This window comes from Rhodococcus sp. AZ1 (assembly GCF_054979605.1).
Window position 1 is genome coordinate 1 of sequence record NZ_JBUEQF010000014.1, and the last position, 84,291, is coordinate 84,291.

The window sequence follows — 84,291 nt, forward strand, 5'->3', positions numbered from 1 at the left end:
ATCAGTGTCTCGGCTTTCAATCAGGAACACACCTGCCTCACACAAACCATCTGACAAGCTCTGCTCACGTGATCGCCGATGCCGCAGCGGTACTCGACCCGGAGGGCCGCGCAGCCCTGGACGAACACATTCGCGACCACCGAGACCAGGTGGTGGGCGCGGGCACCGCTACGTTGCGCAATGTGATCACTGCATGGGTCAGTGCCATCGACTCCGACAGCATCACCGCGCGACGGGACGCCGCGGTAAGGGGCCGGCGGGTGGGGTGCACACCATGCCCGGACGGGATGGCGCGGATCAGCATCACCGCCCCGGTGGAGCAGTGCGCGGCGATCATCGGCGCTTTGCGGGCGCGGGCAGCGCAGGTCATCGCCACCGGGGACCCGGCCGGGCGCAGTCACGGCCAGATCATGACCGACCTCGCCGTCACCCGCCTCACCGGACAGTCGGTGGCAGACGCAGTGCCGTTCACCGTAAGCCTGGTGGTCTCCGATCACACCCTTCTCGCCGGTGGCTCCGGCGCTGCACGCCTGGGGGACGGCACCACCATCCCCGCGGCCCTGGCCCGACGCCTGGTGCACACGTCGGTCCTCGCGCCGCCGGCACCTGGCGCCCCGGATCGGGTGCCGGACCCGCTGCCGATCCTCGAGGACGGCGACCCACCTCGACCGAGTGCACCCGATTACGGAGCCGCCGCCCGCGACGCCCAATTGACCGACCTGCCACCGCAGGGATCGCGACCACCGGAATCAGGACGACGCCCGGCACCGGCGCCAGGATCGCCACTCCCACCGCCACCCTCGTATGTGGCAGAGCTCGACAGCACCGACCCCGAACACCTCACCGACGTGATCTTCGACCTCGTGGGGCACCTCGCCGACCTCACCGCCACCAACGCAGCACTCACCGCCGCCACCACGGAACTGTCGGGGCAGCTCGACCAAGCGCGTGCCCATCTGTCGGGAAACACCACCACCGCATTGCGGCTGATCTACGCCACGCCCACCACCGGGGCACTGACCGCCACCACGTCGAGATCACGCACGTTCCCCACCGCCCTGGCCACCCTGATCGACCTACGTGACGGCGGGATATGCCGAACCCCGTTCTGCGACAATCCCATCGCGCACCACGACCACACCACCCCGCACAGCCACGGCGGACCCACCACGGCCGACAACGGCGGTGGACGCTGCACCACCTGCAACCTCATCAAGGACGCCCCCGGCCTCACCCACCGCACCACGACGGAAGCGGCTTCCGGAACCGGGCGCCACACCATCACCCACGCCACCCCTGGCCACACCTACGTCACCACCGCACCGCCACTGCCCACACCGCTGGCCATCGGAAGCGACCCACTGGGCGGTGATCGGAGCGGGCGAGAGCCCGACCCGGACGCCCACCGCGCACCCGGCTACGCGGTGGCGTGATGGAAGCCGTCAGAACAGAGACCTGGGTCGCACGGCGTTGGCGAGGTCCACCAGGGCGTAGCGGTGACGGCGCGTCTTGGCGGTGCGGGCCAGGGAGCGCAGGGCGGTCTCGGTTCCGGTCCGCAGGCCCTCGCGGGTGAAGGCCACCCCCAACAGGTCACCGTCGAACTCCGGGGTGTGCCCTGCCTCCATCCACTCGAGCGCCGCGCCGAGCACACGGGCGCGCAGTTGCAGGGCGCGAGACTCGCGAGGTGAGAGAGACTCGGTCCGCCGTGCGGCCTCGTGCAGCGACGCCTCCTCGAGATCCGCAGCCGGGCCCGACAGCAGGGACAGCACCCCGGTCATGCGGGCCATCGCGAAGTGGCGGGAGGTCGGCGGCACCTGGTCGAGGGTGATGATGGCGTCGATCACCGCGCCACGCGCACTCTGGCGGCGAGCGAGACCGAATGCGGCACTGATGATTCCGCGATCGGTGCGCCAGATCGCGGCGTAGAGAGCCTCGGCGTCGTCGCCCCACTTGGCCCGCTCGGTCTCGTCGGCGACAGCCCGCTGCGCGGCCAGCTCGGCGGTGGCGGCGAGCGCAAGCTTGGGGGCGATCTCACCGGGCACGGCGTCGAGGACGCGGTCGAACGTCTCGGCGGCGTCGGCGTATCGGCCCGTCAACAACGCCGCCATGCCCCGATGCCAGTCGACCCGCCAGTTCCCGACGACGGAATCGATACGCTGCAGAACGCTGCGCGCGGCCTCCCCCTCGGACAGATCCAGGTACGCGCGGGCCTCGGTGAGTACGGCCTCGATCGAGGCCAGTGCCTGCCCGAGCTGCGGACTGCTCACCACCGACGCGCGCACGTGTGCAAGTTGATCGAGGGTCTGCTCGGGCTCGCTGTGCACTGCTGCACCCATCAGGCGACCCCCCGGTTCGGACGGGTCGATCAGCGGAACCGGCAGCGCCGCAACGGTATCGCGCGTGTTCAGCAGCGGTGAACGCTCGAGCCCGTCGAGGTAGACGTCGGTGGTGGCGATCAACTCGTCGGTGCCGAACGTGGTTCGCTGCGGGGAGAACACGGTGCTCAGGGCGGGATGCGCGTCGCCGGTGTCGGCCGAGAGGATCTCACGCAGCACCCCTGCCATCTGCGCCGCCGCCTCGTCGGCGGAGGTGAACCGTGCAGCGGGATCGGGATCGATGGCGCGCCGAAGCAGTCGACGGAAGAACTCACGCTCGGCCAGCAGCGGATCGTCCGCGGGGAGGCCGTCGAGGTAGCGACCGGCCTCGCTCGGCATGTCCAGGGTGAGCACGGCGAGCGTGCGGCCGACGGTGTAGATGTCCGACGCCACCGTCGGCCCGGTGCTGATGATCTCCGGAGCCTGGTAGCCGGCGGTGCCGTACAGGAAGCCGTAGTCCTCGAGCGCGCACACCGCGCCGAGGTCGATCAGCTTGATCTGATCCTCGGTGACCATCACGTTCTCGGGCTTGAGGTCGTTGTAGGCCAACCCGATCGAATGCAGGTACGCCAGAGCGGGCATCACCTCGAGCATGTAGGCCAGCGCCTGCTCGACGGGCATCGTCGATCCCGACCCGTCGCCGGCGGAGTCGTTCATGATCTCCCGCAGGGTCCGCCCGCCGACGTACTCCATGACGATGTAGCCGGTGCGTGAGCCGTCGGGGCGCGGGTGCTCGACGAAGTTGTAGATCTTGACGATGCCGGGGTGGGTGACCTCGGCCAGGAACTGCCGCTCTGCGACGGCCACCGCGTGGGCCTCCGCGTTGCCGAAGTGCAGCAAACCTTTCAGCACCACCCAGCGATCGGAGACGTTGCGGTCGATCGCGAGGTAGATCCACCCCAACCCGCCGTGTGCGATGCACCCCTGCACCTCGTACTGCCCGGCCACCATCACGCCCGGTTCGAGCAGCGGGGCGAAGTCGAAATGCGTTCCACACCGGTCACATTCGCCGGCCGACTGTGCGGGCTCGTCGCCATGGCTGCGCCCCACCGGCTCCGAGCACTTCCAGCAGAAGCGTTTGCTCTCGGGAACGCGGGGGTCGGCCATCACCGCCTTCGCGGGATCGGCCACCTCCACCTGCGGCACCTCGACGAGGCCGTTGCCCAGGCGGCGGCGTTGTCCCGAGGTGCGTTTGGTGCGTGCCCTACGCATCGGACCCGACGGATTCTCGCGGACCAGGGCGCTGGTCGCCGCCGGGCGCACGGCACCGACGGTCGCGGCGGGGCGCTCGGCACCGACGGTCGCGGCGGGGCGCTCGGTGGCAACGGTCATGGCGGGGCGCTCGGCTGCAACAGTCGCCGCTGGGTCTTCCATCGCCTCGGACCGTCCCGGGTGTCGGTGGTCAGTTCACGTACGTCGGGTACGGCGCGCCCGGGGACTCGCCGAGTACCGACAACCACCGATCGTAGATCCGGTTCCAGGTTCCGTCCGCTCGAATACGTTCGAGCGTGGCGTTGACCTGGCGCACCAGGTCGTCCCGGCCCTTGGTGATCCCGATGCCGTACTGCTCGGCACCGAGGCTGTCACCGACGATCCGCAGGTACGGATCCTGCGCCGCCAGACCCGCCAGGATCGAGTCGTCGGTGCTCACCGCGTCGACCTGCCGCTGCTGCAGCACCACCAGGCAGTCGGCCCACGAGGGCACCGAGACGATCTTGCTGGGCGGGTTGACCTGCGCAATTCGGGCGGCGGACGTGGTTCCCGACGCCACACACACCCGGCGCCCCGGCAGATCGGCGACGCTGTAGATGCCCGAGCCGGTGACGGTGAGGATCCGTTGGTCGGCCTCGAAGTACACGCTCGAGAACGTCACCTGCTGGCGCCGGGCACACGTGACGGACATGGTCTTGGCCACGATGTCGACCTGGCCGGTGGTCAGCGCCGACATGCGGTCCGGTGCGGCGAGGATGCGGAAGTCCAGCCGGTCGGGGTCACCGAACAGATCGCGCGCGATCTCGTGGGCGATGTCGACGTCGAAGCCCTGCACGGCGCCGGTCAGCGGGTCGCGGAAACTGAAGAGGTTGCTGCCGGTGTCGAGCCCCACGATCAGCCGTCCGCGCGCGCGGATGGTGTCGACGTTCGGGGTGCTGCCCGGCGGCGGAGCGGGATCGGGCCGCAGGCTCGCATACGGGTTCCCACAGTCCACCGGGCGGGCGTCGAGCGAGGTGGTCTGATCGCTGTCGAACTCCGTGCCGTCCGGGACGGGTACGGGCGCGGACACCGGCGCGGGCTCGGGTGGCACCTTCGGTGGCGCACTGCACCCGCCCACGAGAACGGCGGCCATCAAGGCCAGCACCGTTCGCCGAAGTCCGGTCCGCGCCGCCATCACAGGTACTCCCGCAATCGGACGGCCAGGCCGCCGGCCAGGGTGAGAATCGACAGCCCGCACAGCACCGACGCACCCACGGCCAGCCCCCGGAGCACGGTGCCCGCCCGCTCGGCCCGTATGCGCAATTGTTCGCGTGCACTGTCGATCTCACGCAGTAACTCGGTGTCGAGGCGAGCGAACACGTCCGCCGAATCACCGGGGTTCGCGCCGACGGCAATGTTGACCGCACCGCTGAAATCACCACGGGCAATCGTGTCGTTCATCCGTGCGTGCGACGAGGTCCACTGGTTGAGCAGGTCGCGGGCGGTGTCGATGTTCGTGGCCGTGACGGAGTCGGCCGCACGGAGATCCTCGAGCGTGCTGGACAGGCCGGAGATCGCGGCGGCGTAGGACGCGTCGTAGTCGGTCAACCCGCCGCGACGCGCTATGCCGATGGTTTCGTCCGAGCGTGCCTGCTGCGCGTAGATGCGGGCGGTGGTGAGCCGGTTCAGCGGCTGCGCGCCGCGGTCGAGTGCCCGTTCGGTGTTGGTGATCGACAGTGCGCCGGCTCCGATGATCCACACCAGCAGACCCACCATCGCGATCGTGGCCAGGGCCAGGCCGGGGTTGATGGTTCGGCGGGTGCGGCGGGCCAGGTACGCCTGCGCCACGACGAGGGAGACGATGGTGACCACGATCAGCGCGAGCGGCCACGGGGCCAGGCGAGTCACCCGTGTCTGGGCGGCGGCCACGTCGGCGGACTTGTCGGAGTGAAGCTTCTCCGCGCGCGGCAGGATGGTGTTCTGCATGAGCGCCGATGCCTCGGCCAGGTAGGCCGATCCCACGGGGTTTCCCAGCCGGTTGTTGGTGCGCGCGGTCTCGATGATGCCCGCGTACACCGGCAGCGCCGCGGCGATCTCGGCCAGACGCGTGCGTGATTCGGAGTCCGTGGAATCCAGACCGTTCGCGGCCCGGACCAGTTCGGTGGACGCGGAGGTGATGGCCGCGGTGTATTGATCGCGGACCGGGCCGGGGTCGAGCCCGCCGGCCAGGAACGCCGTCGACGCGGCCGCGTCGGCGACGGAGAGTTGGCCGTAGAGGTTCTGGGCGGCGTCGGAGAGCGGTTCCGAGCGGGTGAGCACCCCGCCGAGAATGTTCTGCCGACCGGCGACGGTTGCGGTGGTGACGATCGCGGTGGAGATCAGCAGGGCCGCGATGAGAACCCCGATGGCGACCAGACGAGCGGGGGTGGAGGAGAGCAGGGAGGACTCCCGCCCTGCCCGAGCAGTCTCGACGAGAAGCTCGTCCACGGCGGCATCACCCGCGTGCACTGCCACGTCGGCCAGCATAAGCGCTGTTCGGGTGATCTGCGTACGCTCGAGGGATGCAGGGCGACGGGGACGGCTGGGTGGTCGGCGGCGACGGCAGCAGGCACTGGGGACTGCACGGCGCTGCAGGGCTGCTGCTGCGCGCGCCGGGTCCCGACGGCGCGTCGCTGGTGCTGCTCCAACATCGCGCAGCGTGGAGTCACCAGGGCGGGACCTGGGCGCTGCCGGGCGGGGCTCGCGACTCCCACGAGAGCACCGCCGAGGCAGCGGTCCGTGAAGCGTGGGAGGAAGCGGGCATCGCGGCGGACGATCTCATCGTGCGCGCCGAACGCGTCACCGCCAGCGTGCCCAGCGGCTGGTCCTACACCACCGTGTTGGCCGAGGCCGCCGAGGCCCTGGTCACCGTCGCCAACCACGAGAGCACCGATCTGCGGTGGGTGCCCGAGACCGCCGTGCACGAGCTGCTGCTGCACCCGGGGTTCGCATCGTCGTGGCCGGGGTTGCGCAGTACGCCGGTGGACCTGGTGCTCGACACCGACACCGTGGACACCGCGGCGGTGCGCCGGCTGCTCGAGCTCCGGTCGGGTGACTTCGGCTGGGCGCAGCGCGTGATCACCGCCCCGGCGGGGTCGGTGGCGTCCGAGGCCGCGAGCACCGTCGCGCGCGAAGGTGTGAGCGCGGTGGTGGTGATCAGCGCCGACACCGCGATCGCAGCGCACCTACCCGGCGGTGTCGAGTTGCTCGGACCGGCCGCGATCTGACCGTGCCCGATGTCGATGAAGATTGAATGCGCATGAAAAAGTACCCCGGGGGGTATACTGACGTTCGTCAGGAACAGCGGGAGGAGAAGACATGTGTAGAGCGGTGACGTGCAAGAAGTGCGGGAAGACCTCCTGGGCAGGGTGTGGTCGACACGTCCAGCAGGTGATGCGCGGCGTACCGGTATCCGAACGATGCGCTGGGCACGAAGCCGACCCCCGGCGGTCGGGGCTCTTCTCACGCATGTTCTCCAGGACGTAGCCGCCATCACTCTCAGGCGCGGGTTCTGCCTCGCGGTAGGCGGCCCGCCGATTCCTCCGACAACCGGAAGCGAAGGTACTCGTATGCCACACAGGGATGAACTCGACCACTCCGTCCGCTCGGGCAGGACTCGACCCACGCCATGGCAGTGGATCGGGTACTGCTTCGGTCGCGCCCTACCGCCGTCGATGAGCGACTGGGTGGTCAACGATCTGACCGGAGATCGCGCGGTGATCCGACACCTCATCCGTGGCCAGGTGCCGTTCCTGCCGATCTATGCAGCCTTCATGGCCTTCCCCGGTGAACTGTGGCTGCGCGGTTCGATGGTTCTGCTGGCGGTTCTGCTCTCGGTCTTCTTCTCAGCGTCGTACATGGACTCGAACAGGCAGCGACGCCTCGTACGTCATCAGTTGGACCCGGACTTGGCGAACCCGCGCAAGGAGAGAGAGTTGGCGCAGGTCAAAAGCCGTTATCTCGATGCGTACCGTCGGTCCTGACTCAGCGCTACCGGGCCACGGTCACTACCGCAGCGCGCGTGCCGACGGCAGGTGTTCGGCTACCCGGGCAGCCCGGACCGGATCGCGGCCGCCAGATCGCGCGAGGCAACATGCGGGTCGCGCGCGCGGGTGAGCGCCCGGACCACCGCGATGCGGGTGGCCCCGGCGGCCCGCACGGCGTCGAGATTCTCGCCGTCGATCCCACCGATCGCGAACCACGGCCGACTCGGGCGTGACTCCGCGACCTGCCGCACCGTCTCGATACCGGCCGCGGCGCGGCCGGGTTTGGTGGCCGTGGGCCATACCGGACCGCACGCGAAGTAGTCGACACCGTCCTCGGTCTCGGCGAAGGCGGCCTGCGCACGTGAGTGTGTCGAGCGCCCGATCAGCACGTCCGGACCGACGATCCGACGGGCCTGCCGCACCGGCAGATCGCCCTGGCCGAGGTGCAGGATGTCCGCACCCGCGGCGTAGGCGATGTCGGCTCGATCGTTGACCGCCAGCAGCGCTCCGTGGCGGCGGCACGCGGCGGCCAACACCTCGAGTGCAGCCAGTTCGTCCTTGGCCTCGAGCGGACCGAACTGCGCCTCGCCCGGCGAGCCCTTGTCGCGCAGCTGGATCACGTCGACGCCGCCGCTGAGGACCTTCTCCGCGAAGGTCGCCAGATCGCCGATCTCACGTCGCGCGTCGGTGCACAGATAGAGCCGCGCGTCGTCGAGCCGTTCGCGCGCAGTGGCCGGTGTCCTCACACCCGCCGACGGTAGTCTTTGCTGGTGCCCGTCGATAGCTCGGTGACCGTGGTCGGAGCAGGTGTGATCGGTCTCTCGATCGCCTGGCGCGCCGCCGTGGCCGGGTTCGGTGTCACCGTGATGGACCCGGCGGTGGCGTCGGGTGCGTCGCACGTTGCCGGTGGCATGCTGGCACCGCTCTCGGAGGGCTGGCCGGGTGAGGACCATCTGCTCGAGCTGGGCACCCGCGCGCTCGAGTTGTGGCCGGGTTTCGCTGCCGATCTCGGCGACGGTCTCGTCACCGCTCACGGATCGCTGACATGTGCGTTCGACACCGCCGACATCGCCGACATCGAGACCGTCGCCGAATACGTCGGCGGTCGCGGACACCACGTCGAGCTACTCTCCCGCCGGCGCGTTCGTGAGCTCGAACCTGCACTGGCACACACCGTCCGGGGTGCGCTCTACGCACCGGCAGAACTTGCCGTCGACAATCGGGCGGTGCTCGCCGCACTGCTGACCGCGTGCGGTGCCCTGGGGGTGGCGATGGTGCCCCGCCGGGTCGATCCCGCCGAGCTCGACCCCGACGCGCTCGGCGCTCTCGCCGGCGGCGGGCAGGTGGTGCTCGCTGCCGGGTGGGCCACCGCGGCGCTGCGCCCGACGGTGCCGGTGCGCCCGGTCAAGGGCGAGATCCTGCGGGTGCGCGCCCGGCCCGGATCGATGCCGTGGCCCACTCGAACGGTGCGGGCCTCGGTGCACGGTCGCGCGGTGTATCTGGTGCCGCGAGCAGACGGAATGGTCATCGGCGCAACGCAGTACGAGCACGGCGACGACACCGCCGTCACCGTCGCCGGGGTGCGCGACCTGCTGGCCGACGCCGAGCGCCTCTTCCCCGGTCTCGGTGACTACGAGCTGGTCGAGAGCGCGGCCGGGCTGCGGCCGGGAAGCCCCGACAACACCCCGATCGTCGAGCGGGTGAGCGAGCAGGTGATCGTGGCGACCGGCCACGCCCGCAACGGCATGCTGCTCGCTCCCCTCACAGCGGACGCGGTGGTCGGCGATCTCCTCCGACCGGGATCGGTCGCCCCCTACAGGATCCACGACAACGAAAGGTGCACAACATGACTCGAACATCGATCCCGGTGGGCGTGACCGTCAACGGGCAGGAGCACCAGTTCGAGGCGGGCACCACGGTGCGCGTCATGCTGGCCGCGCTGTCGCTGCCCGACAAGGGAATTGCCGTTGCCATCGACGGTGTGGTGCTCACCGCGTGCCGGTGGGACGAGGAACTGACCCGCGGCGCCAGCATCGAGGTGCTGACGGCGGTCCAGGGTGGCTGATCTGCCACCCCTGGTCATCGCCGACCGCAGCTTCACCTCCCGGTTGGTGATGGGCACCGGCGGCGCCGCCAACATGGCTGTGCTCGAGCAGGCCCTCGTCGCGTCGGGCACCGAGTTGACCACGGTGGCGATGCGCCGGGTCGACTCCACCGGCGGCACCGGTGTGCTCGATCTGCTCACCCGCCTGGGTATCGATCCTCTGCCCAACACCGCCGGGTGCCGCGGCGCCGCGGAGGCCGTGCTCACCGCCCGCCTCGCCCGTGAGGCGTTGGGCACGTCGTGGATCAAGCTCGAGGTCATCGCCGACCAGCGCACCCTCCTGCCCGATGCGGTGGAATTGGTCAGGGCCGCAGAAGAACTCGTCGACGACGGGTTCGTGGTGCTGCCGTACACCACCGACGACCCGGTGCTGGCCCGCCGCCTCGAGGACATCGGGTGCGCGGCGGTGATGCCGCTGGGCTCGCCGATCGGCACCGGCCTGGGCATCGCCAACCCGCACAACATCGAGATGATCACCGCCGATGCCGGGGTGCCGGTGATCCTCGACGCGGGCATCGGAACCGCGAGTGACGCGGCGCTGGCCATGGAGTTGGGGTGTTCGGCCGTGCTGCTGGCCACGGCGGTGACGCGGGCGAAGAACCCGCCGCTGATGGCCTCCGCGATGGCGCACGCGGTCCAGGCAGGTCACCAGGCCTACCTGGCAGGGCGGATCCCCAAGCGGTTCTGGGCGCAGGCGTCGTCTCCGGATCTCGACTGACGACCGAGCGGAGGCAACTCGGGTCTGCTCCGCGATCGCCGCGGCCCACATGGTACGTCGTGACCTGCGCTCTCAGGCTGTTCTCACGAGACTGCAACCCGTTCGAGACCCGGCGAGGGTGCGGAGGGTGGTCGGTGTCTGACATCGTTACCGACATGATCGAAGTACGAGGCCTGACCAAGCAGTACGGGCAGAAGAAGGCGGTGGACGACCTCACCTTCAGCGTCAAGCCCGGAATCGTGACCGGATTTCTCGGACCGAACGGCGCCGGGAAGTCGACCACCATGCGGATGATCCTCGGCCTGGACACCCCCACGAAGGGAACGGCGCTGATCGATGGTCTGCCGTACCGCAAGATCAAGCGCCCCCTGCAGACCGTCGGAGCGCTCCTCGACGCCAAGTGGGTTCATCCCAACCGCTCCGCACGCGCTCACCTGCAATGGATGGCCGCGTCCAACAACATCGCCTCCTCCCGCGTGGACGAGGTGCTGCGCCTGGTCGGCCTCACCGAGGTGGCCAAGCAGAACGCCGGCGGATTCTCCCTCGGCATGTCCCAGCGTCTGGGTCTGGCCGGTGCTCTGCTCGGCGATCCCAAGGTGCTGCTCTTCGACGAGCCTGTCAACGGCCTCGATCCCGAGGGCATCGTCTGGATCCGCACCTTCATGCAGCGCCTCGCCGCGGAGGGGCGCACCGTCCTGGTGTCGAGCCACCTGCTCTCGGAGATGGCGCTCACGGCCGAGCACCTGGTGGTGATCGGGCGTGGTCGCCTGGTTGCCGACACCTCGGTCAAGGACTTCGTCGATAGGTCGTCGGACTCCTCGGTGCGAGTGCGCAGCCCGCAGCTCGACGCCCTCCGTGCCGCCGTCACCGCCGCCGGGCTGGCGGTGCACCACCCGGACGATTTCGACCCGACGGCGCCGTCGTTCCTGGTCACCGGCACCACCACCGATGCCGTCGGCAACATTGCCGCCGCGAACTCGATCGCCCTGCACGAGTTGTCGTCGCAGCGCGGATCCCTGGAAGAAGCGTTCATGAAACTGACCGGCGACGACGTGCAGTACCACGGTGACGTGATGGGAGGCGGACTGTGAGCGTGCTGAAGGCGGAACGAATCAAGCTCACCACCACCCGCTCACCCTGGTGGTGCACCGCGATCATCATCGTGCTGGGCCTCGGGCTCGGCGCGATCATCGGCGCGACGTCGAAGTCGTCGCTGACGAGCGCCCAGCAGGACGTGGCCAGCGGCAGAAACCCGGACTTCCAGCCGTTCCTGCCCGACACCGCCGCTGCCGTCTCCGGCGTGTCGGGGTTCGGGGTGCTGGTGCTGATGATCCTGGCTGCACTGGCGGTGACCAGTGAGTACCGCTTCGGCATCATTCGCACCACGTTCCAGGCCGTCCCCAGCCGCACAGCGGTGCTGACCACCAAGGCCGCGCTGATCGGTGTGCTCGGGATCGTCCTCACCGCAGCCCTGTCGTTCGGCGCGTTCTACGTCACCAAGGCCCTCGCCGGACCGGACGCCGGGGTCAACCTGGTGCTCGACACCGAACAGCGCTGGCGCGGGGTGTACTCGGTGCCGATCTACGCGGTGCTGTGCGTGTTCCTGGCCATCGGGGTGGCGGCCCTGCTGCGGCAGTCCGCCGCGGCGATCGCCCTGCTGCTGCTGTGGCCGCTGCTGATCGAGAACCTCTTCGGTCTCTTCGGTGGTTTCGGTCGGGCGGTGCAGCCGTTCCTTCCCTTCCTGAACGCGAACAACTTCCTCGGGCAGGGCGGCGGGGTGAAGTTCCACTGGGGTCCGATCGGTTCTCTCGTGTACTTCGCCGGCTGGGTGGTCGTCGTGTTCGGTGTGGCCCTGGTCGTCGTCAACCGGCGAGACGCCTAGCATTTCGGACATGCCTCCCACCCGTGCCGATCTGCTGGCATGGGTGGCAGGGATAGATCGCTCGTCGCGCGCCATCGAGGTCGCCCGCAGGATTCGCGCGATCCTGCCGGGCGATCCCACCTTCGGCGATCCTCTCTCGACCGCCGGGCCGGGAGCCGCGCGCATGGTCGCGCGGGCCACCGACCGCATCACCGACGAGGGTCGCGCCACCCGGGAGATCAGCCTCGGTGCGCTGCAGGTGTGGCAGTCGCTGCTCGAACGAACCGGCCGGGGGCGCGGCGCCACCGAGACCACCATCGTGTTCACCGACCTGGTCGGGTTCTCGACCTGGTCGCTCGGCGCCGGTGACGAGGACACCCTGCTGCTGCTGCGCCGGGTCGCGGCGGCGATCGAGCCGGCCATGCAGGCCTGCGGCGGCACGATCGTCAAGCGCCTCGGCGACGGCGTGATGGTTGCCTTCGACAGCGCGGATCAGGCGGTGCGCGGCATCGCCCGCGCTCGGGCGGCCCTCGCCGAGGTCGAACTGGACGGGTACACCCCGCGCATGCGGGTCGGCGCGCACACCGGATCGCCGCGTGCCATCGGCTCGGACTGGTTGGGCGTCGACGTCACCGTCGCGGCGCGCGTCATGGCCGCCGGGGGCGACGGGCACCTGATGATCAGCAACGCGACGCTGGCGGCACTGAGCCCGGAACTGCTCACCGAACTGGGCCTGACGGTCAAGCCGTACCGCCGGGGCCTCTTCGCCCCGGCGATGGCCGGTGTGCCCGACGACGTGCGGATCTTCCGCCTGATCTAGCTGCTGGGACCGTTCAGCCGCCACAGTGGTGAGACCGGGCCGTGACCGCCGCCGAGGGGGTAGGCGGCGGCGAGCGAGCGCGTCACCCAGTCCTTGCCGAAGTCGACGGCGTCGGGAACGGTGTGGCCGTGGGCGAGCGCGCAGACGATGGCGGCTCCGAGGGTGTCCCCGCCGCCGTGATCGTGGGTGGTGGCGATGCGCGGGCGCACGTACTCACGGAAGGTGTCCCCGTCGTAGAGGATGTCGGTGCTGGTGGTGGCGCTGCGCAGGTGCCCGCCCTTGACCAGGGCCCACTGGGCACCCATCTCGCGCAGGGCGACGGCCGCGGCGCGTGCGGTGGCGTCGTCGATCACGTCGATGCCGGTGATCAGACGAACCTCGTCGAGGTTGGGTGTGACGAGAGTGGCGCGCGGGATCAGCAGAGTCTTGACCGCTTCGAGAGCCTCGGCGGTCAGCAGCGGGTCGCCGTGCATGGAGGCGCACACCGGGTCGATCAGCAGGGGGATGTCGCGGTCACGTCCGATCCCCATCTCGTCGACCACCGACGCGACGGCCTCGACGATGGCGGTGGAGGCGAGCATCCCGGTCTTGGCGGCGCCGATACCGATGTCGGAGACCACGGCCCGCACCTGACCGGTGACGATGTCGGTGGGGATCTCATGGAATGCGGTGACGCCCAGTGAGTTCTGCACGGTGACGGCGGCGACGGCGACGCACGCATGCACCCCGCACAGGGCCATGGTGCGCGAATCGGCCTGGATTCCGGCGCCCCCGCCCGAGTCGGTACCGGCGATGGTGAGAACGCGACGGGGGGTGACGGCATCTTCGGGCACGGGCAGGGTGATCACCCCGCCGAACCTACCGGGCACCAGTCGGTGAGTACGGGAAATAGTTCGTTGATGAGCGGAGTTCACGACGCTGTGGAATAGTGTCACAGGTCACATTTGTCGAGCGTCATTCTGCAACGAAGGGGTGCGGTGAGCACAGTGATCTCGGATGCCCCGGTGACCGATGTGACCGACAATGCCGACCAGAACCGGTTCGAACTTCGGCTCAACGGCGATCTTGTCGGCATCGTCGGGTACTTCCCGGTCGACCGCACCGATCGGAGCCGTCGACATCCCGTGGTCAGCTTCATGCACGCGGTCATCACCGAGGACTTCGGGCACCGCGGCCTCGCTGCGATCATGGTGCGCCAGTCGCTCGACCGCGCACGGGCATACGGCTGGAAGGTGCGGCCGGTGTGCACGTACGTCCAGCGGTTCGTGGCCGAGAACCCGCAGTACCGAGACCTGATGGAGGCCTGACCGGCGGGGCGGAGCAGGGGTCAGGCGAGTTCGACCACCACGGGCGCGTGATCGCTCGCGCCCTTGCCCTTGCGTTCCTCACGGTCGATCGCGGCGCCCAGCACGCGCTCGGCCAGCGTCGGTGACGCCAGCACGAAATCGATGCGCAGGCCCTGCTTCTTGGGAAAGCGCAGCTGCGTGTAGTCCCAGAACGTGTAGACCCCCGGACCGGGCGTGTGCGGGCGCACCACATCCGCGTACCCGGCCTCCACGATCGCCGAGAACGCCTCGCGCTCGCGCGCCGAGGTGTGGGTCCGGCCCTCGAACAGCGCCGGATCCCACACGTCGTCGTCGGTGGGTGCGACGTTCCAGTCGCCCATCAGCGCCACCTGCGCGGCGGGGTCGGCGGCCAGCCATGATGCGCCCTCGCGGCGCAGTGCCTCGAGCCAGGCGAGCTTGTACTCGTAGTGCGGGTCGGTCAGCTCACGGCCGTTGGGCACGTACAGACTCCAGATTCGCACGCCCCCACACGTCGCGGCGATCGCACGGGCCTCCGGCGGCGGGTCCGCGGCCACGGGCAGGGCCAGCCCGTCCGTCGGCTCGGGCTTGCGGAACCCGGGCTGGCCGTCGAAGGCCACCTGCACGTCCGCCAGACCCACCCGGGAGGCGATGGCCACGCCGTTCCACTGGCTGGTTCCCACATGCGCCACCTCGTAGCCGATGTCGGTGAACCGCTCGTACGGGAACTGAGCGTCCTTGCACTTGGTCTCCTGGATGGCCAGCACGTCGACCTCCGAGCGCACCAGCCAGGCGCTGACGCGGTCGATCCGAGAGCGGATGGAGTTGACGTTCCAGGTGGCAATTCGCACGGGGTCCATCCAACACGATGAACCCGCCCGGCATGCTCACCCCTCGAGCAGGGCTGAGGCGTTCTGCTCGAGCGCGGAGGCATCGTCCTCTTGGAGCGCGGACGCATCGTCCTCCTGGAGCGCGGACGCATTGTCCTCCTGGAGCAGAGCGGAAGCGTTGTCGCGAACGACGGTCAGCAAGGTGGTTTGCAGCAGTTTCTCCACCTGTGCCCGGGAGAGTTTGCGGTGGATCAGCCACTCGCGCCCGCCGGCCGTCGCCAGCTGCCCGTACGCGCGGATGAGTGCGCGCAGTTCGCTCTTGTGCCCGTGCTCGGCCAGTCCGACGGCTTCGAGCACCCGGTCCACGGCCTGGCCCTCGGCGGCGAAGAGGATCTCGTCGATGGCCTCGTCGTCACCGAGTCCGGAGACGCCCGTCGCGCGCAACCAGGTTCCGCCGCGCTCCTCCAGTGAGTCGAGGAACCACTCGACTGCCACCGCGGCACGCTGCTCGAGCGTGCCCGACGACAGCTTGTCCTTCTCGAGCGGCGGCACTGCCGACGCCTGGCGCACCACCTCGAGGTACAGGTCGCGTTTGGTGCCGAAATAGTGATTGATCAGCCCGCGCGCCACCCCGGCCGCCGCGGCGATGTCCGCGGCGGAGACCTCGCTGTAGGTGCGCGTGGAGAACAGCCGGACCGCACACGCGAGCAGCTCCTCGCGTCGGCGGTCCGGCCCGAGGCGCCGCCACCTCGGTTCCTCGGCCGCGGTCACCCCCGCAGCGTTCCGTTCTCGTCGAAGGCAGCCGACTTCCACTCGGGCAGATCGGCGGGCACGCTGAGGGGGAAGTTCGGGGCGCGCTTCTGCAGGAACGACGCAACCCCCTCGTACGCGTCGGGGTTGGAGGCGAGCTTGGAGATCAGCGCCGAGTCGCACAGGTGCGCGGGGTACGGCGAGTCCAGGCCGCTGAGCTGGAACAGCATCTGCCGGACCACGGCCACCGAGACGGGTGAGGTGTTGGCGATGAGGTCGCGCGCCAGGGCGTAGGCCTCGTCGAGCACCTTCTCCGGATCGTGGAGGGCGCTGACCAGACCGGCGGCGAGCGCCTCGTCGGCGCTGATCAGACGGCCGCTGATCAGCCAGTCGGAGGCGGTGCCCATGCCCACCAGACGCGGCAGGTACCAGGTGGAGCCGCCCTCTGGGTAGATCCCGCGGCGGGAGAACACGTAACCGAAGCGCGAGTCCGTCGAGCCCAGTCGGTAGTCGCACGAAAGGATGATCGTCGAGCCGGCGCCTACGGCCGCGCCGCGCAGGGCAGCGATGACGGGCTTGTTGAGCTCGTAGATCTTCTTCGAGCAGCGACCGGCAGGCTCCTGCCAGGCTGTGCCGTCCTCGCCGGTGCCGGTGTCGAACGAGCCGCCCGAGAGGTCGGCCCCCACGCAGAAGTCCTTGCCCGTGCCGGTGAGAACGACCACGCGGACAGCGGTGTCCTCGTCGGCCCTGGTGAGGGCATCGGCGAGTTCGTCGGACATGGTGAGGGTGTAGCCGTTGCGGGCTTCAGGACGATCGAGGCTGATGGTCGCGATGCCGTCCTCGACCTTGTAGGAGATGTCGCTGTAGGAGATGTCGCTGTCGCTGATGTCGCTGGACACGAATGTGGGCCTTTCTGGGCGTAGCTGTTGACCGAGCGCCACCCGATTGTGCACTATTGGCAGGACGCCAACAATAGTGACCGGGGTAACGTGGTCTCGGGATCGGCGGCGAGGCCACACTGTCACCGCAGTCCGATTCGTCCCGAATGACCCATATTCACACTCACACGACTACACGCACACTCACACTCACACGGGAGTAGACGATGTACCTGACCCAAGGCCTGCACCGCGCGCTTCTGGCCACCCCGGACGCGCCCGCCACCATCTACGGGCCGCGAACCCGCTCGTACCGCGAGCACATCGACCGCGTCGCGCGGCTGGCTGCAGGCCTGCAGGGTCTCGGCGTCGCGAAGGACGACCGCGTCGCCATCCTCTCGCTCAACAGCGACCGCTACGCCGAGTACCTCGTGGCCGTGCCGTGGGCCGACGCCGTGCTCAACCCGGTGAACATTCGCTGGAGCCCCACGGAGATCTCGTACTCGATCAACGACTCCGACACCCGTGTGCTGCTCATCGACGATGCGTTCGCCCCGATGATCCCGGCCCTGAAGGCGGCGTGCGAGAACCTCACCACGATCATTCACTGCGGCGACGGACCCACCCCGGAGGGCACGATCGCCTACGAGTCCCTGATCGAGGGTTCCGAGCCCATCGAGGATGCGCGTCGCGGCGGGGACTCCCTGGCCGGCATCTTCTACACCGGCGGCACCACCGGCTTCCCCAAGGGTGTGATGCTCACCCACACCAACATGGTGACCTCGGCACTGGGCACCGTCTCGACCGGCGAGCTCCTCAGCGGCAACGCACGCTTCCTGCATGCGGCGCCGATGTTCCACCTCGCCGACCTCGCGGCCTGGGCGGGTCAGCTGATCAAGGGCGGCGTGCACATCATCGTGCCGTTCTTCGAGCCCACCGCGGTGCTCTCGGCCATCGCCGAGCACAAGCCCACCGACGTGCTGCTCGTGCCCACCATGATCCAGATGCTCGTCGACCACCCGTCGGTCGGTGACTACGACGTCTCGTCCATGGAGCGCATCCTCTACGGCGGCTCGATGATCACCGAGGCCGTTCTCGAGCGCACCATGAAGCGATTCCCCGGGGTGCGGATGACCCAGGCGTACGGCATGACCGAGACCGCCCCGGTGATCTCGCTGCTGCTCCCCGACGACCACGTCGGCGCGCGTCTGCGCTCGGGCGGACGCGCCGCCCCGCACTCGGAGATCAAGATCGTCGATCCCGACGGCAACACTCTGCCCGCCGGTACCGTCGGTGAGATCTGTACCCGCGGTGGCCACGTGATGAAGGGCTACTGGAACAAGCCCGCCGAGACCGCCGACGCCCTGCACGACGGCTGGATGCACACCGGCGACGGCGGGTACCTCGACGAGGAGGGCTACGTCTTCGTGGTCGATCGCATCAAGGACATGATCATCACCGGTGGCGAGAACGTGTACTCCGCCGAGGTGGAGAACGCGCTGAGCCAGCACGCCGCAGTTGCGCAGTGCGCGGTGATCGGTCTGCCCGATCCCGAGTGGGGTGAGCGCGTGCACGCCGTGGTGGTGCTGATGCCCGGAGCGGAGGCCACCGCCGAGGAGATCCGCGAGTTCGCAAAGGAACGGATCGCCGGCTACAAGGCGCCGCGTTCGGTCGACTTCGTCGAGGCGCTGCCGATCTCCGGCGCCGGCAAGGTGCTCAAGCGGAACCTGCGTGACTCCTACGCATCTGCCGGTGCCCAGTGACAACCATGCGCGCGAGTACCGCGCCGGTGGACACCGTCGTCTCCACCGATCCGGCCGACGGAACCACCGTCGGTGAGTTCGACGTCTTCGATGCCGACGCCGTGGCCGCCGCGGTCGCTCGTGCGCGGGCGGCGACGACGTGGTGGCAGGCCCAGGGCGTCGACGGTCGCCTCGAACACCTCTCCCGCTGGCGCAAGGAGATCTGGAAGCGGGTCGACGAGTTCGCAGACCTGATCCACCGCGAGAACGGCAAGCCGGTCGCGGACGGCGTCCTCGAGGTGGTGCTGGTGGTCGAGCACCTGCGCTGGGCAGCCAAGAACGCGAAGAAGGCGCTCGACACCCGGCGCGTGAGCCCGGGCATCCTGTTCGCCAACTACACCGCCACCGTCGCGCACGAGCCGCTGGGCGTGGTGGGCATCATCTCGCCGTGGAACTACCCGCTGTACCTGCCGAACAGCTCGTCCGCCTTCGCCCTGGCCGCCGGGAACACGGTGGTGCTCAAGCCCAGCGAGTACACCCCGGCGATCGCCGCGAAGTACGTCGAGACGTTCTACATCGCCAACCCCGATGCGCCCACCGGTGTGATCGAACTGGTCACCGGCTACGGCGAGACCGGCTCGGCGCTGTGCAACTCCGGCGTGGACAAGATCGGCTTCACCGGCTCGACCGCCACGGGTAAGCGGGTCATGGCGCAGTGCGCCCAGACGTTGACCCCGGTGCTGCTCGAGTGCGGCGGCAAGGACCCGGCGATCGTGGCCGACGATGCGAACATCGGCGCCGCGGCAACCGCCATCGCGTGGGGTGGGTTCACCAACGCCGGGCAGACGTGCGTCGGTGTGGAGCGGGTGTACGTGCACCGGAAGGTGGCGCAGCCGTTCCTCGCTGCGCTGCGCGCCGAACTCGACGGCGTTCGTGGCGGCAGCGACAGTGGTGCCACCTACGGCCCGATGACCATGCCCGCACAGGTGGACGTGGTGCGCGGGCACGTCGACGACGCCCTCGCGCAGGGGGCGAGGGCACTGGTCGGCGGCCGGGAGTCCGTGGGGGATCGGGTGATCCAACCCGTGCTGCTCGTCGACACTCCGGAGAACTCGACAGCGGTCCGGGAGGAGACCTTCGGGCCCACCATCACCGTGCGCGTTGTCGACGACATCGACGAGGCAGTGGCGCTGTCCAACGACAGCGACTACGCCCTCGGCGCGTCGGTGTTCTCCCGGGGGCACGGACCCGAGATCGCCGAGCGCCTGCGCGCCGGTCAGGTGTGCATCAACTCGGTGGTGGCCTTCGCCGGCATGGGTGCGGTGCCGATGGGCGGTGTCGGTGCCAGCGGATTCGGTCGGGTGCACGGCCTCGAGGGTCTGCTCGAGTTCACTCGCCCCCGCTCGGTGGTGAACCAGCGCTTCGCGATCCCGGGCTTCCAGTTGGTCGCGCTGCGGCGCGCCAAGCATGTGATGCCGATTCTGCGTCGCGTGGTGTCCCTGCGGCACAGCTGAGGGACGGCCGAGCCTACGGAGCGGACACGACAACGCCGCGGTCTGATTCGAGACCGCGGCGTTGCTGTGTCCAGGCTGTGATTGCCCCTACGCGATGACCAGCGGTAGCAGGTGGTCGTGGGCGAACGAGGCGAGTTCCTCGCGGGTGTCCATCGGGAGCAGCACGTTGGGGGTCATCACCACCGAGTGGGTGAGCCGGACCAGCAGCTCGGCGCGCCCGTGAATGTCCTCGACGGGCTCCACGAGGCCCCGGGTGATGGCGGAGTCGAGGATCGTGGTGACGGCCCAGGTGGCTGCGGCCAGGATGTCGCCGGCCTCGGTGGTCATCTTCTTCAGCGACGTCTCGGGCTCGAGTGTGAGCATCCGGTTCCAGACCGGGTTGGTGCGCATGTCGAGGATGGTGTCGGCGAAGATGTCGCCGATCAGCGCGTCCACGGTCTGCGCGGCCTCGGCGCTGTCGATGATGCGCGCGAAGAGGCGACTGGCGCTGCGCGCGGTGAGGGCGGCGGCCACGTCGTCGACGCTGCCGACCCTGCGGTAGACGGTCACCCGCCCCACCCCGGCACGCCGGGCGATGTCGTTCACGGTGGTCAGACGGATACCGACTTCGCTGAACTGCTCTTCCGCAGCGTCGAGGATCGCGTCGACCTCGGGGGAGTTGTTTCCACGCAGCAGCGCAGAAATTTCCGTCGAAGTACTTGTGGGCGTGCTCACTTTTGTAGTGTACTCTCCAAATCAGGATCAGTGAAACATTAAGCGTTTCCGTGTTCCAGTGTATCAACCACAGTCAAGGGAGACTCCGATGTCCACTCCGAATGTCGAGACGGTTCGCTACACGGACGAGGCCCGTGCGCTCGCCGCCCGCAACGTCAAGTTCGACTGGGACGGTGTCCCCCTCGAATACCTGCCCGGCCAGCCCTACGCCACCCAGTTCTGGAACGTCATGCACCTGGTGCTCCCCGAGGGTGAGGGTGCGATGGGCCATGTGCTCGCGCAGACCCTGCCCCTGATCGACGACCCCCGCCTGCACGAAGAGGTGGTCGGCTTCGTCGGCCAGGAGGCCACCCACGCCAGCTCGCACGAGGGCTTCCGTGACTACCTGCGCGAGAACGGCGTCGAGGTCGACCAGCACGTCAAGCGCATCACCTACATCGTCGACCAGATCTTCGGTGACCACGGCCTCAAGGGCCGCGCGGCCAAGTTCTGGCTGCACGAGCGCCTCGGCCTGTACGCCGCCGCCGAGCACTACACCGCCGTCGTCGGAGAGTGGCTGCTCGACAACACGGAGTTCGACAAGATCGGTGGCGACCCCACCATGCTCGACCTGCTGCGCTGGCACGGCGCCGAGGAGATGGAGCACCGCAACGTCGCGTACGACGCGTTCCAGTACGTCTCGGGCAGCTACTCCCGTCGTGTGCGCACCGCGTTCATCGCCTTCGTGGGCCTGGCCCTGCTGTGGTTCTCCACGTCCGCGCAGCTCTACCGTGAGCAGGCCGGCGGCAAGCGCGTCGCACCGTGGCCCGTCGCCTACTTCCGCGCCGCCCGCGCCGGCATGATCCCCAACACCTGGTTCCTGGCCAAGCAGATCCCCGAGTACCTGCGCCCGGGCTTCCACCCGTCGCAGCTCGGCCCGATCGAGAAAGCCGTCCGCTACCTCGCGGTGTCCCCGGCTGCTCGGGCGGCGGAGGCATGACCGACGCCCCCAACGGCGAGAGCAGCACCACTCCGAAGCCGGATCGTCGATCGGCTCGTCCGCAGTTCGACCCCACCGTGGCGCCCAGCAAGATCCTCAAGGGCGCCATGGTGGCGGTGAAGGCGTACTCGAATCTGGTGTCCGAGCCTCGCCTCGCACCCGTCCTCGGACGCACCACGCCCGTGCGGCGTGAGGGTTTCGACATCGACATGCTGGTGGAGAAGGTGGTCCCGGAGGCCGACGGCGTGGTGTCACTGCACCTGATCGACCCCTCCGGTGCGGAACTGCCCGAGTGGACCCCCGGTGCCCACCTCGACATCTTCCTGCCCTCGGGAATCCAGCGTCAGTACTCGCTCAGTGGTGATCCCTCCGACCGTCGTCGCTTCCGCATCTCGGTGCGCAAGGTCGACAACGGAGTCGGTTCCGCCGAGGTGCACGAGAGCATCACCGAGGGATCCACACTGCGCGTGCGCGGGCCGCGCAACGCCTACCCGTTCGTGGTCTCCGACAACATCCTCTTCGTCGCCGGCGGTATCGGCATCACCCCGATCCTGCCGATGCTGCGGCGCGCCGTCGCGTCGGGGGCGAACTGCAAGTTCGTCTACACCGGTCGCTCGCGGGCGAGCATGCCGTTCCTCGACGAGATCGACGCCATCGCAACAGCACCCTCCAACACGGGCACGGTCGAGGTGTCGATCCTGCCGGACGACGAGGTGGGCATCACCCCGATCGAGACCATTCTCGACGGACTCGTCCCCGGCTCGTCGGTGTTCCTCTGCGGCCCAGCGCCTTTGATCGACGCGGCGCACCGAGTGCTGCCGACCGTCGACCCCACGGCATCGCTGCACACCGAACGCTTCGCGCCGCCTCCGATCGTCGGCGGCGAGGAGTTCGAGATCACCATGGCTCGCAGCGGCTCCAGCATCACCGTCGGTGCCGAGGAGTCCGCGCTGACCGCGCTGCTGCGTCAGCGCCGCGACATCACCTACTCGTGTCGGCAGGGTTTCTGCGGAACGTGTCGGGTGAAGGTGGTCGGCGGGACGGTCGAACACAACGATCACCGCCTGCTCGAGAGCGAGCGCGCCGACACCATGCTGGTGTGCGTCTCGCGCGGCAAGTCTCTGGTGGTGGACCTGTGACGACGGCCAGGACCACCAAGACCACCAGGCCCGCGACGAGCGCCAGGACAACGAGATCGAGGAAAGCAGTGAAGCGCAACCACGTTCGCATACTCATCATCGGCGCGGGATTCGGCGGGCTCGGCGCGGCGGCGCGGCTCATCGAATCCGGTTACGACGACTTCGTGATCCTCGAGCGCGCCCGCGAGGTGGGCGGAACGTGGCAGGCCAACACCTACCCCGGTGCCCAGTGCGACATCCCGTCGATCCTGTACTCGTTCTCCTTCGCCCCCAACCCCAACTGGACGCGGTTCTACCCGCTGCAGGCCGAGATCAAGCAGTACATGGCCGACATCGTCGACAAGTATGGCTTCGCCGATCGGTTGCGGCTGGGCCACGAGGTCACCGGGGCGCAGTGGGACGACACCGCGCAGCAGTGGCTCGTCGACACCGACCAGGGTTCGTGGTCGGCCGACGTGGTCATCGCGGCCATGGGTCCGTTCAGTCAGCCGTCGGTGCCCAAGCTCGAGGGCCTCGAGACCTTCGAGGGCACCTGGTACCACTCGGCGCAGTGGAACCACGACCATGACACCACCGGCAAGCGCGTCGCCGTCATCGGTACGGGAGCCTCTGCGGTGCAGTTCATTCCGCAGCTGCAGCCCAAGGTCGAGCACATGACGGTCTTCCAGCGCACACCCACGTGGATCATGCCGCACCCCGATCGTCCGGTCCGCAGCCCCATCAAAGCCGTCTTCTCCGCAGCTCCCATCACCCAGCGTCTGGCCCGCAAGGCTCTCGACCTCGTGCAGGAAGCTCTGGTGCCCGGTCTGGTGTACCGGCCGGGCCTGCTCAAGGGCGCGGCGGCGATCGGGCGGATGCACCTGCGGAACCAGGTGCGGGACAAGGAACTGCGCGCCAAGCTGACCCCGAACTACGCGTTCGGGTGCAAGCGGCCCACGTTCTCCAACAAGTACTACCCGGCGCTCGCCTCCGACAACGTCGACGTTGTGACCTCCGGCATCTCGCACGTGGAGAAGGACGCCATCGTCACCGTCGACGGCGAGCGGCACGAGGTGGACACCATCATCTTCGGCACCGGGTTCACCATCATCGACAACGACGGCTTCCGCCTGTTGCGCGGACGCGGCGGTGCCAGCCTCGCCGAGCAGTGGCGCGGTGGGCAGATGAAGGCGCACCTCGGCACCACCATCGAGAACTTCCCCAACCTGTTCATGCTTCTCGGACCCAACGCGGTGGTCTACACCTCGCAGGTGGTCACCATCGAGTGCCAGGTGGAGTACGTGCTCGGTGCGCTCCGGGAGATGGACAGCAAGAAGCTCACCAGCCTCGAGGTTCGCCCCGAGGTGCAGGCCGAGTTCGTGGAGAAGACGGACAAGCGGTTGGCCGGGTCGGTGTGGAACTCCGGCGGCTGCAGCAGCTACTACCTCGTCCCCGGCGGCCGGAACTACACGTTCTGGCCCGGATTCAACGCCTCGTTCCGACGGCGGATGGAGCACTTCGACGGCTCCGAGTACATTGCTCGGACCGCTGAGGCCGAGCCCGCCGTCGCGGCAGGGCGCTGATGGCCACGTTCGACGTGCGGGGCAAGGTTGCCCTGATCACCGGTGGCGCCAAGGGAATCGGTCACGCCATCGCCGTGCAGCTGCATGCCGCAGGCGCCTCGGTGATGCTGGTCGATCTCGACCCGGTGGCGTTGAAGGACGCGGCGGATCGCATCGGCACCGACCGGGTGGCCGTGCAGACCGGTGACGTGCGCGACCGCGATCGCATGCGGGAGGTCGTCGAGACCACCGTGCGCACACTCGGGCGTCTGGACGTGGTGGTGGCCAACGCCGGCATCACCCCGCCCCCTGGCACGCTGAGGGTGCTGGACTTCGAGCACTTCCAGCGCGTGATGGACGTCAACACCTTCGGGGTTCTGCACACCGTTCAACCCGCCATCGAGGAACTCATCGCCACCAAGGGGCACATCGTCGTGGTGTCCTCCGCAGCGGCGTTCTCCCCGCCCCTGGGTGCGTCCGGATACATGGCCAGCAAGGCCGCGACGGAGCAGGTCGGGCGTGCGTTGCGGCTCGAGCTGGCCGGTCACGGCGTCAGCGTCGGCGTGGCGTACTTCGGTCTGATCGACACCGATCTGGCCAGGGCCACCCTCGACCACGATCCACTGGGCCGCAAGGTCGGCGAGCTCCTGCCCTGGCCGTTCACCAAGCGGGCCACGGCCGAGACCGCCGCCACCAGCGTCGTCGAGGGCATCACCCGACGGAAGGCGCGCACCATGGCGCCGAAGATCTGGTGGGGCTACTCCTGGTTCCGCGGGCTGGCGAACCCGCTGATCGACGCCGTGGTGGTGCGCGATCGGCGCGTGCGCACGCTCGTCGGCCAGGTCGAGGCCCGCTACACCATTCCGGCGCGGATCACCCCGGACGCCTGAGGTAGGTGGGGTGGTCATTGTGCCCACCTCTGAGCGAATTCGGCAGCGCTCGTCGCCTGAATTCGCTCGAAGGTGGGCACAACACACACCCGGGGGCTTGCCGGCGTCCGCGCGTGCTAGGTCGTGGCGGAGGGTTCGGCGGGTTCTGCGAACCGGTAGCTGTGGTGCGCGGTGAACCCCAGGGTGCGGTAGAGCTCGAGCGCACCGGCGTTGCCCCGCTCGACCTGGAGGTAGGCGCGGGTGGCCCCGAGGGTGGCCCCGAGCGCCAGAGCGTCGCGGCACAGGCCCGTGCCGTGGCCTTCGCGGCGGCGATCGCGGGGCACCTCGAGGCAGAACAGCCCGGCCCAGCGGGTGCCGTCGGGTGCGTCGGTCACGGCCAGCCGGATCACCGACCCGCTCGCGCCGTCGCGCAGGAACCTCACCTCGCCGTCGACGGCTGCGACGACCGCGACCAGGTGGGGGTCGTCCCCGCGGCCGTACCCACGCAGCCAGGAAGGATCCGGCTCGGCCGTCACCACCGTGCCCGGTCGCACCGGGTCCACCGCCTCATCGATGTCGCGCACCAACACGTCGCTGTGCAGGACGGTGTTCCAGCCGTCCGGTGCGGCGCCCAGGCGGTCGGGTAGGAGCAGTCGGGGGCCGATGCCGCGGTCGGCGAACCACACGGTGGCCGCGTCGGGCAGCGTCGCAGGTGCCTGATCGCTCAGGCGCACAGCAGAATTGGCTCGACGGGTCACCCCGTGTCCGAAACGCAGCAGCCACCCGGCGACCCACTGCTGCTGAGTGCCGGGCCAGGCCAGGGCGACCGCGGTCTCGAGCGAGCGGATCTCGGAGGTCCGCACCGGCCGCGGCGGCAGCTGCCTGATCGCCACGATTGCGGCGCGCTCGATATCGATCGCAGCGCCGTGGCGATCGATCACGGTGAGGGTGTGCTCGGTCGAGGCCGCGAGGGTGCCGATCACGTCGGTCATCGGGTGCGAGGACCCCGCGGGCAGCCGGTAGCGCACCATCACCCGCGTCACGCTCTCACCGCCCTCTCACTCGTCGTGACCGAACGGATCCTCGACCGTGCCCGGCACCCAACTCAGCCCGGGCTTGCCCCACCCGTTGCGCTTGACGGCCTTTTTGGCGGCGCGGGCGTTGCGGCCGACGAGGACGTCGACGTACAGGAACCCGTCGAGGTGGCCCACCTCGTGCTGGAGCATTCGCGCGAAGAACCCGGTGCCCTCGACGCTGACGGGCTCGCCGTCGGCGTCGGTTCCGGTCACCTTGGCCCAGTCGGCGCGCCCGGTGGGGAACTGCTCGCCGGGCACCGAGAGGCAGCCCTCGTCGTCGTCCTCGGGGTCGGGCATGGTCTCGGGGATCTCCGAGGTCTCGAGGACGGGGTTGATCACCACACCGCGACGGCGACGCACCGTGCCGTTCTCGTCCGCGGCGGGGCAGTCGTAGACGAACAGCCGCAGGGATCGACCGACCTGGTTGGCGGCCAGGCCGACACCGTTGGCCTTGTCCAGTGTCTCGAACATGTCCGCCAGCAGCGGTGCGAGCTCCTCCGGGGTCGCGGTCACCGGCTCGGTGGGAGTGTGCAGGACCGGATCGCCGATGATGCGGATCGGAAGAATTGCCATGACCCGGAAGGATACTGGCGTCCCCATTCGGGTCGGCGCGCCGCGGTCGCAAGCGGCGACGCGGCGGCGCGTACATGGTTCAATAGCCCCGAAGACCCCTCGAAGAACACTGTTGTCATTCGGTTATCGGAGAAGTTCGGTGGCCCCAGAAGGAGTGGGATGGACAGCGCAGCAGCGCGTAGTCACGGCCGGTCCGACAAGTCCGACGCTGCGTCGGGCGAGGCGGGTACCGACGGGTTGACCCGGCGCGAGCACGACATCTTGTCCTTCGAGCGCCAGTGGTGGAAGTACGCCGGCGCCAAGGAAGAAGCCATCAGGGACCTGTTCGACATGTCCGCGACCCGCTACTACCAGGTGCTCAACGCACTCGTCGATCGGCCCGAGGCGCTGGCAGCCGATCCGATGCTGGTCAAGCGCCTGCGTCGCCTGCGCGCGAGCCGACAGAAGGCGCGCGCCGCCCGTCGTCTGGGTTTCGAGATCTGAGTTCTCGTCTAGGGTTGCACGCGTGACCGCTCCCGCTCCGGAATCCTCCGGTATCCCGCTGCGTGCCCTGGCGATGGTTCTGCTGTCGCTGTCGGTGCTGTTCGCAGTGATCGGGGTGTTCTCCCTCACCGGTTCCGGCGGCGGTGCCGTCTCCGGCCCGCCGCAGGCCCCGGCCGCCGCGCCGACGCCCACCAACGCCCCGGCCGCAGGCCCCGGTTCCAGCGCTCCCACGTCGAGCGCGGCCACCACCAGCGCGTCCACCACCTCCGCCGCACCGGCGGTGCTCACGGTGCAGGTGCTCAACAACAGCAATGTCCAGGGATTGGCGTCGAGCACGGCGTCCACCCTGACCTCGGCCGGGTTCACTGTCAGCGGCACCGGCAACTACAGCGCCAGCACCGTCCCGCAGACCACCGTCTACTACCAGGCGGGGTCCGATCAGCAGAAGGCCGAGGCGGAGAAGATCGCCACCACGCTCGGTGTCTCGGCGGAGCCGCGGATCGCCGGTCTCAGTGACTCCGAACCCGGCATCATCGTCGTCGTCACCCAGTAGGGCGGGGCACCGGTGACGGTCGTGGGCCCTGTACCGGCCGCTGGTTATGATTCCTGCACGCGTGCAGTTTCCTCGAAGGAGAACACTTGATGGCCAGCTCGACGTCTCGCCCGATCCGCTTCGCGGCACCCCTGGTCGCCGTCGTGGCACTCGGCCTCGCCGCATGCAGCCCCGGTGACACCCCGTCCGACGTGCCCGGCACCACCCCGCCGGTGTTCACCGGCGCCCCCAACCCCAGTGCCGCGAACGGCGCCACCGGGCAGTCCATCTCGGGGGAGTTCGAGGGTGTGGACGGGCGCTCGATGGGGACGGTCACGTTCACCGACGAGGGCGATCACGTCGAGATCAAAGTGGTCGCCGAGGGTCTCACGCCCGGCTTCCACGGATTCCACATCCACCAGAACCCGGTGTGCGACCCCAACTCCGTCGCACCGTCGGGCGGGGCGCCGGGGGCGTTCCTGTCCGCGGGCGGGCATCTGCAGGTCGGTGGGCGCACCGAGCACCCTGCCAGCGGCGACCTGACCTCCCTGCAGGCGCGCGAGGACGGACACGCGGATCTGACCACCACCTCGGATGCGTTCACGCTCAACGACCTCCGCAAGGGCGTCTCGGTGATCGTGCACTCCGGGCCGGACAACTTCGCCAACATTCCCACTCGCTACACGCTCCCGGACGGCGCTCCGGTTCCGGACGAGACCACCCTGATGACGGGTGATTCCGGCAGCCGGGTCGCGTGCGCGATCGTCGGGTAGAGGTTCCCTTCGCGAGCTCCCCTCGGCCCACCATCGGGGTCGAGTGGGAGATCGCGTTGATCGACGCCGATAGCCGAGATCTGTCGAACACCGCAGCCGAGGTGATGGACGGGGTTCACGCCCGCGTCGGTCAGACGCCGCGCGTGACCAAGGAGTTGCTGCGCAACACGGTCGAACTCGTCACCGGGGTCTGCGACACGGTCGGCGAGTCGATGGACGATCTGGCCGAATCCCTGTCGCTGGTGCGCTCGGTCGCCGAGCCGATGGGGTTGGAGCTGATCTGCGCGGGCACGCATCCGTTCGCGGAATGGTCGGCGCAGCAGTTGACCCGCACCCCGAACTACGACGAGTTGATCGAGCGCACCCAGTGGTGGGGTCGGCAGATGCTCATCTGGGGTGTCCACGTGCACGTGGGGGTGTCGTCGCCGCGTCGGGTGTTCCCGATCATCAACGCCCTTCTGCTGCAGTACCCGCATCTGTTGGCGCTGTCGGCGAGCTCGCCGGTGTGGGCGGGCTCGGACACCGGCTACGCGAGCAATCGCGCCCTGATGTTCCAGCAGCTGCCCACGGCGGGGCTGCCCTTCCAGTTCGAAACCTGGTCGCAGTTCGAAGGTTTCGTGCACGACCAGCTCAAGACCGGTGTCATCGAGCACCTCGGCGGGATGCACTGGGACATTCGCCCGGTGCCGCGCCTGGGCACCATCGAGGTGCGGGTGTGCGACGGGGTGTCCACCCGGCGCGAACTCGGTGCCCTCGTGGCGTTCATCCACTCCCTGGTGGTCCACTACGACGAGCGCCTCGCGGCCGGGGAGGTGCTGCCGACCCTCCCGCCGTGGCACGTGCAGGAGAACAAGTGGCGCGCAGCGCGATACGGGCTCGAGGCGGAGATCATCCTCGATGCCGACAGCAACGAGCGGCTCGTCACCGACGACCTCGACGACCTGCTCGAGCGTCTCGCCCCGACGGCGCGACGTCTCGGCTGCGAGGCGGAACTGGCTGCGGTGGAGGACATTCCGAGGGTGGGCGCGTCGTATCAGCGCCAGCGCGCAGTGGCCGCCGAGGCCGACGGTGATCTGCGGGCGGTGGTCGATTCCCTGGTTCGCGATCTGGCGCTGTAGACCGCCCGCAGAGGGTGCGGTCAGTCCGCTCGTGGCCGGTTGGCAGGGGCGTCGGGTTCGAGTTCGTTGACCGCGAACACGCCGTCGCGACCACGCTGTTCGCGATAGGCCACCCGCCCCACGACGTGCCCGATCACCGGTGCGGTGATCAGCGTGAACAACGCCACGAGCACCAGCATCCAGATGTCGACGTTTCCCCGCAGGGAGATGATCGCCCCGATCAGCACCAGGACCATGCCGATGACCTGCGGTTTGGTGGCGGCGTGCATGCGCGAGAGGGTGTCGTCGAATCGCACGATGCCGATGGCCGCGGTGAGTGCGAGCAGGGACCCGATGAGCACGAATGCTGCGCTGACGATGTCGGAGATGCTCATTTGTCGGCCACCCGGAACCGGGCCACGCTGATCGAGCCGGTGAACCCCACGAGGGACAGCGCGACGATGGCGGGCACCAGTGTGGTGTCGCGGCTGTAGATCGACCACACGGCCAGGCCCGCGATGGCGATCGCGATGAGGGTGTCCATCGCCACGAGCCGGTCGAGGGTTCCGGGGCCGGCGAGCAGGCGGAACGTGGTGATGGCCGCGGCCACCACCAGCATCACCCCGGACACTGCGAGCACGGTGTTCATGACGGTCTCCTCGTTGATGACGGCCTTCTCGGGGATCGCAGCAGCCGGGTGTTGTGGTCGGCGCGGCGACGCCTCGCCCGTGTCCAGGCTCGACGGTTCCATCGCCGCGGCCGCAGGGCGACGTCGCGCCACGCGGAGGGCTGCCAGTCCTCGGGGCGTTCGAAGGCGTCGATGAAGAACCGTTCGTACCGCGCCAGCACTCGACGGACGCCGGCGACGGCCTTCTCCGTGCCGATGTCGAGTACGTGGATGTAGATCTGGCGCCGCCGCCGGTCCACCTCGAGCACCATGGTGCCCGGGACGACGTTGAGTGCGTCGATGTACAGGCTGAGCACCAGGTCGGACTTGATGGCCACGCGGTGGCGCAGCACTCCGGTCAGCGGCCCCGGACCGGGGCGCACCGCGGCCCATGCCACCTGGGCACTCGACAGAATCGAGTACCACACCACGACGACGAGAAGCTCGAGCACCGACAGCGGGTGCACTCGACCCTCGACCGGTACCCGCGGAAGCGGCAGGAGCCACATCACCACGGCGCCCACGAGGAGCCCGCCGAGGATGTTCGCCGCGCTGACCGTGCCCCACAGCAGCACCCACACGACGGTGAGCCACGCCAGGTTGACCAGGCGGATCTGCGTGCTGCGCCTCATCGGATCACCCCTTCCCGCCCCATCAGCCCTGACCACCCAGCACGGCGCTGACGTACACCGAACGGTCGATCAGATCGTGTGCCGCGCGATCGGCGATCCCGATGGCCGGGCCCGCGAACAGCGTCATCGCGAGGCCCACCCCCACGAGGGCGACGGTCGGCCCGATCATCGCCGGGGGCATGCGGCCCGGATCGGTGCGGTCGACGAAGTCGATGTCCGACGATTCGTCGATCAGGGCGGACGGCACGGCGTCGGAGAGATCACCCTCGGGTGCGTCCGCGCGTGCCCGCCAGAACGCCTTGGTCCACACGCGAGCCATGACATACAGCGTCAGCAGGCTGGTCACGGTGCCGCCGCCGACGAGGATCCAGGCCAGCACGCTGCCGTCGTCGGCGCCGGCCTGCAGCAGAGCCAGCTTGCCGATGAAGCCCGAGAACGGCGGAATGCCACCGAGGTTGAGGGCAGGGATCAGGAACACCGCGGCCAGTGCGGGGCTGGCGATCGCGAGCCCACCGAGGCGCCGCAGCGACGACGACCCGGCTTGCCGCTCGATCAACCCGACCACCAGGAACAGCGTCGTCTGGACGACGATGTGGTGCACCGCGTAGTACAGCGCGCCGGACAGGCCGATCTCGGTGGAGAGCGCGATGCCGAAGATCATGTACCCGATGTGGCTGACGAGGGTGAACGAGAGCAGTCGCTTGATGTCGTTCTGCGCGATGGCGCCGAAGATGCCCACCAGCATCGTCAGCAGTCCGCTGACCAGCAGCACGTTGTCGAGTTCACCGCCGGGGAACAGCAGGGTGTGGGCGCGGATGATCGCGTACACACCCACCTTGGTGAGCAGGCCCGCGAACACCGCGGTGACCGGGGCCGGTGCGGTGGGGTACGAGTCGGGCAGCCATGTCGAGAGTGGGAACACCGCCGCTTTGATCCCGAACGCCACCAGCAGCACCGAGAAGATCGCCAGGCGCACCCCGGTGGGCAGGGTGTCCAGCCGCATCGCCATCTGCGCCAGGTTGAGGGTGCCCGTCGCGGCGTAGGCGTAGGCGATGCCCACGAGGAAGATCAGCGAGCCGACCATCGAGACCATCACGTACGAGACGCCCGCGCGCACGCGATCCGCGCTGGCCCCGAGGGTCAGCAGCACGAAGGATGCGGCCAGCAGCACCTCGAACCCGACGTAGAGGTTGAACAGGTCGCCCGCGAGGAACGCATTGGACACGCCCGCCGTCAGGGCCAGGTAGGTGGGCAGGAAGATCGACGTGGGTTGGTCGTCGCTGCCGTCGCGGATGCCCTGCCCGACGGCGTAGACGATGACGGCGAGCAGCACGATCGACGACACCACCAGCATCACCGCCGCCAGGCGATCGGCCACCAGCGTGATGCCCACCGGCGCCGCCCAGCCACCGACCTGCAGGGCGTGGGTTCCGGTGCGGTCGACGAGCACCAGCAGTGCCGACGACACCGCCAGCACCGCCACCAGCGCGGTGATGGTGACCGTGCGCTGCAGGCGCGGGCTGCGACCGACGGCCAGTGTCGCAGCGGCGCCGATCAGCGGGATCAGCACGGGCAGCGGGGTCAGGATGTTCAGCGCTGTCGCCGCATTCAGTGTTGTCGCCGCGTTCAGCGTCTCCAGGGCGTTCGGGGCGCTCATGTCGTGCTCTCCGGCCGCTCGCCCGAGTACGCGTCGTCGTTGATCTCGACGTATCCATCGAGGTCCTCGCGGTTGCGGATGAGTTCGATGGGAATGGGGTTGCCGTCCTCGTCGAAGGCGTCGCCGGCCATGCGCGGACCGCCGGTGAGGGGGTCGTCGGAGCGGTCGCGGTCGGGAGCGTCGGACGGTGCCCGGCGCAGCGAGACCTTGCGGTCCTCCTCGTCGTCCTCGACGGTGTCGGCGATGTTGATGGTGAAGCTGCGGTAGGCCAGGGCGAGAACGAACGCGGCGACACCCATCGTGATGACGATCGCGGTGAGGATCATCGCCTGGGCGAGGGGGTCGGCGGTGGTGTCCGATGCTGTCGAGGTGCGCCCGACGATCGGCGGTGCGCCGCCGGGTCCGCCGGCGGTGAGCAACACCAGGTTCACTCCGGCGCTGACGAGCGTCAGCCCCACCAACATGCGGGTGATCGAGCGTTCCACCAGCAGGTACACCCCGGCCCCGACCAGCACGGCCACCACGGCGAGAATCCCGATGTCGGCGGTCACTGCTGCTTCACCTCGATCGGCGAGTCGAGGCGCGCGCCGAGGCTGCGCAGGATGTCGAGCACGAGGCCCACCACGATCAGGTAGACGCCGAGGTCGAAGAACAGCGCCGTCACCAGTTTGATGTTCCCGAGCACCGGCAGCGTTACGGAGATGGTGGCCGACGAGAGCACGGCCGCCCCCAGCAGCATCGATGTCACCGCGGTGCCGGTGATGAAGAACAGGCCGGCGCCCAGGATGCGGCCCGCGTCCAGGGGCACCGTCTCGCCGAGTTCGTAGCGCCCGCCGGCGAGGTAGCGCAGGACCAGCGCCAGGCCCGCGGTCAGTCCACCCGCGAAGCCGCCGCCGGGAGCGTTGTGGCCCGCGAAGAAGAAGTACACCGAGAGCACCATCATCGTGGGGAACACCATGCGGGTGGTGACCTCGAGCAGCAGGATCCGCTGGCGGGGGTCGAGCAGGTTGCTGCCGGTGAGCCAGGTGACCTCGTCGTCTGCCTGGTCGGGGTTCATCCGCTCGCGCGGGCTCGGCGCAGGGGCGTCGGACACCCGCGGGGCGCTGCCGAATCGGCGGTTGCGGAACACCAGGCTCGCGACGCCCGTCGCGGCGATGAGCAGCATCGACACCTCGCCGAGGGTGTCCCAGGCCCGAATGTCGACGAGGATGACGTTGACGGTATTGCGTCCGTCGCCCTCGGTGAAGGCGAGATTCGGCAGCGCGGTGGAGATGGGTTCGGTGGATCGAGCCGCGACGGCGAGGGCGCCGAGTACCGCGACGGTGATGCCGACGGTGGCGGCCAGGGCGATGCGGCGCCGGGGTCGACCGATGAGGCGGGAGGTGTCGACCTCCGGTGGCAGTTTGCGCAGCACCAGCACGAATACCACGAGCATGAGGGTTTCGACGAGGAACTGCGTCAGTGCGAGGTCGGGAGCGCCGTGCAGCGCGAAGATCACCCCGCTGCCGTACCCCACCACACCGGCGAGGACGACGGTGGCCAGGCGGTTGCGCATCACGGTGGCGCCGAGAGCGGCGGCGACCATGATCAGTCCGATACCCAGTTGGAGGGGATCGCCGAGCGCGAACGACGGCATGGTGCGGGTGTAGAGGGCGATCATGGCCATCGGCAGGATGGCGAAGGTCAACATGATCACCGTCTGCGTCACCGGCAGCGACCCGCGCTGGGTGGTTCCAGTCAGTCGCAGGGAGATCTCGTCCATGGCGCGGAGGACGGCGTCGTACGCGCGGTCGGCGTTGGCGATGGGCGGCGCGGCCTGCCGCAAGGCCGTGATGTGCCGGTACCCGAGGTACACCCCGACTCCACCGAAGATCACCACAACGGTGAGCGCCAGCGGTACACCCAGCCCGTGCCACAGCGCGAGGGCGTAGACCTTCTCGCCGGTTCCGTTGCGCTGCATCAGGTTTGCTGCCGGGGCGACGAGTGTGTCGACGAGCGGAGCGGCGAGCCCGCCGACGAGCCCCAGGGTGGCCAACACCGCGGGCGCGAGGAGCATCAGGGTGCTGGGCGGGTGCATCGACGCCACGGCCGGGCTGGGGTCGCGGCGCTGCTTACGGCCGAACGCGCCCCACAGGAATCGGATGCTGTACCCGACGGTGAGGATCGAGCCGAGAACCACGCCCGCCAGCGCGGCCACCGCGGCGGCCGGGTGCAGGGTGTCGGTGTGCACGAACGCCTCGAGGGCGGCCTCCTTGCCGACGAAGCCCAGAAGTGGGGGAAGTCCCGCCATGGATGTTGCGGCCAGGGCGGCGACGACGGCGATGCGCGGGCTGCGATGGCCCAGACGGGCCAGTTTGCGCATGTCGCGGGTGCCCGTCGTGTGCTCGATGACGCCGACCATCATGAACAGCGCCGCCTTGAACAGTCCGTGCGCGAGCATCAGCGTCAGGCCCGCGATCATGGCGGTGCGCGAGCCGAGGCCGACCAGCACGATCAGCAGGCCCAGCTGGCTGACGGTGCCGAACGCCAGGCTCAGCTTGAGGTCGTTGACCCGCAGCGCCCGCCACCCACCGAGCAGCATCGAGGTGATGCCGAGAACGAGGATCGTCGCGCGCCACGGCCCGGTGTCGGCGAACCCCGGCGCCAGCCGCGCAACGAGGTACACCCCGGCCTTGACCATCGCTGCGGCGTGCAGATACGCGGAGACCGGGGTGGGTGCGGCCATCGCGCCGGGAAGCCAGAAGTGCAGGGGCACAATTGCGGATTTGCTCAGCGCCCCCACCAGGATCAGCGCGACGGCGACGGCGGTGTAGACGCCGCCGGGAGGGTCGGCCAGGAGTTCGGAGATGGTGTACGTGCCCGCGCGCTGTCCGAGCGCGACGATGCCCACCAGCATCGCCAGCCCGCCCGCGGTGGTCACCAGCAGGGCCTGAGTGGCGGCCCGTCTACTCGATGCGCGCTCGGCGTGATGGCCGACGAGCAGGAACGAGAGCACCGTCGTCGCTTCCCACATCACGTACAGCAGCAGGAGGTTGTCGCTGATCACCAGGGCGAACATGGCGCCGGAGAACGCGGTCATCTTCGCCGCGAACAGGCCCAGGCGAGGTTCGTCGTCCTCGAAGTAGCGGCTGCAGAACACCAGCACCAGCGCGCCGATCCCCAGGACCAGCAGGCACATCAGAGCCGCGAGCGAGTCGAATCGCAGCTCGATGTTCATCGACAGGCCCGGCACCCATTCGATCCGGGTGCGGTGCTCGGTACGCAGGTTCGCCACCACCCACACGAACCCGGCGAACGGCACCAGGGCCAGGCCGAGGAAGCTGTTCCTGCCGAATCTGCGCACCACCATCGGCGCGGACAGGGCCGCGAGGACGTGGGCGAGAAAGATGGGCAGCACAGGTCACTCCGTCGAGGAATCGTGGGCGGCGGGGTGGCGGGCGTTCATAGTCTATCGGGTGGGCCGACAGAGAAGGGCGGTGTCACGGGCCGTCGAAGGTACACACGGGCGGCGCAGTAGATCACCACGCCGAGCATCAGCAGGTGGCCGAACCGGTCGGTGGCGGGGTACTCGGCGTACAGGCTGCGCGAGCCGGCGAGGAACTCGGCGATGTCGAGATCCCCCACCTGAACTCGATCGGGAAGCATCGCCGCCACCGGCAGCACGCCCAGCGCGCCGACGATCACGAGGGTGAAGCCGTTGACGGAGTCGTCGGGTGTCCGGTTCGGGGCGGCGGGCAGGGCGGTGACGGCGAGCGTCAGTCCGGCCGCGGCCGCGACGACGGCGCCGAGCGGGGCAGCCGGCGCGCGGGTGAGTGCACCGATGATCGGAGCCGTCGCGAGCAGCGCGAACGCGACCAGGCCCAACCAGGGTCCGCGGCCGAGACGGGTGGGTCGCAGCCGGGCAGCGGCGATCAGCCCCACCACCGCGGCCGCAACGCCCACCAGCACGGTGACGGTCGGCGGCGCACCCGTCGTGCGCAGGCCCGACCACACCGACACCGCCGCCGCGACGATCGCGACCACGGTCATCGGGAACGCGGAGTCCGCACGATCCCACCGGGTGCGCGCGACGTCGATGGCGAGCACCGTCGCCGCCACGGCGAGGGCCGCGATGATCGCGCGGCCGATGTCGGAGGCGTCGAGTGCGTTCACCACCACGCGCTGCGCGATCAGCCCCACGGCGCCGACGACCGCGGCCCACACCACTGTTCGCAGCGCGACGCGGGGACCGAACCCCGCCGGTGGTGCGGGGGGACCGCTGACCACCCCGAGGGCACCGACCACCACGGCGCCCGTGAGAGCCCACCACGCGGGTTCACCGAAGACGCTGGTGCTGAACGGGCGAGTGGGTGCGAACTGGTTGGTCAGCAGATCCACCCGGCCGCCCGCCGCGACCAACAGATAGGCGCCGAGCACACCCGTCGCCACCGCCGCCAGGCCCCGACGCGAGCCCCGCACGGCGTAGGTCGACGACCCCAGGAGCACCCCCGCCGCACCGAGTTTGAGCACCTGTAGCGCAATCAGCGAGTCGATCCCCGCGGCCTGCGGCACCGCCACTTTCACCGCCGCGATCACCAGGGCGGCGATCGTGACCGACACCCAGTACGGACGCGTCGTCGCCGGCTCGAGCGGGCCCGCCGTCCCATGCTCGCCGGTGGCCTCGGTCCGTCCGGCCAGCACGGCGCAGGCGACGTAGGTCGCCACCGCGACGACGGCCCCGATCACCAGCGCCGCACCCTGCGCGTCGAGCCAGCGCCGGATCTCCGCAGCCGATGCGTTCAGCAGCCACCCGTCGCTGCGCGGACTGGCGAACACCACCCCCGCCACCACCCCCGGCACCCCCGCCAGCACGGGGAGAAAGGGCAGCAGGCTACGCCAACTCGTCACTCAGCCCCTCCCAGCGGCGTAGGCGGCGAGGGAGGCCACCTGGTCGGGGTCGAGGGAGGGGCGGACCGCGCTGCGGGCGGCGGTGATGTCGGCGGCGCTGACGGTGGCGGTCTCGACGTCGCGTCGCATCGCCGCCAGCGCTGCTTCGCGCAGCACCGCCGCACAGTCGGCTGCGGAGTACCCCTCGAGTTCGGTGGCCAGCGCCTGCAGGTCGACGCCGTCCTCGAGGGGAACGGATTTCGCCGCCGTTCCCAGGATCGCCGCGCGGGCCTGCGCGTCCGGTGGCGGCACGAACACCAGTTTCTCGAGCCGACCGGGCCGCAGGAGGGCTGGGTCGATGAGGTCGGGTCGGTTGGTCGCCCCGAGGACGACGACGTTGCTCAGCGGCTCCACACCGTCGAGTTCGGTCAGCAGCGCTGCCACCACCCGGTCGGCGACGCCGGCGTCGGAGGTCTGCCCGCGCCGCGGGGCAAGGGCGTCGACCTCGTCGAGGAAGATCAGCGACGGCGCCGATCGCCGTGCGCGGTCGAACAGTTCGCGCACCGCCTTCTCCGACGCGCCCACCCACTTGTCCATCAGTTCGGCGCCCTTGACGGCGTGCACGCTCAGCTGACCGGAGCTCGCGAGCGCGCGCACCACGAACGTCTTGCCGCACCCGGGTGGGCCGTACAGCAGAACGCCGCGCGGTGGGTCGACGCCCAGGCGCGCAAAGGATTCCGGGTGTCGCAGCGGCCAGAGCACCGCCTCGGTGAGCGCCTGCTTGGTCTCGACCATGTCGCCGACGTCGTCCAGGCTCAGCGATCCGACGGCCAGTTCCTCGCTCCCGGAGCGGGCGAGGGGCCGCACCACCGACAGTGCCCCGACGAGATCGTCCTGCGTCAGGCGAGGGTCGGTGGTGTCCCGGTGGGCGCGCGAGGCCGCTCGCAGCGCTGCCTCCCGGCACAGCGCCTCGAGATCAGCGATCACGAAACCCGGTGTCCGCAGGGCAATGTCGTCGAGGTCGAGCTCGTCGGCGGGCACCTCCTGGAGCAGCAGCGCCAGGATCGCCGCGCGGGTGCGCCCATCGGGGAGCACGAGGGTGAGTTCGCGGTCGCAGATCTCCGGCGCTCGCAGTCGCGGATCGAGCGACTCCGGGTGCGCGCTGGTCACGATCAGTGCCACGCCGGCGGTGTCCACCGCGGCGCGCAGGGCTTCGAGGATCAGTGCGGCGACCGGCTCGGCGGGGGTGGGCAGCAGGGCGTCGACGTCGGTGATCAGCAGCACCCCGCCGCCGGCTCGCACGTCGTCGGTGGCGGTGGTGACCGCGGCCAGGCGCCCGTCGGCGGCAAGGGAACCGATGGTGGGCCCGTCGAGTTCGACCAGTCGGCGACCGTGCGCGACGGTGCGCACCAGCCCGCTCTTGCCCACGCCGGCCGGGCCGGTGATCAGCACACCGAGCCGCGCGGACGCCCGCAGCGTTGTCAGCAGCGCCGAACGATCGAGCGCCAAGGTCAGCCATTCGGTGAGGGTGGCGGCCTCGCCCTGCGCGCCGGGCAGAACCTCGGGTGGAGCGGAGGTGCTGGGCGGTGTGACGGTGAACGCCCCGGCCGTGGCTGCCCGCGCGGTGGTGGCCGTCGCCGGGGCCGGGGTGGCATCGGCGAACGAGACCGCGGTGTTAGGCTGCACGCTCACCGGGCCGGGTGGGTCGACGGTGACCACGGTCAGCAGCTCGGAGGTCCACGCCGCCCCGAACACCCCAGCGAGCCGTTTGCTGATCGCCGCGTTGGACGTCCCCGGGCCCAGATCGCGGGGCAGCAGGGAGACCGTGTCGCCCGGTGTGAGCACCTTGCCCAGCAGGGCCGCACGCAGACCCGGCCCGTCGAGTGCGCCGTCCACCAGCGCCGATCCGCGCACCGTCACCGTGCGGCCGCCGTGTACCAGCACGGGGCTCAGCACAACCCGCGCATCCTCCTTCAGGCCCACGTTCGAGAGCGTCACATCATCGAGAAGCACTGTGCCGCTGGGTGTTCCCTCGGGTGCACAGGCGATCACGGCGGCGGTCCGCCGGGCCCCGGTCAGCGCCACGGCGTCCCATTCCCGCAGGCCGAGCGCCGCGAGCGCCTCGGTGTGCACGCGCACCACCCCGCGCCGGGCATCGGCGGCCGAGATCGCCACGCGCACGGTCAACGTCAGCTGCGGTTCGCTCACCGCCCTGAGCCTAGTCTCCCGCGCTCGACGCACCGGTCTTTGCTGGATGCGCACGCAATAGCAGGTGCGCAGGGCCAACAGGGGTGCCTAGGCTCGCACCATGCCAACCGCCGTCGTCGTCTACCACGAGAGCAGTCACGAACTCGGGCTGCGCAACATCGGCACCGTGCGCCCTGCGCTCGAGCGTCGCGGGTTCGAGGTGATCGCCGCGTCGTTCGAGTGCCGCGACGTGCCCGACCCCGATCCCGCCGACGCCGACGTGGTGGTGGTGATGGGCTCCGCCGACGCCGCGTACGACGACACGCTGCCGTGGCTTGCCCCGGAACTCGACTTCGTGCGCCGCGTGGTGGCCGATGATGTTGCGGTGCTGGGCATCTGCTTCGGCGGGCAGGTGCTCTCGCGCGCCCTCGGGGGGCAGGTGCGACGGGCGGAGCAGTCGGAGATCGGGTTCGTCACGGTGGAGACCGACGATCCCGAGTTGGTGCCGCCGGGCCCGTGGATGCAGTTCCACTACGACACCTTCAGCGTTCCCCCGGGTGCTGAGTCCCTCGCGCGCACCCCGGCGGCTGAGCAGGCGTTCACCGCGGGGCGGCACCTCGGCGTGCAGTTCCATCCGGAGATCGATGCCGACGTGTTCGCCTCGTGGGCGTCGGGGTGGGATGGGCGCGGTGAGCGCGAGCAGGTGGAGGCGACGGTGGATGTGGCCGCGCTGGCCGCGGAGGTGGCCGCCCGGGAGGACGAGTCGCGACGGGCGTGCGAGCGCCTGGTCGAGCTATTCCTTCGGCGCGTCTGACGGGTCCGACCGCACGGGCGCATCCGACCGACCCGGCGCATCCGACTGCCCCGGCGACCCGGCGGCCCGGCGGGGACGACGCAGGCGCAGGCGGTCGGTGGAGGTTCGGGTGCGTCCCGGTCGGCGCACGGCCACCGGTCGACGCCGTGCCTGCCGCCGCACCGCTCGACGCTCGGCGGGCTTGTAGTTCCACGCTTCCGGGCGGGCGGCCACCCACCGCTGGGACCGCACGGCGAACGGAATGTGCACGAGGTAGACCGCGACCAGCAGCATCAGCAGCACCAGCGGGAACGTCACCACAGCGGCGGCGGCGAGGGCGACCAGGAACAGCACTCCGGGCGCGGCGCGCGGTGGCACCGACACGGTTTTCAGGGCCAGGGTGGGGATGCGGCTGACGGCCAGCGCGGCCGCGAACACCGTCCACATCGAGACGAAGGTGAACGACGACCACCACCCCGACCCGAACTGCTCGAACGCGGCGATCGGCGCCATCGCGATCAGGGCGGCGGCGGGGGCGGGGACGCCGACGAAGAACTCGCCCGCGAACGGCGGCCGGGTGTCGTCGTCGATGAGGGTGTTGAAGCGGGCCAGTCGCAGCACGGTCGCCACCACGAACAGCAGCGTGATGATCCAGCCGCCGGGGCTGCCCTCGAGCAGCGTCACGTAGAGCACCAGCCCGGGTGCGACGCCGAAGGAGATGGCGTCGGCGAGGGAGTCCAGTTCGGCGCCGATCTTGGTGGTGGCGTCGAGCAGACGGGCGATGCGTCCGTCGAGAGCGTCGAGGATCGCCGCCGCGCCGATCATGGCCAGCGCGATACCGAGGTTGGCGTCGAGGGCGAACTTCACCGCCGACAGTCCGCCGCACAGCGCGAGGATCGTCACCGCGCTCGGCAGCAGTCGCACCGCCTGCATGCGGCCGCGGGTGGGCTCGGTGGTGGTCACGGCAGTTCGGCCAGGATGGTCTCGCCGCCGACCGCGCGCTGGCCCACGACGGGCAGCAGTGTCGACCCGGCGGGGAAGTAGGTGTCCACGCGGGAGCCGAAGCGGATCAGGCCGTACGTGCTGCCGATGGTCAGATCGTCGCCGACGGAGGCTTCGCAGACGATGCGGCGGGCGATCAGACCGGCGATCTGCACCACGGCCACCTCGTGGCCGCTCGGGGTGTGGATGAGCATCGAGTTGCGCTCGTTGACCTCGCTGGCGTCGGCGAGATCGGCGGAGAGGAACTGCCCCTTGCGGTACTCGACGGCGGTGACGGTGCCGCTGATCGGGGTGCGCTGGACGTGCACGTCGAGCACCGACAGGAATATCGACACCCGCGGCAGCGGATCGATACCCAGGTCTAGTTCGACGGGCGGGACAGCGGTGTCGACGAGTGCGACGGTGCCGTCGGCGGGGGAGACCACGACGCCGGTGCGCGTCGGTGCCACCCGCGAGGGATGGCGGAAGAAGAGCGCGGAGAACCCGGCCAACGCCAGTGCGGGACGGCTGATCAGGCGCCTCTTGCGAGTCAGCAGCGACACCAGCAGGGGCGCGGCGACGAACGGTGCGCCCGCGGGGTGCAGCGGTGGGACGGTGGACTTGACCAGTTCCACGAAGTGCTGGACTCCGGAACGGGGGGGTGTGCCACTCGGTTCGGGTCGGCGCGCCACGGGCTCCTCGATCGCTGGGAAGGTCGGTCCGGCACGCTCAGGTTACGTCAGTGCGCCGCGTTCGCTCACTCGGGCGAGACCAGCAGCACCTTGTCGTTGCCGCCGTTGTCGGTGGTGACCAGCAGGGTCCCGTCGGGTTGGGCGTTGACGGTGCGGATGCGACCGTACGGCCCGCTGAGGGCGTCGATGCGCGTCTGGCGGAGCACCTCGGTGCCGTCGTCGGAGAGTCCCAGCAGCAGCACCTGCTTGCCCTTCTGCACGCCCAGTGCCAGTGCGCCGTTCCAGGCGCCCCAGCGGTCGCCGGTGAGGAACGTGCCGCTCGCGGTCGCGATGGTCTGCGGGCCCGAACTCCACACCGCCGGTACAGCGCCGGGCACTCGCACGGGGTCGGTCATCGCGACGGACTCGTCGTATCCGGTGCCGCTGCGGTCGGGCTTCCACCCGTAGTTCGCGCCCGGTCGCAGCAGGTTCACCTCGTCGTCGCGGGAACTGCCCTGCTCCACCGAGAACACCTGATCGGTGCCGGGTCGTGCCGCGAGCCCCTGCACGTTGCGGTGGCCGAGGGTGTAGACGGGCGAGCCGGGGAACGGGTTGTCCGCCGGTGGTTGCCCGGTTGCCGCGACGACGCGAAGAACCTTGCCGCCCAGCGAGTTCGGATCCTGTGGAACGGTGGGACGGGCGGCGTCGCCGGTCCCGATCAGCAGCGTCCCGTCGGGCTGGGCCAGGATTCGGCACCCCCCGTGCCGGCCGGTGCTGACGGGGAATCCGCCGATCACCACACGCTCGGGCACCAGCCGTGTCCAGTCCTCGGCGGCAATCCACTCGCGTACCTGGATGTCGGTGGTGGTGGCGTCGCGGTGCCCCTCACAGGTGTAGAGGATGCGGTTCTCGGCGAACCCCGGATCGAGGGCGATGCCCATCAGCCCGGTCTCACCGCTGGAGAAGAAACCGGTGATGTCGGCTTCCATGTCGATGGTGCGCCCGTCGGGCAGGATCGCCACGAACCGTCCGGTGCGCTCGCCGGTGAGCACCGTGCCGTCCGGTGCGCGCACGGCGTCCCACGGCCGGTTGAGCCCGGATGCCAGCTCGGTGATCCGCACCGCGGGTGAGCCAGGGTCGACGGGAGTGGGCATCGCGGAGGCGGAGGTGGCGCCGGCGTCGGGCTCGACCGACGGCGGAGGTGTCGACGAGCAACCGCCGAGGAGGGCGACGACCGTGGCCAGTGCCACGACGGGCAGCACCACGCGACGTCTGTCTGCTGGACGCCGCGCTGCTCGGATGCTCATGAGGTCAAGAATACGAGGACTTCCCAGTACCGGCCTTCTCGACGGCGGCCTTGATGCGTTCGAGGGTCTGCTGCATGCCGGCGGTGAGTTCGGCGTCGAAGTTCTCGGTTCCGCCCATCACGGTCTTCACCGCGAGGCTCGACACTGCCGACCCCCCGTTCGGGGAGTCGCGACGCTGGGTCAGCCGGGTGCCCGTGGCGGTGGGCTCGAGGGTGAACGACCACACCGTCTTGTTCTCGGTGATCCGGAACGCCACGGCGCGTTCGGGTTCGAACTCGGTGACCGTGGCGGTGGTGGGCCAGAACAGCAGCCCACGGCGGTTGAGGTTGATGGTGCGGGTGCCGCGCTGGATGCTCCCGCGCAGCGGCTTCATCGCCACACACTGCGGCGACCACTCCTTCATGCGGGTGAGGTCGGAGACCACGGACCACACCGCGCTCGGCGGGGCGTCGATGTCGATGCTGGCGGCCAGGGAAGCGGGCACGGTGACTCCTGGGTGGGGGGAGACGGGGGATGGCCGAGCCTACTGCGTCCCGCCCGGCCCGAGCGCTACTGCCCGGGGACGATGACGTCCGTGATGGCGATGGTGACGCTGTCGTCGGCGACGTCGATGCCGAGGGTCGCGGCAACCGTGCGGGCGGCGACGGAGCGCAGGGTGTCGCTGAGCGCGGAGATCCCCACCCCGTAGTCGACGGCGACGTTCAGCGTCAGTCCGGCGTAGTGGCCGTCCTCGACGATCACCTCGACCTTCTCGGCGACCGCGCCCTGCTCGTCGACGGCTGCGGCCACGGCCAGGGCCACGACGTGGTCGCTCACACGCAGGGTGTCGTCGGAGTCCCCGGCGGTGGGGAAGGTGGCGTACACCGGTGTGGTGCGCATGGCGGTGGTCCGCAGCGCGGTGGCGATCTTCTCGATCACCTCCATCCACGACGGCAGCTGCTCCTCCCGCAGTTCCTGCGCCGCGCGCGCGAGCAGCCGATCCCCGTCGGGGGTGCTCTTGTCGAGCGAATCGTCGGTCATCGCCATGTCGACATCCTCTCGGCCAGTGTGGTGCGGGCGCGGCCCACCTGCCCGCGCACGGCGCCCGGGGTCATGTTCAGGATCCGCCCGATCTCCACGTGCGACATGCCCTCGACCTCGCGCAGCAGCCACGACGCGCGTTGACGCTCGGGCAGGGTGGCCAGTGCGGCGCGCAGGTCCCGCAGGAAGTCGCCGCTCGAGGCCTGTACCTGGGGATCGGTGGACGGATCGGCGACGACGGAGTCGAACACCCAGTCCTCGGCGGGGCGCGGGATCCGCTTGCGCCGGGCATCGATCGCCTTGTGCGCGGTGATGCCGAACAGCCAGGTGCGCAGTTTGGCGTCGGAGCGGAACGAGCTCAGGCCTTTCCACGCGGCGACGAACGCGTCCTGCACCGCCTCCTCCGCCGCGCCGTGATCGGAGAGCATGTTCAGCGCGTACCGGTACATCGCGGGACCGTGACGGACCACGATGGTGTGGAACGCGGCCCGATTGCCCATGGCCGCGGACGCTGCGAGCCGTTCGTCGCTCACATCCGTCGACGGGTCACGCTCCTCGGCCGCCACGATCGCCATCATGTGACCGTAGTCGGCTGCGGGCCCGTACGCCCAACCGTATTGTGACGCGGATCACGCCGGCGTGTGATTTCCCTCGGATCGGTCGACTCAATTTCCGAACAGCGCACGCCGCATCGGGCGTGCTCGACGGAAGGAAGTTCCCGATGACCGCTCCCGCCTCGTCCACGCTCACCAAGTCCGACAGCGCGCTCGCAGACTCCCACGGCAAGACCGTCATCGCCGACGTCGTGGTGTCGAAGATCGCCGGGATCGCCACCCGCGACGTGCCGGGTGTGTACGGGCTCGGCGGCAGCACCACGCGTGCGATCGGCGCGCTCATCGAGCGCATCCCCGGCGGACGGGTCAACCACTCGCAGGGCATCGGCGTCGAGGTGGGCGAGCGGCAGACCGCCATCGACATCGGCATCGTCACCGAGTACGGCGTCTCCCTCGCGGACGTGGCCGCCGCCATCCGTCGCAGCGTGATCCGCTCGGTGGAGGGCATGACCGGCCTCGAGGTCACGGAGGTCAACATCACCGTCCACGACGTGCACCTCGACGGCGAGTCCGACGAGTCGGAGCAGGCCGAGGCGGCCCCGGCCCCCCGCGTGCGATGAACGAGGAGCAGCTCGACGCGCTCGAGCAGGCCGTTCTCGCGGTCGAGGGCGTGGCCGCGCTCAATGCCGGTGTGTTCGGCGAGGTGGGGACGTACCTGCCGGGCCGACGGGTGGCCGGCATCGTCGAGCGCCCGGAGGGCACCGAGGTGCACGTGACGGTGCAGTCGGGTGCCGACGTTCGCGAGGTGGCCGACGAGGTCCGCAGCGTCGCCGCCACGATCAGCGGTGGCACCGTACACGTGTTCGTCGAGGACATCGTGAGCGTGTGAGGCACCGATGACCGATCCCGGGTATCGCGCAGCCCGCCGACGGGCGATCCGGCAACACCATCCGGACGTCGGTGGGGACGCAGCGACGCTGCGGCGCGAACTCGCCGCCATCGAACTCAGGTTCGGTGGCGGCGAGCGCAGTCTCGACATCGACCCCGGTCCACCGACCGTCTTCGTGGCCGGCGGGCCGATGCGAGCGCTGATCAAGGAGATTCGCGCAGCACTACGCCACCTGCCCACCCGCCGCACCTACATCGACATCTGACGATCCGCAGATCCACCACCGACCTCAATTCCCACCAACCCCAATACCCACCGACCCCAAACTCGACGACCACAAGTCGTCCCACTCGAAGGGAGCACACCATGCGCTCATCCACCGTCGGCCTGCTGGCCGGCCTCCTGATCGCCATCGCCGTCGCCGCGGGCGGTTTCACCGGGTTCCTCGTCGCCATCGTTCTCGGCGCGATCGGCTACCTGGCCGGCGCCTACCGCGACGGTGACGTCGACGTGGCGTCGTTGGTACGGGGACGACGCCGTGGCTGACGTCATCGACCTCCCGCCCGCCCCGGACGACGCCGCCGAACGCGGCGCGCTCACCGTGCGCGACCGCGTCTACGAACGCATCGCCGACCGAGCCATGACCACCACGGCCGGGGTGTCCACGGTCTCGACCGGCCTCACCCGCCGCTCCGCCTCGCGGGTGCACGTGTCCAATCGCGCCGGCAAGGTCGAAGCTCGCGCCGACATCGCCACCGTGTGGCCACTGTCGGCCGGTCGGGTGGCCGCCGCGACCCAGGAGAACATCGGCAGGAACCTCGCCGATTCCGGTACGCCCGCCGATTCGGTGGTCGTGTACGTCACGAGCGTGCAGGCCCCCACAGCCGGCTCCGACGCCGCAGGCAAGACCGCTCTCACCGAGCCCACACTCGGTCGCGCCGTGGTCGATCCCTCCGCGGTGGGCTCCCTGGTCACCTCGCGGCGTCCACGGGAGCGGCCCGCTGCCGCCCCCACCGCTGTCGCACTGGCGCTGGTGCTCCTGGCCGGCGCTGTGGTCGCGGTGCGTGACGCGCTGGTCTACGGCAACGCGATCGCGGGCTCACCCTGGATCGGGTGGGTTCTCGAACGCCTCGACGGCCAGGGACCGCGGCCGGCCCTCGTGCCCATCGGTATCGCGGTGGCGGTGGTCGGTCTGATCGTGGTGCTGCTCGCCCTCAAGCCCCGCGCGAAGCTGTACCGGCCCACCCTCTTCGACGACGTGTGGGTGAGCAAGGTCGGCATCGGGCGCTCGGTGCAGTCCACCGCCTCCGCCGTCGTGGAGTCCGCGACCCCGATCACCGGGGGCGACGGGCAGGCGGCGCAGTCGCCGCGGGTGCGCACCAAGGTTCGCGCGAAGTCGGCCACCGTCACCGTGCAGGCACCGCCGTCGATCGATGCCGGGAACCTCGATCCTGTTCTCCGGCAGGCAGTCTCGCGTCAGCTCTCGGTGCTCGATCCGCCGCTGGCGCCGAACGTGTCGATCAAGTCGTTGGGAGGAAGGTCGTGAAGCGCGGAGTTTCTGTGTTCGACCGGCTGATCACCGGGCTCGTCGGGCTGGCACTCGTGGCCGGCGGCGTAGCGCTGGTGGCCTGGCAGCAGGGTCGACTGCCGTCGAACGTCGGTGTGTTCGAGACCAGCCCGATCATCGACGCCACCGGCCAATCGTGGTGGCCGTACGCCCTCGGCGGCGGTGGAGTCGTGCTCGCCCTGCTGGCCGTGTGGTTGCTCGTCGCCCAACTGCCGCCGAGCGGTCAGGTGACCGTCGCGCTCGACCCCGCCGGGTCGGACCGCACGGCCGGACACCTGCTGCTCGACGTCGATGCCGTCGCCACGCGCGCGGCAACCCGGGCCGGGGAGATCGACGGCATTCGATCGGTGAAATCGCGGACCACGCACGAGCGGGGCACCAAGGTGCTCACCCTGACCGCCACCACGGAGTCGGGCGCCAACCTCGAAACGGTGATGACCGAGCTCTCGCGAGTGCGCACCGAGACCGCGGCGGTGGTCGACGGGGCCGAGCTGGCGGTGCGGGTGCTGGTCAAGGCCCGCTGATCCTGCTGCGGGTGGTGTCGGTGGAGTACAGTTCGGTTCCGACGCGATTTTGTGAACTCGAAGTTTCTTTCCTGTTCTTCCACCCTCACCACCCCGGACGGTGTCCATGTCTGCAGTCAACGACGGTCATGTGGAATTGGCCCGCGCTATTTTCTGCGACGAGTTCGTTCCCGACGGCATCGAGGAATTCGCCGTGCACACCCTGGTCGACCTCGATGTCGACGCCTGGATCACCGACCTCGCGCAGACGGGCATGTTCACCGCGTCCGAGGTCGACGGGCTCGCACTGCTGTGGCGTGAGCGCCCGCACGATCTGATCGCGATCCTGCTCGAGGGTGCGGACGAGCTCACGCTGCGTCGCGCCGGCGCTGCTCTCGCCTCGCGCGGGAGCCGGAGCGTCGCCGCCGTCTGACGGTTGTCGCGGTCCGGCTCAGCGGTTCTTCGGCGGCCGATTCGACGCGGCTCGCTTGGCCTGCCGAGCCTCGGCGATCCGCGCGTTCTCCTGCTGCACCCGGGCGAAGGTTGCGCGCTCGGTGACCAGCCACTCTGGCGGGTCGGCGGTGAGCTCGTCGATCTGCTGCGCGGTCAACGCGTCGCCCACCCCGCCCCGTTCGAGTCCCTTGTTGGAGATCCCGAGCTTCCGGGCGGTGACGTCGCGCGGGAACGGACCCTTCTCGCGCAGCTCGACCAGCCATGCCGGCGGATTCTCGCGCAGCTCCTGCAGTTGACCCTGCGTGATCGTGCCGGTGCGGAACTCCTCCGGGGTGGCGGGGAGGTAGATGCCGAGCTTGGTCGCCGCGGTGAGCGGCTTGAGGGTCTGCGACGAGAAATCCGAACTCACGGGGGTCAGCGTAGACCGGCGTTGCGCTCCGGCCGCCCGATAGGCTCGCCGGTGTGACCGACCTCGATGCCCTGCGCTGGTACGTCGCGGTGGCCGAGGAACTGAGCTTCACCCGCGCCGCCAGGTCGCTCGGGGTTGCGCGGCAACGGCTCTCGGCGGTGGTGATCGCCCTGGCCGAGCAGGAGGGCGGCCCGCTGTTCGTGCCCGGCGACGGGCCCACCGAGCTCACCGATCTGGGCCGCGACCTGCTCACCCGCGCGAGAGCGGCGATCGCCGAACAGGCCGCCGCCGCCGAGCCGGTTTCGGCCGCGCCGCTCCTGCGCATCGGGTTCGTTCCCGGTGTCACGGTGAGCAAGTGGACGCGCATCTGGGCCGAGCGGTATCCGTCGGTGCCGCTCGAGGTGAGCGTGGTGGAGCAGGACGTCCAGCGCGCAGCGCTCGAGACGCAGCAGGTGGACATGTGTTTCGTGCGCCTGCCCATCGAGCGTGACGGGCTCCACCTGGTACCGCTGTGGACCGAGCAGCCGGTGGTGGTGGTGCCCAAGGATCATCCGGCGGCGCTGTTCGACACCCTCACCCTCGCCGACCTGGCAGGTGAGCGGTTGCAGGGCGACGGGGAGCCGGTGCCGGTGCAGCTCGAGATGGTTGCGGCCGGGGTGGGGCCGGTGATCGTGCCGCAGTCCCTGGCCCGGCTGCACAGTCGTAAGGATCTTCTCGCGCGGGCCGTCACCGATGCCGAACCCACCCGCATCGCCCTCGCCTGGCCGAGCGAGAACGCCAGCACGTTCGCCGACGACTTCCTCGCCGTGGTTCGGGGGCGCACGGCCAACAGCTCCCGCGGCTCCGCGCCTCCTGCGAAGGGTCGCCGCAAGCGCCGCTGAGAACACGTATCCCGGGAGCGCTGAGAACACGTTCTCCAGGGGCACTGAGAACACGTATCCCGGGGGCGCTGTGCCTGGGGCTTCGGCGGGGTACTGTTCCGGCAAGCGTCGGGCTCGCAGGGCTCGGCGTGCTCACCGCCCGCGCTATCTCCACAGGAGCTCCTCAGTGCCGAAGTTCTTCGGGTTCAACGCCTCTCGTACGCACCGTGCAACCCGCGTCGTCGTCCTGGCCGCCACGGCCGCTGCACTCGGAGCGGGCAGCGCGCTCGCGGGCGGGTTCACCGCGTCGGCCGCACCCGTCACCTGTTCCTCCCCGGCGGTTCCCAACGACATCAAGGTCGACGGCGTCGCCAGCTGCGGCGCCACGGTCACCGGCACCGGCGCGGCGGGTGCGTACGCCAGCGAGAGCGGAACGGCTGTCTCCGTCGCGGATTCGGGGCTGGCCACCTCCTTCGCCACCGGCTTCGGTACGGCGCTCAGCGCGGTGATCGGCGGCGGCAACTCGTACGCGGTCACCCTCGGTGGCGGCATCGCCCGCGCCGAGGCCACGGGCGGCAACCTGGTGATCGCTCTCGCCGGCTTCGGTGGGGGCGCCACCGCTCGGGGCGCGGGGGTGGACTGCGCGGGCATCAACTCCTTCGCGATCAACCTGAGCACGGGCGCCGCCTGCATCTTCGGTAGCTGACGCTCACCCGGCGCCGCGCCGGGCGCGCCACTACCCTGCTGCTATGAGTTCCCTGGCCGGTGTGCTGTTCGATATCGACGGCGTCCTGGTGACCAGCTGGAATCCGATCCCCGGAGCCGCGGAAACCATTCGGGCGTTGCGCGAGAACGACATTGCGTGCGCGTTCTTGACCAACACCACGTCCAAGACGCGCGCGCAGATCGCGGCCGCGCTGCGCGAGCACGGCGTCGAGGTGCATGCCGACGAGATCATCACCGCGGCCACGCTCACCGCCGATCACCTGAACTCGGTGTACCCCGGCGCGCGGTGTCTGCTCCTCAACAGCGGTGACCTCGGAGCGGATCTGCCCGGCATCGTCACCGTCGACGACGATCCCGACGTGGTGGTGCTCGGCGGCGCCGGGCCGGAGTTCACCCACGATGCGCTCAGTCGGGCGTACGAGGCGATGAGCGTCGGGGTGCCCGTGGTGGCCATGCACCGCAGCCTCACGTGGTCCACTGTGCAGGGGGTGCGCATCGACACCGGCATGTACCTGCTGGGGATGGAGGCGGCGTCCGGGCGGCGGGCGGTCGCCGTCGGCAAGCCCGCTCCGCTGGGGTTCCAGATGGCGGCCGAGCGGATGGGCCTGGACCCGGAGAACGTGCTGATGGTCGGCGACGACCTGCACAACGACGTGCTCGCCGCGCAGGTGGTGGGCATGACCGGGGTGCTGGTGCGCACGGGCAAGTTCCGTCAGGACACCCTCGACCGGCACGGCCGCGACCAGTACGCCCTGCAGCCGATGCACGTGGTGGACTCCGTCGCGGACACTCCGGTGCTGTTGGGGCTGCCCCGCATCTGATCTTCCTTGCACTCTCGGTGGGTGAGTGCTAATTTTTCAGTTGGCACTCGCGATCCGTGAGTGCCAGGTCGGGACGGTGAGATCAGGGATCCATCGACACCCCTGGTCGTCCGTCGCGGGCACCGAACTCGGCCGGTTTCGTATGTGTCACCCCCAAACCGGAGGATCACTTCGCAATGGCCAAGATCATCGCGTTCGACGAAGAGGCCCGCCGCGGCCTCGAGCGAGGCCTCAACGCCCTCGCCGACGCAGTCAAGGTGACGTTGGGCCCCAAGGGCCGCAACGTCGTACTGGAGAAGAAGTGGGGCGCCCCCACGATCACCAACGATGGTGTGTCCATCGCCAAAGAGATCGAGCTGGACGACCCCTACGAGAAGATCGGCGCCGAGCTGGTCAAGGAAGTCGCCAAGAAGACCGACGACGTCGCCGGCGACGGAACCACCACCGCCACCGTCCTCGCCCAGGCGCTCGTGCGTGAAGGTCTGCGCAACGTCGCCGCCGGCGCGAACCCCCTCGGCCTCAAGCGCGGCATCGAGAAGGCCGTCGAGGCCGTCACCGCGTCGCTGCTCGACTCCGCCAAGGAGATCGACACCAAGGAGCAGATCGCTGCCACCGCCGGCATCTCCGCCGGTGACCCGTCCATCGGTGAGCTCATCGCCGAGGCCATGGACAAGGTCGGCAAGGAGGGCGTGATCACGGTCGAGGAGTCCAACACCTTCGGCCTGCAGCTCGAGCTCACCGAGGGCATGCGCTTCGACAAGGGCTACATCTCGGGCTACTTCGTCACCGACGCCGAGCGTCAGGAAGCCGTGCTCGAGGACGCCTACGTGCTGCTGGTCAGCGGCAAGGTCTCCACCGTCAAGGACCTGCTGCCCTTGCTCGAGAAGGTCATCCAGGCCGGCAAGCCGCTGCTGATCATCGCCGAGGACGTCGAGGGCGAGGCCCTGTCCACCCTGGTGGTCAACAAGATTCGTGGCACCTTCAAGTCGGTTGCCGTCAAGGCCCCCGGCTTCGGTGACCGCCGCAAGGCGCAGCTCGCCGACATCGCCATCCTCACCGGTGGCGAGGTCATCAGCGAAGAGGTCGGTCTCTCCCTCGAGACCGCCGGCCTCGAGCTGCTCGGCCAGGCACGCAAGGTCGTCATCACCAAGGACGAGACCACCATCGTCGAGGGTGCCGGCGACGCCGATGCCATTGCCGGTCGCGTCGCGCAGATCCGCTCGGAGATCGAGAACTCCGATTCGGACTACGACCGCGAGAAGCTGCAGGAGCGTCTGGCCAAGCTGGCCGGTGGCGTCGCCGTCATCAAGGCGGGCGCGGCCACCGAGGTCGAGCTCAAGGAGCGCAAGCACCGCATCGAGGATGCCGTGCGCAACGCCAAGGCTGCCGTCGAGGAGGGCATCGTCGCCGGTGGTGGCGTGGCCCTGCTGCAGTCCGTGCCCGCGCTGGACAAGCTCGAGCTCACCGGTGACGAGGCCACGGGCGCGAACATCGTGCGCGTCGCGCTCTCGGCTCCGCTGAAGCAGATCGCCCTCAACGCCGGCCTCGAGCCCGGTGTGGTGGCCGACAAGGTGGCCAACCTGCCCGCCGGTCACGGCCTCAACGCCGCCACCAACGAGTACGAGGACCTGCTCGCCGCCGGTATCAACGACCCGGTCAAGGTCACCCGCTCGGCCCTGCAGAACGCAGCGTCGATCGCGGCTCTGTTCCTGACCACCGAGGCCGTTGTCGCCGACAAGCCGGAGAAGGCCGCCGCACCTGCGGGCGACCCGACCGGTGGCATGGGTGGCATGGACTTCTGAGTCCTACCCCCGCACGTTTCGAAACCCGGCTCCACTTCGGTGGGGCCGGGTTTCGGCGTTCTGCGGGGATTCGAGTGCAGTAATCCGTGCTGTACACGGATTACTGCACTCGATTCGCGGTGATCGCCTAGCCTGCGGGTAGGGACGCGGGGAGGTGCGGGTGCCGGTGACCGATGTGTGGGTGCTCGGCGGCTACCAGAGCGATTTCGCGCGCAACCTCACCCGTGAGGGGCTCGACGTCTCGGACCTGTGCGCGGAGGTTGTTCAGGGCACCCTGGACGCGGCGGGTATCGGCGGTGGTTCGGTCGAGGTGATCCATGTTGCCAACGCGTTCGGCCAATTGTTCACCGGTCAGGGGCATCTGGGTGCCATGCCGGCCACGGTGCACCAGTCGCTGTGGGGGGTGCCGGCGTCGCGTCACGAGGCGGCGTGCGCGTCGGGCAGCACTGCGGTGCTCGCCGCGATGGCCGATCTCCGGGCGGGCAACTACGACTGCGCGCTGGTGCTGGGCGTCGAGTTGGAGAAGACCGTCTCCGGTGACGACGCCGCACGCCACCTCGGCGCCGCGGCGTGGGTGGGACGCGAGGGCACCGAGGTGCCGTACGTGTGGCCGATGATGTTCGACCGCATCGCCGAGGAGTACGACGCCCGCTACGGCCTCGACGATCGCTATCTGCGTGCGATCTCCTCGCTCAACCGGGCCAATGCGCGCCGCAACCCCCGTGCGCAGACCCGCTCCTGGACCCTCCCCGAGGCCGGTGACGCAGCGGCGGATCCGGTGGTCCACGGTCGTGTGCGGCGCTCGGACTGCTCCCAGATCACCGACGGCGGTGCCGGGCTGGTGCTGGTCGGGGATGCGTACCTGCGCGCGCATCCGCGGGCCCGGCCGGTGGCCCGGGTGTCCGGGTGGGGGCACACGACCGTGGGCCTGGGGCTCGAGCAGAAGCTGCGCCGCGACGCCGACAACCCGTACGTGATGCCGCACGTGCGTTCGGTGTTCGCCGATGCCTTCGCCCGCGCCGGTGTGGGCCCGGCCGAGTTGGACGGGCTCGAGACGCACGACTGCTTCACGCCCAGCGAGTACCTGGCCATCGACCACTGTGGTCTGACCGAGCCGGGCCAGTCGTGGAAGGCCATCGACAACGGCGACATCGCCGCCGGTGGGGTGTTGCCGATCAATCCGAGCGGTGGGCTGATCGGCGGTGGTCATCCGGTGGGTGCGACGGGGGTGCGGATGGTTCTCGATGCCGCCAAGCAGGTCTCGGGTGCGGCCGGTGGATACCAGGTGGAGGGTGCGCGCACCTTCGCCACCCTCAACATCGGTGGAAGTACCGCCACCGCAGTGAGTTTCGTGGTCACAGCAGTCGAGTAGGAGAAGGCGATGGATGTCGACGTGGTGGGGCGCATGCTCTCGACGCTGCCGGAGAACGACGATCACCCGTATCGCACCGGGCCGTGGCGCCCGCAGTCCACCGAGTGGGACGCCGACGACCTCGAGGTGGTGGCCGGGGAGGTGCCCACCGATCTGGACGGGGTGTACCTGCGCAACACCGAGAACCCGGTGCACCCGTCGATGCGCATCTACCACCCGTTCGACGGCGACGGCATGGTGCACGTGGTGGGCTTCCGTGACGGACACACGTTCTACCGCAACAGGTTCGTCCGCACCGATGGGCTGCTCGCCGAGCAGGTGGCGGGCCGAGCCCTGTGGGCGGGGTTGGCGGAGAAGCCGTCGCTGAGTGAGCCGGAGCAGGGGTGGGGGGCTCGCCGGGCGATGAAGGATGCGTCGAGCACCGATGTGATCGTCCATCGCGGTACCGCGTTGACCAGTTTCTACCAGTGCGGCGACCTGTATCGGGTGGATCCGATGACGGCCCGCACCCTCGGCAAGGAGCAGTGGCGGGGCGCGTTCCCGGCGCACTGGGGTGTCTCGGCGCACCCGAAGGTGGATCCGCGGACCGACGAGTTGCTGTTCTTCAACTACGGCAAGCAGGCCCCGTACATGCACTACGGGGTGGTCGATGCGTCCAACACCCTGGTCCACTACGTGGACGTGCCGCTGCCGGGGCCGCGGCTGCCGCACGATATGGCCTTCACCGAGAACTATGCGGTGCTCAACGATTTCCCGATGTTCTGGAACCCCGAGTTGCTGCAGCGTTCGGTGCATCTGCCGCAGTGGCATCGGGACATGCCGTCGCGGTTCGCGGTGATCCCGCGGCGCGGCGGCACCGAGGCGATCCGGTGGTTCGAGGCGGAGTCCACGTACGTCCTGCACTTCGCCAACGCCTACGAGGAGGGCGACGAGATCGTTCTCGACGGGTTCTTCCAGGGTGATCCGGAGCCGCTGGACAACGGTACGGGCGATGCGTGGCAGCGCGCGTTCCGCTTCCTCGCCCTCGACCGTCTGCAGACCAGGTTGCACCGGTGGCGGCTGAACCTGGTGACGGGCGCGGTGCGCGAGGAGCAGCTCAGCGAGTCGATCACCGAGTTCGGAATGATCAACGGCGAGTACGCCACCCGCGCGCACCGCTACACGTACGCCGCGACGGGTAAGCCGGGCTGGTTCATCTTCGACGGGCTGGTGCGGCACGACATGGTGACCGGCGCCGAGCAGCGCGTGCAGTTCCCCGACGGGGTGTTCGGGAGCGAGACCTCGATGGCGCCGCGGGTTGGCAGCACGGCTGAGGACGACGGCTACCTGATCACGCTGACCACCGACATGGGTGCCGATGCCTCGTTCTGCCAGGTCTTCGATGCAGCCGACATCACGGCCGGTCCGGTGTGCACGCTGCGGCTGCCCGAGCGCATTTCTTCGGGGACGCACTCGACGTGGGCGCCGGGCGCGGACCTGCGGCGCTGGCAACACACCGACACCGCCGCGGAGGCAGTGGGTTTGTGACGGCGGACCCCCATCATGGGGTGGTGATGGTGCGCGCGGGTGTTCTGGACGTTGCGGTGGAGCGGTACGGCCCGGCCGGTGGGCGGTCGGTGGTGCTGCTGCACGGCTTTCCGTACGACGCGCGCAGTTATGACGACGTCGCTCGCTTGCTCGCCGAGGCGGGGTTCGACGTGGTGGTGCCGTATCTGCGGGGTTTCGGGCCGACGCGGTTCGTCGACCAGTCGGTGATGCGCTCCGGCCAGCAGGCGGCGTTGGCGCACGATCTGCGGGAGCTGATCCTCGCGCTGGGGTTGGACCGGCCGGTGCTGGCCGGGTACGACTGGGGTGGCCGGGCGGCGTGCATCGTGGCGGCGGTGTGGCCGGAGTTGGTGTCGGGGTTGGTGACGGTGTCGGGGAACCTGATCCAGGACATCGCCGCGGCAGGTGCGGTGCCGGCGCCCCCGCACCTGGAGAAGCGGTACTGGTACCAGTACTACCTGCATTCCGACCGGGGACGGGCCGGGTTGGCGGCGTATCGGGCGGAGTTCGCGCAGATGTTGTGGGCGCAGTGGTCGCCGACGTGGCGGTTCGGTGATTCCGAATTCGCCGCTACCGCAGGCTCGTTCGACAACCCCGATTTCGTGGACGTGGTGGTGCACTCCTATCGGCACCGCTACGGATTGGTGGCGGGTGACCCGGCGTACGAGGCCACCGAGGAGGTGCTGGCGGGGCGGCCGGTGATCACGGTGCCCACCATCGTGATCGAGCCCACCGAGGACACCATCGCCGCGCTGTACGGGCGGGTGGAGCACTCCGCGTCGTTCCCGCGGTTGATGAAGGTGGTCGACTTCGACTGCGGCCACAATCCGCCCCAGGAATTGCCGGGGAGGTTTGCGGAGGTGGTGGCAGAGGTGGGGCGGGGGTGAGGGGTGGTCGGGGTGAGCCGCGCGGTGACAGACTGGCTGCTTATCCGCAGCGAGGAGTCCGGCCATGGCATCGAGTCCATAGTGATCGATACAGCCGCGATGTACGCCATCGCGGTCCGCGCCCCGGCCCTGCTGCCAAGAGCAATACCGGTGCTCGACTACTCCCACCTCGTCGCGAAAGCCGCCCACGCAGTCACCAGGGCCCGTCAGCGGGTCAGTGGGATCAACCCTCCCCGAGTGGACGTCGGCTGGACCCGAAATGGGCGAACCGGCGGTCGGCGCCTCGTTCAGTTATCAGACGTGCACGTTCGTACAGCCACGCATGAGAACTCAGGAAATTTCTCGGCACGCCGTTTACGCACATACTCCCCCACTGCGGAACCCAAGCAGAGGAGTTACCTCTGCAAAATTATCGAAGGTATCGGTGGCGTGAACCAATTTGGCCATCAACCGACTGTTGAGTCAAACTCCAGCGCCCGAATGGAATTACGGTACTAGCTCCCCACCTGTTCAGTGAGAAGCTAGTACCGTTGGCTTTAGTTCAGCAGCGGCGCGACACAAAGCCTTGATTGTCCCAGGGCCTCGCGGAAAACAACCATGCGCTACAGAGCCCCTGACGGTAGTACACGCCAGCAATGGCGGCGATTCCCATGCGCGCAGCCATGAACGCGGCGGCGGCCGGATTGCTGGGGGGTAAACCACCAGGCGCAATGCCAAAGCTGATCTTCTGCGTTTCATTTCTGTCGAACAGGACGGCGGCGCGCCCCCATCCGAGCTGTGCAGGCCCTTGGACCGTGTACGCCTCTGCAACAGCTGGCTGCGCCAGCCCGCACACGGCAAAGGCCGCACACATCACCACCAGGCCGTTGACGGTCCGGGCCCGGATACTTCGCACAACGGACCTAGCTCGCCGTGGCGACTCCACATGACTGACATTCGTGGTTCACATTGTTGCTCCTCTCTCATCGATCGCTGATTGGTGCGGGGTCAAGAGTATGGCTGCGCCCACGGGATCTGCAGTCAGCCGAACGCACTACATATAGCCAGCAACTCGGCTCGAATTACTGTGGCGGTTGGCTTCGACGGCGATCGATAGGGCAATTTGTTTTCCGTCCGAAGGTTAAATATTTTGCGATCTAGCCAAGATGCGGGCGGTGATAGAGCGGCTCTTCGACTTTAACCGACTCTTCTTGATTCAGAGTGCATCGAGGTGTGTGGCGAGTTGGCCTGAGTGGCTGAGGGACCGCAAGATGTAGTGGTTGAGATTGCGGAATCCCAGGGCGATGCCGCGCAGGTGTTCCAGACGGTCCTTGATCGCTTCGACGGGTCCGTTGGAGGCGCCGGTGTCGAAGTAGGCCAGGATCTCACGCCTTCGTGACCACAACGATCGGCCGAGTTGGGCCAGCTCGGGCAGCCCGGCGGGTAGACCGGCTCGGATTCGTCTGAGTGCCTTGTACATTGCGATTCTGCCGTGTCTTTTGTTCGGGTGGTGGTAGGCGGCGATCAGCTGCTGATACACCGCGTGGGTGACCTCGACGGCGAGGTGCTCATCGTGGGCGTCGAGACCCGCACGCAGCCGTGCGACCTGTTTCTCGGTGAGCAGTCCGGTACGGGTGAGCAGGGTCCGCCGAATCCGGTACAGCGGATCACCGGCCCGGCCTCGGTGCCCACACGTGTCCTGTTGGATGCGTTGACGACACAGGGTCAGTTTCTCGGCCGCGAGGTGCACGACATGGAACGGATCCATCACTGCGGCCGCCTTGTCCAGAGACTCGGCGGTGGCGGTGTGGTAGCCGGTGAACCCATCCATCGTCACTACCCGGATGCGGTCACGGAATGCTTGATCCCGCGCGGCGAGCCAGTCGGCCACCGCGGCTTTCGATCGTCCTGCGACCATGTCGATCAGCCGGGCCGGCCCGATACCGTCGACGACGGGTGTGAGATCGACGAGCACCGTCACGAATGCTGAGTCACCCTCGCCTCGACCGTGTTTCCACTTGTGTTCATCCACCCCGAGGACCCGCACCCCCGCCAGATGCCCGGGTGCAGCGATAATCTGACGGGCCGCTGTGGTGGCGAGAGAGTTGACGGTGTTCCACCCCAACCCGACCGCGTTGGCAACCGATGTCACGCTCATCTTGTCCAGGACCATCGCGCGCATGATCCACCTGGTGGTGCGGCGGGTCACCTGCGATTTCGGTGCCACGATCGCAGAGATGTCAGCCCGGAACACCGACGTCGCACAACTGTCGGTGGTGCAGGTGTAGCGCGGAACCTGCAGGTCTAGCCGGGTCGGATGACCCACGATCGGAAGGTCAGCGACCTCACGATCAGCATGATCACGCAACCGCCCCGACGCCCCGCACCCCGTGTCAATGGCCATGTTGATGTCCCCGGTGGTGGCCAGGTGAAAGTCCCCGGCCCCGCGTGAGGTTTCGGTGAGTGAGGGGCGGTCCTTTCGGTGTTGGGCGTCTTTCATGCGGTAGGACTCGCCGCCGGTGACGACGATGGTGGCGTGGTGGAGCAACCGGTCGAGGATCGAGGCGGCGGTGGTGTGTTCGGGGAGGAAGCGGCCCCATTGTTCGAACGGCCAGTGTGATCCGATCGCCAGGCTGCGGCGTTCGTAGGCGCCGGCGACGAGGCGGAACAGCAGTTGGGTGCCGGTGTCGTCGAGAATGTGCTCGCGCCGCGTCGATGGTGATCGATTGTGGCCCGGCCACAGTGTCGAACAGGCTCCGTAGATCCGGTGTCGCCACGTCCGGGTCGAAGGTCGGCGTCGGGGCATGAGGTTCGACACCCTCTGGCACCACTCGCACGTCGCCGATCGTGTCCGATCCGACCCCCAGGAGAATGGTGAAATGGTCGTCCTCGGACGTCTTCATGCCGGCCACTACGCCGGACAGCCTGACCCCCTCGGGCAACAAACCTGCGAAGAACGGCGGCACGCTGCCTGCGCCCGCGGCGGTGTCGTCGTCCGTGATCGGGATGGACCACGCAACGGCTCGAGCATCGGGTCTACTCAGGTAGTCGTCCGCATACCGGAAACGCACCTCGTCGCCCGATCTGATCAGCGCCCCGGCGCGAATGTCGCCCTTGTAGACGTCGGCCACATCGACGGTGCGTAGATCGGTAGGCGGGCTCACTGGTCATCCGGTTCGACGACGGTTCCTGCCCGCGTGACCAGTGACAGCTCGCATCCCAAGGCGTCCGCAACGGCGCGGACCCCGTCCAACTGAGATGTCTCCTTGCCGCCCTCGATGGCCTGCACCGTCGACCGGCCGACACCGGCCAGAAGCGCCAGCTCGGATTGAGTCATGCCGAGGTCGTGCCGCCGAGCAGTGAAGGACCTGGCCAGTCGACTGGTTTGCGTGCGGCGAGACTTTCGAGGTGATGCCAATGGAGTTCCAATGCTTGCGTGAGCAGACTTAACGAAGCCTACCGCCGCGGATCGGCTATATCCAGGCCTTAAGCATCGGTACTCACGCTTAACTGCAATCGCGCGGGACGGCCAGCCGAGAGCTCGTCTTAGGCATGCGGTCCAATGCTTAGCGATGCTCGGCGCGATCCGACCGACCCCGATCTGCAACGCCTCGTCCACCGCGCCGAGCGTTCCGCGGACGAGATCCCTGTGTGCGTCGTCGCCCAGCGCCAACGAGCACCCTGTCGCAGCAATCAAGGTGGTCCCGGGCGTCGTCGAACGACCCCTCGGCTGCCCGGCCATGACGGTGGCGGCAGGCGTGTAGGCGTGGCGCGTTGATTGTTCTCTCTTGGCGGTGCGAACAGGAGAGGCACGCGCCACTTCGGGACCCGTCGCTGACAGCGGTGAGCGCCGAGCAGGTCGGTCTCATGTCAATCGTTCTCCGCGACCGCATCGTCTTCGAGCTCGTCAGGTTCGAAGTGAGCCGAGTCCTCCTCTGCAAGACCTTGGTCGACGTCACGCTGGACGTTCTTGCCGATGGAGGCTTCGACGAGCTTGCACAGGCTCTCGCGACGGGCGTTGAAGAAGGCCTCGAAGTCGTCTGTACGCAGAATTCCAGCGGGCACGAGGTGGGTTCCAAGCAGCTCATCGAGGCGCGGCGATTCGACCTTCGCGCCCGGTGACGTCAGGAGTTCCTGAACCGAACCCCTGGACGAGCCTGTTCGAAGCGCGCGTGGTAGCCGGCGACTTCAAGGGCTACCACAACCTCGGGCACTGCTATTCGTCGCTCGGCAACCTGACACCAGGCGCGTACGCTGCGACGTGCACCCACACTGACCAACCGGTCGAGGGTTGCGAGATGCCCTGTCTTTCCCCGTGGGTCCAGAGCAGTGGTGGCGAGGTACCGACACGTCAGGGCCGCCTGCTCGGTCGGGAAGTGGTCCGGTGTTCGTTCACTTCATTCCACGGGAAGAATCACGTACCGAGGGAATGTCCGTGCCGGGTGAAGTCCTCCCGTAGGAGGATGTTGAAGCCGACGTGGGCGCGCACCATGCTTGGTATGAATGTCATCGCTTTGGAACATGTTCAGAAGCGTTTCGGGCGGACCGAGGCGGTGTGCGACGTGTCGATGCACGTGCGGGCGGGGACCGTGTACGGGCTGCTCGGCCCGAACGGGTCGGGGAAGTCGACCACGCTGTCGATGATCATGGGGTTGTTCACGCCATCCGGTGGGTCCATCGAGATGTTCGGCAAGCCTTGGAGCCGAGACTGTCTGGGTCGTATCGGGGCGTCGATCAACGGCCCGGCGCTCTACGGGCACCTGTCGGGGCGCGCGAATGTGAAGGTCCATGCGGACCTGCTCGGGCTCGGTGACGCCGAGGTGGACTCCGTTGTCGAGATGGTGGGGCTGAGCGATGCGGCAAGTCGTCGGGTGAGCAAGTACTCGACCGGTATGCGCAGTCGGTTGGCCACGGCGATCGCATTGGTCGGCAGTCCCGAACTTGTGATCCTGGACGAACCTCAGAACGGACTCGACCCTGGCGGTATCCGGTTCATGCGCCAACTCATGCGAACGCTCGCCGATTCGGGTTCGACCGTGCTCTTCAGCAGTCACCTGCTCACCGAGGTCGCCGAGACCGCAGACGACATCGGCGTTGTCGTCGCCGGGCGTACCCGGTTCGAGGGCACCGTGGCTCAGTGTGCGCCCGACGGTGACGTCGAGCGGGCCTACTTCTCGCTGTTCGACGACGACGAGCGGGCGCAGGCGTCGTGACTACAGTCGGCTCGCGCGAGGTAGCCCTGTCGTCCTATCTGGTGGCGTCACTGCGTATCTGGCTGCGATCACCGCTGCTGCGGATGCTGATCGCCGGGATGGTCTTCATGGTTGCCACGTGCGGATTGCAGTTCACCACCGGTGAGCACCTGTGGCAGGACGCACTTGCTTTTCTGAACCTGTGGGTGGTGGCGGCAGGACCGTTGTTCGTCGCGCTGACGGTCGGCTACCTCGCGCACATCGAGCGCACCGATCGCAGCGGCGGAATCGACCTGCGCAACATCGGGCCCCGGCACCGCCTGGTGGGGCGGTCGCTGATGGCGGTGGTGTTCTCGACCCTGTTGCACGCCAGCGCCATCGGCGTCTGGTTCGGTGTGAGCAGCGTCGCGGTCGACGGCGCGTCGGTGTCGACGGCGCTGACGGTCGCCCTCTCGCTGTCGGTGTCCTACCTGTGGTTCTGCGTGGCACTGTCCTTCGTCAGCACGTTCGCGCCGGTGGTGGGAACCGCTGTCGTCGGAGTGGGCACCGTCGTGATCGGGGTGGCGGCATCGGAGTCCGATCGGTGGTTCCTGATCCCGCCGACCTGGATGCTGCGTTCGGTCCTCGGGGTGATCGGCACTCACACCAACGGTACGTCGCTCGCCGGTGACCCGCTGCCGGCCGGACCGGTCCCGTTCGTCGGATCGATCGTGCTCGCCGTGGTCCTGCTCGTCGTCGCGGGGCCGTTCGCGGCCACCGGGCGGCGCGGTCGCGAACGGCCGGAGTCGCGCCACACGACAATCCCGACTCGTGCGGTACGGCGCCGCGTCGGTGGCACCACCGGTGCTGTGCTGTCGATGGTGAGTGGTTGGACCATCCCACTGCTCGCTGTGCTGGCGGTGGCGTTCACCGCGCTGACCCTGCGGTGGCGGCCGGTCTCCGACTCGGCCGAGATCTTCGGTCTCCTGGTGTTGCCGATGGGGTGCACTGTGTTGTCCGCACTGTGGGTTGCACGCGTTCGTGTGGCGGCGCGTGCCGTGGCCTGTCGGCCGCCGGTCCCCGAGGTGATCGGGATGCGTTTGATGGTCCTGATGCACCTCGTCGTTGTTGTGATCGCTGTGGCCGTCGGGGCCATCTTGGCCTTTGGCGGTGAGTCCGTCGGAGAGGCGTCGAGGCAGGTGATCGTCTTCGCGGTGGTCGGCTCGGTGCTCGTGGGTCTCACGGCCCTGGCGGCCGTGCTGCTCGGGACGATCGCAGCGTGCGCGTTCGGCGTGATCGGGGTGATCTTCGGTGCGCTCGTGGGGGGCACCGATCTGTATTCGTCGGTGGGCACGGTCAATCCGTTCGCGTGGGCTGCGCACCCACTCGATGCCGACCTCGCTGTGCTGGTGCCCGCGTCACTGGCGGTTGCGGCAGTTACTTCGACCGTCGCCGCACGCCGCCTGTACTCGGTCCGTCGCCGGTGACGACCGGTCCGCGGCGGCGCCGGGCCGCCGACCGATGAGGAGGCCACCTGCAATACTTCCGCAGTGGAAGTGGAAGCGATGACAGGGTCCTGAGGTGCTGCCGACACTCGCGCGTTCGGTCCCCGTGTGGGACGCAGTGCTGTGTGCGTGCGCACTTCCCCTTGTCCTGGTCGCCTGGTACGCGACCATCGTCTCCGGATCGCACCCGCACGCGGTCGTCGCCTCCGTCGTCTACACCGTCGTCGCGGCTGCGGTTGCGTTCCGACGCACCCACCTGCTGACGTCCTTCGCCGTCACCTACCTCGCCTTCGCCGTCCTCGTGCTCAGCGGTTCGGGCACGGCACTGGGTGTGTTCCCGCTGATCGTGTGCGTGCCGCTGACCATCTGCGCGGTGACTACCTGGGCCCCGAGTCGGTGGCCGGGGTGGGCGGCGACCGCGACCGCCGCCGCCGCGAGCCCGTTGAGCCCAGCGGTCGCCATCACCGCGAGCAAAGGCTGGTCCATCGGGGCGCACGTCGGGATCATCGCGGGGTGCTACCTGTGGGCGAGTCGGCGCCGCATCCAGAGGCAGGCGCGCGATCGAGAACGTGATCACGACGTCCGGTTCGCGCAACTGTCCGAGCGGCAGCGCATCGCCGCGGAGCTCCACGACGGGCTGGGCCACACGCTCACCGCGATCCGGGCGAAAGCTGCAACAGCGGAGGCGACGTCGGCCACACACCCCGACCGCGCGGCAGATGCCCTCCGGGTGATCTCCGAACTGTCCCGGAACTCTCTCATCGATCTCCGGCGGACGCTGGGAGAGTTGTCCCAGAACGGTGACGACGACCGCTCACACGACGTCGCATCGATCGGTGACCTGCTCACACGCGCCCGTCATCTCGGCCTTGCGCTGCGGTGCACGCTGCCCGCCCACACAGATGTCGACGCTATCGACGCCAGGCTGTCGTCGCGAAGCCGAGCAGCGGTGATCCGCACGATTCAGGAGGCGATCACCAATATCGTTCGACACAACCGCCCCGGGGTCGAGGTGTCCATCGCATTCGGGATCCGCCGGCCGTTCTCGCCGGGCGAGACGCTTCTGGTGCGGATCGAGAACGTTCTCGACACGGATGAGGAGCCCTCGCGCGGGAACGGGCTCGGGGTCGAGAACATGCGACGTCGGATGGCTGCACTGGGCGGTGGGTGTACTGCACACCGCGGCGACGACACATTCGTCGTCGAGATCGAAGCACCGACCCTGAGGGGGATGTGAGGTGGGCGAGAACATCCGCGTGGCGGTCGTCGACGATGACGACGTGGTGCGTGAGTCGTTCGGCGAGTACCTCGACACACTCGACGACATCGACGTGGTGGCGACGGCGACCACCGGGCAACAGATCGTCGACATCGCCGAGACCACCCGGATCGACGTGGTGGTGATGGACGTCCGGATGCCGGTCATGTCCGGTGTCGAGGCGACGAAGCGGCTGATCGCCTTGCCGTCGGCGCCCCGAGTGATCATTCTGACGACCTTCAACGTGGACACCTACGTCGAACGTGCCATTTCCTACGGTGCGCGCGGATTCCTGCTCAAGGACTGCTCACCGACAGACCTGGCCAGGGCCGTCCGTGACGTCGCAGGGGGCGGTGTCGCGCTGTCCGAATCCGCCGCAGCACACGTGTTCTCCGCGATTCGGCCGCCGGCGCATACCGACCCACGGGTGGCCGACCTGTCCCGGCGCGAGCTGGAGGTTCTCGACCTGATCGGCGCGGGCCTGTCCAACCGGGAGATCGCCGAGCACTTGTTCGTCGCCGAGACCACCGTCAAAACGCATGTGCGGGCCCTGTTGACCAAGCTCGACTCCCGCGACCGCGTTGCGCTCGTCCGCATTGCGCTGGCTGTGTGAGCCGGCCGCCGGAAACACCGTTCGCCAGGGCACACGATCGCAAGGTCGCCGTTAGGGTCCAGGGCATGAACAGCTTTCGGTCATGGTCGGATCTGAAGCTACGTCCCGCGCTGCCAGACGACTGCGAAGAAATTCTCTCGCTCCGTCACGCAGCGGAGGACTGGTTGGCGGACCGGTGTATCGACCAGTGGCCGGCGCGGGAGGTTTCGCTGGATACCGTGAGAGGGCAGGTGGCCCGCGGGGAGTTCTTCGTCGCCACTCCGGCCTTCGGGTCGTCGATCATCGCGGCGATGAGGCTGCTCGCGTCGGATCCGGAGTTCTGGGACGACGGTGACATGCCGGCCCGCTACGTTCACAGTCTCATGATCGAGCGTAGTTGTGCAGGAAAAGGATTGGGTGCGCGAATGTTGGCGGAAGCGGCCGACCTGGCCCGCGCCGATTGTGCCAAGCTCCTCCGCCTCGACTGCGCCGAGACCAACCTCGCACTCCGCCGGTACTACCGCGCCCGCGGATTCGCCGAGGTCGGTCGGAGGGACGTGGACGGACGGTTCAGCGTGACCCTGTTCGAGAAGACCATTGTTGCGGATTCCTGATCACGGAGTCCTCCACCACGCGCGGTCATCGGAGCCGCCGCCAACGCGCGACGGTTCTCGATCTCGCGTCAGACGGTGATCAACTGGCGGTCCCGCTACACGCAGTTCGGGATCGGCGGGTCGTTCGACGAGGGGCGCTCTGGGCGACCCCGCACCCTGGACCGGGACCGATTGATCACGGTGGCCTTGACGTCTCCGTCGGCGAAGTACGGAGTGACGCATTGGAGTTCGCGGTTACTCGCCCTTCCGGGGCAGCCTAGCATTCTCCTGGTGAGATCACAGTCTCCACCAGACCCGGGTCGTTTCAACATCGACGGTGCGTAGATCGGGTCGCGGGCTCACTGGTCATCCAGTTCGACGACGGTTCCTGCTCGCGTGACCAGTGACAGCTCGCATCCCAAGGCGTCCGCAACGGCGCGGACCCCGTCCAACTGAGATGTCTCCTTGCCGCCCTCGATGGCCTGCACCGTCGACCGGCCGACACCGGCCAGCAGAGCCAGCTCGGACTGAGTCATGCCGAGGTCGTGCCGCCGAGCAGCGAAGGACCTGGCCAGTCGAGTGGCTTGCGTGCGCCGTGACTTTCGAGGTGATGCCATGGGATTCCAATGCTTGCGTGAGCAGACTTAACAGAGCCTAGCGCTGCGGATCGGCTGCATCCAGTCCTTAAGCATCGATACTCACGCTTAACTGCAATCGCGCGGGACGGCCAGCCGGAAGGTCGTCTTAGGCATTCGATCCAATGCTTAGCGATGCTCGGAGAGATCCGACCGAGCCCGATCCGCAACTGCGTCCCGACCGCATCGAGCGCTCCGCGGACGAGATCCCTGTGCGCATCGCCGACCAGCGCCCTCTCGCAACATCCGAGCGCTTCCGCGGGGCGTCGAACGAACGTAGATGTCACTTTCTTTAGTCAACCCGTTCGTGCGGCAACGAAATGCGGTGCCTCACCGGCGCGAACAGCACTGGCAGTGCGGCCAGGCACATCACTGTCGTTGCGAACAGCATCGATGCGCGAGCCCCAAGCGAGTCGCCCAGCCAGCCTCAGGCGGGCGCGCCAATCACGCCGGCAGCGCCAATACAGAATCGGATGCTGGCGGCTACGCGCCAAGTTTGTTCAAGGGGGCACGCCACCCCGATGATCCGCTCCCCGATTCTGTCGGACCCCAACCCTAAGGTTTAACTCATGAGCATCAGTTCCACCATTGTGGAGTCCGCGCGCGCCTCCACGCCGCTGGCATCTTTAGTGAACTCTGGCTGCCAGGCGGTCGGCGGCATCTTCCGTCTCGACTACGCCCGAGCGGTGGTTCTAACCGACGACTGGCGAAAGACCAAGGCCGGCGGGGTGCCTCACGGCGCCTTCCTGCTCGCCGCGGCGGGCACGAACATGGCGGAGGGATTCGCACTCGACGACGAGGAACTAATCCTCCTCCGCGTCAGTGGCACCGCTCCTCTGCCTAACGAGTCCGACCTCGTGCAGACTAGGCTCGCAGTGGTGCGCGATGCCGGAGACTCGGGCAAGGGATTCGACGAGGTCACCGACGAGCTGACCCGCAACGAGCTCCAGCAGTCTGCCTTCGACTGTGACGTCATCGGCACGTTCTACGTCGACCGTAACGAGACGAAGATTCAGTTCGGCTCCGACATCGACAACGTGGTTTCGTCGGCGCGTTACCAGGTGTTCCTGCCTTCGCCTGATGTCCTCTCGTGGATCGCCTCGTATCCGGAGCCGGAAGGCGACGACCTTCTGGCACTCGGGGTCGTCCGCTTCGCATCGACGCGGCGGCGAGCACGTGAATCGGGGACCGACAACGCTGCTGTCCATGTCCATATCGGCGACTTCGTCTCACGCAAGACCGCTGTCTTTGGCATGACCCGCACCGGCAAGTCGAACACGATCAAGACCCTCGTGACCGCGATTGCCACCCAGGCGGCGAATGCCGGGACGTTGGTCGGCCAACTCATATTCGACCCTCAGGGCGAGTACGCCAACGTAAACGAGCAGGACCAAACCGGTCTCCGTCTGCTCGGCGACGAGAATAGGGTCCGGATCTACCGACTCGGCACCGATGGTTCCGATCCGCAAGTCCTTCCTCTGGCAATGAACTTCTTCGACCGGGCGAATTTCGAAGCAGTTGTCGACTTCGTAAACTCAGTCGTCAACGACCAGTTCGGCACCTATGCTTACGTCAAGAGTTTCACGTCGATCAACTGGACGGAGCCGGATCGCGTCGCGGACAAGGGCGACTGGATCACATGGACGAAGGCCGTCCTTGGCATGTACGGTTTACTCGTCGAGTGTGGGATCTCGGGCCAGGCATTCGCTGCGAGTGGGCTCGAGTTCGGCTGGACCGACACGCTGTACCAGGCGTTCAACACTGCGAACCCTGGGCTCGTGGTGAAGGCAGGCAGCAACTACCGCGCGACGACTCCGGAGGCCGCGAAGCGCGTAATGCTCCACATGGCGAACGACGGAAGCTGGAATCAGCGGTCAACCGGTGGCGACACTCCGTTCAAATTCATTGCCGACTTCAACAACCGCGCCAGCGGCAAGGCCGCGATTCGACAGCTGCGCGAGTTCCACTCCACGAGCGCCACGCAGCGTGTCGAGGAGCAGATCTGGAACGACATGCAGGCCGGCCGCTTGGCGATCGTCGACCTTGCACACGGTACGGGCGACGTCTCGAAGACGATCTCCGAAAACACAGTGAATTTCCTCCTTTCCCGAGCGAATGAGCGATTCCGGTCGGGTCAGGATTCGGTGCCCTTCCAGATCGTCGTGGAGGAGGCTCACAACCTCTTCGAACGCGGAGCCAAGGACGTCGCCGGCAATCCCTGGGTCCGCCTGTCCAAAGAGGCCGCAAAATACCAGATCGGCCTCGTTTATGCCACGCAGGAGATAACGAGCGTAGACCAGCGGATCTTGTCGAACACGTCGAACTGGCTCGTCGCGCATCTGAACTCGGACAACGAGACGCGCGAACTTTCGCACTACTACGACTTCAAGACCTGGGCTGAGAGCATCCGCCGCGTCGAGGACCAGGGCTTCGTCCGTATCAAGACCTACTCCGGCAAGTACATCGTGCCGCTGCAGGTGGCCAAGTTCGACCACGCGATGATCAACGCCGCCCGTGCTGCGGCGGGCCTTCCGGCAGTTGAGGCCAAGTAGCGTGCCCTATCCCTCCGAGAGAGCCTCGCGGCTCGGTCATGTTCCCGTCGTCAACAGTCAAGCTGTTCAGGATGCCTTCGCGCGTTGGGAGGTCGCTCGCGCAACTCCGGCCGACGCGAACCGGGTGACGTCACTATGCCGTCCCGTCGAGAAACTCGACAACGCCGGGGTCTCGGATGCCGTTCGGTTCGCCATCACGGTGGACGGCTCGGACACCGAGGTCGAAGCCACGCGCGAGCACCCCACCATCAAGGTCGGCTACGTACGGGTGGCTGCTTCATTCATCGACTTCGCGAAGCTGCACCAGGCGGGCGCCGGCGATTTCGTCGATCCGCACCTGCTGCGCGAGTCGCATCAACACGCGGCGTTCGACCGCGCGCTGCCGGGCTCCGGTCTCGTCATGCCAGGGTGCACCGGCGTGGACACTTGGCGACAAGAGCTCGACCGGTTCTTGCACGAGACGAAGTTCGACCAGGCTTCGGAGCAGACTCTCGCCGACATGCTCCTTGCGCTCCACGGAGCACCGAGTGCCCCGGCGACCACAGCTCCGCTTCGCCGATGCCCCGTGTGCAAGGCCGGCGACGCTCAGCTCTCCGGCGGAAAGATCAACGTTCCGAAGGGCGGCACCGATTGTCCCGAGTGCGGTCAGAGGGTTTTCCTCGGCGACGTGCTTCGCACCGAAGAGGAATACATGCCTGAGGGGTCGAATCGCAGTTCCCTGACGCGGATGATGCTTGTGGCCGAGCGGCTGACCTCGTTGGGCTACATGCAGCTGTTGTTCGAGGACCCGCACAGTTATGACGTCCTTGGGAAGACAATCTTCATCACAGACGGCCCGCTTGGACTGCACGGCACCGTTGCCCCGCTGAAGCGTCGCTTCCAGGACTACCTCGCGGAGTTCGCCAAGCAGTGCGCAGCGAACAATCGCCCCGCTGCGCCCCTCGTTGTGGGGGTCGAGAAGTCCGGCACCTTCGTCGAGCACGCCCAACTCATCTCCCATCTGATCGAGCCTGGACAAGTCATGCTTCTGACGACCGAGTACATAAACCGGATCACGGGACGCCCGGCAAGCAACCCATACGGATCGGACGAGTTCTACGGTCGGCGGTTCATTTACCGCACCAGGAGCAGCGGGATCCTCGTCTTCACGGTTCCTCCGAAGCCCGGCGTCACACCTTACGGGGACCCCGACGGCGAACTCTGGTCGAGCTACCCCACGCTCCGCCCAGTTTGCGAGGTGCTCGACCACGTCCAGACACGGCTCTACGAGAACGCAGTCATCCCGGTGGCACTGGCCCACTCGGCGGCATCGCTTCCCTTAGGTGTCGGCCAGTCGGTGCTCCGAGCACTGGTGCAGCAGTCGCTGGGGTTGCCGACTCGCAGTCAGATTCGTCAGACCGGCCCGTTCGCCGGCCCGCGCTGATCCTCACATCAACGCGTCAGCGACAGAGTTTGAAAGCACGATCAACTCGCTGGCTGAAGTCCGCTTGAGCTCGTCCCGTGTGCCCCGCAGGTGGGCGGAGTACAAGAGCCGGAACTCAGACACCTCCCGTGCCTTGTACAGGGTCTTGATGAGGTCGGCGACGTCGTAGGTCAGCACCCAGTTCGTGTTGGTGTGGCCGTTCAGGACCTTCGCCAGCTCTCGGTGGTCGTCCTCCCTGAAGGCGCTCATGTAGAGCGAACTGCCTTTCTCGACGTAGGGCGGATCGACGTAGGCAAACACGTTCTCCTTGGGGAGATACTCGCGCAGCCGTGCTGCGCCGTCTTGCTTGGTGACGCGTATCTTGCCGCTCAGTTCGGCCAGCTTTTCGATCCGGCCTCGAAGCACGGCCTTGTCGAAACGGGCGTCGATCCTATAAGAGCCCGACTGAGCGAACCCACCGATCACTCCGGCCCCGAGGACTCCGGAACGGCTCGTGCGGTTGAGGTAGAAGGTGGCGAAGCCCAGGGCGAGCGGATCGACGTCGTCATCGTGGCGGCGACGGTAGATCTCGCGTTGGTTCTTCCACTCCTCGATCGTCAACGGGGTTCGCTCCAGGAGACCGAGGAACTCGTCGGAATCCTTCACCATGGCCTTCCAGCAGGCGTGGATCGCGGGGTCAAGGTCGTTGATCACGACCATCCCAACGGCATCCTTGAGGAGGAGTTCAAGGCCGGCCCCCGCGCCTCCGGCGTACGGCTCGACGTAAGTCGGCTTGTCTAGGCCGAGCGCCTTGATGGTGGACTCGAAGAAGCCGGCGAGCGTCGCCTTACCGCCTGGGTAGCGCAACGGACTCGCGTGCGAGCCACGCTTGGCAATGACGTCAACCACGGCGGCTCCCTTCGATCAAGGCTGGACGGAATCCGTTCAAGTCTAGGGAACCTGTCCGACGTAGTCGTCGGCTGTCCAGGTCGGCGCGGTCACTTGGTCACGGCCGCACCGCAGAGAGTCCTTACGTCGCAGAATGAGCACTTCGACTTCTCTGGCTTGGGTGTGAAGTCGCGGTCCTTGAGACCTTGGGCGGCTACCGCGACCTGCGCCTCGGCAGACGCGATATCGGCGGCGGTGATGCTGACCTCGTGCCGGATGGTGGCGCTGAGGTCTTGGATAAAGGCGGCACCAACGGTGAGACCCTCTCGACGGCCGGCATCGGTGTAGACCTGCAACTGCAACGGTTTGAGTTCTTCGCCGAGCGCCGTCTTGTAGTCTACGATGAAGAGGTTGTCAGCCACCCCGTCGTGCTCGTCGAAGACGACATCCGCGCGCCCGCTGACGACAATGCCATCGAGGTACAGCTCGAAGGGACGCTCTGTGGCCCACGTCCGTTGCAGCTCGGCCGTGTTGTCGGTGACATAGGTCTGGATGAGTTTCCTGGCCTTTTCCCGCATCTCCTTGTGGGCTGGCTTGTTGGCGAAGGGAAGGAAGAACTCCGAGTCCATCAGTGCGTCAACCGCAACCGAGTCAGGCACGGTTCCCGTCGCCTTGACGTGCTCGGAGATGGTGCGCAGGACGTGGTGGACGGCGTTGCCATAGCCGATCTCGGATTGCACTGGCGGCATGAAGCCGAGTTCGTTGCGGAGCAGGTAGCTTCGTGGGCACTCCATGTAGGCATCAAGCTCGCTGTAAGAGACGGTGATGCTGGTCGGTGCCTCACCGCGCGGCTCCGCATTGGTAGGCAGGCTGCCGCTGGTGGCAATCGCCTGGGCTTCAAGGATGTAGGGCGACGGCTGCCGCGACTGAGTGTTGACCCGCTGGTGCGAGGAGAGACCTACCCAGTCACGAGCCCGAGTGAGGGCGACGTAGAAGAGACGGCGTTCCTCCGCGTCTGATCCTTCGTAGCGCGCGGCGTCGAAAAGGGTGCGGGGGATCAGCCAGTTCTTCAGCGACCCGGATCTGTCGGATGGGAAGCGCCCCTCCTTCAAGGAGGGCAAGAAGACGACGGGCCATTCGAGTCCCTTGGCGCCGTGGATGGTCCCGAGGGCGACCCCATCACCGAGTATGTCGTTTTCGCCGTCGAAGTCGTCGTAACTGCCGGTCGCGTAGTTCGTCAGGATCAGTGCGAAGTTCTTGTAGAACCACTCGCCACCGACAGCACCGCCGACCTGCTCCCCCGGATTATCCGGATCTCGCCGCGAGCGTCGTGTGACCGACTCGTAATCAGCCATGACCGCTGTGAAGCGTGCGATGGTGCCCAGCCGGTTGCGATGCATCTCGTCTGCGAGGTCCCAGTTGCGGATGCCGAGGAGGTCAGTCAGCTTGTAGAACTCCCCCACCAGGCTAGGTGTCCAGTTTTCATCGTCACGCTTGGACTTCCACGTTTGCAGGTGTGTGCTCAGGGCCTGCCGCTCGTCGTCGTCGAGACCAAAGACGGTTACATAGCGGTCGAGGAGTCCGGACAGATTGACGGCCGCTCGCGTCTTCCACTTGCTCACGCTCCAGTCGACATTGGAGATCCACGCGAACGTCGCCCCAAACACCTCCGCCTCGGGCTGCTCGAACAGGCCGGTGCGCCCGCCTGGCTGGACTGGAATGTTCGAGACCGCGAGGGCATCCAAGATTCGCGTGTACGCCGTCTTGCCACGCACGAGGATGGCGATGTCTCGGTAGCGGACGCCGTCCTTGTGGAGCGCCTCGATGTCGAGCGCGATCGAGTCGGCCTCGTCCTGCTCCATCAGGTGACCGATGGCGATGGAGACCGACGGCCCGGCGGATGGGCGAACTGCGGTCATCTCCTTGTCGATGCGCCCGGGAATGGACTTCGCGAACCCGTTGGCGAGCGCCACGATGTCCGGGCGTGACCGACGGTTTACCAACAACTCGAACTTCGACACATTGGGGTAGCGAGTCGCGAAGGCGACGATGTTCGCCACATGCGACCCGCGCCACTGGTAGATGGCCTGATCGTCGTCGCCCACCACTACCACTTCGGCCGAGCCTTGAGGCTTCGCGAGCAACTCGATCAGGCGCTCCTGAGCCGGGTTCACGTCTTGGTACTCGTCGACGATCAAGTGCTTGAGATCGGCCGTCACTGCCGCGTGCACAACACGGTTTTCGAGCGCACGAACGGCCTCGACGATCTGGGTGCCAAACGACATGAAGCGGTAGTTGTCGAGCATCATGTAGTACTTCACGAGCGCGTCCTTGAAGGCACCGTCGGGGATGACGTCGAAGGCCATGTATTCGTTCTCGACGACATCGACCGACTGCTGGAACTGCTCAATGCCAGAGAACACTCGGTTGCGCTGGTCGAACTGACGGAGGCCCAGTCGGTTCGCCTCGCGGTACAGGAGGTTGGTCAACTGGTTGGGGTCGAGCGGGGTGTAGGTCTCGAACCTCGGCACGTAGGTCTGGAGGAGGCGGAAGCAGTAACCGTGGATGGTGCCGACGTACAAGTGCCCCAGCTTGTCGGTCGCGGACGGCCCGAGAAGGGCAACCGACCGCTCTCGGATGCGTTCCTTCAACTCCTCGGCGGCCTTCTCGGTGAATGTGAACGCCACGATGGACTCAGGCTGCTCGCCGTCTTTGAGGAGCGAGGCCACACGCTGGGAGACGACCTCGGTCTTACCCGAGCCGGCGGCCGCGATGATCTGCACATGCCCATCCCGGTGAGCGACCGCAGCCGCCGCCTCGCCTTCGAGGACCGGGATCGCGGCGGAGGATTCGGCTGACATCGCTCAAGGCTATGTGAGCAGCCCGGCCTCCCTCTACAACTCGTCGGTGCCTGCGGCTACCCTTCGCGTGCAAGACTCCGAGCGAGAGCGAGAGCGATGACTCACGAGCCCGACAAGGTCGATCTGGAGGCCCCGGACCTGGCCGCACACCACCGAGCCGCCCTGGCCCGGCTCTTTCCCGGGGTCCTCGCCGACGGCGTCCTAGATGCCGCCAAACTCGGCGAGCTACTAGACGTGCAGGTAGCGCGGGCCGCGGAGGGACGCGAACGGTACGGCCTCCACTGGGCTGGAAAGCAGCAAGCTGTTCGATCCCTGCTCGCCCCAAGCCGTGCGGCACTGGTACCTGATCTCGATGAATCCGATGACTTCGACCACGCAAGGAACGTCTTCATCGAGGGCGACAACCTGGAGGTCTTGAAGCTTCTTCAGAAGGCGTATAACAACCAAGTCCAACTCATCTACATCGACCCGCCCTACAACACCCGCAACGACTTCGTCTATAACGACGACTTCAGTGACACAACGCGCCGTTACCTCGTTTGGTCGGGGCAAATTGACGAGGAGGGCAACCGAAAGGCGGACAGCAGCGACGCCGCAAGTGGGCGCCTGCACAGCCGGTGGTTGTCGATGATGTACCCGCGACTTGTACTCGCCCGCAACCTGCTCAAACCGGACGGCGTTCTCCTCGTTTCGATCAATGATGTTGAAATGCCGAGCCTCGTGCATCTACTTCGCGAGGTGTTCGGACCTGAGAACCACCTTGCAACCTTTGTTTGGAATAATGACGGTAACATCGAGCAGCAGAGCGCTTTCAAGGTCAATCATGAATACATCGTCGCGTTCGCACGAGACGTGGAACAGGTCGCCCGACCCACTGTGATCGATCCGAATATCGGCGAAGACAGCAAACTATTCAACGATCGGATCGAAAATTCTATCACCAAGAATGGCCCCGCAAACCCGCCGAGTGAGGTTGTTCTCCCCGCTGGATTCCCTGCATCCTCTGACGACTTCGAGGTGGCACCCCGGTCCGACAAATGGCCGCATGTCCTCGACCCCATCACGGTCCAAGGGGGCGTACTCTCAAAGACGGCGCGGGTCTTCAGTGGCTGGAGTTCAAAGCGTCTCCTAGAGCTTTTCATCTCAAACGGCTTTGTTCCAATCGAGGACTCGGAAGGGAAGTCCACCTGGTTCGCCATGACGCCGACCGGCGCGATCTACGGCTACAAACAGCGAAGCGCCGGGCAGGGACACGTGGTGACGGTGCTACGCAACCTCGGAACCACAAAGGCTTCGAGTTCGCGCATGGCGCGGGAGTGGGGAGTGATTTTCGACTTCCCAAAGCCGGAGCGACTGATCCAGTACCTCGTGTCTATATTCACGGGCTCGGACGACCTCGTGATGGACTTCTTCGCCGGGTCGGGGTCTACGGCGCACGGGGTTGCCCTTCAGAACGCTCACGACGGTGGTTCGCGCCGGTATCTGCTGGTAAACATACCCGAGCGAACCCGTGTTGAATCAGCCGCACGCAAGGCGGGGTTTGAGACGGTTGCTGAGATCACCTACAAGCGGATTGCAGCTGTGAGGGCCACCGTGAAGGGCGCAGCCGAGAGCGGCCTCCGTATGTATCGGCTCACCGAAAGCGCCTTCCTCGGTTCCGGTCCTGACGAAGGGGAACTCACGTTGAGCTCTTCAACACTTCGTGCAAGCGTTGACGACCTCTACGCAATCGCCGCCGAGGTGCTGCTGAAGGAAGGCGTCCCGCTCGACTCCGAATGGGTGGAGCACGAGTTCGGCACGGTCTCGGTGCAGGTGTCAGGCGGGGTGGCTGTCGTCGCGGGCGAGGGTCTCGACGTTGCTGCGGCCGAGAAGATCTTCGAGATGGACCCGAAGCCCAATGTCGTTGTCTTCCTTGAGGATGACCTCGCAGGCCAGGATGCGCTCAAGGCAAACCTCGTGGCGAACGCCAGATCGCGCGGCATCACGGTGAAGACGGTCTGATGCCGGTCACGATTAAGTTCGAAGGCGGCCAGCAGTACCAGCTGGATGCGATCGAGGCTGTCCTCAAAGTCTTCAACGGCAACGAGGAGCAAGGTCGCTCTGAGGTAGCAGATCTCGTCCTGGAGGACGGGACACTCGACGCGATTGACCGCGTGATCATCGGGAACCAGCTCGTGCTTTCGTCCGAGCAGTTGCGCAGAAACCTCCGCGCTGTGCAAGACAAGCCCGTATCCACCGAGGACGGGGGCGAGGTTCCTGCGATCCCCGAGGAGTTGCGGCAGGGCTGGACGGGGGAGCAATCCGTGCCGGACCTCAGCGTCGAGATGGAGACCGGTACCGGCAAAACCTACGTCTACATCCGAACCTGCCTGGAGATGCACAAGAGGTACGGCTTCTCGAAGTTCGTCATTGTGGTGCCGGGAAAGGCGATTCGAGAGGGCGTGAAATCCAGCCTCGCGATGCTCAAGCCGCACTTAAAGGAGCTCTACCCAGACTCGCAGTACGAGTTCATGGTGTGGGATTCATCCAAGCGGCAGATGGCCAGTGACTTCGTACGTGACGCCAGCCTGAAGATCATGGTCATCAATCTTGAGGCATTCCGCACGGAGGGCAACATTTTCCGTCGCAAGGACCCCGAGTTCAACGGTGGATACGCGCCCCACGAACTGATCGGTGCCGCGCGCCCAGTGGTCATCATGGACGAGCCGCAAAACATGGAGTCAGCAGGCAGCAAGGAAGCCATCGAGCAACTCAACCCTTTGGCCCGGCTTCGGTACTCCGCCACCCACAAGGACCCGAAGCACCTCGTGTACCGCCTGACTCCCGTGGACGCCTACGACCTGCGACTGGTGAAGCGGATCGGGGTCCTCTCAGTCACCAAGGACGAAGACCTCAACGGTGCCTACGTGGAGGTCTCGAAGATCACTGCCACGCCTGGGGGCGTCACGGCGACCGCCAAGATCTTCAAGACCAACGCGGGCAAGACGAAGCTCACCCGGATCACCTTGCGCAAGGATATGGACCTGTTCGAGGAGAGCGGACAGCGCGGTGCCTATCAGGGTTGGTCAGTCGAGGACATTCACGCCGGCCAGGATGGCGAACGCGGGTACGTCGAGTTCGGAAACGGCACCCATGTCCACGAAGGAGCCGGAACCACTTCCGAGGAGGAGCAACATCAACGGCTGATGCTCCGTCAGGCCGTTGAGAGCCACTTTGAGAAGGAGCTCCAGCTAAAGCTTCAGTTGCGACGAGGCCTCATTACTTGCGCCTTGAAGCCACTCACTCTGTTCTTCATAGACTCGGTTGCGAACTACCACCCTGCCGACGGGAAGCTCCGACAGTGGTTCGAGCAGGAGTACGAGATCATGCGATCCGACGCCCGCTTCCGCTCGCTCGACATGCCCAACATCGACGCCGTCCACGACGGCTATTTCGCAGCCTCCAACAAGGGCGTGCCGAAGGATGTGACCACCCGGGCGTTGGAAGGCGTGGAGGTGGAGTCAGCCCTCAAGCGCATCATGCAGAACAAGGAAAAGCTGCTCAGCTTCGAGGAGCCGCTCCGGTTCATCTTCAGCTACGCGGCTCTCGCCGAGGGCTGGGACAACCCCAACGTCTTCACCGTCTGCAACCTCCAGCACGGCCGCTCAGAGATGCGCAAGCGCCAGCAGATCGGCCGAGGCTTGCGTCTGCCAGTCATGGTCGACGGCGAGCGTTGCCGCAACGACGACATCAACGTGCTGACTGTGATCGCACACGAAGAATTCTCTAAGTTCGCCGGCGACCTCCAGAAGGAGATCGAGGACGAGACCGGCATCAAGTTCACGGGCCGGATCGTGGATCTCAAGAAGGACAAGATCAAGCTCCAACTCAGGGAGAAGGTGCTGCGAGATCCGCAGTTCGTCGAGCTGTGGGACAGAATTTCGAAGAAAACGACCTACGAGTTGGCGTTCTCGACCGACGATGTCGTCGCCGACGCTGTCCGGCGCATCAACGCGATGCCGAAGGTCGAGCCCATCAAGTTCCGTTTAGCCAAGCACATCGTCGATATCAACACAGTAGGCATCAGCTCGGGCGACACCCAGGACCGAGGAACGGTCGCGGTCAACACTGGGCGGAAGCTCCCCGACGTCGTCGGTGAACTCACCAGCCGGGTGCCACTCACCCGGGCAACCATCGTCCGCATCCTCTCCGGGATCGACACTCTCGACCAGGTGAAGCTCAACCCGTCCGTGTTTATGGATCAGGTCGAACGTGCCATGAAGGAGGCCCTCTACGCACAGGAGGCCGAGGGGATCGTCTACAAGCCAACCGGGGAATCGTGGCGAGCCGAGCTGTTCAAGGAATGGCACCAGGCCGAGACGATTGCGCCGGCGGCGATGGTCGTGGACGTCACGAAGAGCATCACGGACAAGATCGTGTGCGACTCAGGCATCGAGAAGACCTTTGCGGAGTTCCTTGAGGCGCGAGACGACGTACCGCTCTTCATCAAGCTCCCGCACTGGTTCAAGATCGACACTCCCCTGCACGGCTATAACCCCGACTGGGCGTTCGTGCGTCAGCAACCCGAAGGCAAGTACCTCTACCTAGTCCGCGAGACGAAGGGCACAGACAAGCTCGAAGAACTCCACTGGGAATCCGAGGGCTGGAAGATCAAGTTCGGCACCGCCCACTTCGAGAAGCTCAAGGTCGATTACTTCTGGGGCAACGACCCAAAGGTGCTTATCGATATCTCCCCCGATTTTGCTGGGCAATGAGGGATCTGAACTCCATAGCCGCGGTCGCGTCAGCGCCTGTCCCACCATCATCGGGAGGATGAGGACGGTCCTCCTGTCAACGACGCGTGAAAACCGAGCAGGTACTAGTGGTCCGCGTTTGAATTTGTTGGGCGGTTCGCTTTCTTGAGGATCTGCTCCGCGGTCTTGGTCCAGATGGCGTGTCCCCGGTAGACGGGGCCATCATGTTTTAGAGTCTTGTTGCCCGCGACCTGGGCGGATAGGACGACGACAATCATGGCTGGACGAAAACGGCACTCGGCTGAGGACATCGTGCGCAAGCTGCGCCGAGCGGACGAGCTGGTGGCGGCGGGCAGGACGCAGGAGGAGATCGCCGGCGAGCTGGAGGTGTCGGCGGCGACGTTGTACAACTGGCGCCGGCAGTACGGCGGGATGGACACCGACGCGGCGAAGGAGCTCAAGGACCTGCGTGAGCAGAACGGCCGCCTCAAACGCCTCCTCGCGGACGCGGAGTTGGAGAAGGACGCGCTGCGGGAGGTGGCGAAGGGAAAATTTTGAGCCCTGCCGCCAAACGCCGCGCCGTCGACATGCTCGTCACCACGATGCGCATCTCGAAACGACTGGCGTGCAGAGCTGTTGGGCTTGCCCGCTCCACCTACGCACGAGCCCCGATCGCGCAGACACCGGCAGATCCGGATGCGGATCTGCGGGGGATGCTGCGTACCTACGCAGGGAAGAACCCGATGCACGGTTTCCGTCGCGCGTGGGCGCATCTGAGGCACGACGAGGGCCTGTCGGTGAACAAGAAGAAGGTGCACCGGCTCTGGAAGGAGGAGGGTCTGCAGGTGCGGATCCATCATCCCCGCACACGTGCCGGTGTCAGTTCCACTCCACAGGTCGAGGAGGACGCGCCGAAAGTCGTATGGGCACTGGATTTTCAGTTCGACTCCACCGTGTCCGTGGCCATGACAAAGTCCCCAGTGGTGGCCAGGTCGAGGTCCCCACTGGTGGCCAACTGAAAGTCCCCACCCCGTGTTCGTCGTGTCGATCGGGAACTTCTGGCCCGAGCGGTGACGGTGAAGGTGCCAACCACACACCGCACCGCCCGGGGAGTTCCATTGAAGTCTGCGAAGGAACGCATGGACATCATTTCCGCTTACCGCGAAGTCGGGTCGTACCGAGGAGCCGCCGACATCTGCGGCACCACCCACAAGACCGTCAAACGAACCGTCGAGAAGTTCGAAGCCGATCAAGCCGGTCGGAAGACGCCACCGAAAGCCGATCGGGAGCACAACTACGACGCCGTCGCCGACCTGGTGACCGAGCGGGTCGAGAAATCGCAGGGCCGGATCTCCGCGAAACGGATCCTGCCGATCGCCCGCGCAGCCGGCTACGAAGGGTCGGACCGCAACTTTCGCCGCCTCGTCGCGGACGCAAAAGCGTTGTGGCGCCTCGATCATCACCGCGGTCGCCGCCCGGCGGTGTGGGCTCCTGGTGATTACCTGGTCATCGACTGGGCGACGGTGGGGGGACTGCACCTGTTCTGCGCGGTGATGGCGTACTCGCGGTGGCGGTTCGCTGCGTTCGCGGCCGACGAGAAAGCCACCACCACACTGGCATTGATCGCCGAAGCACTCGCCGTGGTCGGCGGGGTACCGGCGAGAGTCCTCGCGGACCGGATGGCCTGCCTCAAAGGCGGTGTCGTGGCGGACGTGGTCATCCCGACCCCGGACTACGTCCGCTTCGCTGCCCATTACGGGTTCGCACCGGACTTCTGCCACGCCAACGACCCACAATCCAAAGGGATCGTGGAGAACCTCGTCGGCTACGCCCAACGCGATCTGGCGGTGCCGTTGTTCACCGAAGCTGCCGTCGCCGGCACCACCGTCGACGTTCACACCGCGAACGCGGCCGCCACCGTGTGGTGCGCGGAGGTCAATGCCAGGGTGCATTCGGAGATCTGCGCGATACCGAACGGCAAACTCGATGACGAGCGAGAACTGTTGTCACCGTTGCCGTCTCTGCGAATGGAGATTGGACCGCCGTCGGTGACCCGTAAGGTCGACCGGCTGTCCTGCGTGCGGTTCGCCTCCGCCCGTTACTCCGTCCCGAACCGGTTGATCGGCACGACCGTGGCCCTGGTGCAGACCAGCGGACGGTTGGTGATCGTCGACCCCGGAACCGGTGACGTCGTTGCCGAGCACGACCTCGCCCAACCGGGAACCGCGTCGGTGCTCGACGAGCACTACGGCGGCGCCCGCCCGGCGCCGAACCGCGGACCCAGGCCGAGAACGACTGTCGAGCAACAGTTCTGCGACCTCGGCGAGTCCGCCGAGGCGTTCCTGGTCGGCGCCGCCGCGATCGGGAACACCAGGCTGTCCTCCGAACTCGAGGTTCTCCTCGCGCTCGGCGCCGCCCACGGCACCGAGGCGTTGGTGGCGGCGTTGACCCGGGCGGTGGCGTTCCGCCGGTACCGGGCGGCCGACGTCCGGTCGATCCTCGCCGCCGGCGCCGGGACACCGCACCCCCGACGCGCGGGGGACGCACTGATCTTGGACCTGCCGACCGCACCGACGCGGTCGTTGGATGCGTATGCGATCCGCCCGAACGCCGGGGATCAGCAGGTACCGTCATGACCGACACCGCCATTGCCTCAACGATACCGACGAAGGCAACCGGTCCGAAGACCGCTGTCCCGCAGTCGGTTCCCGACCTCCCCGCCGACCTCGATGCGGGGTTACGGCGACTCAGACTCGCCGCGATCCGCCGCACCGCACCCGAGGTCCTGCTGACCGCGAAGACGCAACGTTGGACCCCGGAGGAAGTCCTGCGCACCCTTGTCGAGTCCGAACTCGCCGCCCGCGATGCATCGAACACCGTCAACCGCCTCAAGATCGCCGGGTTCCCGGTGACGAAGACACTCGAGACGTTCGACATCGCAGCATCGTCGATACAACCGAAGGTGTTCGACTACCTCGCCAGCCTGGAATGGGTTCGCACGCACTCGAACCTGGCAATGATCGGACCAGCCGGCACCGGAAAGTCGCACACCCTCATCGGACTCGGGGTCGCCGCCGTCCACGCCGGGCACAAAGTCCGCTACTTCACCGCCGCCGATCTCGTCGAAACGCTCTACCGCGGCCTCGCCGACAACACCGTCGGCAAGATCATCGAATCACTACTGAGGGTCGATCTGATCATCATCGACGAGATGGGCTTCGCCCCACTCGACGACACCGGCACCCAACTGCTGTTCCGCCTCGTCGCCGGCGCCTACGAGCGCCGCTCGCTGGCGATCGGGTCGCACTGGCCGTTCGAGCAATGGGGCCGGTTCCTCCCCGAGCACACCACCGCCGCGTCGATCCTCGACCGCCTGCTCCACCACGCCACCATGGTCGTCACCGACGGCGAGTCCTACCGGATGAAAGACGCACACCACCGAAAGGACCGCCCCTGAACAACCGGAAACATCAACACGGGCCGGGGACTTTCACCTGGCCACCACCGGGGACATCAGCTTGGCCATTGACACACCGTCGACGGGAAGGCGATCAAGATCGCGTCCATGATCGACGAACACACCCGGTTGTCGGTGCTGAACATCGTCGAGCGCTCGATCACCGCGCAGCGGTTGACTGAGGACTTGGACAAGGCGTTCGCGCTGTGGGGCGGACCACCACTGGTGTTGCGTATGGACAACGGGCCTGAGTTCATATCGATTGTGCTGCAACAGTTCTGCGGTAGCCATATCGGGATCAGCTACATCCCACCGGGAACCCCGTGGAACAACGGGCACATCGAATCCTTCAACAATCGACTCCGAAAGGAGTGCCTGAATCGGAACCACTGGACGAGCCTGCTCGAGGCGCGGGTGGTGATCGAGGACTTCAAGGACGACCACAACAACCGGCACCGTCACTCGTCGCTCGGGTATCTCACCCCTGCTGAGTATGCTGCCCGATGCACCCACGTCCACCAGCCGGTGGACGGCTGCGAGATCGACTGAGACCAACCCGAACGGCTCTAAAGCAAAGTGGTCCGACTATCGGGGACCTGCCATGAGAACAAGACCGGCATGGTGTCCATCCCGCCGGGCTGCCCGTGGGACAACGGCTACATCGAATCGTTCAACAACCGCCTACGCAAGGAGTGCCTCAACCGCAACCACTGGAACACCCTGTTCGAGGCCCGCGTAGTCATCGGCGACTTCAAGGCCGAGCACAACCACCGACACCGCCACTCGGCGCTGGGCTACCGGACGCCGGCCGAGTACGCTGCGGCGTGCAGGTGTACCCACACCCCGGTGGCCTGCAGCATCAACTGAGAACGGATCACACCAACCCGACTCCAGAACCGGGTGGACTCAGTAACGGGGACTCGCCAGGAAGACCACCTCGGGTGCGTTCGCTTCCAGCTGCATGCCGCTGGCCAGCGCCAAACCTCTCCAATACTTGCTTACTTACTTGAATCGAAGTATCATCACACCATCCGACTCACCCCCAAGGAGGCCACAGCATGCCAACGATCGAAATTGACGACGAAGTCTTTTCGCTACTGAAGAAGGATGCCGAGCCGCTCGTTGATACACCAAACACTGCTATCCGGCGGCTGTTGGGACTTGACCCAGCCGTTGGTAGTGAAATCCGGACGCCCCTCGCCCCCCCTCGGACGCGCATCCGCGGCAGCTCTGCAGAAGGTGAACTCGCATCCCTTCTACGCAACGGACACATCGCGATTGACGATGATCTCGTTTACCGCAAACGAAGTGGCGAAACGTACCGCGGTTACGTCACAAACCACGGCTGGATCGACGTTGAGGGTAAGGCGTTTCCTACACCCTCCGGGGCACTGAAATCCGTCGTAGGCTACGACGTCAACGGATGGAAGCTGTGGCGTCACGAAAAGACCGGCAAGACGCTCGATGAATTTCGAAAGTAGACGGCCGCATTAAATTCGCCCTGATTCGACTTGCTGTAGCTCCTGCTCGATAGCGCGCAGCCCGTAATGGACTGAGGTTCTGTATCGAGCCGCGAGCCCTCCCGCTATGGCTAGTGGTCCGCGTTTA

The 84,291-nt window shown here is 67.6% G+C and carries 84 protein-coding genes and 3 pseudogenes; 53 read left to right on the forward strand and 34 right to left on the reverse strand.

Going from position 1 to position 84,291, the window contains the following annotated elements; translation table 11 throughout:
- Positions 1 to 68: 68 nt before the first annotated feature.
- Positions 69 to 1,433 carry an HNH endonuclease gene (locus ACY48E_RS14990; RefSeq protein ID WP_462873024.1) on the forward strand — a complete coding sequence of 455 codons (1,365 nt, stop codon included), beginning with the start codon at positions 69 to 71 and terminating at the stop codon, positions 1,431 to 1,433.
- 9 nt (positions 1,434 to 1,442) lie between these two features.
- Here ACY48E_RS14990 and ACY48E_RS14995 read toward each other — a convergent pair whose 3' ends face one another.
- The 3 genes from ACY48E_RS14995 to ACY48E_RS15005 are packed head-to-tail and all read right to left on the reverse strand — an operon-like array spanning position 1,443 to position 6,080.
- Complete coding sequence (locus ACY48E_RS14995; RefSeq protein ID WP_462873025.1) at positions 1,443 to 3,749, reverse strand: serine/threonine-protein kinase; 2,307 nt, start codon at positions 3,747 to 3,749, stop codon at positions 1,443 to 1,445.
- A gap of 28 nt (positions 3,750 to 3,777) precedes the next feature.
- Positions 3,778 to 4,761: a glutamate ABC transporter substrate-binding protein gene (locus ACY48E_RS15000; protein ID WP_462873026.1), complete on the reverse strand. Its 984-nt coding sequence runs from the start codon at positions 4,759 to 4,761 to the stop codon at positions 3,778 to 3,780.
- The gene (locus ACY48E_RS15005; protein WP_462873027.1) at positions 4,761 to 6,080 is read right to left on the reverse strand and encodes a hypothetical protein; all 1,320 of its coding nucleotides are present in this window, start codon (positions 6,078 to 6,080) and stop codon (positions 4,761 to 4,763) included. The genes ACY48E_RS15000 and ACY48E_RS15005 overlap by 1 nt, the downstream gene beginning before the upstream one ends.
- Before the next feature lie 47 nt (positions 6,081 to 6,127).
- Between ACY48E_RS15005 and ACY48E_RS15010 the strand changes: the two genes are divergently transcribed.
- Positions 6,128 to 6,832, forward strand: coding sequence for an NUDIX hydrolase (locus ACY48E_RS15010; protein WP_462873028.1), 705 nt, complete (start codon positions 6,128 to 6,130; stop codon positions 6,830 to 6,832).
- Positions 6,833 to 7,174: 342 nt separating this feature from the next.
- Entirely contained in the window at positions 7,175 to 7,588 is a 414-nt protein-coding gene (locus ACY48E_RS15015) for a DUF5313 family protein (RefSeq protein ID WP_462873029.1), read from the forward strand.
- Positions 7,589 to 7,647: 59 nt separating this feature from the next.
- Here the strand turns inward: ACY48E_RS15015 and thiE are convergent, their stop codons facing one another.
- A complete protein-coding gene (thiE, locus tag ACY48E_RS15020) occupies positions 7,648 to 8,337 on the reverse strand; it encodes a thiamine phosphate synthase (RefSeq protein ID WP_462873030.1) in 690 nt (229 codons plus the stop codon).
- A gap of 24 nt (positions 8,338 to 8,361) precedes the next feature.
- Here thiE and thiO point away from each other — a divergent pair, with 24 nt between their 5' ends.
- The 6 genes from thiO (at position 8,362) to ACY48E_RS15050 (ending at position 13,094) form a co-directional block, all read left to right on the forward strand.
- Positions 8,362 to 9,441 (forward strand): glycine oxidase ThiO, encoded by a 1,080-nt coding sequence (gene thiO, locus ACY48E_RS15025; RefSeq protein ID WP_462873031.1) that lies wholly within the window; start codon positions 8,362 to 8,364, stop codon positions 9,439 to 9,441.
- The gene (thiS, locus tag ACY48E_RS15030) at positions 9,438 to 9,656 is read left to right on the forward strand and encodes a sulfur carrier protein ThiS (protein ID WP_462873032.1); all 219 of its coding nucleotides are present in this window, start codon (positions 9,438 to 9,440) and stop codon (positions 9,654 to 9,656) included. The genes thiO and thiS overlap by 4 nt, the downstream gene beginning before the upstream one ends.
- The gene (thiG, locus tag ACY48E_RS15035; protein ID WP_462873033.1) at positions 9,649 to 10,413 is read left to right on the forward strand and encodes a thiazole synthase; all 765 of its coding nucleotides are present in this window, start codon (positions 9,649 to 9,651) and stop codon (positions 10,411 to 10,413) included. Before thiS ends, thiG begins: the two co-directional genes overlap by 8 nt.
- A 155-nt stretch (positions 10,414 to 10,568) precedes the next feature.
- Positions 10,569 to 11,504, forward strand: coding sequence for an ABC transporter ATP-binding protein (locus ACY48E_RS15040; RefSeq protein ID WP_462873034.1), 936 nt, complete (start codon positions 10,569 to 10,571; stop codon positions 11,502 to 11,504).
- Positions 11,501 to 12,295 (forward strand): ABC transporter permease, encoded by a 795-nt coding sequence (locus ACY48E_RS15045; RefSeq protein ID WP_462873036.1) that lies wholly within the window; start codon positions 11,501 to 11,503, stop codon positions 12,293 to 12,295. Before ACY48E_RS15040 ends, ACY48E_RS15045 begins: the two co-directional genes overlap by 4 nt.
- Before the next feature lie 10 nt (positions 12,296 to 12,305).
- Positions 12,306 to 13,094, forward strand: a complete 789-nt coding sequence (locus ACY48E_RS15050; RefSeq protein ID WP_462873037.1) for an adenylate/guanylate cyclase domain-containing protein — start codon at positions 12,306 to 12,308, stop codon at positions 13,092 to 13,094.
- Here ACY48E_RS15050 and thiD read toward each other — a convergent pair.
- A complete protein-coding gene (gene thiD / locus ACY48E_RS15055) occupies positions 13,091 to 13,942 on the reverse strand; it encodes a bifunctional hydroxymethylpyrimidine kinase/phosphomethylpyrimidine kinase (protein WP_462873102.1) in 852 nt (283 codons plus the stop codon). The genes ACY48E_RS15050 and thiD overlap by 4 nt on opposite strands.
- 138 nt (positions 13,943 to 14,080) lie before the next feature.
- Here thiD and ACY48E_RS15060 point away from each other — a divergent pair, with 138 nt between their 5' ends.
- Positions 14,081 to 14,401, forward strand: coding sequence for a GNAT family N-acetyltransferase (locus tag ACY48E_RS15060; protein ID WP_462873103.1), 321 nt, complete (start codon positions 14,081 to 14,083; stop codon positions 14,399 to 14,401).
- A 20-nt stretch (positions 14,402 to 14,421) separates the two neighbouring features.
- Here the strand turns inward: ACY48E_RS15060 and ACY48E_RS15065 are convergent, their stop codons facing one another.
- Genes ACY48E_RS15065 through ACY48E_RS15075 form a run of 3 tightly spaced genes read right to left on the reverse strand, consistent with a single transcriptional unit; the run spans position 14,422 to position 16,877 of the window.
- The gene (locus ACY48E_RS15065; protein WP_462873038.1) at positions 14,422 to 15,249 is read right to left on the reverse strand and encodes an exodeoxyribonuclease III; all 828 of its coding nucleotides are present in this window, start codon (positions 15,247 to 15,249) and stop codon (positions 14,422 to 14,424) included.
- 36 nt (positions 15,250 to 15,285) lie between these two features.
- On the reverse strand, positions 15,286 to 15,999 hold the full coding sequence (locus ACY48E_RS15070; protein WP_462873039.1) for a TetR/AcrR family transcriptional regulator: 714 nt from the start codon (positions 15,997 to 15,999) through the stop codon (positions 15,286 to 15,288).
- Positions 15,996 to 16,877 carry an enoyl-CoA hydratase-related protein gene (locus ACY48E_RS15075; protein WP_462873040.1) on the reverse strand — a complete coding sequence of 294 codons (882 nt, stop codon included), beginning with the start codon at positions 16,875 to 16,877 and terminating at the stop codon, positions 15,996 to 15,998. Before ACY48E_RS15075 ends, ACY48E_RS15070 begins: the two co-directional genes overlap by 4 nt.
- A gap of 206 nt (positions 16,878 to 17,083) precedes the next feature.
- Here ACY48E_RS15075 and ACY48E_RS15080 point away from each other — a divergent pair, with 206 nt between their 5' ends.
- Together ACY48E_RS15080 and ACY48E_RS15085 are read left to right on the forward strand one after the other, a co-directional pair.
- Entirely contained in the window at positions 17,084 to 18,619 is a 1,536-nt protein-coding gene (locus tag ACY48E_RS15080) for an acyl-CoA synthetase (RefSeq protein ID WP_462873042.1), read from the forward strand.
- Positions 18,620 to 18,624: 5 nt separating this feature from the next.
- Positions 18,625 to 20,112, forward strand: coding sequence for an aldehyde dehydrogenase family protein (locus tag ACY48E_RS15085; protein ID WP_462873043.1), 1,488 nt, complete (start codon positions 18,625 to 18,627; stop codon positions 20,110 to 20,112).
- Between the two features lie 87 nt (positions 20,113 to 20,199).
- Here the strand turns inward: ACY48E_RS15085 and ACY48E_RS15090 are convergent, their stop codons facing one another.
- Complete coding sequence (locus tag ACY48E_RS15090) at positions 20,200 to 20,826, reverse strand: TetR/AcrR family transcriptional regulator (protein WP_462873044.1); 627 nt, start codon at positions 20,824 to 20,826, stop codon at positions 20,200 to 20,202.
- Between the two features lie 88 nt (positions 20,827 to 20,914).
- On the opposite strand from ACY48E_RS15090, the gene ACY48E_RS15095 reads away from it, so the two are divergent.
- From ACY48E_RS15095 to ACY48E_RS15110, 4 genes are all read left to right on the forward strand, one after another.
- Positions 20,915 to 21,805: a metal-dependent hydrolase gene (locus ACY48E_RS15095; RefSeq protein WP_462873045.1), complete on the forward strand. Its 891-nt coding sequence runs from the start codon at positions 20,915 to 20,917 to the stop codon at positions 21,803 to 21,805.
- Positions 21,802 to 22,944 (forward strand): PDR/VanB family oxidoreductase, encoded by a 1,143-nt coding sequence (locus ACY48E_RS15100; protein WP_462873046.1) that lies wholly within the window; start codon positions 21,802 to 21,804, stop codon positions 22,942 to 22,944. Before ACY48E_RS15095 ends, ACY48E_RS15100 begins: the two co-directional genes overlap by 4 nt.
- Positions 22,945 to 23,012: 68 nt before the next feature.
- Positions 23,013 to 24,506, forward strand: a complete 1,494-nt coding sequence (locus ACY48E_RS15105) for a flavin-containing monooxygenase (RefSeq protein WP_462873047.1) — start codon at positions 23,013 to 23,015, stop codon at positions 24,504 to 24,506.
- Positions 24,506 to 25,375, forward strand: a complete 870-nt coding sequence (locus ACY48E_RS15110) for a short-chain dehydrogenase/reductase (RefSeq protein WP_462873048.1) — start codon at positions 24,506 to 24,508, stop codon at positions 25,373 to 25,375. The genes ACY48E_RS15105 and ACY48E_RS15110 overlap by 1 nt, the downstream gene beginning before the upstream one ends.
- Positions 25,376 to 25,491: 116 nt before the next feature.
- Here ACY48E_RS15110 and ACY48E_RS15115 read toward each other — a convergent pair whose 3' ends face one another.
- The gene (locus tag ACY48E_RS15115) at positions 25,492 to 26,385 is read right to left on the reverse strand and encodes an N-acetylglutamate synthase, CG3035 family (protein WP_462873104.1); all 894 of its coding nucleotides are present in this window, start codon (positions 26,383 to 26,385) and stop codon (positions 25,492 to 25,494) included.
- Between the two features lie 27 nt (positions 26,386 to 26,412).
- Positions 26,413 to 27,003 (reverse strand): peptide deformylase, encoded by a 591-nt coding sequence (locus tag ACY48E_RS15120; RefSeq protein WP_462873049.1) that lies wholly within the window; start codon positions 27,001 to 27,003, stop codon positions 26,413 to 26,415.
- Positions 27,004 to 27,162: 159 nt separating this feature from the next.
- Here ACY48E_RS15120 and ACY48E_RS15125 point away from each other — a divergent pair, with 159 nt between their 5' ends.
- The 4 genes from ACY48E_RS15125 (at position 27,163) to ACY48E_RS15140 (ending at position 29,909) form a co-directional block, all read left to right on the forward strand.
- Positions 27,163 to 27,486: a DUF3263 domain-containing protein gene (locus ACY48E_RS15125; protein WP_462873051.1), complete on the forward strand. Its 324-nt coding sequence runs from the start codon at positions 27,163 to 27,165 to the stop codon at positions 27,484 to 27,486.
- A gap of 22 nt (positions 27,487 to 27,508) precedes the next feature.
- Positions 27,509 to 28,039, forward strand: coding sequence for a LytR C-terminal domain-containing protein (locus ACY48E_RS15130; protein ID WP_462873052.1), 531 nt, complete (start codon positions 27,509 to 27,511; stop codon positions 28,037 to 28,039).
- A gap of 89 nt (positions 28,040 to 28,128) precedes the next feature.
- Positions 28,129 to 28,791: a superoxide dismutase[Cu-Zn] gene (gene sodC / locus ACY48E_RS15135; RefSeq protein WP_462873053.1), complete on the forward strand. Its 663-nt coding sequence runs from the start codon at positions 28,129 to 28,131 to the stop codon at positions 28,789 to 28,791.
- On the forward strand, positions 28,773 to 29,909 hold the full coding sequence (locus ACY48E_RS15140) for a glutamate--cysteine ligase (protein ID WP_462873054.1): 1,137 nt from the start codon (positions 28,773 to 28,775) through the stop codon (positions 29,907 to 29,909). Before sodC ends, ACY48E_RS15140 begins: the two co-directional genes overlap by 19 nt.
- 20 nt (positions 29,910 to 29,929) lie before the next feature.
- Here ACY48E_RS15140 and mnhG read toward each other — a convergent pair whose 3' ends face one another.
- From mnhG to ACY48E_RS15180, 8 genes are read right to left on the reverse strand one after another with little or no spacing between them, the layout of a single operon-like run.
- Positions 29,930 to 30,283, reverse strand: a complete 354-nt coding sequence (mnhG, locus tag ACY48E_RS15145; RefSeq protein ID WP_462873055.1) for a monovalent cation/H(+) antiporter subunit G — start codon at positions 30,281 to 30,283, stop codon at positions 29,930 to 29,932.
- Positions 30,280 to 30,537 (reverse strand): monovalent cation/H+ antiporter complex subunit F, encoded by a 258-nt coding sequence (locus ACY48E_RS15150; RefSeq protein ID WP_462873056.1) that lies wholly within the window; start codon positions 30,535 to 30,537, stop codon positions 30,280 to 30,282. The genes mnhG and ACY48E_RS15150 overlap by 4 nt, the downstream gene beginning before the upstream one ends.
- Positions 30,534 to 31,187, reverse strand: coding sequence for a Na+/H+ antiporter subunit E (locus ACY48E_RS15155; protein WP_462873057.1), 654 nt, complete (start codon positions 31,185 to 31,187; stop codon positions 30,534 to 30,536). The genes ACY48E_RS15150 and ACY48E_RS15155 overlap by 4 nt, the downstream gene beginning before the upstream one ends.
- A 22-nt stretch (positions 31,188 to 31,209) precedes the next feature.
- Positions 31,210 to 32,844, reverse strand: coding sequence for a Na+/H+ antiporter subunit D (locus tag ACY48E_RS15160; protein WP_462873058.1), 1,635 nt, complete (start codon positions 32,842 to 32,844; stop codon positions 31,210 to 31,212).
- Positions 32,841 to 33,395: a Na(+)/H(+) antiporter subunit C gene (locus tag ACY48E_RS15165; protein WP_462873059.1), complete on the reverse strand. Its 555-nt coding sequence runs from the start codon at positions 33,393 to 33,395 to the stop codon at positions 32,841 to 32,843. Before ACY48E_RS15165 ends, ACY48E_RS15160 begins: the two co-directional genes overlap by 4 nt.
- Positions 33,392 to 36,241, reverse strand: coding sequence for a Na+/H+ antiporter subunit A (locus ACY48E_RS15170; protein ID WP_462873060.1), 2,850 nt, complete (start codon positions 36,239 to 36,241; stop codon positions 33,392 to 33,394). Before ACY48E_RS15170 ends, ACY48E_RS15165 begins: the two co-directional genes overlap by 4 nt.
- Positions 36,242 to 36,285: 44 nt before the next feature.
- A complete protein-coding gene (locus ACY48E_RS15175; protein ID WP_462873061.1) occupies positions 36,286 to 37,731 on the reverse strand; it encodes a hypothetical protein in 1,446 nt (481 codons plus the stop codon).
- On the reverse strand, positions 37,732 to 39,918 hold the full coding sequence (locus tag ACY48E_RS15180; RefSeq protein WP_462873062.1) for an AAA family ATPase: 2,187 nt from the start codon (positions 39,916 to 39,918) through the stop codon (positions 37,732 to 37,734). It lies immediately after the preceding gene.
- A gap of 100 nt (positions 39,919 to 40,018) precedes the next feature.
- Here ACY48E_RS15180 and ACY48E_RS15185 point away from each other — a divergent pair, with 100 nt between their 5' ends.
- Complete coding sequence (locus ACY48E_RS15185; RefSeq protein WP_462873063.1) at positions 40,019 to 40,711, forward strand: type 1 glutamine amidotransferase; 693 nt, start codon at positions 40,019 to 40,021, stop codon at positions 40,709 to 40,711.
- Here ACY48E_RS15185 and ACY48E_RS15190 read toward each other — a convergent pair.
- The 6 genes from ACY48E_RS15190 to ACY48E_RS15215 form a co-directional block, all read right to left on the reverse strand.
- A complete protein-coding gene (locus tag ACY48E_RS15190) occupies positions 40,691 to 41,623 on the reverse strand; it encodes a CDP-alcohol phosphatidyltransferase family protein (RefSeq protein WP_462873105.1) in 933 nt (310 codons plus the stop codon). The genes ACY48E_RS15185 and ACY48E_RS15190 overlap by 21 nt on opposite strands.
- 26 nt (positions 41,624 to 41,649) lie before the next feature.
- Complete coding sequence (locus ACY48E_RS15195; RefSeq protein ID WP_462873064.1) at positions 41,650 to 42,363, reverse strand: phosphatidylserine decarboxylase; 714 nt, start codon at positions 42,361 to 42,363, stop codon at positions 41,650 to 41,652.
- A gap of 65 nt (positions 42,364 to 42,428) precedes the next feature.
- Positions 42,429 to 43,649, reverse strand: coding sequence for a PQQ-dependent sugar dehydrogenase (locus ACY48E_RS15200; RefSeq protein WP_462873065.1), 1,221 nt, complete (start codon positions 43,647 to 43,649; stop codon positions 42,429 to 42,431).
- Positions 43,650 to 43,653: 4 nt separating this feature from the next.
- A complete protein-coding gene (locus tag ACY48E_RS15205) occupies positions 43,654 to 44,133 on the reverse strand; it encodes an SRPBCC family protein (RefSeq protein WP_462873066.1) in 480 nt (159 codons plus the stop codon).
- Positions 44,134 to 44,198: 65 nt separating this feature from the next.
- Complete coding sequence (locus ACY48E_RS15210) at positions 44,199 to 44,675, reverse strand: Asp23/Gls24 family envelope stress response protein (RefSeq protein ID WP_462873067.1); 477 nt, start codon at positions 44,673 to 44,675, stop codon at positions 44,199 to 44,201.
- Positions 44,666 to 45,244, reverse strand: coding sequence for an RNA polymerase sigma factor (locus ACY48E_RS15215; protein WP_462873068.1), 579 nt, complete (start codon positions 45,242 to 45,244; stop codon positions 44,666 to 44,668). Before ACY48E_RS15215 ends, ACY48E_RS15210 begins: the two co-directional genes overlap by 10 nt.
- 146 nt (positions 45,245 to 45,390) lie before the next feature.
- Here ACY48E_RS15215 and ACY48E_RS15220 point away from each other — a divergent pair, with 146 nt between their 5' ends.
- The 7 genes from ACY48E_RS15220 to ACY48E_RS15250 all read left to right on the forward strand — a co-directional run bounded on the left by ACY48E_RS15220 (position 45,391) and on the right by ACY48E_RS15250 (position 48,615).
- Positions 45,391 to 45,843: an Asp23/Gls24 family envelope stress response protein gene (locus ACY48E_RS15220; protein ID WP_462873069.1), complete on the forward strand. Its 453-nt coding sequence runs from the start codon at positions 45,391 to 45,393 to the stop codon at positions 45,841 to 45,843.
- The gene (locus tag ACY48E_RS15225; protein ID WP_462873070.1) at positions 45,840 to 46,112 is read left to right on the forward strand and encodes an Asp23/Gls24 family envelope stress response protein; all 273 of its coding nucleotides are present in this window, start codon (positions 45,840 to 45,842) and stop codon (positions 46,110 to 46,112) included. The genes ACY48E_RS15220 and ACY48E_RS15225 overlap by 4 nt, the downstream gene beginning before the upstream one ends.
- Before the next feature lie 7 nt (positions 46,113 to 46,119).
- On the forward strand, positions 46,120 to 46,377 hold the full coding sequence (locus tag ACY48E_RS15230) for a hypothetical protein (RefSeq protein WP_462873071.1): 258 nt from the start codon (positions 46,120 to 46,122) through the stop codon (positions 46,375 to 46,377).
- Between the two features lie 101 nt (positions 46,378 to 46,478).
- Positions 46,479 to 46,658: a DUF2273 domain-containing protein gene (locus ACY48E_RS15235; protein ID WP_462873072.1), complete on the forward strand. Its 180-nt coding sequence runs from the start codon at positions 46,479 to 46,481 to the stop codon at positions 46,656 to 46,658.
- Complete coding sequence (locus ACY48E_RS15240; protein WP_462873073.1) at positions 46,651 to 47,658, forward strand: hypothetical protein; 1,008 nt, start codon at positions 46,651 to 46,653, stop codon at positions 47,656 to 47,658. The genes ACY48E_RS15235 and ACY48E_RS15240 overlap by 8 nt, the downstream gene beginning before the upstream one ends.
- The gene (locus ACY48E_RS15245) at positions 47,655 to 48,203 is read left to right on the forward strand and encodes a hypothetical protein (protein WP_462873074.1); all 549 of its coding nucleotides are present in this window, start codon (positions 47,655 to 47,657) and stop codon (positions 48,201 to 48,203) included. Before ACY48E_RS15240 ends, ACY48E_RS15245 begins: the two co-directional genes overlap by 4 nt.
- Before the next feature lie 106 nt (positions 48,204 to 48,309).
- Positions 48,310 to 48,615, forward strand: coding sequence for a hypothetical protein (locus ACY48E_RS15250; RefSeq protein WP_462873075.1), 306 nt, complete (start codon positions 48,310 to 48,312; stop codon positions 48,613 to 48,615).
- An 18-nt stretch (positions 48,616 to 48,633) separates the two neighbouring features.
- Here ACY48E_RS15250 and ACY48E_RS15255 read toward each other — a convergent pair whose 3' ends face one another.
- Positions 48,634 to 49,044, reverse strand: a complete 411-nt coding sequence (locus ACY48E_RS15255; protein WP_462873076.1) for a DUF5997 family protein — start codon at positions 49,042 to 49,044, stop codon at positions 48,634 to 48,636.
- Positions 49,045 to 49,097: 53 nt separating this feature from the next.
- Between ACY48E_RS15255 and ACY48E_RS15260 the strand changes: the two genes are divergently transcribed.
- From ACY48E_RS15260 to ACY48E_RS15295, 8 genes are all read left to right on the forward strand, one after another.
- Positions 49,098 to 49,925 (forward strand): LysR family transcriptional regulator, encoded by an 828-nt coding sequence (locus ACY48E_RS15260; protein ID WP_462873077.1) that lies wholly within the window; start codon positions 49,098 to 49,100, stop codon positions 49,923 to 49,925.
- 166 nt (positions 49,926 to 50,091) lie between these two features.
- Entirely contained in the window at positions 50,092 to 50,610 is a 519-nt protein-coding gene (locus tag ACY48E_RS15265; RefSeq protein ID WP_462873078.1) for a DUF6764 family protein, read from the forward strand.
- A 43-nt stretch (positions 50,611 to 50,653) separates the two neighbouring features.
- Positions 50,654 to 51,451 (forward strand): HAD-IIA family hydrolase, encoded by a 798-nt coding sequence (locus tag ACY48E_RS15270; RefSeq protein WP_462873079.1) that lies wholly within the window; start codon positions 50,654 to 50,656, stop codon positions 51,449 to 51,451.
- A gap of 176 nt (positions 51,452 to 51,627) precedes the next feature.
- Positions 51,628 to 53,253: a chaperonin GroEL gene (groL, locus tag ACY48E_RS15275; protein WP_462873080.1), complete on the forward strand. Its 1,626-nt coding sequence runs from the start codon at positions 51,628 to 51,630 to the stop codon at positions 53,251 to 53,253.
- Positions 53,254 to 53,419: 166 nt separating this feature from the next.
- Positions 53,420 to 54,625: an acetyl-CoA acetyltransferase gene (locus ACY48E_RS15280; RefSeq protein WP_462873106.1), complete on the forward strand. Its 1,206-nt coding sequence runs from the start codon at positions 53,420 to 53,422 to the stop codon at positions 54,623 to 54,625.
- Positions 54,626 to 54,634: 9 nt separating this feature from the next.
- Complete coding sequence (locus tag ACY48E_RS15285; RefSeq protein ID WP_462873081.1) at positions 54,635 to 56,152, forward strand: carotenoid oxygenase family protein; 1,518 nt, start codon at positions 54,635 to 54,637, stop codon at positions 56,150 to 56,152.
- Positions 56,149 to 57,057 (forward strand): alpha/beta fold hydrolase, encoded by a 909-nt coding sequence (locus tag ACY48E_RS15290; protein WP_462873082.1) that lies wholly within the window; start codon positions 56,149 to 56,151, stop codon positions 57,055 to 57,057. Before ACY48E_RS15285 ends, ACY48E_RS15290 begins: the two co-directional genes overlap by 4 nt.
- A gap of 24 nt (positions 57,058 to 57,081) precedes the next feature.
- The gene (locus ACY48E_RS15295; protein ID WP_462873107.1) at positions 57,082 to 57,555 is read left to right on the forward strand and encodes a transposase; all 474 of its coding nucleotides are present in this window, start codon (positions 57,082 to 57,084) and stop codon (positions 57,553 to 57,555) included.
- 43 nt (positions 57,556 to 57,598) lie between these two features.
- Here ACY48E_RS15295 and ACY48E_RS15300 read toward each other — a convergent pair whose 3' ends face one another.
- The 5 genes and pseudogenes from ACY48E_RS15300 to ACY48E_RS15320 all read right to left on the reverse strand — a co-directional run bounded on the left by ACY48E_RS15300 (position 57,599) and on the right by ACY48E_RS15320 (position 60,778).
- Positions 57,599 to 57,952 carry a hypothetical protein gene (locus tag ACY48E_RS15300; RefSeq protein ID WP_462873083.1) on the reverse strand — a complete coding sequence of 118 codons (354 nt, stop codon included), beginning with the start codon at positions 57,950 to 57,952 and terminating at the stop codon, positions 57,599 to 57,601.
- A gap of 300 nt (positions 57,953 to 58,252) precedes the next feature.
- Positions 58,253 to 59,422, reverse strand: a pseudogene (locus ACY48E_RS15305) (ISL3 family transposase); the annotation flags it as partial.
- Positions 59,423 to 59,512: 90 nt separating this feature from the next.
- Positions 59,513 to 59,731: pseudogene (locus tag ACY48E_RS15310) on the reverse strand (ATP-binding protein); the annotation flags it as partial.
- Between the two features lie 145 nt (positions 59,732 to 59,876).
- Positions 59,877 to 60,200, reverse strand: a pseudogene (locus ACY48E_RS15315) (HipA N-terminal domain-containing protein); the annotation flags it as partial.
- A complete protein-coding gene (locus ACY48E_RS15320; RefSeq protein WP_462873108.1) occupies positions 60,197 to 60,778 on the reverse strand; it encodes a helix-turn-helix domain-containing protein in 582 nt (193 codons plus the stop codon). The gene ACY48E_RS15320 and the pseudogene ACY48E_RS15315, both read right to left, overlap by 4 nt.
- A 101-nt stretch (positions 60,779 to 60,879) precedes the next feature.
- On the opposite strand from ACY48E_RS15320, the gene ACY48E_RS15325 reads away from it, so the two are divergent.
- The 6 genes from ACY48E_RS15325 (at position 60,880) to ACY48E_RS15350 (ending at position 66,176) form a co-directional block, all read left to right on the forward strand.
- Positions 60,880 to 61,158 (forward strand): hypothetical protein, encoded by a 279-nt coding sequence (locus ACY48E_RS15325; protein WP_462873084.1) that lies wholly within the window; start codon positions 60,880 to 60,882, stop codon positions 61,156 to 61,158.
- Between the two features lie 377 nt (positions 61,159 to 61,535).
- Positions 61,536 to 62,249, forward strand: a complete 714-nt coding sequence (locus ACY48E_RS15330; protein WP_462873085.1) for an ATP-binding cassette domain-containing protein — start codon at positions 61,536 to 61,538, stop codon at positions 62,247 to 62,249.
- On the forward strand, positions 62,246 to 63,694 hold the full coding sequence (locus tag ACY48E_RS15335) for an ABC-2 family transporter permease (protein ID WP_462873086.1): 1,449 nt from the start codon (positions 62,246 to 62,248) through the stop codon (positions 63,692 to 63,694). The genes ACY48E_RS15330 and ACY48E_RS15335 overlap by 4 nt, the downstream gene beginning before the upstream one ends.
- A 94-nt stretch (positions 63,695 to 63,788) precedes the next feature.
- Complete coding sequence (locus ACY48E_RS15340) at positions 63,789 to 64,949, forward strand: sensor histidine kinase (RefSeq protein WP_462873087.1); 1,161 nt, start codon at positions 63,789 to 63,791, stop codon at positions 64,947 to 64,949.
- A 1-nt stretch (position 64,950) separates the two neighbouring features.
- Positions 64,951 to 65,583, forward strand: coding sequence for a response regulator (locus ACY48E_RS15345; RefSeq protein WP_462873088.1), 633 nt, complete (start codon positions 64,951 to 64,953; stop codon positions 65,581 to 65,583).
- Positions 65,584 to 65,747: 164 nt separating this feature from the next.
- A complete protein-coding gene (locus ACY48E_RS15350; RefSeq protein ID WP_462873109.1) occupies positions 65,748 to 66,176 on the forward strand; it encodes a GNAT family N-acetyltransferase in 429 nt (142 codons plus the stop codon).
- 338 nt (positions 66,177 to 66,514) lie between these two features.
- On the opposite strand, the gene ACY48E_RS15355 is transcribed toward ACY48E_RS15350, so the two are convergent.
- Positions 66,515 to 66,772, reverse strand: a complete 258-nt coding sequence (locus ACY48E_RS15355; RefSeq protein WP_462873089.1) for a helix-turn-helix domain-containing protein — start codon at positions 66,770 to 66,772, stop codon at positions 66,515 to 66,517.
- A gap of 587 nt (positions 66,773 to 67,359) precedes the next feature.
- Between ACY48E_RS15355 and ACY48E_RS15360 the strand changes: the two genes are divergently transcribed.
- Positions 67,360 to 69,342 (forward strand): helicase HerA domain-containing protein, encoded by a 1,983-nt coding sequence (locus tag ACY48E_RS15360; protein ID WP_462873090.1) that lies wholly within the window; start codon positions 67,360 to 67,362, stop codon positions 69,340 to 69,342.
- A 1-nt stretch (position 69,343) separates the two neighbouring features.
- Positions 69,344 to 70,765 carry a hypothetical protein gene (locus ACY48E_RS15365; RefSeq protein WP_462873091.1) on the forward strand — a complete coding sequence of 474 codons (1,422 nt, stop codon included), beginning with the start codon at positions 69,344 to 69,346 and terminating at the stop codon, positions 70,763 to 70,765.
- 3 nt (positions 70,766 to 70,768) lie between these two features.
- Here the strand turns inward: ACY48E_RS15365 and ACY48E_RS15370 are convergent, their stop codons facing one another.
- Together ACY48E_RS15370 and ACY48E_RS15375 are read right to left on the reverse strand one after the other, a co-directional pair.
- Complete coding sequence (locus tag ACY48E_RS15370; protein ID WP_462873092.1) at positions 70,769 to 71,653, reverse strand: DNA adenine methylase; 885 nt, start codon at positions 71,651 to 71,653, stop codon at positions 70,769 to 70,771.
- Positions 71,654 to 71,742: 89 nt separating this feature from the next.
- On the reverse strand, positions 71,743 to 74,493 hold the full coding sequence (locus ACY48E_RS15375; protein ID WP_462873093.1) for an ATP-dependent helicase: 2,751 nt from the start codon (positions 74,491 to 74,493) through the stop codon (positions 71,743 to 71,745).
- Positions 74,494 to 74,589: 96 nt separating this feature from the next.
- Here ACY48E_RS15375 and ACY48E_RS15380 point away from each other — a divergent pair, with 96 nt between their 5' ends.
- The 9 genes from ACY48E_RS15380 to ACY48E_RS15420 all read left to right on the forward strand — a co-directional run bounded on the left by ACY48E_RS15380 (position 74,590) and on the right by ACY48E_RS15420 (position 84,164).
- Positions 74,590 to 76,494, forward strand: a complete 1,905-nt coding sequence (locus ACY48E_RS15380; protein ID WP_462873094.1) for a site-specific DNA-methyltransferase — start codon at positions 74,590 to 74,592, stop codon at positions 76,492 to 76,494.
- On the forward strand, positions 76,494 to 79,247 hold the full coding sequence (locus ACY48E_RS15385; RefSeq protein WP_462873095.1) for a restriction endonuclease: 2,754 nt from the start codon (positions 76,494 to 76,496) through the stop codon (positions 79,245 to 79,247). The genes ACY48E_RS15380 and ACY48E_RS15385 overlap by 1 nt, the downstream gene beginning before the upstream one ends.
- Before the next feature lie 255 nt (positions 79,248 to 79,502).
- Complete coding sequence (locus tag ACY48E_RS15390) at positions 79,503 to 79,784, forward strand: transposase (RefSeq protein WP_462873096.1); 282 nt, start codon at positions 79,503 to 79,505, stop codon at positions 79,782 to 79,784.
- Positions 79,781 to 80,245: an IS3 family transposase gene (locus ACY48E_RS15395; RefSeq protein ID WP_462873097.1), complete on the forward strand. Its 465-nt coding sequence runs from the start codon at positions 79,781 to 79,783 to the stop codon at positions 80,243 to 80,245. The genes ACY48E_RS15390 and ACY48E_RS15395 overlap by 4 nt, the downstream gene beginning before the upstream one ends.
- Before the next feature lie 99 nt (positions 80,246 to 80,344).
- Entirely contained in the window at positions 80,345 to 81,862 is a 1,518-nt protein-coding gene (istA, locus tag ACY48E_RS15400) for an IS21 family transposase (protein ID WP_462873098.1), read from the forward strand.
- Positions 81,859 to 82,683, forward strand: a complete 825-nt coding sequence (gene istB / locus ACY48E_RS15405; RefSeq protein ID WP_462873099.1) for an IS21-like element helper ATPase IstB — start codon at positions 81,859 to 81,861, stop codon at positions 82,681 to 82,683. The genes istA and istB overlap by 4 nt, the downstream gene beginning before the upstream one ends.
- A 99-nt stretch (positions 82,684 to 82,782) precedes the next feature.
- Positions 82,783 to 83,232, forward strand: a complete 450-nt coding sequence (locus ACY48E_RS15410; RefSeq protein ID WP_462873110.1) for a transposase — start codon at positions 82,783 to 82,785, stop codon at positions 83,230 to 83,232.
- A gap of 69 nt (positions 83,233 to 83,301) precedes the next feature.
- Positions 83,302 to 83,550, forward strand: a complete 249-nt coding sequence (locus ACY48E_RS15415) for an integrase core domain-containing protein (RefSeq protein ID WP_462873100.1) — start codon at positions 83,302 to 83,304, stop codon at positions 83,548 to 83,550.
- A gap of 191 nt (positions 83,551 to 83,741) precedes the next feature.
- Positions 83,742 to 84,164, forward strand: coding sequence for a restriction system modified-DNA reader domain-containing protein (locus tag ACY48E_RS15420; RefSeq protein WP_462873101.1), 423 nt, complete (start codon positions 83,742 to 83,744; stop codon positions 84,162 to 84,164).
- Positions 84,165 to 84,291 lie beyond the last annotated feature (127 nt).

Bases quoted from the DNA above. Each gene is read 5' to 3' on its own strand.
- ACY48E_RS14995 (WP_462873025.1), bottom strand. From the start codon at position 3,749: ATGGAAGACCCAGCGGCGACTGTTGCAGCCGAGCGCCCCGCCATGACC.
- ACY48E_RS15000 (WP_462873026.1), bottom strand. From the start codon at position 4,761: ATGGCGGCGCGGACCGGACTTCGGCGAACGGTGCTGGCCTTGATGGCC.
- ACY48E_RS15010 (WP_462873028.1), top strand. From the start codon at position 6,128: ATGCAGGGCGACGGGGACGGCTGGGTGGTCGGCGGCGACGGCAGCAGG.
- ACY48E_RS15015 (WP_462873029.1), top strand. From the start codon at position 7,175: ATGCCACACAGGGATGAACTCGACCACTCCGTCCGCTCGGGCAGGACT.
- thiS (WP_462873032.1), top strand. From the start codon at position 9,438: ATGACTCGAACATCGATCCCGGTGGGCGTGACCGTCAACGGGCAGGAG.
- ACY48E_RS15040 (WP_462873034.1), top strand. From the start codon at position 10,569: ATGATCGAAGTACGAGGCCTGACCAAGCAGTACGGGCAGAAGAAGGCG.
- ACY48E_RS15050 (WP_462873037.1), top strand. From the start codon at position 12,306: ATGCCTCCCACCCGTGCCGATCTGCTGGCATGGGTGGCAGGGATAGAT.
- ACY48E_RS15080 (WP_462873042.1), top strand. From the start codon at position 17,084: ATGTACCTGACCCAAGGCCTGCACCGCGCGCTTCTGGCCACCCCGGAC.
- ACY48E_RS15085 (WP_462873043.1), top strand. From the start codon at position 18,625: ATGCGCGCGAGTACCGCGCCGGTGGACACCGTCGTCTCCACCGATCCG.
- ACY48E_RS15095 (WP_462873045.1), top strand. From the start codon at position 20,915: ATGTCCACTCCGAATGTCGAGACGGTTCGCTACACGGACGAGGCCCGT.
- ACY48E_RS15100 (WP_462873046.1), top strand. From the start codon at position 21,802: ATGACCGACGCCCCCAACGGCGAGAGCAGCACCACTCCGAAGCCGGAT.
- ACY48E_RS15110 (WP_462873048.1), top strand. From the start codon at position 24,506: ATGGCCACGTTCGACGTGCGGGGCAAGGTTGCCCTGATCACCGGTGGC.
- ACY48E_RS15115 (WP_462873104.1), bottom strand. From the start codon at position 26,385: ATGGTGCGCTACCGGCTGCCCGCGGGGTCCTCGCACCCGATGACCGAC.
- ACY48E_RS15120 (WP_462873049.1), bottom strand. From the start codon at position 27,003: ATGGCAATTCTTCCGATCCGCATCATCGGCGATCCGGTCCTGCACACT.
- ACY48E_RS15125 (WP_462873051.1), top strand. From the start codon at position 27,163: ATGGACAGCGCAGCAGCGCGTAGTCACGGCCGGTCCGACAAGTCCGAC.
- sodC (WP_462873053.1), top strand. From the start codon at position 28,129: ATGGCCAGCTCGACGTCTCGCCCGATCCGCTTCGCGGCACCCCTGGTC.
- mnhG (WP_462873055.1), bottom strand. From the start codon at position 30,283: ATGAGCATCTCCGACATCGTCAGCGCAGCATTCGTGCTCATCGGGTCC.
- ACY48E_RS15150 (WP_462873056.1), bottom strand. From the start codon at position 30,537: ATGAACACCGTGCTCGCAGTGTCCGGGGTGATGCTGGTGGTGGCCGCG.
- ACY48E_RS15155 (WP_462873057.1), bottom strand. From the start codon at position 31,187: ATGAGGCGCAGCACGCAGATCCGCCTGGTCAACCTGGCGTGGCTCACC.
- ACY48E_RS15160 (WP_462873058.1), bottom strand. From the start codon at position 32,844: ATGAGCGCCCCGAACGCCCTGGAGACGCTGAACGCGGCGACAACACTG.
- ACY48E_RS15185 (WP_462873063.1), top strand. From the start codon at position 40,019: ATGCCAACCGCCGTCGTCGTCTACCACGAGAGCAGTCACGAACTCGGG.
- ACY48E_RS15190 (WP_462873105.1), bottom strand. From the start codon at position 41,623: ATGCAGGCGGTGCGACTGCTGCCGAGCGCGGTGACGATCCTCGCGCTG.
- ACY48E_RS15200 (WP_462873065.1), bottom strand. From the start codon at position 43,649: ATGAGCATCCGAGCAGCGCGGCGTCCAGCAGACAGACGTCGCGTGGTG.
- ACY48E_RS15210 (WP_462873067.1), bottom strand. From the start codon at position 44,675: ATGGCGATGACCGACGATTCGCTCGACAAGAGCACCCCCGACGGGGAT.
- ACY48E_RS15215 (WP_462873068.1), bottom strand. From the start codon at position 45,244: ATGGCGATCGTGGCGGCCGAGGAGCGTGACCCGTCGACGGATGTGAGC.
- ACY48E_RS15220 (WP_462873069.1), top strand. From the start codon at position 45,391: ATGACCGCTCCCGCCTCGTCCACGCTCACCAAGTCCGACAGCGCGCTC.
- ACY48E_RS15225 (WP_462873070.1), top strand. From the start codon at position 45,840: ATGAACGAGGAGCAGCTCGACGCGCTCGAGCAGGCCGTTCTCGCGGTC.
- ACY48E_RS15230 (WP_462873071.1), top strand. From the start codon at position 46,120: ATGACCGATCCCGGGTATCGCGCAGCCCGCCGACGGGCGATCCGGCAA.
- ACY48E_RS15235 (WP_462873072.1), top strand. From the start codon at position 46,479: ATGCGCTCATCCACCGTCGGCCTGCTGGCCGGCCTCCTGATCGCCATC.
- ACY48E_RS15250 (WP_462873075.1), top strand. From the start codon at position 48,310: ATGTCTGCAGTCAACGACGGTCATGTGGAATTGGCCCGCGCTATTTTC.
- ACY48E_RS15270 (WP_462873079.1), top strand. From the start codon at position 50,654: ATGAGTTCCCTGGCCGGTGTGCTGTTCGATATCGACGGCGTCCTGGTG.
- groL (WP_462873080.1), top strand. From the start codon at position 51,628: ATGGCCAAGATCATCGCGTTCGACGAAGAGGCCCGCCGCGGCCTCGAG.
- ACY48E_RS15285 (WP_462873081.1), top strand. From the start codon at position 54,635: ATGGATGTCGACGTGGTGGGGCGCATGCTCTCGACGCTGCCGGAGAAC.
- ACY48E_RS15320 (WP_462873108.1), bottom strand. From the start codon at position 60,778: ATGGCCGGGCAGCCGAGGGGTCGTTCGACGACGCCCGGGACCACCTTG.
- ACY48E_RS15330 (WP_462873085.1), top strand. From the start codon at position 61,536: ATGAATGTCATCGCTTTGGAACATGTTCAGAAGCGTTTCGGGCGGACC.
- ACY48E_RS15355 (WP_462873089.1), bottom strand. From the start codon at position 66,772: ATGGCATCACCTCGAAAGTCACGGCGCACGCAAGCCACTCGACTGGCC.
- ACY48E_RS15360 (WP_462873090.1), top strand. From the start codon at position 67,360: ATGAGCATCAGTTCCACCATTGTGGAGTCCGCGCGCGCCTCCACGCCG.
- ACY48E_RS15375 (WP_462873093.1), bottom strand. From the start codon at position 74,493: ATGTCAGCCGAATCCTCCGCCGCGATCCCGGTCCTCGAAGGCGAGGCG.
- ACY48E_RS15380 (WP_462873094.1), top strand. From the start codon at position 74,590: ATGACTCACGAGCCCGACAAGGTCGATCTGGAGGCCCCGGACCTGGCC.
- ACY48E_RS15385 (WP_462873095.1), top strand. From the start codon at position 76,494: ATGCCGGTCACGATTAAGTTCGAAGGCGGCCAGCAGTACCAGCTGGAT.
- ACY48E_RS15390 (WP_462873096.1), top strand. From the start codon at position 79,503: ATGGCTGGACGAAAACGGCACTCGGCTGAGGACATCGTGCGCAAGCTG.
- istB (WP_462873099.1), top strand. From the start codon at position 81,859: ATGACCGACACCGCCATTGCCTCAACGATACCGACGAAGGCAACCGGT.
- ACY48E_RS15415 (WP_462873100.1), top strand. From the start codon at position 83,302: ATGGTGTCCATCCCGCCGGGCTGCCCGTGGGACAACGGCTACATCGAA.
- ACY48E_RS15420 (WP_462873101.1), top strand. From the start codon at position 83,742: ATGCCAACGATCGAAATTGACGACGAAGTCTTTTCGCTACTGAAGAAG.